Source organism: Corallococcus caeni, assembly GCF_036245865.1.
Lineage (GTDB): Bacteria > Myxococcota > Myxococcia > Myxococcales > Myxococcaceae > Corallococcus > Corallococcus caeni.
In genome coordinates this window covers 1,716,978-1,830,465 of the sequence record NZ_BTTW01000001.1, presented here as the reverse complement: position 1 = coordinate 1,830,465, position 113,488 = coordinate 1,716,978, and the positions used below count along the sequence as shown (strand labels likewise).

The window sequence follows — 113,488 nt, the reverse complement described above, 5'->3', positions numbered from 1 at the left end:
ACCGACGTGCTCGCGCGGGCGCGCCCCCTGGTGCTGCCCCGCCAGGACGACCTGTATGCCTTCATGAGCGCCGGGGCTTACGGGATGAGCATGGCTTCCACCTACAACTCGCGGCCCCGGCCGGCGGAGGTGCTGGTGGACGGGGCGGCCTGGCGTGTCGTGCGGGAGCGCGAGCGCGTCGAGGACCTCTGGCGCGGCGAGCGGGCCTGAACGTATAAGCGCCGGCATGAAGACCTTCGAAGGCTCCATGACGGCGCTGGCCACTCCGTTCCTCAACGGAGCGCTGGACGAGGGGGCCTTCCGGGCCCTGGTCCGCTATCAGCTCGAGGGCGGCACGAACGTGCTCCTGCCCATGGGCACCACGGGCGAAGCGGTCACCATGGACGCGGACGAGCGCGCGCGCGCCATCGCCGTCGTCGTGGACGAGGTGAAGGGCCGGGTGCCGGTGGTGGCGGGCGCGGGCAGCAACAGCACGCGTGAGACGATTGAGTCCGTGCGCCGCGCGCGCGAGGTGGGCGCCGACGGCGCGCTCATCGTCACGCCCTACTACAACAAGCCCACGCAGGCGGGCCTGGTGGAGCACTACCGCGCCATCGCGAAGGCGCACCCGGGCTTCCCGCTGGTCGCCTACAACGTGCCGGGCCGCACGGGCGTGGACCTGCTGCCGGAGACGGCGCTCCGCCTGTGTGACATCCCGGAGGTCGTGGCGCTGAAGGAGGCCACGGCCAGCCTCATCCGCGCGGTGGACCTGGTGGAGAAGTGCGGCGACCGGCTGACGCTGCTGTCCGGTGACGACTTCACGGTGCTGCCCTTCATCGCGTGCGGCGGCAAGGGCGTCATCTCCGTGTCCTCCAACGTCGCGCCCCGCATGATGGCGGACCTGGTGGCGGCGGCGCGCGGCAACGACATCGCGAAGGCGCGCGGCCTCCAGGTGCGGATGAACGCGCTGCACCGGCTGCTCTTCGTGGAGTCCAACCCCATCCCGGTGAAGTGGGCGCTGCACCTGATGGGGATGTTCGGCCCGGAGGTGCGCCTGCCGCTCGTCCAGATGGGCGAGGCGAACGCCGCGAAGCTCAAGGAAGAGCTGACCGGGCTGGGCCTGCTGAAGGGCTGAAGAGGAACACGCGCCATGACCCGCACCGTCATCACCGGCATCTCCGGCCGCATGGGCAGCACGCTGGTGCGCCTGGCGAAGGCCGCCAGCGACCTTGCGGTGGTGGGCGCCACGGTGCGCCCGGGCAGCCCTCTTTCCGGACAGGACGCGGGGCTCGTGGCGCGGCTGGGCACGCCGCTGGACGTGCTCGCGCAGGACGACCTGGGCCGCGCGCTGGACGGCGCGAAGGCGGACGTCGTCGTGGACTTCACCGGCCCGGAGGCCACGCTGCTGCACGCGCGCATCTGCGCCGAGCGCGGCGTGGCGCTGGTGGTGGGCACCACGGGCTTCTCTCCCGAAGGCCGCGCGCAGCTGGAGGCGCACGCGAAGCGGGTGCCCATCGTCGCGGCGCCCAACATGTCCGTGGGCGTGAACCTGGTCATCCGCATGGCGGCGGAGCTGGCGCGGGTGCTGGGGCCTTCGTTCGACGTGGAGGTGCTGGAAGCGCACCACCGCATGAAGAAGGACGCACCCAGCGGCACCGCGCTCAAGCTGGCGGAGGTGCTGATGGAGGCGCTGGGCCGCACGAAGGACGACCTCACGTTCGCTCGCGAGGGGCAGACGGGCGCCCGGCCGCCGGGTGAGATCGGCGTGCAGGCGCTGCGCGGCGGGGACGTGGTGGGCGAGCACACGGTTTACTTCTTCGGGGAGGGCGAGCGCATTGAGCTCACCCACCGCGCGACGAACCGTGATCAGTTCGCGCAAGGGGCGCTCCGGGCCGCGCGCTGGGTGGCGGGCCGCGCGCCGGGACTCTATGACATGGCCGACGTGCTCGGCCTCCAGGGGAAGACATGACCGCCCGTTACTGCCGCTTCCAGGTCGAGGGCCGCGCCAGCTACGGCCGCGTTGACGGCAACGAGGTGGTGGTGCTCACCGCCGCGCCGTGGGCCGGCGGCAAGGAGACCGGCCTGCGCCGCTCGCTCCAGGGGCTCACGCTGCTCACGCCGTCGGACGCGTCGAAGGTCGTCTGCATCGGCCAGAACTACCGCAAGCACGCGGAGGAGATGGGCAAGCCCATCCCCACGGAGCCGCTCATCTTCACCAAGCCCTCCACCGCGCTCAACGGCCCGGGCTCGCCCATCCGCATCCCCAAGGCCAGCCAGGAGGTGCACTACGAGGCGGAGCTGGCGCTCGTGATTGGCGAGCGCCTGAAGAACGCCGACGAGGCCACCGCCGCGCGCGCCATCTGGGGGCTCACCGCCTTCAACGACGTCACCGCGCGCGACATCCAGCGCAAGGAGATCCAGCACACCCGCGCCAAGGGCTACGACACCTTCGCCTGCGCGGGCCCCTGGGCCGTGACGGGCCTGTCCCCCGCGGACCTGCGGGTGGTGTGCCGGGTGAACGGACAGGTGCGTCAGGATGGCCGGACGTCCGACATGGTGTTCAGCGCCGCCCGGCTGGTCTCCTTCATCTCCCACGTCATGACGCTGCTGCCCGGCGACCTGGTGAGCACGGGGACTCCCTCGGGCGTGGGCGCGCTCAAGGCGGGGGACACGGTGGAGGTGGAGCTGGAGGGAATCGGAACCCTGGTGAACCCGGTTGAGATGGAGCCTTGAGCGCTACCGTCTATGTAGGACTGGGTTCCAACGAGGGCGATCGCGAGTCCCACCTCGTGGCCGCCCTCTCCGCGATGTCCTGCATCGACGCGGTGTCGGTGCTCGGGTGCTCCTCCCTCTACGACACCGCCCCGGTGGGCCCCGCGCAGCCGCGCTTCCTGAACGCCGTGGTGGCGCTGGAGTGCGACCTGACGCCGCAGCGCCTGCTGTGCATCCTCCAGCGGATTGAACAGGACCTGGGCCGCCACCGCGTCCAGCGCTGGGGCCCGCGCACCATCGACCTGGACATCCTCCTGTGGGACGAGGAGGACCACTCCGTCGTCGCGGACGCGAACCTCCAGGTGCCCCACCTTGAACTGCACAAGCGCCGCTTCGCGCTGGAGCCCCTGGCGGAGCTGGCCCCCGACGCCCGCCACCCGGTGCTGGGCGTGACGGTGCAGGAACTGCTCGCGAAGCTCGCCCCCCAGGACGTCCGCAAGCGCGAGGCCCTCTACTGGCCCGACATGGGCGCCCGTTTCCCCGTCCACGAACTATGAGCCTGTCCCTCGTCCTGGCCACGGCCGCGCTGCTCGCGGCCGAGCCCACCCCCCTGCCTCCCGGCCACCCCACGATTCCCCCTGGCACCCAGGCGTCTCCCGCCATGGGGACGGGCATGGGCTCCGGCGCCGCGAACGGCGCGCTGCCCCCCGGCCACCCCACGATGCCCGCGGGCTCCCCCGTGGCGCCGGGCACGCCGCTGCCTTCGGGCCACCCCACGGTGGACGCGAACAAGCTGCCGCCCTCCGCCGAGGAGCTGATGAAGCAGCTCGACTCGTCCGAAGGGCTGCGCGAGCGGGAGAAGACCTTCGAGATCGCCTCGTCGCTGGGCAAGCTCTACTACACGAACGGCCGCAACGCGGAGGCGCTGACCTACCTGGGGCAGGCGCAGGCCAAGGCGGAGGGGCTGCGCTCGCTGTTCCTCGCGTCGAAGAAGAAGCTGGGCAAGGCCCCCATCGCCACCCCGGAGGCCGCGAACTGCGGCTTCACGCCGGGCCAGGCGCTGGACGCGCAGGAGGCCGTGGCGCAGGCCCGCGCGAAGTCCGGGGACACCGCGGGCGCCGCCGCCTGTGCTCGCGCCGCGCTGACTCCCGCGCTGGACGTGGACGTGGTGCGTGGCAACGCGCTGTACCTGGGCGGTGACAGCGCCAACGCGCTGAAGGCGTACGCGCGCGTGCTGGAGGTGGAGCCCCGCCACGAGGAGGCGCTGTACGCGCACGCGTCGCTGCTCTTCGAGTCGAAGGGCGAGGACCTCCAGGCGCTCAAGGCCGCACGGGAGGGCTTCGACGCGCTGGTGGCGGCGTACCCGCAGTCCCAGCGCGCGCCCATGGCCCGCGAGCTGAGCGTGCGCATCGAGGAGACGGTGAAGGCGGGCGGGCGGCAGAAGTGGCTCGCGTCGCGCGCCGCGGACCGCAAGGTGCGCCTGTCCCAGTCCACCGCGCAGGCCGCCGCGATGCCGCCGGACGCGCCGCGCCCGCTGACGCCGGAGATGGTGGACGCGGTGAAGAACACGGAGCGCACGCCGGAGCTGGAGGCGGGCCTCACCAAGCTGGTGGAGGAGGGCGAGGAGCACCTGGCGCGTGGCCGCTACCAGGAGGCCCTGGCCAACTACACCCGCGTGGTGCCCTTCCAGCCGGAGAACGGCCGCGCGAAGGCGGGCATGGCCTGGGCGCTCGTCGGCCTGGGCCGTCCCATGGGCGCGCGCGTGTGGAGCGTGGCGCTCCAGTCGGACGCGGGCGCGGTGGAGAAGCTGGGCGACACGCTGCTCGCCAAGGGCGACGCCAAGGGCGCCAAGGCCCTCTGGGAGAAGCTGGCCCAGGACGTGCCCAACTACCCGAACAAGGCCGCGCTCCAGGCGAAGCTGTCGCAGTAACTAGACGAACTTCGCGGCCAGCAGATCCTGGACGTCGAGCAGGCCCACCGCGCGGCCCTCGACGTCCACCACGGGCAGCTGGTCCACCTTCAGCTCGCGCATCTGCGCGGCGGCGGTGAGCACCAGCGTGTCCGGGGTGATGCAGCGCGGGCGCTTGCCCATCACCTGGCGCACCGGCACCTCGAAGTCCGTGTGCCCCCGCTCCACCAGCCGGCGCAAATCTCCGTCGGTGAAGATGCCCTCCAGCCTCCCGTCACGGTCCACCACGCACGCAGCGCCCGGCCGGCCCGGCGTGTTGGTCATCACCACCACCGCCTGGGACAGCCGCGCGGTGTCCAGCACCAGCGGGTTCGCGGGGCCCGTGCGCATCAGCTCGTAGACGCGCAGCACGGAGCGCCCCAGCTTCCCGCCCGGGTGCAAGAGCGCGTAGTCGTCGCGTCCGAAGGGGCGCGAGCGCAGCAGCGTCATCGCCAGCGCGTCGCCCACGGCGTGCAGCGCGGCGGTGGACGCGGTGGGCACCAGCCCCATGGGGCAGGCCTCTTCAATCCGGCCGATGTCCAGCACCACCTCCGCGCCCTTCGCGAGCGCGCTGTCCGCGTCCCCGGTGAGCGCCACCACCGGCGTGCCCATGCGCTTGAAGAGGGGCAGCAGGCGCAACAGCTCCTCCGTGCTGCCGCTGTTGGACAGCGCGAGGATGACGTCGCCCGGGCCCACGCGGCCCAGGTCCCCGTGCACGGCCTCCGCGGGGTGGAGGAACACGGAGCGGATGCCCGTGGACGCCAGCGTGGAGGACAGCTTCTGGCCGATGTGGCCCGCCTTCCCCATGCCCGTCACCACCACCTGGCCGGGGCACTCGCGCACGAGCCTCAGCGCGCGCAGGAACGCGTCCCCCAGCCGGTCCGTGACGCCGAGGATGGCGCGGGCCTCCGCCTCCAGCACGCCGCGCGCGTAGGTGAGCGCGGCCTCGTCGTCGGCGCTCCGGGACTCAGGCCGCACGGGGGCAGGGGAGGGCGCGCGGCCGGGGAGGGCGCGCAGGCGGGGCTTCTTGGCGGTGGAGCGGGGGGCGCGGGCCATGGATGGGCGCTACCTCTACTCCAGCCTCCGCGTGGGCGGCCATCCTTGACGCATGGGGGGGCCTGGGCTACGGCCTGCCCGCCCGGCCGCCCGTGGCCGGGGAAACCTTCTTCACCACCGGAAACCGAGGGGACGGCATGAAGTTCTTCATCGACAGCGCGGACGTCGGCGAAATCCGCAAGGCCCACGAGATGGGCTGCGTGGACGGCGTCACCACCAACCCGTCACTGCTGGCCAAGGTCGGCCGCAACCTGGAGGAGACCATCCGGGAGATCTGCTCCATCGTGGACGGTCCCATCAGCGCGGAGTGCGTCTCGCTGACGGCCCCGGAGCTCATCAAGGAAGGCCAGGGCCTGGCGAAGATCCACGACAACGTCGTCGTGAAGATTCCCATGGGCGTGGAGGGCATGAAGGCCGTCAAGGCGCTCACCGCCGACGGCATCCGCACCAACGTCACCCTCTGCTTCTCCGCCAACCAGGCCCTGCTGTGCGCCAAGGCCGGCGCCACGTACGTGTCGCCCTTCGTGGGCCGGCTGGACGACATCTCCCAGGACGGCATGGAGCTCATCGCCCACATCCTGGAGATCTACCAGAACTACGACTTCACCACGCAGGTGCTGGTGGCCAGCGTGCGCAACCCCGTCCACGTCCTCCAGGCCGCGCGCCTGGGCGCGGACGTCGCCACGCTGCCCTACAACGTCATCACCCAGCTGGCGAACCACCCCCTCACCGACGCGGGCATCCAGAAGTTCCTCGCGGACTGGGAGAAGGTCCCCAAGCAGGCGAAGCCCGCCGCGAAGTAGCCTCCCGGACAGAGGCCCCCCTGTCCGTTCCGGTGTCCCTGGAACGACGGGGGGACCCTCGCGGGGGCTGGCGCCAGGACGGCGGGAGCGGTATGGCAGGGGAGCGGATTGATATTTGAATCAACCCTCCCGGAGCCGCCCCATGGATTTCCAGCTCAGCGAGTCCCAGCGCGCCTTGCAGGACGCCGCGCGCAAGTACGCCCGTGACGTGGTGCGCCCCAAGGCCCCCCACTACGACGAGACCTCCGACTTCCCCAAGGACCTCATCTCCGCGGCCTTCGAGCTGGGCCTGCTGAACATGGCCATCCCGTCGGAGTACAACGGCGTGGGCCTGACGCACCTGGAGCAGGTCATCGTGTGCGAGGAGCTGGCGTGGGGCTGCGCGGGCGTGGCCACGTCCCTCATCGCCAACGACCTGGCCAACCTGCCCATCATCCTGCACGGCACGGATGACCAGAAGAAGCGCCTGCTCGCCCCCTTCGGGGAGAAGCTGAAGCTCAGCTGCTTCTGCCTCACGGAGCCCGCCGCGGGCTCCGACGTGGCGGCCATGGGCACCACCGCGCGCCGCGAGGGCGACGAGTACGTCCTCAACGGCAGCAAGTGCTTCATCACCAACGCCGGCTACGCGGATCAGTTCACCGTGTTCGCCACGCTGGACAAGGGCAAGAAGCACAAGGGCATCACCTGCTTCGTCGTGGAGGGCCGTCCCCAGGGGCTGACCACCGGCAAGCACGAGAACAAGATGGGCCAGCGCGCCAGCAACACCACCACCGTCACGTTCGACGAGGTGCGTGTCCCGGCGAGGAACCGCATTGGTGAAGAGGGCGAGGGCTTCAAGATCGCCATGGCCACGCTGGACAACAGCCGCCCGCTGACGGCGAGCATCTCCATCGGCATCGCCCGCGCGGCGCTGGAGCACTCGCTGGAGTACTCGGCGCAGCGCCAGACGATGGGCAAGCCCATCCGCGAGCACCAGGCCGTCCAGTTCATGCTGGCGGAGATGGCCATGAACACCCACGCCGCGCGTCTGCTCACCTACGAGAGCGCCCAGGTGCTGGACGAAGGACAGCGCAACACCCTCCAGTCCAGCTATGCGAAGTGCTTCGCCGCGGACATGGCCATGAAGGTCGCCACGGACGCGGTGCAGGTGTTCGGCGGCTACGGCTACATGAAGGAATACCCCGTGGAGAAGCTGATGCGCGACGCCAAGCTCATCCAGGTCTACGAGGGCACGAGCCAGGTGCAGCGCCTGGTCATCGCGAAGGAACTGTTCAGGTAGAAAAGCAAAACTGTGCCCGGCGGGGCTTTCCCGTTGCCGCCGCCGTGTACGGATGTCTATTACTCCCGCCCTGATGCGCGGCGCGTCAAGCCGCCCTACTTTCCAAACACTCCCCACTGAGGAGAGCCCGCCGTGAAGATTCTCGTCACCGCCAAGCGCGTGGAAGATCCCGAGTCGAAGATCAAGGTGAAGCCGGACGGCTCCGACATCGTGAAGGAGGGGCTGAAGTACAAGATCAACCCCTTCGATGAAATCGGCGTGGAAGAGGGCCTGCGCCTTGCCGCGAAGCACACCGGCGAGGTGGTGGTGGTCTCCATCGGCGGCAAGGAGGTGCAGGAGCAGCTGCGCCACGCGCTGGCCATGGGCGCCAACCGCGCCATCTGGGTGAACCACACGGGCCCGCTGGATCAGCTGGGCATCGCCGGCCTGCTCCAGAAGGTCGCGGAGAAGGAGAAGCCGGACATCGTCCTGCTGGGCAAGCAGTCCATCGACGACGACCAGAACCAGGTGGGCCAGTACCTGGCGGAGTTCCTGGGCTGGGGCCAGGCCACGTTCGCCTCCAAGGTGGAGTCGCTGGAGAGCGACCAGGAGAAGAACAAGGTCCCCGCGGTGGTGCTGTCCGCGGACAAGAAGAGCGTCCAGGTGGTGCGTGAAGTGGACAACGGGCTTGCGACCCTGGAGGTCCAGCTGCCCGCGGTCGTCACCACGGACCTGCGCCTCAACCAGCCGCGCTACGCCAGCCTCCCGGGCATCATGAAGGCCAAGAGCAAGCCCATCGAGGAGCTGACCCCGGCGGGCCTGGGCGTGGACGTGGCGCCGAAGATCCAGGTGCTCAAGCTGGCGTCGCCTCCGGCGCGCAAGGCCGGCATCAAGGTGCCGGACGTGGCCACCCTGGTGGAGAAGCTGCACAACGAGGCGAAGGTCGTCTGACCGCGCTCCCAACCCTTCCAACGATTCCGGAGACAGACACCATGTCCATCGTCCTCATCGTCGCCGAGCAGCAGCCGGACGGGAACCTGCGCAAGGCCTCCCTCAACGCCATCGCCGCGGGCAAGCAGCTGGCGGACAAGTCCGGCGGCGAGCTGCACCTCGTCCTGTTGTCCAAGGACCCGTCCAAGCTGGCGGAGGAGCTCAAGGGCTCCGGCGCCAAGGTCATCCACACCGCGGCCGCTCCCGAGCTGGAGCACTACCTGGCGGAGACCTACGCCCCCGTTGTCGCGGGCCTGGCGCAGGAGCTGAAGGCCACCTTCGTGGGCGCGGCCTCCACGGCGCAGGGCAAGGACCTGCTGCCGCGCGTCGCCGCCCGGCTGAAGGCCGCCATGGCCACCGACATCACCGCCATCAACGGCAGTGGCGCGGACATCACCTTCACGCGCCCCATGTGGGCCGGCAACGTGTTCGCCGAGGTGAAGCTCACCACGCCGGTGCAGGTCCTCAGCATCCGCGCCACGGAGTTCGCGCCGGTCGCTGGCGCGGGCGCGTCCGCGGAGGTGAAGTCCTTCCAGCCCAAGCTGGAGGCCTCCAAGACGAAGTTCGTCAGCTTCAACGAGGTGAAGAGCGCCCGTCCGGAGCTCACCGAGGCCAGCGTGGTGGTGTCCGGTGGCCGCGGCACCAAGGGTGACTTCAAGGAAGTCGAGGCGCTGGCGGACCTGCTGGGCGCCGCGGTGGGCGCGTCCCGCGCGGTGTGCGACGCGGGTTGGGTTCCCAACGACCTGCAGGTCGGTCAGACGGGCAAGGTCGTCGCGCCCAAGCTGTACATCGCCGCGGGCATCAGCGGCGCCATCCAGCACCTGGCGGGCATGAAGTCCTCGAAGACCATCGTCGCCATCAACAAGGACCCGGAGGCGCCCATCTTCCAGGTGGCCGACTACGGCCTCGTGGACGACCTCTTCAAGGTCCTGCCCGCGCTGCGCGAGGGCATCCAGAAGCTGAAGTAGTCCGCGCCCGCCTTCTCTTGGGCGGACCGTGACACCCAAGGGGCGCGTCGCCGGGAACCTTCCCGGGGGCGCGCCCTTCGTCGCGTCTGGAGGTCTACAGCTCGATGTCGGTGTCGTGGCCGGGCTTCTTCTGGGCCGGCGGCTCGGGCGCTTCCGGCTCCAGCTCGTGGGGCACCTCCTGCTCGTCGGAGGGGGCGTTGCCCGTGTCGAGCAGGTCGATGCGCTGGCCGTCCTGCACCTGGACGTAGAGGGTGCTGAAGGTCCACGCCTCGCCGTTCTTGTCCGCCACGGCGTGGAGGGTGCCGTCCGCCTTGGGGCCGTCCAGCGGGACGACGAACTCCGCGTGGGTGTGGCCGTTGGCGCTGCTCACCTGGGTGTTGCTGGGGAAGCCCGCCTTGAAGGTGCCGCCCAGGGCCTGCTGCACGTGCGGGTCCTCCTGGGCCTCGGCGATGGCGTCCGTGTACGCGCCCATGTCCTTGAAGGACGAATAGCCCCAGCCCACGGCGATGGCGGCGAAGCAGAAGCACGAGCCCAGCATCCCCAGACAGCCCAAGGGCACCGCCCACTTCCAGTTGCGGCTCCACCACCCCTGGCGGGGCACGGGTGCGTAGTCACCCTCGGGCATCGTCGGCGGCATGGGCCCTCCTGGCCTGGACCTGGGGCCGTGTCATAGCCGGTTCCGGACGAAGCGGAAGTGGGCCCTGCACCGGGGGCGGGTTTCGGGGGCGCCTTCATGACAGAGTGGGTGTCATGCCCTCTGGTGGCGTCTCGACGGCCGAGCTCGCGGACCTGCTTGCGGCGCTGCCCTTCGGCCACCGGCTGTGGGTGCGCGGCATGGGGCGGTGTCTCTACCCGCTCTTGCGCAGCGGGGACGCGGTGCGGCTGTTGCGCTGCGGGCCGGAGCGGCTGGCGCGTGGGGACGTGGCGCTGGTGCGGCACGGGCCCCGGCTTGCCGCGCAGGTGGTGCTCTCCACCGAACCCTGGGTGACGGAGTCGCTCCTGGGCGGCACGGACGTGGCGGGCGGGGAGCTGGTGGGGCGCATCATCGCGCTCAAGCGCGGACGGTGGGTGGTGCGGCTGCCCCGGCCCACGCGGCCCGCGCTGTTCCTCATGCAGCGCACCCTGTCCGGGGTGTGGACGAAGCCCGCGTCCCGGGCGGTGTTCCGCCACCTGCGCGACCTGTTCTCCGGGTGGACGAAGCCGCTGCGCCGCCACTTCGTGGGCCCGCTGGAAATCAGGCTGGTGCGCCCGGAGGACCTGGACGCGCTGCTCGCCTTCGCCACGGAGCGGCTGGTGGTGTCCGGCACCTTCCTGCGCCGCCAGCTGCGCGACCGGTGGGGCCTGCCCCCGGACCGGCGCGTGGGGGCGGCGGCGGGCGCCTTCGACGCGCAGGGGCAGCTGCTGGGCTTCGCCTGGGCGGACGACTACCACCAGGAGGGGCTGGCCCTGGACGGCTTCTGGGTCCGCTCGCTGGTGGTGTCCCCCCGGGTGCGGCGCATGGGCGTGGCCACCGCCCTGGTGCGCTGCCTGGTGGAGGAGATGGAGCGGCAGGGCGCGGACCGGCTCCAAGCGGACATCGACGAGGACAACACCGCGTCCTTGAGGACCTTCTCCGGCCTGGGCTTCCGGCCCGCGCCGGACGCGCTCACCACCGCCACGAACCAGCAGTGGGACGCGGCGGGGGGCAGCAAGCGACTGGTCGTGCTGGTGCGTCCGCTTCCGGGCTGAGTCCTACCCGGGAGTTGCACCCTCCAGGCACCTGGGCCAAAAGCACCCCCGTCCCGCTCCCCCCGCGTTCCTTGCTGGCGAGGCCCTTCGTGAGCACTCCCGCGTCCAACACCCCGCCTTCCCCTGGCATGTCGCCCGCGTCCCCGGAGGGCGAGTCGAAGGGCGGCTTCAACGTCGACCACCTGTTCCTGGGCCTGCTGGCGGTGTTCTTCCCGCTGGCCATCGCGTCGCACTTCTTCTTCCCGGGCGTGTGGACGTTCGTGCTCTGCGCGGTGGCGCTCGTGCCGCTGGCGCGGTTGATGGGCGAGGCCACGGAGGTGATTGCCCACAAGCTGGGCAGCGGCCTGGGCGGTTTGATGAACGCGTCGTTCGGCAACGCCGCGGAGCTCATCATCGCGCTGGCGGCGCTGCGCTCCGGCCACGCGGACGTGGTGAAGGCGTCCATCACCGGCGCCATCCTGGGCAACCTGCTGCTGGTGCTGGGCGCGGCCATCCTCGCGGGCGGCCTGAAATACCCGAAGCAGAAGTTCAACATGACGGCGGCCCTGTCCGGCTCCGCCATCATGTTCCTGGCGCTCACCGCCATGTCCATCCCGGACCTGTTCCACGCGGCGCGCGGCCCCGCGGCGGAGAAGGTCCTCTTCCCCATGTCGGTGGCCATCTCCGTCATCCTGCTCATCGTCTACGCGCTGTCGCTGCTCTTCTCCCTGCGCACGCACTCGCACCTGTACGCGGGCGAGGAGGACGGCGAGCCGGAGGAGATGCCCGTCTGGAGCACCAAGAAGGCCACCGTCCTGCTGCTGGGCGCCACGCTGGGCGTGGTGGTGGTGGCGGAGTTCCTGGTGCACGCGATTGAAGACGCCATCGCCGCGTTCGGCTTCACGCACACCTTCGTGGGCGTCATCATCATCGCCATCATCGGCAACGCGGCGGAGCACTCCACCGCCATCCTGATGGCGCTGAAGAACAAGATGGACCTGGCGTTCAACATCGCCTTCGAGTCCTCCAAGCAGATCGCCCTCTTCGTCGCGCCGGTGCTGGTGCTCGTGTCCATCCCGCTGGGCCAGCGCCTGACGCTGGAGTTCAGCCACATGGAGGTGCTGGGCATCGCCATCGGCACGGGCGCGGCGACGCTCATCGCGCTGGACGGCGAGTCCAACTGGCTGGAGGGCGTGATGCTGCTGGGCGTCTACGCCATCCTCGGCGTGGCGTTCTTCTTCATCCCGTAGTTCATCATGGAGGCCGGTCCGGTGACGCAGGAGCGCAGTGGGGCGAGGTGGCGGGCGGATGGGGCGCTGTTGCTCCTCACCGTGTTCTGGGGCCTGACGTTCGTGGTGGTGAAGGACGCGCTCGTGTTCGCGGATCCCTTCACCTTCATCACGCTGCGCTTCGTCGTGGGTGGGGCGGTGATGGCGGCCGTCGCGCGTGGGCGGATGTTCGCGCCCGGCCTCGTCCCCAAGGGGCTCTTGCTGGCGGGGGTGCTGTTCCTCTGCTTCGCGCTCCAGACGGTGGGGCTCCAGACCACCACGCCGTCGCGCGCGGCGTTCCTCACCGGGCTCAACGTCCTCTTCGTGCCGCTGATGTCCATGGTGCTGCTCAGGCGGCTGCCGCGCGTGGGCACCTCCGTGGGCGTGGTGCTGGCGGCCGTGGGCCTCTACTGGCTGACGCGGCCCACCGCGGACGACGCGACGCCGGGGGACGTGGGCGGCCTGCACCTGGGGGACTGGCTGTCCATCGGGTGCGCGGTGGCGTACGCGGGGCACATCCTGCTCACGGAGCGCTTCGCCTCCCGCGAGAACACGGTGGGCCTGGTGGCGGTGCAGTTGGTGGGCGTGGCGGGCATGTCCGCGCTGTGCCTGCCCTTCGTGGAGCGCAAGCTGGAGTGGACCCAGCCGCTGGTGGTGGCGGTGCTCACGTGCGGCGTGCTCGCGAGCGCGGTCGCCATCCTCGTCCAGACCTGGGGCCAGGCCCGCACCAGCGCGGTGCGCGCGGCGCTCATCTTCGCGATGGAGCCGGTGTTCGCCTCCGCCTACTCCGTGGCGGTGGGCCGCGAGGTGCTGGGCCTGAAGGAGTGGCTGGGCGGCGCGCTCATCGTCGTGGGCGTCTTCGCGTCGGAGCTGGGCACGGTGGTGTGGGACGGATGGCGGGCACGGGGCCGCACGCCCGCCGCCTGAGCATGCGACGCGCGGGGTGGGGCGCCCCGGTGCGGGAGCGCGAGCGCCCGCGCCGCGCTATAGACAGCGCCCATCCCATGAGCGTGGAGCTGAGACGAAACGGCCTGCACCTGACGGGCACGCCCCTGTCGCTGGACGCGAAGCGCAAGTCGCCGCTGTCCTTCGTCAGCCACGGGCACTCGGACCACATCGCCCGCCACGAGAGCACCATCGCCACCCAGGCCACGCTGCGCTTCATGGCGCACCGGCTGGGGCCGGTGGCCTCCGCGCTGTCCGTGCCCTTCCGCCGCCCCTTCGAATTGGGCCCGCTGCTGCTGGAGCTCTTGCCCGCGGGCCACATCCTGGGCAGCGCGCAGCTGCGCGTCACCCGCGCGGACGGCAAGCGCATCGTCTACACGGGGGACCTCAACACCGCGCCGTCGCTCACCGCGGAGGCCACGGAGGTGGCCACCTGCGACACGCTGGTCATCGAGTCCACCTTCGGGCACCCGCGCTACCGCTTCCCGCCGCGCCCGGAGGTGCTGGGACAGGTGGAGACGTGGCTGCGCGCGCAGCTCCACCGGGGCGTGACGCCGGTGCTGCTGGGCTATCCGCTGGGCAAGAGCCAGGAGGCGATGAAGCAGCTCGCCGGCCGGGGCTTCATGCTCGTGGCGCACCCGTCCATCTTCGAGGTCGCGGAGCTGTACGCGGAGCTGGGCGTCCCCATCGAGAACCTGCGCCGCTACGACGGCCGCGTGGAGCCGGGCGAGGTGCTCTTCTTCCCGCCGCACCTGGCGCGGGGCGGGGCGCTGGCGCCGCACTGGCCCCGGGCCACGGCGGTGCTCACGGGCTGGGCCATGGACCCCGGCGGCGCGCGGCGCTACGGCGCGGACGTGGCCTTCCCGCTGTCGGACCACGCGGACTTCCCGTCCCTCATGCGCTACGTGAAGGACACCGGCGCGCGGGACGTCATCACCTGCCACGGCTTCGCGGAGGAGCTGGCGCAGGCGCTGCGGGACGCGGGCACGGACGCCCGCCCGCTGGGCAAGCCACAGCAGATGACGCTGTTTTGATTTTGCGTCGTCCGCGTGTTGGAACGGGCGCCCGATATGCCCACACCTGCTCCCTCGCTGACCGGACACCTGGCCAACGTGCTGCTGTGCACGGACGCTGAACCCAAGCGCTTCGTCACCCGGGAGGTGCCCGAAGTGAAGGTCGACTTCGCGGGCATCGAAGGGGACCGCCACGCGGGCCTCACGCGCAAGGCGGACGTGCGCGTGCCGTGGTTCCCCAAGGGCACCGTCATCCGCAACACCCGGCAGCTCTCCGTCGTGTCGCGCGAGGAGCTGGTGGAGGTGGCGCGCGCGCTGGGCGTGCCGCACGTGCTGGCGTCGTGGCTGGGCGCGAACCTGGAGCTCATGGGCGTGCCGCGCCTCACGCACCTGCCGCCGGGCACGCGGCTGTTCTTCCCGGAGGACGCCACGCTGGTGATGGAAGGGGAGAACCTCCCCTGCGTGCAGCCGGGCCGCGTGATTGAAGCGCATCACCCGGACATGAAGGGGCTGGCGGGCCGCTTCGTGAAGGCCGCGTGGCAGAAGCGCGGGCTGGTGGGCTGGGTGGAGCGCCCGGGCCTCATCCGCGCGGGGGATGAAGTGCGCGTGATGCTGCCTCCGCCGGTGACGTACTCGCTGCCGTCCGCGCCGCCGTCGGAGGCGGTGGGCTGAACCTCCTGCCTGGGGCCGTCAGTGCACGGAGAGGAAGAGGCGCAGCTGGTAGGTGTCCTTCGTCACGCTCGGGAACTCCGCGAAGTGGCTGTCGCGCTGGAAGAGGTTGCCCTCCACGCCCAGGCCCAGCCGGCGGTACACGGGCAGGTCCACCCGGAGCTGGGCGGTGCGCACCTGGTGCGAGCCGCTCGAGCCATCCAGCACGATGATCTGTGACAGGCCCCCCTCCAGCGACACGAAGTCCCACTCGTCGCGCGTATAGGTCACACGGAGCTGGAGGCCCGGGCCTACGCCGTAGTCGTAGTTGCGGCCCCCTTGCCCGGCGTGCTCGGAGGAGACGCTGGCGAGCAGGGCGCCGTTCAGCAGCAGCATTGAGCGCAGCGCCGCGCTCCCGGGGAGGTCGTGCTGGTACGTCAGGCCCACGTCCACGGACTGGCTGCCCAGCTCGTAGGCGGCCGTGTTCACGTAGCGCATCTGCTGGAACACGCCCAGGCGCAGCTCGTCGCGACTGTCGTGCGCCAGGGGGGTCGCCACGAGCAGCCCCATCAGCTGTCCGTAGCTGATCAGGTGGGCCTCCTGGGTGGTGAACTGCACGCGCCCCTCGAACGCGTCGAACGGCCGGCGGTGGGCCCCCCGGAAGGCGTCTCCGTAGCGCAGGGACAGCTCGGTGAAGAACTGGTTCTTTCCCCAGGCCAGGGACTCGCCGTTGCCCAGCTTGAGGTATCCCAGCCTCGCCCAGCCCGCGAAGGTGTCCGGCCTCCAGTCCGAGGGCGTGGGTTCGACGCGCCAGCTGTCGCCGCGCAGCACGCGGTTGACGCCGCGCACGGGGCTGAGGGCGGCCGCGCCCAGCTCGCGGCCCAAGCGCTCCCAGCCCGTGGCCTCCGTGTCCAGCACCATGGAGGACAGCCGGTAGATGGCCTCGCCCATGATGGTGCCCCCCAGGCTGGTGTTCGCGATGTCGTTGATGGAGGGCTTCTTGTTCTCCGCGAACACCTCCCATTGCAGGCTGCCCAGCAGCGTGAAGCCCAGGGAGCCCAGGTAGGGGATGCCGTTGTCGCGCGCGGCCACGTAGTAGAGGCTGCCGTGATACGGGTGCGCGAGCTGGTTGGTGCCGAAGTGGTCCCCGTCCCACTCGAAGCCCGAGGTCAGGTTCTCCCCCCAGTCGGAGGGCGTCACCCGCGCCCAGTCCCTGTTCATCAGCACCCGGTCCCACGTCCACACCACCAGGTTGATGCTGGTGACCTCCGCCAGCGCCAGCCACGGATGGGGCCGCTCCCGGGATGTGTCCTCGCGGACAGGCTCCTCGTTCAGCGGGGCATCCGCCGGTGGCGAGGGCGCCGCGGCACGCACGGCGGCGTCGGCGTGGAAGCGGGGCCCGTCGGTGCACGGCCCCTCCTGCGCGAAGGCCGGGCCGCCCAGCAGCAGTCCGCCGACGAGCAGCACGCCGCCCAGGGGCCACGGGCTCCCGTCTCCGCCGCGCCCCCGCTCGCGCCCGCCTCGCCCCATCGTGCCCGCCCACGCCCCCGCTCGCGACGCCACGCCGCGCACTGGAGAGGGTAGGCAGTCAGGCGATGGATGACGGCCCTGCCCGCCAGGGAGGGGAGAACGCGTGGATTCTGGCGCCCGGGCGGCGCGCGACGTGAAAAGGCCCGGCGGGATGCGCCTGGGGGCGCTCCGGCCGGGCCTCCACCTGCGTCGCCTCCCGCGTCACGGGAGGCGGGGCGCTACGCCTCCGGCGACTGGACGATGAGCTTCTCCTTGCCGCACACGTCGCACCGCACGTGCACGAACAGGTCGTCGTCGCTCTCCTCGGGGACCTCGCCCTCGGGCACGCCCAGCTCCGCCTTGGCCAGCGCCGGCACCTTGGCCGGGATGTCCTGCGCCTTGAGCGACTGCACGTAGGTCATCTCGCGCTCGTGGCACTCGCGCACCTCCGGCCCGGACAGCCACTGCGGCTCCATGCCCTCCGGCAGCCGGCTGAGCAGCTCCAGGTTCGACACGGACTCCGCCAGGTACGCCAGGCGGCGCAGCCGCGCCTCCTCCGGCAGGGCCGCGAACACCTGGAAGCCCTCCAGCAGGGCCTGACGGTCCTCGCCCGTGGCCGCGTTCGCCAGCTCCAGCGACGCGTCCGCCGACTCCAGCGCCTCCTCCCAGTTGTTCTCCGGGTTGAAGCCCGCCTCCAGCAGCGACGTGTACAGCTGCGCGGCCGCCAGCCGGCGGCGCACCTCGTGCTGGTGCTCCACCACCTCGTGCGTCAGGCGCAGCTCCAGGAGCGCCCCCGTGGTGCGCGGATCAATGGAGCCCGTGAGGTCGTCCACCTCCACCTCGGCGCGCAGCTCGCCCTTGAGCTGCTTGGCCGCGGCGAAGCGGAACAGCGGCAGCACGCCCACCTCGCGCAGGTACACCGCCGCGACGTTGGCCTCCTTGCCGCCCATGCGCAGCGCCTTCTGCGCGCGCTCCACCGCGCCCGGGTCCGCCGCGGGCTTCTTGTTCTCCAGCCGCGTCTTCACCGCCTCGCGGTAGAGCGTCTCCAGGGAACTGCCCGGCGGCAGCCGCTGCGGCAAGAGCGGGCGCAGGCCCGGCACGTCCAGCACCCAGAGCGGGGGCGCGCCCACGTGCTTGAGCGCCCGGAAGAAGAGCGAGCCCGGCGGATCCTGCGGCCGGAACGGGGGCAGCTCGTCCGGGTGCGCGGAGCCCGCGCCGTCCATCGCGCCGCCACCGCCGTGCGACTGGCCCAGCATCTTCTCGCGCTGCTCGCGGGTGAACGCCGTGATGCCCTGGACCGGCGGGGGCGGGGGCGGCGGGGCTTCCTCGCCGTCCAGGCCCGTCACGCGGTCCATGTCCACGTCGTCCAGCTCCAGGTCGTCCAGACCCTTGGCGCCGGTGAAGTCACAGCGCAGCAGCTTGAGCTTCTCGAAGACACAGCCTTCCAGGTTGGCGCCACGGAAGTCGCAGTCCTGGAGGCGGCCCCCGTGGAAGTAGGCGTTGGTGAGGTCCGTGTCCCGGAAGTTCATCTTCGACAGGTCACAGCGCTCCCACTCGGAGCCCACCAGCTCCAGTCCGGAGAGGTCCGCGTTGGCGGAGAACAGCTGCGTGAACGTGGCGCCCGTTTGGCCGGTGGGCGCCTGGCCGGACTTGCGCAGCTTGTTCCATTCGGCGGAACCGTTCTGGAGCAGCTTCTCGATAGTTGGGGCTTTCGGCATGGACCGCGAATTATTCGTGTGGTCTGGTCCAGGCGCCAGCACAAATGATCGAGTACCGAATCGAAGCCGACACCGTCGGGATGCGGCTGGACAAGCACCTGCGCAAGCGGATGCCCAACGTCCCCGTCAGCCACCTCTTCAAGATGATCCGCACCAAGAAGGTGCGGGTGAATGGCAAGCGCGCGCAGCCAGAGCAGTTGCTTGCCGAAGGAGACGTGCTCACCATCCGCGGCACCGAAGAGCAGCTCACCCTGGCGGAGCGTCCGAAATCGGACCGTCCGCCCCCCCCACCGCCACCGGTAGACCCCTCCCGGCTGGTCATCCTGAAGGAAGACGACTGGCTCATGGCCGTGGACAAGCCCAGTGGCATGGCCGTCCATACCGGCAGCGGCATCACCGGGGGCACCCTGGTGGACTACGTGCGCGCCTACCTGGGCCCCAAGGCCACCCGGAACGACTTCACCGCCTCACCCGCCCACCGCCTGGACCGGGAGACCTCCGGCGTCATCCTGGTGGCCAAGCGCCGCCCGGCGATGGTGCATTTCACGGAAATCTTCACCCACGGCCACCCGAAGAAGCGCTACCTGACCCTGGTGAAGGGGAAGATGCCGAAGGATTCCGGCGTCATCGACCTGCCGCTCGCCGAGCACCAGCAGACGGCCGAGTCCAAGGCCCGTCGGGGAGTGAACATGCAGGAGGCCGTCACCCGCTGGAAGGTCGTGCGCCAGTCGAGCGAGGCAGCCCTCCTCTCCTGCACCATCGAGACCGGGCGCACGCATCAGATAAGAAGGCACCTGGTCGCCGTGGGGCACCCGGTGGCGGGTGACAAGAAGTACGGAGACTTCGCCTTCAACCGCGACGTGCGGGCGCGCTGGGGGCTCAAGCGTTTGTTCCTGCACGCCGAGCGCATCGAATTTCCGCACCCCGAGGATGGAAGGAAGGTCGTCGTGGAGACCCCCATGCCACCCGAATTGACGGACGTGCTGAAGCGGGCGGCGCTCCTCTAAGCCTTGAGCCCAGGACTCGACACAACACGCATGGCCGACCCGAAGATTGACCGCAGCCGCTCCAAGCTGGTGCTCGACGGCGTCCCGCCCAAGCGCAACGTCCTCGTGCGCTTGATGAAGCTCGTCGCCGTGCTGGGCCTCATGGGCGCCACCGCGGGCGTGCTCGCCGTCGTCGGCGCCTACTACATCTTCTCCGACGGGCTGCCCGCCATCCCGAAGGTGGACGAGTACTGGCCGCCCATCGTCACGGAGGTCTACACCGACGACGCGGTGCTCGCGGGCGAGTTCTACAACGAGCGGCGCAAGGTGGTGCCCTACGAGCGCATCCCCAAGCGGCTGGTGCAGGCGTTCATCGCCAGCGAGGACTCCAGCTTCTTCGACCACTTCGGCGTGGACGTGCTGGGCACCACGCGCGCCGTGTCCAAGACGGTGCTGACGAAGCTGGGGCTGCGCGGCGGCGGCGTGCAGGGCGGCTCCACGCTCACGCAGCAGACCGCGAAGGCGGTCCTCATCTCCGCGGAGGGCTACAAGGAGGCCACCGCGAAGACGCCCAAGCGCAAGATTCGCGAGGCCATCCTCGCCTTCCGCCTGGAGCAGGCGCTGACGAAGGAAGAGATTTTGTATCTCTACCTGAACAACGTCTTCCTCGGGCACCACAGCTACGGCGTGCAGAGCGCGGCGGAGAACTACTACCGCAAGGACGTGCGCGACCTGACGCTGGGGGAGATGACGCTCATCGCGGGTCTGCCCCAGGCGCCCAGCCGCTACTCGCCGTTCCTGCGTCCGGAGGCCGCGAAGAAGCGCCGCTCCTACGTGCTGGGCCGCATGCTGGTGGAAGGCATGATCTCCAAGGAGGAGCATGACCAGGCCAACGCGGAGCCGGTGAAGGTGTACCCGGTGGAGGACGTCTTCCACGAGTTCGCCCCGTACTTCGTGGAGCAGGTCCGCAAGGACGTGGTGGACCGCTACGGCAACCCCGTGCTGCTGAAGGAAGGCCTCAAGGTCTTCACCACCATGGACAGCGAGCGGCAGCGCGCGGCGCAGGACTCCGTGCTGGACGGCCTGATGTCCGTGGACAAGCGCCAGGGCTGGCGCGGTCCGGTGATGCAGCTGGCCACCGACGCTGAACGCAGCGCCTTCATCGCCAAGGCCAGGAAGGCCATGGGCAAGGAAGAGCTCGTCGAGAACCGCCTCTACGTGGGCGTCGTCACGCGCATCGACGACGACGGCAAGGGCGCGGACGTGCAGGTGGGGCCGCACCAGGGCCGGCTGCCGCTGTTGGGCATGCGGTGGGCGCGCAAGGTGAACCCGGAGAGCTACTACCCGGCCAGCATGATCACCTCCGTCAAGAAGGCGGTGGCGGTGGGTGACGTGGTGGTGCTGCGCCACGTGGTGAAGAAGGAGCTCACGGACGACAAGGAGCAGTGGGACCGCAAGCTCGCGGAGGACATCCCGGAGGAGGGCGTGAAGCTCTTCCGGCTGGAGCAGACGCCGGAGGCGCAGAGCGCGCTCGTGTCCATCGACCCGCATCGCCAGTACCTCACCGCGATGGTGGGCGGCTACGACTTCGACGACAACGAGTTCAACCGCGCGTTCCAGGCGTGCCGTCAGCCGGGCTCGTCCTTCAAGCCGTTCGTGTACTCGGCGGCGCTGGAGCAGCTGGAGTGGACGGAGGCCACCGTCATCGTGGACTCGCCCATCGTGGAGCACGACCCGGACAACAAGGTGTCGTGGAAGCCGGCCAACTACAGCGAGGAGTTCGTGGGCGACGTGCTCCTGCGCACCGCGCTGGTGAACTCCATGAACATCCCCGCGGTGAAGACGTTCGGCGCGGTGGGCGTCCACAACATGGCGGACTGGGCGAAGAAGCTGGGCATGACGACGCCCATGAACATGGACTTCTCCGCGGCGCTGGGGTCGTCCTGCGTCTACCCGTTCGACCTGGCCAGCGTGTACGCGACCTTCAACCGCTACGGCCGCAAGAAGCCCACGTACTTCATCCGCAAGGTGGAGGACCGCTTCGGCCGCACGCTGGAGGACCACACCGCGTTCGACGACGCGTGGGCGCCGCTCCAGGACCGCGTGGCCGCGGGCTACGCGCGCCTCTTCGAGCCGGGCGAGCAGGTGATGAGCCCGGAGACGGGCTACATCCTCACGCACCTCTTGCGCGGCGTGGTGCTCCAGGGCACCGGCGGTCCCGCGCAGAAGCTGGGCAAGCCGGCGGCGGGCAAGACGGGCACGACGAACGACTCCTTCGACGCGTGGTTCGCGGGCTACACCAAGGACCTGGTGACGGTGGCGTGGGTGGGCTACGACCTGAACCCGCACCCGCTGGGCCGCTATGAGACGGGCGGCCGCGCGGCGCTCCCCATCTGGCTCAACTACATGAAGCGCGCGCTGGAGGGCCGTCCGCAGCCGGAGTTCTACCCCTGGCAGTCCATGCAGCTGGCGCGGCTCTACATCGACAAGAAGACGGGCAAGGTGTCACACCCCGGCGCCAAGGGCGCGGAGCTGATGTTCTTCAAGAAGGGCACCGAGCCGAAGGAGGCCGTGCCCGACAAGAACCAGGTCGGCGTGGACCAGTTCATGATGGGCGCGCAGTAACCGCGCGCCTCATCCAAGGCAGTGCCCTTCAGGCGCCTTCGCGGAAACCACGCGAGGGCGCCTGATGTGCTTCCAGGGCCTGCTTCAGCGCGGCCACGTCCGGCCCCGCCTCCAGCACGGAGCGCGCGGCGGTGGGAATCACCTGCCGCTCGCGGCCGGAGAAGAGCTTGGGCAAGTCAGAGAAGCCCGCGCCCTGCGAGCCGATGCCCGGCGTGAGCAGCAGCGCGCCGCCCAGCCGCTCCACCACGTCGCGGTCGGCCGGGGGCAGCGTGGCGCCCATCACCGCGCCCGCGGGCAGGACGCCGGGGCCGGCCTTGTCGTTGAGCTTGCGCAGGCCGTCCGCCACCGCCTGGGCCACGGTGAGGCCGTCGCTGCCCACGGCGTTCTGCAGCGGCACGCCCTCCGGGTTGGACGAGCGCACGACGATGAAGGCGCAGGCGCCGTGGGAGCGCGCCAGCTCCACCGTCTTCGCGAGCGCGCCCAGGCCCAGGTACGCGGTGAAGGTGGCGGCGTCCACGTCGTACGCGCTGCCCTTGCCGAACAGCGCTTCCGCGTAGGCGTCCATGGTGGACCCGATGTCGCCGCGCTTCACGTCCAGCAGCGTGAGGGTGCCCGCGGCGCGGAAGCGCTTGAGCACGCGCTGGAGCACGACCAGTCCCTCGGGGCCGTGGCGCTCGAAGAAGGCGCTCTGGGGCTTCACCACCGCGAGCGTCTCACCGGCCGCGTCGGCCAGCCGCTCGCAGAAGTCGGACAGGCCCTGCACGGTGTCCGGCAGCTTCCAGCGGGCGAGCACGTCGCGGGATGGGTCCAGGCCCAGACAGAAGGGGGAGCGCTCGTCGGCGAGCTTCTGGAAGCGCTGCGCGAAGGACGGGGTCGTCATGGCCGGGCTCCTCTCACTTCAGGCGGCGCGCGGTGGCGTCGAACAGCGGGTTGGGCATGGCCTTCAAGACGCGCATGGACGTGGCCAGCTGCCAGGGGAAGCTCACCTCCGTGGCGCCCGCGAAGATGCCGCGGCCCATGCGCTCCACCGCGTCCTCGGTCTCCATGAGGAAGGGCATGGGGAAGTTGTTCTTCGCGGTCAGCTCGCTCTTCACGAAGCCCGGGTAGACGCACGTCACCTGGACGCCGGTGCCCTTCAGGTCCACGCGCAGGCTCTCCAGGAAGGTGGCGAGGAAGGCCTTGGACGCGGAGTAGGCGGCGTGGCCCGCCAGCCCCCGCATCCCCGCGAGGCTGGACACGCCGACGACATGGCCCCGGCGGCGCTCCACCATCTGCGGCAGCACCGCGCACAGCGTGGCGGCGGCGCCCGTGACGTTGGTGTCGATGATGGCGCGCGTGCGCTCCCAGTCCATGCGCTTGCCGTGCGTGGGGCCGCCGATGCCCGCGTTCGCCACCACCAGGTCCAGCCCGCCGCACTCCGCGTCGATGGCGCGGATGCGCTCCTGGGAGGCCTCCGCGTGGTTGACGTCCATGACGACGGGCTCCACCGCCGCGCCCGCGGCCTGGGCCTCCGCGGAGAGGGCCTGCAGCTGCGACAGCCGCCGGCCCGTCGCGAACACGCGCACGCCGTGCTTCGCCAGCCACAGGGCCAGTCCACGTCCCAGCCCGCTCGAGGCGCCAGTCACCAGCGCCGTCCGGTAGGTCATCTCCGCCATGCCGTCCTCCAGGGGTGTCGCAAGCGGCCTGCCTTGTCGCACGGTTGCGCGCCCGAGGGCACGCAAAACCCCTCCCCCTCACCGGGGGACGAGGCGCATCCACCCACGCGTTGACACCTTGGAGACCTGGGGAAGGGGAGTTTCCGGTCATGCCCTGGTGGAACTGCGTCCTCGTGGTGGACGACGACCTGGACCTGCTCCAGGCCTACAAGGAAGTGCTGGAGCTGGACGGGCACGAGGTGGCGCTGGCGCGCAACGGCTTCGAAGCGCTGCGCCTGCTCAAGCAGGGGCTGCGCCCGGCGCTCATCCTCCTGGACCTGATGATGCCGGGGATGAACGCGTGGTCCTTCCGCCTGCGGCAGCTGGAGGACCCGGCGCTCGCCTCCATCCCGGTCATCGTCCTTTACGCGCAGGACATGGGGGCTCGCGCCATGAACGCCCTGGGCGTGGACGGCCTCCTGGAGAAGCCGGTGGACCTGGACGTGCTCCTGGCCGCGGTGGCGGCCTACGTGAAGCCCGCCAGGGCCTCCGCCCATCATTCCCAGTGAGCAAAGGGCCTAGCGGAACGGGGGCACCGGCTGGCCCTTGAACCACTCCGTGGCCTTCAAGAGGTGCAGGTCGTGCTTGCCGGGCCGCAGCTCGATGCCGCCCGTCACCGCGCCCAGCGTCGCCAGCAGGGCGCCCGTCATGTTGCCCTGCACGAGGTCCAGGTGGCCCTCCAGGGAGAAGCCGTCGCCTTTCGCCTTCAGCTCGCGCAGCTGCAAGCCCCGCTCGTCGATCTGCACCTGCCCCGTCACCTCCACCTTCGGGATGTTGAGCAGCGACGTGAGGAAGCCGGGCAGCTTCTTGGACGACGTGATGAGCGCGACCAGGGGCTGCGTGTCGGTGAGCTGGCTGGAGAAGCGCGCCTTGAGCACCGTGGGGGACAGGCTGAGGCTGGCGCGGGGCAGGCTGAAGTTCCCGCTCCAGGAGCGGATGGGCACGTTGCCGTTGGACGACACCTGGCTCAGCCGCAGCGTCGTCCCGCTCAGGCCCAGGTCCGTCATGTCCCAGGACAGGTGCCGCGCGTCCACCTCCACCTCCGCGCGCAAGAGGACCTTGTTCTGCCCCATGCGTCCGGAGACGAGGTCCGTGTCCATGCGCAGCTCCAGGGCGTTGCGCGCCTTCGCGCCCTTGGACGGCTCCTCGCTGCGCACCGTCACGTGGCCGGAGTCGATTTCGAGCGTCCGCCCCAGCCACGGGTTGAGCACGCGCAGGTCCAGGGGCTTGCTCTTCGCCACGTGCAGCTCGGGCTCCAGGTCCAGGCCGGCCTGGCCTTCACGCCGCCGCGCTAGCACGGTGAGGGCCACCTCCGGCACCTCCACGTCGTTGCCCCGGGTGCCCGACACGCGCACGGGCGCGAACGCGAGCCGCAGCGAACCCGACGGCTGCCCCTGCTGCTGCGGCGGCATGGACACCTCCAGGCTCCAGGGGGCCTGGGCCCGCATGGGGCCCGCGCGCAGGTCCAGCGCCGCGCCCGAGGCCTTCAGCTGGCTGCCGGGCTCCAGGGTGTTGCGCTGCATGCGCACGTCCAGGTCCACCCGGCCGGCGCCGCCGTGAAGGGACACGGGGGCGCTCGCGCCCAGCAGGTCGTTGATCCAATCCAGCGGCAGCACGTCGATGCGCGTCTTCACCTGGCCGCCGAGGGCCTGGGAGAGGTCGTAGCCCTTGCCGGGCTGGAAGGGCGCGTCGAGCCGGGCGCGCGAGTCGAGCGACTCCAGCCTCGCGACGCGCTTGCCGTCCACTTCGATGAAGCCCTCGGCCACGCGCACCGACGGCAGGTCCACCTCAAGCCGCTCGCGGGACTGGAGGTTCAGCGTGCCGGTGACGTCCAGCGCGCCCGCGAAGCGCACGCGGCTGAAGTCCAGCTCCCGCACCTGGTGCAGCGTGACGTCCTTCAGGTGGATGACCCACGGCTTGCTGTTCGGGTCGGACGGCTCCTCGGGCGCGCTGCTCGGCTCCAGGTGGAAGCTGGCGCCGTGTCCGGCGATGCCGTCCACGTCCACGCGCTTTCGCAGGAGGCCCGTGAGCGACATGCCCGCCTCCAGCGCGTCCACCTCCACCTTCCACCAGACGTCCGGGTCCTGCTGGGTGAGGGTGAAGCCCTTCAGGTGGAGCCGGCCCACGGGCCACAGCCACCACGCGCGCTGCCACGTCAGCCGCGTGCGGTCCGTCGCGCGGCCCATGATGGCCTGGGTGACGCCGGTGTTGAGTGCGACGTTGAGGGCGACCTCCAGCACCGCGACGGCCACCAGGGCCCACAGCGCCACGCGGCGCCAGCGCTTCCTGCGAGGAGCGGCGTCCTGGACGGCCGGGGGAGGGGAGACGGTCATGTCGCGAGGTTCCGGGTCCGGGAAGAGGCCCCTGGATGCCTCAAGCCCCCGGCACGCACAAGGCGTGTTTCCTCGGGAAGCCGGATGGGAGACACCCCCTGGGTCGACGCAGGAGCGGCCGGGGCGAGCGGGTATCGGGCGGCTGCTCGCAGCCCCGGGGGAGGCTCGGACGAAGCGGGGAGCGGAGCGCGCGCCTGGATGTCATTGCGCCGGTGCGCGGCGGGGTGCACCGTCAAGGTGAACCCTCTTTCAAGGACGGGTGTGCCGATGGGAACTGCGGGCCGCACGGGACCCATCGAGGCGCTCCGCAACCTGGCCCTGTCGCTGCAACAGCTGGCGGCGAGCGAGATCGCGAGCGGCGTGGTGCAGGGCACGGCGGATGGGATCCGCAAGGAGGTGCCGGACCTCGACGGGCAATTGCGCACGCTGCTCCAGGACGTGCTCACGGTGCTGGGCCGCATGGCGCACGAGGCCGCCAAGCGCGAGCACGGGGAGCCGGTGGATGCCACCCAGGCGCTCGCGGAGGCGGCCATGGAGGGCGCGCTGAAGGCGCTGGAGCGGGAGTGGAACGAAGGCGGCCTGCCCCTCCATGGCTTCATGGTGCGCCTCAACCGTCTCTTCGATGAGGTGGTGGCGTTCGCCCATTCCCGCACGGACGAGATCCGGACGCCGGGCGAGCGGGCCCAGCTCATGGCCCGGGGCGTGGTGAAGGCGGCCACGGAGCAACTGCACGACTCCCTGCCGGCCATCCTGGACGACGCGCACGGCCTGGCGCCATTGGGAGAGGAGGTGGCCTCGAAGGTAGGCCGGGGGCTGGTGGTGGGCGTCGAGTCCAAGCTGCGAGAGGACTCCAGCCTGCTGCTGGAGTTGGTGGAGCGCGCGGGGCGGGGGCTGGTGCGGGGATTGGCGGCGGGCCTGCGCGAGGAACTGGCATCGAGTCCCGCGGCGTCCACGGAGGCACTGGGCGCCTCCCTGTCGACGCTCGCCGAGCGCACCGCCGCCGCGACCATCCGGGGCGCGGGGAGCGCGCTCACGCAGGAAGGGCTCCGCTGGCGGGAGGCACCGCGCAACCAGGACCTGGTGCGGCGCACGAGCCGGGACGTCACGGCCGGAGCGCTGGATGCCCTGAGCGCGCGGCTGCGACGGCCCCTGATGGCGCTCGCCGGAGCAGGCAGCGCGCTCGTGGCCCTGACGGTGCTGTCCTCGCGCTGGCGCCACGCCTGAACGGGGCGCGGACGTGTTGTCCATCCGTGCTGCCTCAAGCCGATCATCGCGGCGGAGGGAGGGCTCGCGGCCATTGGCGCCACCTTGAACCTCCAGCGCTGGGCCGAAGGCACCTGGTCGCTTGATCCAGGGTGAGCAGGCGGTGGCCCCCGGTCAGCGGACAGAGGCGTGAGACCCGAGGTCCGTGGCGATAGCCTCCACTTCCTCACCAGCTTCAATCCCGGGCGCGGCACAGGCGGTGGAGGACACATGGCGGGAGCCTGGACAGGCGGTTGGCTGCTGGGGCTCGTGGGGGGCCTGTGCTGCGCCGCTTTTTCCTTCGCGCGAACGCTGGAGGCTCCCGCCCGTGGCGCGGGAGCCTCCGCGCGGGCACCCCAGCACCCGGTGCCCTGCCTCTTCTTCGTGCCCCTTCAAGACGACGGCCGGGCATAGCGGGCCCTCCTCCCGCGCCCTCCACGCCGCGTTGTGATGGTGCCCCTTCGTTCCCACCCTCCTGATGTCTGGGATTGCACGGGGACAGGAGGCAGCCGTGAGGCGACGCACGTGGATGCAACCCGCCTGGGGGCCCTGGGCGCTCGCGCTGCTGGTCGCGGTCCCCTTGCAGGCGCTGGCGGCGGATCCGCTGCCGTCCTGGAACGACGGCTTGGTGAAGCAGGCCATCGTCGGCTTCGTCACTCGCGCCACCACCGAGGGCGGCTGGACCGTGGTCAGCATGCGCCAGGACTGGAAGCGCATCTTCCCGGAGGAGCGGTGATGGACTTCCTGCATGCCCTCATCGGGCTGATGATCTCCACCTTCATCGTCGCGCTCGGGCTGTCGCAGGGCCTGTCGTGGCACCTGGCGGACCTGGGGCAGGGCGTGCGGCATCCGGCGTTCGCGCGGGGCCTGGGCGTGTGCCTCGTCGGCGTGCCGCTGCTGGCCCTCATCGTCGTGAAGGTGCTGCCCGTGCCCCCGGTCGCCGCGGGGGTCATCGCGCTGATGGCGTTCTGCCCGGGGCTGCCCATGGCGCTCAACGTCGTGTCCAAGCAGAAGGGCAACCTCCCGCTGGCCCTGGCGCTGTCCATCACCCTGTCGCTCGTCGCCGTCGTGCTGTTGCCGCTGTCGGTGAAGCTGCTGGGGCAGCTGTTTCCCCTGGCCATCCAGCCGCCGCCGTACCGGGTGCTCCTGTCGAAGGTCATCCTCCCGTTCCTCGTCCCCTTCGCCCTGGGCATCGGCCTCCAGAAGCTGTCGCCCGTCTGGGCGCGCCGGCTGCGCAAGCCGGTGAAGGTCTACTTCAACGTCGCCCTGACCGTGGCCGCGCTGGCGCTGCTCGCCGCGAGCTACCCGCTGCTGAAGCACCTCCGCCCCTTGGGGCTCGTCGCGATGGTGGTGGTGACGCTGGGCTCCATGGCCCTGGGACACGTGGCGGGTCGGCCCCGTCCCGGGGACCGCACGGCGCTGGCCATCTCCGCCGTCTTCGGCAACCCCGCGTTCGCCTTCTGCCTGGGCGGCACCACCTATCCCATGAAGAGCCTGCTGGGCGTCATGGGGCTGTACCTCCTGATCCGCACCCTCGCGATGGTGCCGTACCTGCTCTGGAACCCGCGCCACCAGGCTTCCGAGCGCGGAGGCGGGCCGACGCTGCCACCGGGCAGGCGGGCCTCCGCGAACCCGTAGGCCCGTCCTGTCCGGGAGCTGATGCGCGCAACGCACCCCGGGTGGGTGATGCCGCGGGGCCCGGGCGCCTCCACCCTTCCTTGCGTCCGGGAGGCCAGGCACACGCGAGGGGGGGAGGGTCATGATGCGCACCGCGGCCACGGCCGGTCAGGTCCTGAGCCGGGTGCTCCCGGGCGTCGAACAGGCGCGGACGTACGAGCGGCGCTGGCTGCGCGCGGACGTGCTGGCCGCGCTCACCGTGGGCGCGATGCTCATCCCCCAGGGGCTGGCCTACGCGCAGATTGTCGGCGTGCGCCCCGCGGCGGGGCTGTACGCGGGCGTCTTCGCGATGCTGGCCTACGCGCTGTTCGGCCCGTCGCGCCACCTGCTGCTGGGGCCGGAGGCGAGCGCGGCCATCCTCACCGCGACGGCGCTGGCCCCGGTGGTGGGGAGCGGCGGGCCGGAGCGGCTGGCGTCCCTGGCGGCGCTGCTCGCCTTGATGGTGGGCGGGGTGAGCCTGCTGGGCGGGCTGTGCCGCGCGGGGGCGCTGGCGGACTTCCTGTCGCGGCCCATCCTCATCGGCTACGTCAACGGCGCGGCGCTCATCATCATCGGCAGCCAGCTGGCCCGGATGTTCGGGCTGGAGCGCAAGTCGAACGCGTTCGCGGGGCAGCTCCACGAGGTGGCGGCGAACGTGAGCCGCACGCACGTGCCCACGCTCCTCTTGGGACTGGGCATCGTCGCGGCGCTGGTGGCCATGCGCCGCTACCTGCCGCGCTTGCCCGCGCCGCTGGTGATGGTGGTGCTCACCACGCTGGCGGCCTGGGCCTTCCAGCTGGAGCACGGCGGCGTGAAGGTGGTGGGGCCCATCGCCGCGTCGGCGCCCGCCTTCGGCCTGCCCGCCCTCCACTTCCAGGACGTGCGCGCGCTCCTGCCGGCGGCCTTCAGCCTCGCGCTGGTGAACTACGCCAGCTCCGTGCTCACGGGCCGCATCTACGCGGACCGCTTCGGCTACCGGCTGGACACCCACCAGGAGTTCTTCGGACAGGCGGCGGCCAACCTGCTCACCGGCCTCACGCAGGGCTTCCCGGTGTCGGGCAGCGACTCGCGCACGGCGGTCAACGCGTCCATGAAGGGGCGCACGCAGCTTGTCGGCGTGGGCGCGGCGGCGGTGGTCCTGGTGTTCTCGCTGTTCCTCACGCCGCTGCTCTCCAAGCTGCCCCTGGTGACGCTGGGGGCCATCGTCATCGTCGCGGCGGTGTACCTGCTGGAGGTGAAGCCCCTGCTGCTGCTCTGGCGCGTGCGGCCGGTGGAGGCGGTGCTCGCGGTGGTGACGACGCTGGGCGTGCTCTTCCTGGGCATCCTCCAGGGCATCCTCATCGCGGTGGCGCTGGCGCTGGTGGACCTCATCCGCCGCGCGGCGCACCCGCATGACGCCGTCCTGGGCGAGCGCGAGGGCATGCCCGGCTGGCACGACGTGGAGGGCCACGCGGACGCGGAGACGATTCCCGGCCTCGTCGTCTACCGCTTCGACGCGCCCCTCTTCTTCGCCAACGCCCGCTTCCTGCGCGAACAGGTGCGCCAGTTGGTGGCGGACTCACGCCAGCCGGTGCGCTGGTTCGTGCTGGACGCGTCCTCCGTGTTCGACATGGACATCACCGCCGCGGAGAGCCTGGCGAAGGTGCACCACGAGCTCACGGAGGAGGGCATCGTCTTCTGCGTGGCCCAGGCGCGCGCGCCGATGCGCCGGATGATGAAGCGCTCCGGGCTGGCCGCGCTGATTGGACAGGACCTGCTCTTTCCCACGGTGGGCGCGGCCGTGCGCGCCTACCTGGATGCGCGAGACGGCGCGCGGACCTCCCTGGACGGCGAGCCCGTCCCCTCACCCCAGGTGCACTGACGCCATGACGCCAATCCAATCCAGGGCCCGAGGTGGCGCGGTGACGGGCGCGGTGCTGGGGCTGCTGATGTCCGTGACGGCGCTGGCGCAGGACGCGCACTACACCACGCGGCAGTTCGGCAACCGGGCGTGGCTGCTGGGGGGCGCCTTCGTGGGCGACCCGAAGGACATCAGCGCCGTCTATTACAACCCCGGCGCGCTCGCGCTGCTGGGCGCGCCGGAGCTGGAGCTCACCGGCAGCGTGTACGAATACACGCACGTGAACGTGAAGGACGGGCAGGGCCAGGGAAGGGGCCTGGCCGACTCCAACGTGGACGTGCTGCCGTCGTTGATCGCGGGCTCGCTGCGCTTCGGGTTCCTGGGCAAGTCCCGGATGGCCTACTCGCTGCTCACGCGCCAGGGGTTCGCCTACAGCCTCCAGACGCGCGCCACGCGGATGGGCACGGACCTGGCCGGGGTGCGGGGCATGGACCTGCTGTCCTCGAACGTGCGCCTGGACCAGGCCGTCAGCGAGTACTGGACGGGCCTCTCCTGGGCCTACCCCGTCACGAAGCACCTGGGCCTGGGCCTGACGCCGTTCGTCGCGAGCCGGCACCACGAGCTGAACTTCCAGACGCTCGCGCAGGGCTCCGGTGCCGCCGGCCAGCAGCTGCTGGCGACCCTGGGCCGGGACCTGGAGTTCGACCACGTCCGCGTGTTGTTGAAGGTGGGCGCCAGCTACCAGAACGGCCCCTGGGCCGTGGGGCTCGCCGTGACGACGCCCAGCCTGGCCCTCTGGGGCCGGGGCTCCGCGGGGCTCGAGCGCGCCGTCCAGTCCCAGGGGTTCGACACGAACGCGCCCGCGCCCGTGTTCAACTACCAGGAGGACCTGCCGGCGCACTTCCGCAACTCCTGGGGCGCGGCGCTCGGGGCCAGCCGCAGCTTCGGCTCGACCACGGTGTACGCGTCCCTGGAGGGCTACGCGCGCGTCTCCACCGTCACGCTGCTGGACACCGAACCCATCTCCCCGCGCGACTCCACGGAGGTCATCGACGGGGACTACGCCTTCGCGCTCAAGCCGGTGCTGAACGGGGCGCTGGGCTTCGAGCACCCGCTGGGGGAGCGGGTGCGGGCGTACCTGAGCGGGCACACGGACTTCAGCGCGTTGGACCAGACGCCGGGGACGAACGCGCTGCTCGGGGGCTGGGACCTGTACCACGTCGCCTCCGGCATCCACTTCCTCCTGGGCCGCTCGCGCTTCACGTTCGGCGGCAACCTGGCGTGGGGAAGCAAGCAGACCGACAGGTTCGCGGACACGCTCCAGCAACTGGGCCTCACTTCCTCCATGCGCACCCAGGACGTCCGCTACTTCCAGGTCACGCTGCTGGTGGGCGCCAGCTTCTCCTTCAAGGACACGCGGGGCCCGGACGACAAGGCCAGCGAGGAAGAGGCCCCGGACGCGGAGTCTCCATGACCGCCGCGGACCGCGTGCTGGACGAAGCGGCGGCCTCCGCCTTCCTGCTGGACCTGGCGAAGGCCCTGCACCTGGCCTACCAGCCGTCGCTGCTGGTGGAGGACCGCGTGCGCCGGGCGGCGAAGGCGTGGGGGCTGGACGTGGAGGTCTTCACGCTCCAGAGCCTGGCGATGACGGAGGTGCTGTCCCCCAGCCACTCGCGCGTGGCCTTCGCGCGGCTGCCCTTCAACCCGCACTGGAACCTGGGCCGGGCCGCGGCGCTGCTGCGGCTGGCGGACGCCATCCCCGAAGGGCGCGTGCGGCTGCCCGAGGCCCGCACGGAGCTGGACCGCATCCTGACCACGCGCGCGCCCTACCCGGAGTGGCTCGTGTTCCTGGCGTACGGCGTCTATGGCGTGGCGGTGGCGGCGCGGGTGGGCGGGGGCTGGCTGGAGCTGCTCGTGGCCTTCTTCGTGGGCGTCGTCGCGGGCGCCATCCACTTCGGCACGATGCACTCGCAGCGGTTGGACCTCTTGAAGAGCTTCCTGGCCGCGTTCCTGGGGACGTGGGTGGCGTTGGGGTTCACGTTCCTCCTGCCGCCCTTCAACGCGGTGCGGGCGCTGTTCGGCGGGGCGACGCTGCTGGTGCCCGCGATGGTGGTGACGCTGGGCTCGCTGGAGCTGGCCATGGAGGCGGTGGAGGCGGGGCTGCCCCGGTTGGCGTACGGGCTCCTGCGCTTCCTGATGCTGGGCGTGGGCTTCGCGGCGGCGGGGACGCTGTGGGGCTTCTTCTGGGCGCTGCCGCCGCACTTCGCGCCGCACGCGCTGCCGCCCCTGCTCACGGTCCTCCTGGTCGCGGTGGGGGGCGTGGCGCTGACGGTGTGCATGTCGGGGCGGCCGCGCGACGTGGCGTGGATTGTCGTCGGGGTGCTGACGGCCTACGGGGCGCAGGCGGTGACGAAGGTGCTGCTGGGGGATCCGGGCAGCCCGCTGGTGGCCGCGTTCGTGCTGGGGGTGGTGGGGCTGCTCTACGGGCGAGGGAAGCAGCGGATGCCCATGACGGTCATCCTGCCGGGCATGTTGCAGCTCGCGCCGGGCTTCATCGGCACGGAGACCATCCTCGCGCTGCTCGGCGCGGGCCGCCCGGGCGTGGAGGAAGCCCGGCCGTTCAACGTGCTGCTGGTGGCGCTGCAGCTGGTGCTGGGGGTGGTGTTCGCGACGGTGGTGGTGCCGCCGCGCATCTCCGTGGAGCGAGCCCCGGCCGTCCCTCCCAGCGCCGGCGGCGCGTAGCCGCCGCGGGCGCGCGATGCGGCGGTGGACCCACTGGCGTCTCGCAACGAACCTCCAGGCCGGAAGGCGTCAGAAGCCGATGGCTGGAAGCGGAGGCCAGGGCCCACCGCCGAGCGCCTGCTCCAGCGCCTCCGCGTGACGGCGAAGGACGGAGGCGTCCGGAGCGCCTGCCCGCGCTGGCTCGGCGACGGTCAGGATGGAGTGGAGCAGCTCCCGCGCCGCGCGCCGGTCCTCCGGCTCCCGCGCGCGCTGGCCCACGGCGGCGGCCAGCCGCAGGAGCCGGAGCACCACGGCGGGTTCGGCGGCGCCATAGCGGAGGATCTGGTCCGTGGCCAACGCCAGGTAGTCCCGCAACCCGGGGCCGCGCAGGAACACGCGAGGGGCCCCGGAGGCGTCCGCGAGCACGCGGGGCCCCAGGTGCATCCGGCTCAGTTCGCACAGCAGGAAGGTCAGCTGGTCCACCGCCTCCACCGCGGTGTACGGATCATTGATGCCGGGGGAGAGCGCCTTGATGGCCACATCCACCAGCTGACGCACTCCCAGGGCGACGTCCCGGTCCGCATCCCGCCAGCGGTCCAGGTGGATGGCGCCGCGCAGTCGGGCCGCGATGTGCTCGTGCCGTGGGGCGGGACCGCGTGCCGGGGCCTCGAACCAGCCCACCTCCTCGCCTTGAATCACCGGCTCGCCCACGGCTCGCTCCAGGTGGAGGGTGAGTTGATTCGCCGTCGCCACCTCCAGAAGCGCCTTCGCGTCGACGGAGGCGATGAAGCCGTCCTCCTGGACCCGGATCGGCCAGACCTTCCCCGGGGCTTCCGTGCGAGCGCGGGGCGGAGCGGGCACCTCGAGATCCGCCGACCGGAACCGTTCGAGCCTTCGCGCGGCGGCCAGCGTGCCGTGGCGCACCTGCCTGACCAGGTTCTCCACCCGCATCAACTGAAGCGTCTGGAGCACCTGGAAGACGAGCGCGCCCTCACAGGCGATGAGCAGCAGCATGGCCAGCGAGAGCGCGGGCCGCGGTGCGCGCTCGAGCTCCGAGACGAAGCCGAACGCTTGCGCCGCCACCACGCAGAAGACGCTCGTGGCGACGAACACCGGGATGACCACGCGGATGCCCGCGCTGTGGAGATACAGGCGCAGCAGGCGCGGCGAGTACTGCCCCGCCGCGCTCTGCACCACGAGCATGGACAGGGAGAGCACGATGCTCAGCGAGGTCAGCGCGACGCCCAGCACCGCGGAGAGCATGCCGCGCGCCTCGGCGGCCGTGGCATTCCAGGCGAGCCCGCTCAGCACCCTGGCCACGGTGGGCGATGGCGTCACGAAGAGAACGCCCAGGCAGGCTCCCAGGGCAGCCCCCACGGCGGGTGGAATCCACAGCCGGTGTTGGAGCCACCAACGGAGGGACGGGCCCTCACGCGGTCGTCGAGCCTGCCCGTGCCTCCCCGGCCGCCCCCTGGCTCCAGGAAGTGCCTCTGCGTCCGCCATCCGCGTCACCTTCCTGCTTGCCGCAGGTCGCGGCTACGGGCGCACGATGCAGCGGAAGCCGATGTGGCTGGCGCCGCTGTCCACGGCCTGGGGCGAGCGCGCCGCGGGCCGGTAGCGGCGGCAGTAGTTGGGCGCGCACAGGTGGCTGCCGCCCTTGAGGACGCGGCGCGGGAGGGTGACGGCGGGCGTGGAGGGGGCCTGGCTGCCCTGGGCCGTGGCGGGGCCTCGCGGGTTGACGGGGATGCAGCACGCCTTGCCTTTGTTTCCCTGGTGGCGCTCCTGGTACCAGTCGGTGGTCCATTCCCAGACGTTGCCAGCCATCTCATGGAGGCCATAGCCATTGGGAGGAAAGGCGCCGACGGGGCAGGTGCCCTCGTGGCCGTCCTCGCGGAGGTTCTGCCACGGGAAGTAGCCCTGCCAGGTGTTGGCCAGGTGTTCGCCGTTGGGGGTGAAGTCATTGCCCCAGCAGAACTCGTTGCGGTCCAGGCCGCCGCGCGCGGCGCGCTCCCACTCCGCCTCGGTGGGGAGGGCCTTGCCGGCCCAGGTGGCGTAGGCCTCCGCGTCCTCGAAGGCGATGTGGACGACGGGGTGGTCGCGGCGGTGCTTCACGGAGGAGCGGCGCCCTTCGGGGTGCTTCCAGCAGGCGTCGGGGACGTAGCTCCACCAGTTGGTCACGTTGCCCAGGTCCACGGGGCCCCGGGCCTTCTGGAACACGAGCGAGCCGGGGACGAGCGAGTCCGGCGTGGCGCCGGGGTAGTCCGCGGGATTGAGCGGGCGCTGCGCGACGGTGACGTAGCCGGTGGCTTCGACGAAGCGGGCGAACTGTTCGTTCGTCACGGTGAAGCGGTCCATCCAGAAGCCGGAGACGGTGACCTGATGCGCGGGGGCTTCTTCGGGATAGTGATGATCGGAGCCCATCCAGTACGTGCCGCCGGGAACCCACACCATGTCCGGGAACGGAGCGCGGCCCGGGCGCGCGGCGGTGTCGGTGGGCTCCGCGTCGGGCGTGGCGTCGCGGCTGTCGTTGCGGTGCATGGCGGGAAGTCCTCCAACGGAGAACATCCGGCCCGGCGCCCCGAATGACACTCGCACCGGGGGCCGGGGCGGGTGTCGGGCAGTGGAGGAATGGACGCCCCACGGCCCGACGGGCCCGGTGGGCTACGTATGGGATTGCTGGAAGCGCTGGATGAACTGCTCCACCTCGTTGGCCAGGGACATGACCTGGTCGCTGACGCTGGGCTCCTCCTTCTGCTTCCTCGCCTCCGCCATCTTCTGTTTCACGCGCTCCTTCATCGGCCCGATGCTCAGGCTGCCCGGGGCCTGGCTGGGCAGGAACTCGATGAGGCTCTCCGCGAACTGCTTCACCAGCATCTGCGCGGGGACGAAGGTGAACATGCGCTCGCCGTACCACTGCGTGTAGAGACCGGAGTGCGTCGCGTACTCGAACGGATCCGAGCGCAGGTTGATGAGGTAGGGCCACGCCGGGTTGAAGCGCTTGCCGCTGAACCACATGTCCGGGCCTTCGCCGTCCTGGTAGCTGAAGATGATCTTCCAGTCCTTGTACCGGACCGCCGCGAGGTTGCCGCTGTCGAGCACGTAGATGAATTCGTGCCGGCGCCCCTCCTCCGTGCCCGCCAGCAGCCCCCGCTGGTCGTACCCGTCCAGGTAGACCTTGAAGGTCTTGTCCCCCACCTTGTAGCCCTGCTTGCACTTCTCCGCGAGGTCCGTGGGGCCGCCCGCCGCCGCCACCAGCGTGGGCATCCAGTCCTCGTGCGCGAAGATGTCGTTGATGACGCGCCCCGGCTCCACCACGCCCGGCCAGCGCACCGCGCACGGCACCCGCACGCCGCCCTCCCACGTCGACCCCTTCTCCCCGCGGAACGGGCTGTTGCCGCCGTCCGGCCAGCCCATCTTCTCCACGCCGTTGTCGGTGGAGAACACCACCAGGGTGTTGTCCGCGATGCCCAACTCGTCCAGCTTGGCCAGCAACGCCCCGACGATGTCGTCCAGTTCCCGCATCGCGTCCGCGTAGAGGCCATAGCCCGTGACGTTGCGGTACTTCTCCTGGAGGTAGGTGAAGACGTGGGTGCGCGTGGTGTTGTGCCAGAGGAAGAACGGCTTGCCGTCCTTCACCGCGCGCTCCATGAAGTCCAGCGCCTCCTTCAGGAACTCGCCGTCCACCGTCTCCATGCGCTTCTTGGTGAGCGGGCCGGTGTCCTCGATGCGCTGCCTGCCCACGACGCCCCAGCGCGGATCCTCGGTGACGTCCTGGCGGTCCGTGGCCCAGCTGTGCAGCACGCCGCGAGGCCCGAAGCGCGCCTTGAAGGCCGGATCCTTCGGGTAGTCGGGGCACTCCGGCTCGCACTCCGCGTTCAGGTGGTAGAGGTTGCCGAAGAACTCGTCGAAGCCGTGGTTCGTGGGCAGGTAGGGATTGGAGTCGCCCAGGTGGTTCTTGCCGAACTGGCCGCAGGTGTAGCCCAGCGGCTTGAGCATCTCCGCGATGGTGGGGTCGGAGTCCTGCAGGCCGTACTTCGCGCCCGGCATGCCAATGGTGGTGAGCCCCGTGCGCAGCGGGTTCATGCCCGTGATGAACGCCGCGCGGCCCGCGGTGCAGCTCTGCTGGCCGTAGCAGTCCGTCATCAGCGCGCCTTCCTTCGCGATGCGGTCGATGTTGGGCGTGCGGTAGCCCATCATCCCCTGGTTGTAGGCGCTGATGTTCCAGAAGCCGATGTCATCTCCCCAGATGACCAGGATGTTGGGCTGCTTCGCCTGCTTGCCGTGTCCGTTGCCCGAGGGCTTCGCCTTGCTTGCCATTCGCCACCTCCTGGGCACGAGGTGCCCACGGGGGCCCGGTCCGGACATCGTTCCGGTGGCCGGGGGCGGGCGGGGGCTCGGGAGGCAGGTCCGGCCTCCCGCGTGACGCGCGCCGGCCTCAGTGCGTGGACCCCCGCGAGTCCTCATCGGTCGGGGGATGCGGCAGCTTCCGCAACAGCTCCCGCATGCGCCTGTCCGCTTCATCCAGCCGGATGAGGAGGTCCTCCTGCCGGTAGCGCTCCTCGCCGTGCAGCGCCGCGCCCGCCTCGTCCACGCGCGAGCGCACCAGGTACAGCCCGTCCTGGATGAGGCGCCACTCCTGCCACGTCTGGGACTCGTGCCGCGCCATCCAGGACTCCACGCCCGTGCTCACCTGGGGATGCACGTTGCGCCGCTCCACCTTCGCCAGCGCTCCGGTGCGCTCCAGCAACCGGAGCGTCGGCGCGTGCACGCGGGCGAGGGCCAGGGTGATGCCCCGGTGCGACAGGTCCTCGTGCAGGCCCGCCAGCATGTCCGCCCCCGGCACGTCCAGGTCCTCCGTCAGCTCCAGGTCCAGCAGCACCTCGCGCACCGGCACCTTCGCGTCACGCACGAGGGCGAGCACCGCGTCCCGCAGCGCCGTCGCGTTGGCGAAGAAGAGGCCTTCCTCCGGCCGGATGACGAGCAGGCCGGGCAGGGTGATGGCGGAGGACTCGCGGTGCGTGGCCACCAGGTCCAGCGTCCCGGGCACCCGCCCCAGCTCGCTCAGGCGCGGCTGGCTGGCGCGGTAGACGGTGAGGAACAGCGACACGCCCACCGCGATGAGCAGGCCGGGCAGCACGTCGAAGGCCAGCACCGCCGCCAGCGCCACCGCCGCGCCCAGGAAGTCCGCGCGGCGCAGGCGGGCCAGCCGCGCCAGCGCCTTCACGTCCATCATCCCCAGGATGGCCACCACCACGATGGCGCCCAGCGTGGCCTCTGGCAGCGCGCGGAACAGGCCCGTGAGGAACAAGGCCACCAGCAGCGTCAGCCCCGCCGTCACCAGCGAGGACACCTGCGTGGTGGCCCCCGCCTGATCATTCGCGGCGGACTTGGACCGGCTGCACCCCATGCCGAAGCCCCGGAAGAGCCCGCCGCCCAGGTTCGCGGCGCCCAGGCCCACCAGCTCCCGGTCGGGGTCCACCTCGTAGCCGTGCTTCGCGGCGAACATGCGCGCCGGGCCAATGGCCTCCGCGAACGCCACCAGCACGATGCCGCACGCGCCCGGCAACAACGGGAGCAGGTCCTTCATCCCCACTTCCGGGAGCTGGGGCGGCACCAGGCCCGCGGGGATGGGCCCCACGATGGCCACGCCCTGCGCGTCCAGGCGCAGCAGCGACCCAGCACCAGCACCGCGAGCGACGCCGGGACGCGCCGGGACAGCCGTCCCAGCAGGAGCAGCGCCGCGATGCTCGCCGCCCCCACGGCGAGCGTCAGCGGATGCGTCTGTCCCAGGTGGGAGAGGATGAAGCCCAGCCGCTCGAAGAAGCCGCCCTTCGCGCCCTGGATGCCCAGGAGCTTGGGCACCTGCTTGATGGCGATGATGAGCGCCAGCCCGAACACGAAGCCGCTCAGCACGGAGGTGGAGAAGAACTGCGCCACGCGCCCCAGCTTCAGCACGCCCGCCAGCACGGCCACGGCACCCGCCATCAGGGCCAGCGCGGCCGTGAGCGCCACGAAGCGTGGAGTGCCCTGCTGTGCCACGGCGCCCACCGTGGCGGCGGAGAGCACCGACACGCTGGCGGACACCGCGATGATGAGCTGCCGCGAGCTGCCGAACAGCGCGTAGAGCGCCAGCGCCGCCGGAGTGGAGTACAGCGCCGCCTGCGGAGGCAGCCCCGCGAGCTGCGCGTAGGCCATGCCCTCCGGGATGTGCAGCGCCGTCACCGTGAGCGCGCCCACCAGGTCCTTCTTCAGGCGCGCCCTGTCATAGCCGCGCAGGGAGCCAAGGAACGGGCTGACGCGGGTGGGCCACGAGGTGTGGCTCCGTGCGGCGCCGCGGCGCGCTTCGTCTCCCATGCGCACGAGATGTCCACCCGGCACGACACGGGCATCGTCCTCCGGGCAGGGGCATCCGGGCGGACATGCGTTTCAGATGACGCTGGTCATGCCTGCCCGAGTGACGAGAGGCTGCCGGGCATGATCACCGTCAGTGCTTTCAAGTGGGTGCCACCGTTCGCGCAGGGCCTGGTGCGAGACCTCCGGGTGCGGTGGGCGCTGGAGGAGGCGGGCCTGCCGTATCAGGCGAGGCTCATCGATGGCGACGTCCAGCGGTCGGCCGACTACCGCATGCAGCAGCCCTTCGGGCAGGTGCCCGTGTTCGAGGACGACGGCCTGTCCCTCTTCGAGTCGGGCGCCATCCTGGTGCACTTGGCGTTGAACAGCGACGTGCTGCTCCCCACGGATGAGTCGGGCCGGGCGCGGGCGCTCTCGTGGTTGTTCGCGGCGCTGAACTCGCTGGAGATCCACATCCAGCAGCTCGCGGAGATCGACCTCTTCGTCCCGGACGCAGAGTGGGCCGGGCTCCACCGGCCCGACGTGGTGAAGCGCATCCACCAGCGCCTGGGCGAACTGGCCACGTGGCTGGGAGACCGCCAGTACCTGGAGGAGCGCTTCACCGTGGGCGACCTGATGATGACCACGGTGCTGCGCATCCTGCGGCACACCGACGTGCTCGACGCCCATCCCACGCTCAAGGCCTACAAGGAACGCTGCGAGGCACGGCCCGCGTTCCAGCGCGCGCTGGCCGCGCAGATGAGCGCGTTCCAGGACGCGAAGCCGCGCGGGTCCTGAGGCCTGGGCGGGCTTTAGCCGTATTTCTTGTCAGACCGGTATTCTAGGGTGGAGGGCTGACGGAGTCACGGGGCACCGGGCCCGGTGACTGCGTCGAGGACGTTCCCTTCCACACCGGGAGAACCGGATGTCTCCTTCACGTTTCGCATCCCGCCTGACGGGCGCGCTCGTCGGGCTCACGCTGTGCACCACCGCCTTCGCCGCATCGCAGGAGCCGCTGCCCCGCGTCGCCGCCGACAAGCGCCTCCAGAAGGCGCTGCCGTCGGGCACGCCCGTGGAGCGCCTGGTGGTGAAGTTCCACGAGGGCAGCCGCGTGCGCCTGCGGGGCAATGCGCTGCGCGCGCTCGCGGCGGAGCGCTCCGGGGCCGAGCGCTCGCTGCTCGCCGGGCGGGGGCTCTCCGAGGCCCGGCTCGACGGTGACGTGAAGGCCGCGCAGGCCCTGCTGGAGCGCGCGCCGCGGGCCTCCTCCCTCCGTCGCCTCTTCACCGACGACGAGGCCTCGCTGGAGGCCCGCAAGGTGCTGGGCGAGTCCGAGAGCGGCCGCCAGCTGGCGGACCTCGACCTGTACTACGCGGTGCCGCTCGTGCCGGGCACCACCTCGGAGCGCGTGGCGGAGCTCGTCGCCGCGCTCAACGCGCTGGACAGCGTGGAGGTGGCGTACGCGGAGCCTCCCGCGGAGCCCGCCATGGTGAACTTCGGCATGGAGCCCGCGCTGCGGAGCCTGCTCGCCGCCGCGGACATCGCCCCCACGACGCCGCTGTACGAGGGCAACCAGGGCTACCTCAACGCGGCCCCCAGCGGCGTGGACGCGCGCTATGCCTGGGGCGTGGCCGGTGGCAACGGCGCGGGCATCCGCTTCGTGGACATCGAGGGCGGCTGGCGCACCACGCACGAGGACATGCCGGGCCTCTTCACCCAGCTGGGCGCGCAGTACAACGACCTGGGCTGGCGCAACCACGGCACCGCGGTGCTGGGTGAAATCGTGGGCACGGCCAACGGCTATGGCGTGACGGGCATCGCGCACGGCGCGACGGTGGGCGTGTCGGCGGCCTCGCAGGGCACCGCCGCCGCCATCGCCAACGCGGCGTCGGCGGTGGGACGTGGCGGCGTCATCCTGATTGAACTGCACGCGCAGGGGCCGGCGGACAGCACGCCCTGTACCTGCAACCAGGGCCAGTGCAACTACATCGCGATGGAGTACTGGCAGGCCAACTACGACGCCATCGCCACGGCCACCGCCAACGGCGTCACCGTGGTGGAGGCGGCGGGCAACGGCAGCGCCAACCTGGACGAGGCCGCGTACGGCGGCGCCTTCAACCGCGGCGTACGCGACTCGGGCGCCATCGTGGTGGGCGCGAGCACCGCCACCACGCGCGTCCCCATGTGCTGGACGAACTTCGGCTCGCGCGTGGACGTGCACGGCTGGGGTGAGAGCGTGGCGTCCATGGGCTACGGCGACCTGTTCGGCTCCGCCTACGGCGAGGACCAGTACTACACGGGCACCTTCAGCGGCACGTCCAGCGCGTCGCCCATCGTCACCGGCTCGGCGCTGAGCCTCCAGGGCGTGGCGCGTGCGCGCGGGTCTGATCCCCTGGAACCGCGATATCTGCGCAGCCTGCTGGCCTCTACGGGCACGGCGCAGGCGGCGGATGCGCGCAACATCGGCCGACTGCCCAATCTGCGCCAGGCCATCCTGAGCCTCCAGGCAACGCCGGCCCTGTCCTGGTCCGGCGCGGGCCCCATCGCCGGCCGCTACTGCACCCAGGTGCATGAGGCGGCGGATCCCAATACGTGGAACGACAACTTCCTGTGCTCCACCGTGGACTACGGCATCCAGTGGAGCAGCGCGGGCCCCATCGCCGGCATGCGCTGCACGCAAATCTACGAGTCGTCAGAGCCCGCGGGGCACACGTGGAATGATAACTACCTCTGCGTGCCCACCAGCAGCCCGCTGCAGTTCTCCTGGTCGCCGGCTGGCCCCATCGAGGGCAAGCAGTGCACGCTCATCCATGAGAGTGCGGATCCCCACGACTGGTACGACAACTACCTCTGCTACTGATGGATGTTTGAAGTTCGGACACGCCGTGCGTGACGCGGCGTGTTCACCGGGCCATGGCGGGCGTTATCCTGCGCTTCCAGTTCCTCCAGCCCCTCCCCTCAGGAGCGCCCCCATGCCCCGCGGAATCTCCAAGTTCAGCTCAGGCCCGTCGCTTCCGGTGAAGCGCAAGCACGACGACCTCACCTCGTCCATCCGAAAGCCGGAGGTGGAGGGGCCGCCGCAGAAGAAGCAGCGGACCCAGGGGCCCAACACCGTGCAGCAGCCGCCGGTCCAGAAGCCGCCCACGGACCCCTCGATGCATGCCGTCTACGACAAGATGGCCCACGAGGAGATGCTGAAGAACCCGAAGTACGCGGCGCTGGTGGACGACGCCGCGAAGGCGTCCGACGGCAAGCCCGTCAACGTCGTCACCAAGGACCAGGTCCATGGCGGCATGTTCTACAAGAAGGACAACCAGATCGGCCTGCGGCCGGACCTCACGGGCCCCAAGCGCGCCAGCGTCATGGCCTTCGAGGCCACCAACGCCGCGCAGCAGAAGAAGTTCAGCAAGGTCACCAGCGATGCCTTCCAGAACGAGCTCAACGCCGTGCTGGGCAAGCCGGCCTTCGGCGGGGACCTGAACGCCCGGCGCGAGAACTTCGCCAAGAGCATGGAGCGCATCGAGTACGACGGCATCAAGCGCCACCATGACGTGATGAAGCACGGCATCGACAACCAGGGCTGGCCCAAGGAGATGGACCGCTTCGGCAAGCGCCTGGAGGGCGCGGACCCCAGCTTCGACAGCTACTGGGCGCGCCAGAACGTCGCGAACAAGCAGACGGGCAAGAGCCACTCGGACGTGTACCGCGCCCAGTTCGACAACATCCACGCCACCGCGCAGAAGGCCGTGGCGGAGAGCAAGGCGAAGCAGGGCATCAAGTAGCCCCCTGGCCCCGCGTGCCGCTTCGCGCTAGGGAGGAAGGCCATGTCCTCCGCCCTCCAGACCCGTCCCCGGAGCGAGCTCGCCTCCGGGCGCCTCGGCCAGTCCCGCTACATGATCCGCCGCAAGTTCTTCAAGCTGTTCGGCGGCGCGTTCCACATCTACGACGAGGCGGGCAACGTCGCCTTCTACTCGAAGATGAAGGCCTTCAAGCTGAAGGAGGACCTGCGCATCTACAGCGGCGAGGACATGCAGGAGGAGCTCATCACCATCCAGGCGCGCAGCATCCTGGACTTCGGCGCCACCTACGACGTCACCGACGCGGCCACCGGCGAGCGCGTGGGCGCGCTGCGCCGCAAGGCCCTGAGCTCCATGCTGCGCGACACGTGGCTGGTGCTGGACGTGGACGGCCAGGAGGTGGGGCGGATTGAGGAGGACAGCATGCTGCTGGCGCTCGTGCGGCGCTTCCTCACCAACCTCATCCCGCAGACCTTCACCGGCACCCTGGGCGGCGCGCAGGTCTTCAGCTTCCGGCAGCACTTCAACCCGTTCATCCAGAAGATCGACCTCGACTTCTCCATGGACACGCAGCGCCAGTTGGACCGGCGCCTGGGCATCGCCGCGGCGGTGCTCCTGTGCGCCATCGAAGGACGCCAGTCCGGCGGCTGAGGTCCATCTGCGCGGGCGCTCCGCCTCAAGGGCCCGAGTGGGCACGAAGGGCTGTCGCCGCTCATGAAGCGGGGGGTTCTGGCGTCTGGGCCATGGAGGCGTCAGAGGCGCACTGCCCACCGTCCTCGTGGTGGGGACGGGCCCCTGGGGGCCATGAGGCGGCCCGCTCGCCTTGCGCTTCTCCTCGCGCAAGCGGCTCCTCTTCCTGAGACGAAGCGCTCCCACCCGCTCGACAGTCGGGGATGTTTCCCGGGGCCGCGCCCGTCACGTCCACAGGGGAGCACGCACCCTGCGGCTCGCCGGGAGTAAGGCCTGGGGCGGCTGGAATCCGCGGCGTCCCGCGGTCCGGCTCCACGGGAAGGTCTCCCTCGTGGACGCGGGGGCCAATGCCGAGCGCTCCCGTTGCCCCGGCGGCTGGCGCGAGGTGGTCAGGGCCACGCTCCTCCACGCATGGGCCCGCGGCGGGCGCATCGTCCTGCGCGGAGGCTGAAGCGGGGACGTCAGGGAGGCACTCCGGGGGGCACTCGGCCTCGGGGGACTCCTGCTCCTGGGGGACGGGGGCGAAGTCCTCCAGCACGCGCTCATCGCACGCCTTCAGCAGCGCCGGTAGCTCGTGCTGGAGCGCCCGCGCGTCGCGATTTCGCAGGGCCTCTATCGCGCAGAAGACCCACTGGCGCAGCGTCTCGCCGCCCATGAGGGACAGCAGCCGGGTCGCGTTGCCCCGTAAAGCCCGCTGCAGTGACTGGATGAGGAGCAGGTGCCCTGGACGCTCCGCAGCCCGGGCCGCGAGCCGCAGCAACTCGAACTCCCACTGTGCGCAGCGCTCGCCAGGATTCCAGCGCGCCGCGTCCGAAAGCCAGAAGCAGGCGTCCTCCAACTGGCCCAGGGCCGCGTCGGAGGCCCTCGTGCAGCAGTCGGCCAGGAGCTCCACCAGCACCTGCCGCTTGAGGCTGAAGAAGCCCTCCAGCAGCCGACGGCACTCCGGGCGGCGTTCGTCATGCAGCGCCAGGCCCAGGTTCTCCAGCGTCAGCGACTCATCCAGCGCCACCGCGCGCGTCTTGCGTCCGGAGCGCTGCACCACCAGCCCTCGCGCCGCCAGCCGCCGCAGCGCCTCCCGCACGGTGCCCCGGCAGCACCCAAACTCACGCGCCAGCTTCTCTTCCGAGCCGAACTGTCCCCTCGGCAGCATCCCCAGCGCAATCGCGCGCTCGAGTTGCTCCTCCACGTACGCCACGAGTCCCACCCGCACCATCACCGTCGCCCTCCTCGCCCAAGCCTCGTGCACCAAACCACGGGGGTCTGACATGGATGCGCGGCCAGCCCGTCCTGGGGCGCCAGGCGGCGCGAACCTGTCCGACTGTCGGACAGGTTTGGAGAGGGCGCTCCCGGCAGGGCGCCGCTGCACGTGGACTCGCCTTGGCGTCGTTCATGCACACCGTCGGGCCCACCACCGCTCCGCGAGGTGCGGGGCCTCGCGGAGAACTTCGAGGCAGGATGGGTTGACGAACTCCTGGCGGCCTTCTCGTCCATGGCGCGCGGTACTCGCGGGGCGCGCAGCCGAAGCGGGAACGGAAGACCCGGGCGAAGCGGCCAGGTCTTCGAAGCCGCACATGCGCGCGGTCGCCATCACGGACCCGGCCTGGCCCTGGCGGAGCCGCTCCGCCGCGCGCTCCTGCCGGTAGCCTTGGGGGGACCGGGTGGGGCTTTCGCCCATGCTGGCGCGGGAGGCCCGCAGGGAGGGGGCGCGGCACAGGCCAGCGACTTCCGCCAGGTCCTCCGTGCGCAGGGCGTCCGCGTCCTCCATCACGATGCGCTCCAGGGCCCGCTGGGTCCGCGCGTCACGATTCGCCGGATGGACCACCCGTTGCGCCAGGACCGGGTTGCGGCCGGGCGCTATATCTCCGGGCATGCAAGCCCATCCCTCGCAGGTGCGTCAGGTCCCCGTGCTCATCGTCGGAGGCGGCCTCGTGGGGCTGTCGACCGCGTTGTTCCTCGCCCACCAGGGCGTGCGCGCGCTGATCATCGAGAAGCACGCGGGCACGTCGCTCCATCCGCGGGCACGCGGCTTCCACGCGCGCACGGTGGAGTTGTTGCGGTCCACGTGCGCCAGAGAAGACGTGGAGCAGGCCGGGGCGGTTCCCGAGGGCACGGTCGTCGGAGAGCTGGTGGCCGTCACTCTCGCGGGGCCGGTGCATTCGTGGAAGACGCGGACGGTCTCCACGCAGCGGATGGACCTCAGCCCGTGTCCGTTCGTCTTCCTGGGGCAGGATCGGCTGGAGCCCATCCTCTTGAAGGCCGTGAGGAGCCAGGACGTGGAGGTGTGCTTCCGTCACGAGCTGACGGGCTTCACGCAGGATGCGCAGGGAGTACGGGCCACGGTGCTCGACCGCGACACGGGCACGGTGTCCACCGTGCAGGCGACGTATCTGATTGGCGCGGATGGGGTGCGCAGTCCGGTGCGTGAGGCGCTGGGCATCTCACAGCGAGGACGGGGCTCCTTTGGCCACAACATCTCCACGCTCTTCGAGGCCGACCTCTCGCCTGTGCAGCGGGAGGTGCCGCTGGGCTTCGCGGTGCTCACGCATCCGGAGGTGGGCGGCGTCATCGCGGCCACGGACGTGAGGGACCGGTGGATCCACGCGACCCGGCTCGACTTGGCCCGTGAGACGGCCGATGACTTCACGGAGGCCCGGTGGACACAGCGACTGCGCACCGTCACGGGCATTCCGGACCTGACGCCCACGTTCCACGGAACGTTCGTGTGGGAGGCGGCGGAGCGGGTCGCGGAGCGCTTCGGTTCGGGCCGTGTCTTCCTCGCGGGGGACGCCGCGCACCAGATGCCACCCACGGGAGGCTTTGGCGCCAACACCGGCATCCACGACGCGGCGAACCTGGCCTGGAAGCTGGCCGCAGTGCTGAACGGCCACGCGGGGCCCGCGCTGCTGGAGACCTACGACGCCGAGCGACGGCCCGTGGCGGCTGCCACCGCGAACCAGGCCGCGCTGCTCGCGCTGAAGATGGCGAAGCAGGAGCTTCCGGCGGACGCGGTCCTCGTCGACGACGATGCTGTCACCCTCGGCTACCGCTACGGTGAAGGGCCACCGTTGCCGAAGACGTTTGTCCCCACGGGCGAGCCCGGCACGCGCGCGCCGCACGTGTGGCTGGATGGACCGGACGGGCGCAAGTCGACGCTGGACCTGCTTGGGAATGGCTTCGTCCTGCTCGCGGGGAGTGAGGCGTGGCGCAGCGCGGAGCTCGTGCCGCTGCGGGTCCACGTGGTCTACGGCTGGCAGCACGCGTATGGGGTAGGGGACGGTGGTGCCTGCCTCGTGCGACCGGACGGCATGGTGGCGGCGCGGTGGAATGAACCCGTCCCGGACGCGGAGCACCTCTTGGAGGCAACGCTGAAGACGGTGCTGTTCCGTGCGGAGCCGTTTTCCGTCAGGAGCCAGCCAACGGAGCCCGTCCGGTGATGGAGTAGGCTGCACCTGATGTGGATGCGGTATGCGGCATGCCAGGAGGGGGCTTGAAGACATCCGCCATCGCTGCTCGCGGACTGCTGTTGCTGCTCGGAGCCTGCGCCACGGTTCGACCGCCAGCGGATCCGCCCCTGGGGTTCATTGAAGACGGCTTCCCGAGCAGTGGACCCTGCCGCACCGAGTGGCCGGCTCACCTGCCCGATGTCTTTCCGCGAGGAGCTTTCGCCCTGACGCTGTTGCCCTGGCTGGAGGCGGAGTTCAACGATGCGCGTGGACAGGAGAGCAGGCGCTGCTGGTGCTCCGGCATGCTGCGGGCCTTGAAGGAAGGGCCGCTGCTGCCCCTGGCACCCGGCGTCGAGGTCTACCGCTTCACGTGGATCCCCTCAACCCGTGAGTCCTTTGTCATCCGCATCGAACACCTGGGCCCTCTCCACTCCCTGCACGTGAAGGTGTCCGGCATGGAGGAAGGGACGTTGACCGTCGACCGACGCATCCTGCTCACGCCCACCCAGTGGCAGGCCGTGCGACAGCATCTGGAGGCGGCCCGCTTCTGGTCCATGGACCGCTTCTTCACTCCCCGCCCCGTTGCGTACCTCGACGGGTCGGAGTGGCTGTTCGAAGGAGGCCGGGAAGGGCGCTACCGGGTGTTGAGCATCCACAGCCCGGACCCGGAAGGACCCGCGCGCCCCATCCATGACCTGGGCGCGTTCCTGGTGGAGCTGTCCGGCATCACCCTGGACAGCGGCAGGCTGTACTGAAACGCCCCGTCAGCGCACGCTGGCCCAGTACGGCTTGAGCGCTTCGCGGCTCGCGGCCAGTGCCTCCCTCGCGTCCGCGTTGGTGGCGCCGGACGCGAAGCTGTCATCCCTTCCCGCCAGCACCTCGATGCACGCGTGCACGGAGTTCGACAGCCCCTCCAGCGAATAGCCGCCCTCCAGCACCAGCACCAGCTTGCCGCCGGAGACCTCCTCCGCCAGCTTGCGCACGGCGGTGCACATCGCCGCGAAGCCGCGCTCGGTGACGTCCATGCCGCCAATCGGATCCGCGCGGTGCGGGTCGAACCCCGCGGACACCAGCATCAGGTCCGGCCGGTACGCCTGCGCCACCGGCAGCAGCAGCTCCTCGAAGATCATCCCGTAGTCCGCGTCCGTGTTGCCGCCCGGCAGGCCGCAGTTGACCGTGAAGCCCTGGCCCTCACCCCGGCCCACCTCCGGCGCCGCGCCGCTGCCCGGGTAGTAGGGGAACTGGTGCACCGACTGGTAGAGCACGTCCCGCCGCCCCCAGAACGCCGCCTGCGTGCCGTTGCCGTGGTGCACGTCCCAGTCCAGCACCAGCACGCGCTCGGCCCCCAGCCGCCGTCCGGCCTCCGCCGCGATGGCGACGTTGTTGTAGAGGCAGAAGCCCATCGCCCGGCCCGGCTCCGCGTGGTGGCCCGGCGGCCGCACCAGCGCGAACGCGTTCCTCGCGCGCCCCGCCATCACCGCCTCCACGGACTGCACCGCCGCGCCCGCCGCCAGCCGGGCCGCGTCCAGGCTGTCCGGCGACACCGCCGTGTCCTCGTCGATCCGCTCGAAGCGGCCCCCCAGCTTCTCCATCGCGTCCAGGTGCGCCGGGGTGTGCACCGCTAGAATCTCCGCGTCCGTGGCGGAGCGGGGCTGGGCCATCACCGTGCCCGCGACGGGGTTGCGCGCCAGCACCTGGAGGATGCGCCGCAGGCGGGCGGGCGACTCGGGGTGGCCCTCACCCGCGTCGTGCTGGAGGAAGAGCGGGTCGGTGAGCAGCAGCGTCGCGGTCATCCCCTGGACCTTACGCATCCTGCCCCCGGGAACCCAGCGTCCGGCCCTGGCAGGCGGGGAAGTCCGTTCCTTGCCCGGACGGGCCACCCTCCCTACAGTGGGCCGGCCTTGCCACGTCGCCTCAAGAAACCCGGTCTCCGGGGCATCCTCCTGGGTTCGTTCGGCCTCGCGCTGGCCGTCATCCTGGGAGCGCTCTTCTTCGTCGTTCCCCTCCAGGTGGCCAACCACCTGAGGGAGCGCATGGCGCTGCACGCTCAGGCCAAGGCCCGGGAGGTGAAGGTCCTGGTCGAAAGACAGGCGGCCACCCAACCGGTCCCCAGCCTGGAGGGGCTCTACCCGCTGGACGACGACTTCAGCGTCGTCGCGGTGGTGGACGCCCAGGGCGTGCCTCGCGCCACGTTCCCTGCGCCGCCGCCGGAATGGTTCAGGACGGGCCTGGAGAAGCGCCTCTCCGTCCGCCCCCTCCCGCCGCTGGACAAGACGGAGTTGTCCGATACCGCCTGGGCGGTGTCCGAACCCGTGACGCTCGCGGGCGGCGTGCCCGGCGAGGTCATGGTGGTGGTGAACGACTCCCAGCTGAACGGGGTGCTCACGGCCCTGCGCCACACGGTGCTGCTGGCCTTCGCCGTGGGCCTGGTGCTGTTCCTGCTGACGGCGTTCCTCATCTCGCGCGCGTTCATCCTCCACCCGCTGGACGCGATGATGTCCATGGCGCGCAAGCTGGCGGAGGCCGACCTCACCGGCCGCGCGGAGGTGCGCAACAGCAAGGACGAGCTGGGCCAGCTGGCCGAAGCCCTCAACCGCATGGCCCAGTCCTGGCGCGACACGCTGGGCCGCGTGCGCGGCGTGTCCGACGTGGTGGCCGGCGTCATCGAGCAGATCCACCGCACCGGCACCACCGTGTCCTCCGGCGCGGGCACCGTGCAGTCGCGCGTGGAGGAGACGTCCTCCTCCATGGTGGAGATGATGGCCTCCTTGCGCGGCATCGCGGAGAACGTGGAGGTCCTCTACCAGAGCGCTGAGGAGAGCAGCTCCTCCATCATGGAGATGGCCGCCACCAACGACGAGGTGGCGGAGAACGTCCAGGCCATGGCCGCCAGCGTGGAGGAGACCACCAGCGCCATCGAGCAGATGACGTACTCCATCAAGGAGGTGGCCAAGAACATCGAGGACCTCTCCGCGTCCACGGAGGACACCTCCTCCGCCATCAGCCAGATGGACGCCGCCATCGGCCAGGTCGACGCCAACGCCAATGAAACGGCGCGCCTGTCCGAGCAGGTCTTCGAGGACGCGCAGACGGGCGTGGAGGCCCTGCGCAAGACCCTCTCCGGCATCGACCGCATCAAGGACACCAGCCGCACCGCCGCGGGCGTCATCGACAGCCTGGGCCGGCGCATCAGCGAGATTGGCAACATCCTCAACGTCATCGACGACGTGGCGGAGCAGACGAACCTGCTGGCCCTCAACGCCGCCATCATCGCCGCGCAGGCGGGGGAGCACGGCAAGGGCTTCGCGGTGGTGGCGGAGGAGATCAAGGACCTGGCCGAGCGCACCGGCGCGTCCACCAAGGAGATCGCCGAGCTCATCCGCGGCGTGCAGGAGGAGAGCCGCAACGCCGTGGTGGTGATGAACCAGGGCGTCAAGAGCGTGGAGGAGGGCGTGCAGCTGGGCCGCGAGGCGGAAGGGGCCCTGCGGAAGATCAACGACAGCACCCAGAAGTCCACGCAGATGGTGAAGGCCATTGCCCGCGCCACGGTGGAGCAGGCGCGCGGCAGCAAGCAGGTGACGGCGGCCATCCACCGCATCTCCGCCACCGTGTCGATGATCTCCCAGGCCTCCAACGAGCAGGCCCGGGGCGGCGAGCAGATCATGAAGAGCGCGGAGCGGATGAAGACGCTCACCCAGCACGTGCAGCGCTCCAGCCAGGAGCAGGCGCACGGCAGCAAGCAGATCACCCGCTCCATCGAGAGCATCAACGAGATGGTCACCCACCTGAACCGCGCCCAGAAGGAGCAGACCAAGGGCAGCGAGCAGGTGCTCAAGGCCGTGGAGACCATCAAGGGCGTGTCCGAGCACCAGACGCGCTCGGTGCGCCAGCTGGAAGAGGCCATCGACAACCTCACGCGCCAGGCGGAGATCCTGCGCGCGGAGGTCCGCCGCTTCCGCGTCTGACGCGCACGCCGCTCCCCCTGAAGGCTTCCATGCCCGAGTCGTCCGAGTCCGCCTCTCCCCGTTCCGTCTCCGAGCGCGCCGTGGTGCTGCTCATCGGCGCGGTGCAGTTCGTCAACATCCTCGACTTCGTGATGGTGATGCCGCTGGGCCCGGACTTCGCGAAGGGGCTGGGCATCGAGTCGTCGCACATCGGCACCATCGGCGGCAGCTACACCGCCGCCGCGAGCGTGGCGGGGCTCCTGGGAGGCTACTTCCTGGACCGCTTCGACCGGCGCAAGGCGCTGGCCGTGTGCATGCTGGGGCTCGTCGCGGCCACCGCGGCGGGGGGGCTGGCGCTGGGGCTGTCCACGCTGCTGCTGGCGCGCGTGTGCGCGGGCCTCTTCGGCGGGCCGGCGACGGCGCTGTCGCTGTCCATCATCGCGGACCTCATCCCGGTGGAGCGCCGGGGCCGGGCGCTGGGCGCGGTGATGGCGTCCTTCTCCGTGGCCTCCGTGCTGGGCGTGCCCCTGGCCCTGAAGGTGGCGGAGCTGGGCACCTGGCGGACGCCCTTCTTCGTGGTGGCGGCGCTGGGCCTGGTGGTGGTGGTGGCCGCGCTGTGGCTGCTGCCGCCGGTGCGCGGACACCTGAAGCCCGGGGGCAGCGCGTCCCGGGGCGTGGGCGTCGCGGAGCTGCTCGGCCGCACCGACGTGCAGCTGTCCTACCTGATGACGGCGCTCGTGATGATGAGCGGCTTCATCGTCATCCCCAACATCTCCGCGTACCTCCAGCAGAACCTGGGCTACCCGCGCGACCACCTGTGGATCATCTACTTCGCGGGCGGCATCGTGAGCTTCGTCACGCTGCGGCTGACGGGGCCGCTGGTGGACCGCTTCGGCTCCTTCCGCGTGGGCACGGTGGGCGTGGTGCTGGCGGCCGTCGCCACGTACGTGGGCTTCGTGCACTACCCCGCGTGGCTGCCCATCCCCGCGCTGTTCATGGTCTTCATGCTGGCCATGGGCGTGCGCAACGTGGCGTACAACACGCTCACCTCGCGCGTGCCGGACAACCCGGTGCGCGCCCGCTTCATGTCGCTGCAGTCCGCCACCCAGCACATGGCCTCCGCGCTGGGGGCCTTCCTGTCGTCGCGCCTGCTGGTGGACCTGCCGGACGGGACGCTCGGCGGCATGGACACCATCGCCTGGGTGTCCATCGGGTTGTCGGTGGGCGTGCCCGTCATGCTGTGGGTGGTGGAGGGCCGGGTGCGCTCGCGCGAGCAGGCCCGGGCCCTGGCGGTGCCTCCGGCCCAGGGGATGGCGGCGCCGCTGTCTCCGCAGGCCAATCCCCACGCCTGATGGGGCAATGTGCCCCAGCCGGGGCAGGGTGCCCGGCCGCCCGCCTCCCGGACACGAGGCCGGACGGACGCTGGACGGTCGCTGACGGTTGCGCGGGCCGCCTGTGGGCGCGATAACCCCGGGACGTTCCCTCCAAGGGGAAGACGACGACCCATGTTCAACATCGGCGCAGGCGAAATGGTGTTCATCCTGGTGGCCGCGCTGATCGTGCTCGGCCCCCAGCGGCTGCCTGAGCTGGCGCGGGCCATCGGCAAGTTCATGCGCGAGTTCCGCCGGCAGACGGACGACGTGCGCAACGTGGTGGAGCGCGAGTTCTACGCCATGGACGAGGACTTCAACCGCGAGCCCCCGCCGCGTCCGGGCACGCGCGTGCCGTCCCCGCCGCCGGAGCTGGCCCCCTCCATGCTGCCGGACGCGTCCCCGCCCAACGTGCTGGCGGAGCCCGCGCCCGCGCTCACCGCGACGCTGGACCCCGCGAGCGTGCCCGCGCCCGCGGAGGCCGCCGTGGACCCAGCCGCGCCCGGCGCCGAGCCCAAGGCCGACGCCGCGGTGGCGCCGGCGCAGGACGAGAACGGCCTTCCGCAACTCGCCCCCATCCCGGGCACGGTGGCGCGCAACGCGCCGAAACGGAGCTGAGCCCTGAACCGCCAAGGGGTTGACCTGTCGGATTTCCGCATGAGCCTGGCGGAGCACCTCACGGAGCTGCGCTCGCGGCTCGTGAAGTGCTCGCTCGCGGTGCTCGTGCTGGGCGCCGTGTCGCTCATCTTCGCCAAGCCCATCTTCGGCGTGCTGATGCGGCCGGTGCTGGATGCGCTGCCCCCGGACGGGCGCTCGCTCGTCTACACATCCGGCATCGAAGAAATCAACGTGCTGATGAAGGTGGGCGTGTACTGCGGCATCTTCCTCACCACGCCCGTCATCCTCTGGCAGATCTGGGGCTTCGTGGCGCCGGGGCTCTACCCGGAGGAGCGCAAGTACGCGTCGCCCTTCGTGGTGCTGGGCTCCGTCGCGTTCATCGTGGGCTCGCTGTTCTGCTACTTCCTGGTGCTGCCCTCCATGTTCAAGTTCCTCCTCAACGAGGAGGAGACGCTCGCGCTGGAGCAGCGCATGGACACGGCGCGCATGGGCGCCGAGGACGCGCTGCGCTTCCTGCGCATCGGCGAGGTGGAGCGCGCCGGCCACGTGGCGAAGGAGACCAGCGCCGCGCTGACCGCCGCGGGAGAGGGCCAGGTGAAGGATCCGCAGGTGGCGACCGCGAAGAGCGTGGAGCTCACCGCGCGCCTCAAGGGCCTGGGGGACCTGCTGGACGCGGCGGCGGACGGGATGGGAGTCCCCGCGCGCGGCGTGCTGCGCCAGGCGGTGGAGAAGCGCGTGGAGGCGGTGACGGCCTTCGGCAAGCAGGACTACGTCGCGTCGGAGGCCGCCATGGACCAGGCGGCCAGCCTGCTCGCGGGCGTGGCGCCCACGCGCGCCGAGGAGATGTCCGGCCTGTGGCGGCTGCAGAAGGAGCTGGCCAAGGGCCACGCGGATGCCGAGGCCGCGCGCTGGACGCGGCCCATGCTGACGATGAACGAGCAGCTGTCGCTGGTGCTGCTGCTCATCCTCGCCTTCGGCGTCATCTTCGAGTTGCCGCTGGTGATGGCGCTCCTGGGCATCGTCGGGGTGGTGCAGTCGAAGTGGCTCTTCCGCTACCAGCGCCACGCGTTCGTGGTGTGCCTCATCGCGGCGGCGGTGCTGACGCCCACGGGTGACGTGGTGAACCTGTCGCTCATGGCCGGCCCCATGCTGCTCTGCTACGAGCTGGGCGTGCTGGCGGTGTGGCTCATCGAAAAGCGCCGTGAGAAGGCGGAAGCCTCCACGGACATCACCCCGGCGGCGTAGGGCTCCCCGCGCATGAAGAGCCCCGCCGCGCGCCTGATGGTGGACCTGCGGTACCTGCGCGCGCTGTCGCGGAGGTTCCGCAGCACGCTGCTGCTGGCGGCGGTCATCTTCGGGCTGGGGCCGCTCCTGTACCACTGGCGCTACGTGGGGCCGGGCGGGGACGGCATCTCCTACGGAGAGGCGCTGCACCACGTCTACTTCCTGCTCTTCGGGCAGCCGTCGCTGCCGTACGTGAGCGACTGGCTGGTGGAGACGCTCAACATCCTCATCCCGCCGGTCAGCATCGCGCTGGTGGTGGATGGCGTGGTGCGCTTCGCGTACCTCTTCTTCGCGCGGCACAAGAACGACAAGGAGTGGGTCTCCGTGGTGTCCGAAACGATGAAGGGCCACGTCGTGGTGTGCGGCGCGGGACGCGTGGGCTACCGCGTGGTGACGCAGCTGCGGGAGATGGGCAAGGACGTCGTCGTGGTGGAGAAGCGCGAGGACGCGACGTTCGTGTCCGCGCTGCGCGACGAGAACGTGCCCCTGCTCATCGACGACACGCGCAGCCCGCTGTGCCTGCCGCGCACGCACGTGAAGAAGGCGTCCGCCATCGTCTGCGCCACGGACGACGACCTGGCGAACCTGAACATCGCGCTGGACGCGCGGCGGCTCAACCCCGGCATTCGCGTGGTCATCCGCCTGTTCGACGACGACCTGGGCGCGAAGGTGCGCGACACGTTCAAGGCGGAGGCCCTGTCCAGCTCCTCGCTGGCCGCGCCCGCCATGGCGCTGGCCGCGTTGGACCCGCGGCTCATCCATTCGTTCCGCATCGGCAAGCACCTGATGGTGGTGTCGCTGTTCGTGGTGCGGGACGGCCTGCCGGGGATGAACGTGTCCCAGGTGCGAGACCGCTTCGGCGGGCTGGCGCTGTCGCTCATCCGGGGCGACACGGAGACGCTGCACCCCACCGGGGACGTGGTGCTCCAGGCGGGAGACCAGGTCACCGTCCAGGCGTCCTATCCGGAGTACTGCGCCCTGCGCGCCTTCACCGGCGAGTCGGACGCGCCGGCGTACGCGGACCACGACAACTTCCTCATGCCGGGGTACCGCTCCGCGGGGTGAGCGGCCGCTGCTCGGGTTCGCCCTCCCGCAACCGGTGGATGCGGGTGCCGGAAGCGCCGTCGCCCAGGCCGGACTTCAGCACCTGCTGCGTGTCGTAGTGCCCGCCGTTCTGCCTGCGGAACGGGATGGGAGCGTCAGTGAACAGGCCGTCCAGCCGCGCCTGGAACGCCTCCGCCACGGACGGCCACTGCTCCTCCCTCATGCGGTCGGACTGGTAGGTCACGAACGCTGGCAGGACGTCCATCCCCGGATAGAAGAGCACCCCGTGCTCGATGGGGAAGAGGAGGTCCTCCAGGGCTCCGTTGACGCCCCGGTCGAAGTAGTGCGGTGCGCGTCCGCCAATGGTGATGGAGAGCATGGCGCGGCGGCCCATCAGCGTGCCCTCGCCGTAGCGGTCTCCCCAGCGGTCGCCCTCATGCACGCCCACGCCGTAGGCGAAGCCCAGGGCGAAGACCCGGTCCACCCAGCCCTTGAGGATGGCCGGCATGGAGAACCACCACAGCGGGAACTGGAGGATGACGGCGTCGGCCCAGAGCAGCTTCTGCTGCTCAGCGGTGATGTCCGCGGTCTGGGTGCCGTTGGCGAAGGCGGCCTTCGACGCGCGCTCGTAGAAGAGCCGCTCTCCGGCGTTGGCGGTGAGGAAGTCCGCTCCATCCGCGATGGCCTTCCAGTCCATGGCGTAGAGGTCCGACACCTGGACTTCATGGCCCCGGGCGGACAGGTGGCGCACGGCCAGGTCCTTCAGCGCGCCATTGAGCGAGCGGGGTTCGGGATGGGCGTAGACGATGAGGACGTTCATGGCCCATGAGGTACGATTGCGGTTATTTCTCCGCAAGTACGCACATGTTTGGGAAGTACGTACAAAAAGGTAACCATGAGCCGCAAGCGCGACGACGACTCGAACACGAACTGCGCGGTGGAGGCGTCCCTCGGCGTCATCGGCGGACGGTGGAAGGGCGTGGTGTTGTACTGGTTGCTGAAGGGCACGCACCGCTTCGGTGAGCTGCGCAAGCGGCTGCCCAACTGCAGCCAGCGCATGCTGACATTGCAGCTGCGCGAGCTTGAGGAGGACGGGCTGGTGAAGCGCACGGTCTACGCGCAGGTGCCGCCGCGCGTGGAGTACGAGCTCACCGCCTTCGGCCGTTCCCTGGAGCCGGTGCTCATCGGGCTGCGGGACTGGGGTGAGAAGTACAAGCGCCGGTTGCAGCGCACGGGGTGAGTCTCCCAGGATGGCTTGCGAGCAGGCCGGGTAACTTGCAGTGCGCGGGTGACGGACGTGAAGGCCGTCGCCTGGCCGGAAGATGGCGCATCGTTTCTTCCAGGTTGTGAAACACGATGGGTGAACCAGGAGCGTCAATGTCGACAGGTCGGACTGCGGATGGTGGATATCAGGCAGGAGTGCGGCGCTCGTTCGCGGTGGGCTCGGAGATGGCCTGGGCCGCCTGGGGCGAGGACGCGGGACTCATGCGCTGGGTGGGCTCTTGCTCCCAGCCCCTGAAGCAAGGGGCTCAGGTCTCGCTGTCGGACGGCACGCGCGTCAAGGTGGTGCGCCGGGTTCCGCCCCAGCAGCTCCGGCTGCGCCTGGAGCATGCGAAGTGGCCCCGGGCTCGCACCGTGCAGCTTCGCGTGCTGCCGTCGGTGCATGGCGTCACCGTCGCGCTCCATGCGGAAGGACTTCCGGACGCGGGCACGCGCGAGGAACTGCTGGCGCGCTGGTCGGCTGCGCTGGAGCGCTGGGACGCCTTCTCCGGAAGGGCGGTGGCGGTGAACCGGGGAGGTCCCCCGAAGCGTGAGCCCCCGGGGAGGAAGGGCGCCGGGAAGCCTCCCGCGCTGGAGAAGGGGCTCGCGAAGCAGGGCGCCGCCGAGCTGAAGAAGCATGGCCCCGCGCGCGGAACGAAGAAGGCCGCGACCACGAAGCAGCCCCGGGTGGCGGAGAAGGCCGCGCCGGTCGGGAAGAACGCCTCCGCGAAGAAGGCCCGTGGAAAGAAGGCCGCGCCCGCGAAGAAGGCCGTGGCCAGGAAGCAGGCCGCACCCGCGAAGAAGGCCGCGCCGGCAGCACGGAGCCGGAAGCCCGGTGGGCGCACGAAGTAGAGCGCGGCGCCGACGGCCGTGAGACGTCGGCGCATCGCGGGTGGTGACCGCGGTTCGTGAGGGGATGACTCCAGTCACCAGGGCCGAGGCTCGGTGAGCACCCCCGCGCCTCGCGCTTCCTCAAGGACATCAAGCACCTGGCTTGCGGTGGATGTCCTCCAAAGGGTTGGCATGTCTCCTGCTGTAGGTGTTCCTCGTCAGCAGCACTCAATCTCCCGAGGAAATCCCCCATGGCCCTCTCGCCCATCTCCAGCCGCCCCGCTTCCTCCCGCATCCCCTCCCAGGACTTCGCCTCCCGCCCGGATGCCGTGTCCGGCGCCCGCGTGCAGGGTGGCGGCTGCCAGAAGCCCGGGTCGGGCTTCGCGTCCCAGTTCCAGCAGGATGGCTTCAGCGCGGGCCCCGCGAAGGGCGCTCAGTTCAAGCAGTTCATGGAGGGGCTCGGCGAGGTGGTGAAGGAGCTGCAGCAACTCGTCCAGATGCTCCAGCCCGCCCTGAGCGGTGGCGCTGCCTCCGCGGACGGCGTGGACGGAGCCCAGGCCCCGGGGGGCGTGTCCGGCGCGGACGCCTCGTCGAGCACGGGCGGCACGGGCGGCGCGTCCGGCGCGGGTGACTCGTTCCAGGCCGACTCCGCTCAGTCTGCCGGTGCCACGGGCGACATGCCGAAGGGCGAGGTGGGTGACTGGATCAAGCAGGCCATGGAGATCCTCAAGGCCGCGGGCGTCCCGGTGGACAAGATGAACCCCCAGGACATCGCGAAGATCATCGAGCACGAGTCCAGCGGCAACCCGAACGCCATCAACCTCACGGACCAGAACGCGAAGGACGGCCACCCGTCCATCGGCCTGATGCAGACCATCCAGCCCACGTTCGACGCGTTCAAGCTCCCGGGCCACGACAACATCCGCAACCCGGTGGACAACATCATCGCGGCCGTGCGCTACGCGGTGGACCGCTACGGCTCGGTGTCCAACACCCCGGGCGTCCAGGCGATGAACAGCGGCAGCGGCTACGTCGGCTACTGAGCCTCACCGCCCCCGCAGGTTCTGGGCGATCTTCAGGATGTCCGCGAGGACGCCCGCCGCGGTGACAGGGCCACCCGCTCCCGCGCCCTGCACCAGCAGCGGGTAGTCCGCGTAGCGCTCCGTGGAGAAGGCCACGAACGCCTCCGAGCCGCGCAGCCGCGTCGCCGGGTGCTCCTTCGGCACGGCCACCGGGCCCACGCGCAGCACCGGCACGTCCTTCGCGGAAGGGTCGATGCGCGCCAGATAGCGCAGCACCTTGCCCTCCGCGCGCAGGCCCTCGACGCGCGAGGTGAACGTCCGGTCCAGCTTCTCCAGCCCTGTGAGGAAGCGCTCCACGTCCGGCTCCTCCAGGTACTCGCGCGGGACGAACGGCTCCACCTCCACGTCCTCCAGGGACAGGTCCAATCCCTGCTCACGCGCGAGGATGAGCGCCTTGCGAGCCGCGTCCGTGCCCGCCAGGTCCTCGCGCGGATGCGGCTCCGTGAAGCCCTTCTCGCGCGCCGTGCGCACGGCCTTCGACAGCGGCACGCCGTCCATCAGTTGCTGGCTCAGGTACCCGAGCGTCCCGGAGAACGAACCCTCCACCCCGTGCACCCGGTCCCCCGTGCGCACCAGGTCCTTCAGCGTCTGGATGACCGGGAGCCCCGCGCCCACCGTCGTCTCGTAGTGGTACGCGCGGTGGTTCAGGTGCGCCGTGCTCCGCAGCCGCTCCCAGACTTCACGCGGCTGCGTCAGCGGCTTCTTGTTCGCCGCCACCACGTGGATGCCATTGCGGAAGGCCTCCAGGTACAGCGCCTCCATGCCCTCCGCCGCGGTGCAGTCCACCAGCACCGGCACCGGCAGCCGGCGCAGCGGCTCCAGCAGCGCGCGCACCACGGGCGGTGACGTGCCCTCGGGCACGGACCCGATGCGCTCGCGCCACTGGTTCAGCGGGATGCCCTCCGGCGAGAAGAGCACCCGCCGGCTGTCCGCGAGCCCCACCAGGTTGAGCTGGATGCCGTGCTCCTGCGCCAGCGTCTGCTGCAGCGTGCGCAGTTGCTCCAGCAGCTGGCTGCCCACCACGCCGTGCCCCAGCACCAGCAGGCTCACCTCTTCATGCGCGAAGTGGAAGGCCGCGTGCACCGTGCGCACCGTCAGCGCCGTCTCCGCCCCGTCCACGATGAAGGAGATGGAGCGCGCGCTCGCGGTCTGCGCGATGGCGCGCACGTTGATGCCCAGCGCGCCCAGCGGCTGGAACAGCCGTCCCGCCACGTTGGCGCCCTGGCCCATGGCCTCCGCCACCAGCGCCACCTGCGTCACGGGGGCGCGCACCTGGGGCGGCTGCAACGCGCCGCGCTCCAGCTCCGGGGCCAGCTCGCGCCGCAACACCTCCTCCGCTCGGGCCGCGTGCGCCCGGCGCAGCACCACCGCCACCGACCGTCCCGGTGACGACTGCGCCGCCATCCACGCGTTGATGCCCGCGGCCTCCAGCGCCTGCAACGCGCGAGGCCCCACCGGCCGCGCCGCTTCCTCCGTGCCGCCCTCCAGCCCCAGCAGCGCCAGGTCCTCCAGCGACACCACGCACGTGGGCACGCTGCCGTTGCCCGCGCCGCGCACGTCGATGAGCGTGCCGGGTTCCTCCGGCTGTTGCAGGTGGCGCACGCGCAGCGGGATGTCCGCGTCGCGCAGCGTGGACAGCGCGCGCGGGTGCAGCGTGGGCAGGCCCAGGTACACCAGCTCCAGGGCCTCCGTGTAGCTCAGGTGCGGCACCGGCCGCGCATCCGCCACGTGCAGCGGATCCGCCGTCATCACCCCGGGAACGTCCGTCCACAGCGTCAACGGCGTGCCCAGCAACACGGACAACACCGCCGCCGTCTCGTCCGCGCCCTCCACGCCCAGCGTCGTGGAGCGCCCATCCAGCGCCACGCCCCGGCCGCCCGCGTGCAGCGTCAGCCGCCCCTCCCACGAAGGCCTCAGCGTCGCCACCCGGTCGCGGGTGTGCTCGCGGTTCACGCGCGCCTGACCGGGCTCGCCCTCCGTCACCGTCCAGTCCGCCGCGTCCACCTCCAGCGACGGCACGCCACGCGAACCCAGGAGCCGCGCGAGCAGCGCCGCCGTCAGCCGCTCGCCGGTGCCGCGCACCACGTCCTCCAGCGCGGGCCGCCGCTCACGCACGAGGCTGGCGCCATCCAGCGCGCGGCGAGCGGGCTCCAGCAGCGACGCCAGCGTGCGCGCGCCGTCCGCCTCCACCGACGTGGAGCCCGGGGGCGCGCCCAGCCGGCGCTCGGCCTCCTCCAGCATCAACAGGCCCCGCGCGAGCAGCCCGTCCAGCTCCTGCCGGGCCAGCGTGGAGTTGCCCTTCAACGCGATGGACAGCGCGGACTCCAGCCCCGTCGCGAGCCACGGCGGTGACGACACGATGGCGGCGCGCGTGCTGCCCGCGTCGCGGCGCGACAGGTGCGTGGCCACGGACGCGAGTCCCTGGGCGGTGTCGAGCAGGAAGGGGGCGTAACGGGTGATGCTCACAGGGGCGGTCATGAGGTCTTCCGGGCGCGGACGCCGGCAGGGGAGGAAAGGCGGGCGTCGCGGCCCACGCCCGGAGGCAGGGCCAGCGCGCGGATCAACAGGGGCGCGAGCGCGTCCCATTCGATGAGGAAGCCGTCGTGGCCGTGCACGCTGCACAGGACCGCGTACTCGGCATGGAGCCCCTGCGCGCGCAGGCGCCGGGACAGGTTCTTCATGTGCTCGGGAGGAAAGAGGACGTCCCGGTCGATGCCGATGGTCAACGTGCTCGCGCGGATGCGGTCCACGCCGGGGCCACCGTTGGGCGTCGGCACGCGCGTGAGGTCGTGGTGGTCCATGGCGCCCAGCAGCGCCAGGTAGGAGCGGGCATCGAAGCGCGCCTCCAGCTTCGCGCCCTGGTGCTCCAGGTAGCTCTCCACCGGGTACAGCGTGCGCGACGACCACGCCCGTGGACGCGGCTGGAGCGCGTCCAGTCCGGCCTCCGCGCGATAGGTGAGCGTCGCCAACTGGCGCGCCAGTTCCAGGCCACGCCTGGGGGACTCGGGATACTCCGGGTCGAGCAGGAGCGCCTGCCGGGCCACGTGGTTCCAGCCCACCACCCACGCGGACGCGGCCTCCGCCGTCGCGATGGGCACCATGCGCTGGAAGCGCTCCGGCGCGAGCGCCGCCAGGCACAGCACCACCATGCCGCCCAGCGAACCGCCGGTGACGAGCGCCACCTCGTCCACGCCCAGCGCGTCCAGCGCCGCGAGGATGGAGCGGGCTTGATCCCACGGCGTGATGGTCGCGGGCAGGCTGCGCTCGTCCAGGCGCAGGTCGCCCTTGGGCAGCACCGGCGACGGGCCGAAGCGCGTGTCGTCGGTGCGCTGCGGGAAGCCCTCGTCCGCGGGACCGAAGGTGCCGTAGCAGGAGCCCAGGTTGTTGAAGCACAGCAGCCGCACGCGTGAAGGGTCCAACGGCCGGCCATGCCCGATGACGGGCTCCCACCAGCCGCCTTCACCTCCGGCGTGCATGTCCCCGGTGAGCGCGTGCACCAGCAGCACGGTGGGCACCGCGTCCGGCGTGCGGCGGGGTCCGGTGCGGCGCGCGTCGCGCAACTCGGAGGCCGCGTCGCGCAGCTCGGAGGCGGTCCTCCGCACCACGCGCAGCCGGCCCGCGCGGGTCGCTTCCTCGGAGTGCACGCGGGCGCGGGACTGCAACCACGCGAGGTCCTCCGGAGGCCCCCACCACCAGCCGCGCACGAGGTGGGGCGCCACGCGGGCGCCGGCCTCCAGCGGCAGGTCCGGCAGCGACAGGTCGAAGACGCGCGGGGTCTCCGCGCGCGGGGGCACTTCCTGGCCAGGCCTCACGGGTCGCATGGCGTCAGGCCGCGCTCAGGGCCTGGTCCAGATCGGCCAGGATGTCGTCCAGGTGCTCCAGGCCCACGGACAGGCGCACCAGGTCGTCGGTGACGCCCGTGCTGGCGCGCTCCTCCGGGCTGAGCTGTTCGTGCGTGGTGGACGCGGGGTGGATGATGAGCGAGCGCGTGTCGCCGATGTTCGCGAGCAGGCTCCACAGCTTCACGCCGTCAATCACCTTGCGCCCGGCGGACAGGCCGCCCTTCACACCGAAGGTGACGAGCCCGCCGAAGCCGCCCTGGAGGTACTTCTTCGCGTTGGGGAACGCGGGGTCGTCCTCCAGGCCCGGGTAGCGCACCCACTCCACCTTCTTGTGCTGCTTCAGCCACTTCGCCACTGCGAGCGCGTTCCGCGAGTGACGCTCCAGCCGCAGGCGCAGCGTCTCCAGGCCCAGGATGAACGCGTGCGCGTTGAACGGACTGAGCGCGGGGCCCAGGTCGCGCAGGCCCTCCAGCCGGGCCTTGAGGATGAAGGCCGCGGGGCCGAAGGCCTCTCGCAGGCGCAGGCCGTGGTAGCCGGGGTTGGGCTCGGTCAGCTCGGGGAACTTGCCGTTCTCCCAGGGGAAGTTGCCGCCGTCCACGATGACGCCGCCAATGGAGGTGCCGTGGCCGCCGATGTACTTCGTCGCGCTGTGCAGCACGATGTTCGCGCCGTGGCGCAGCGGGTTGAAGAGGGCGGGGGACAGCGCGGTGTTGTCCACGAAGAGGGGCAGGCCTGCTTCACGCGCCACGGCGCCGATGGCGTCGAAGTCCGGCACGTCCAGGCGCGGGTTGCCCAGCGACTCCAGGTAGAGCGCCTTCGTCTTCGGGCCAATGGCCTGACGGAACGCGTCCGGGTTGCCCGCGTCCACGAACTTCGTGGTGATGCCCAGGCGCGCGAGCGTCACCTTGAAGAGGTTGTACGTGCCGCCATAGAGGCTGGCGCCGGAGACGATTTCGTCCCCCGTCTTCAGGATGTTGAGGATGCCCAGCGTCTGCGCGGCCTGACCGGACGCGACCGCGAGCGCCCCGACGCCACCTTCGAGCGCGGCGATGCGCTTCTCGAAGACGTCCGTCGTGGGGTTCATGATGCGCGTGTAGATGTTGCCGAACTCCTTGAGGCCGAAGAGGGCGGCGGCGTGGTCCGCGTCGCGGAAGCGGTAGCTGGTCGTCTGGTAGATGGGCACCGCGCGAGCGCCGGTGGTGGGGTCGGGCGAATAGCCGGCGTGCAGCGCGAGCGTGTCGGGGTGCAGCGGACGTTCGTTGGGCGTGCTCATGGCAAGGGACTCCTGTTCGCGTCGCTCCGGAGGGAACGCGCGTGCGTGAAGGCAGACGGGTGGTGGGGACGTCAGGGCACTGCGGGTGGCGGGGAGGACTTCAGGACTTACTGGGCGCTGCGACGCTCCTCGGCAGGGGTGCGAGAGCGGAGGCCCGGAACGACGAAGCCCACCGACCCTCGCGGGTGGGTGGGCTCCGGTTGGCTCGCCAGGGGCAGGCTGTGCGTCAGCCGGCCGCGGCGGGCTTGGGCCCACCCGGAACAGGCATCGAACACATGCACATGGCGGAGGTGACGAACATTCTGCGAGAAGAAGTAGACGCGAAGGCGTGAGCTGTCAAGCCACCCTCCGGAACGGAGTCGCGCATGTCGCGGGCCCGTGACAGCGATTCACCGCGTATTCCCAGAATGATGTCCTTCCACCGCCAAGTCCTCGCCGGCCTGCTGGCCTGTCTCTTCCTCGCCGCGTGCTCCAAGCCCGCGCCGCCCACGTCCGTGAATCTTCGAAAGACCTTCCGCACGCAGTTGAAGGTGGAGCCCTCGCAGCGAATCCCCGCGCCCACGCCGCCGAAGGAGCTGTTCGAGCGCGTGCGCTATCCCGCGCCGTTGGGCAGCAACGCGGCCTACGTCACGCCCGTGCGCGAGGGAACGAAGCGACCCGCGGTGGTGTGGATCCACGGCGGCATGGACTTCGGGCTCGATGGCTTCGCGTGGGCGCCTTCGCCGCGCAGCAATGATCAGAGCGCGCGGGCGTTCCGCGAAGCGGGGCTGGTGTTGATGCTGCCGTCCTTGCGCGGCTCGGACGACAACCCGGGAGCGCGCGAGTACTTCCTGGGCGAGGTGGATGACGTGGTGGCCGCCATCGACTTCGTGGCGCAGCGCCCGGACGTGGACCCCGCGCGCATCTACGTGGCGGGGCACAGCACGGGAGGCACGGTGGCGTTGATGGCCGCGGTGCTGTCACCGCGCCTGAAGGGAGCCTACGTGTTCGGGCCGGTGCACGACGTGTCCGAGTACGCGGCCTATGTGCCGCTCCTGGGGCAGGCTCGCGGGTCGGAGCTGTGGATGCGCAACCCGGTGAGCTACGTGGAGCACCTGCGCGTGCCCACACAGGTCATCGAGGGCTCGGACCACGGCAACATGGACGCGTTCGAACCGCTGCGCGTGGCGGCGAAGGGCGCGCCGCTGTCGTTCCTCGCTGTGCCGGGCGCCACGCACTTCAGCGTGCTCGCACCCGTGACGGAGTTGCTGGCGAAGCGGCTCATGGAAGCGAAGGCGGACGCGCCCACGGTGATGCTCACGGACGCGGAGGCCCGTCAGGCCGTGGCCGCGGAGTCGGAGTAGCCCGTCAGGCTCAGGCCACGTGCGCGTTCGCGGAGTAGGGCGGCACGGGGCCAAGGAAGCCGGGCCAGGCCTTCACGCGCTCCAGCCACGCGGACACGGCCGGGTAGGGCGCCAGTTCCACGCCCGCCTCCGGCGCCAGGTGCGTGTACGCGTAAAGGCAGACGTCCGCGACGGTGTAGCGGTCGTCCACCAGGAACGTGCGCCGGCCCAGGTGCCGCTCCAGCGCGGACAGCGCACGCTCGGTGTTCTGCACGCGATTGCGGAGCACTTCGGACTGCGGTGACTGCCGGCCCGTGAGGAGCCAGAAGCGCGCGGTGCCGAGGTTCGGCTCCACCGCGTTCTGTTCGAAGAACATCCACTGGTGCACCTGTGCCCGCGCGAAGCGGTCGTCCGGCATCAGTCGCGTGCCTTCCGCGAGGAACAACAGGATGGCGTTGGACTCCGCGAGGAACCGCCCGGGCTCCGGCTCCAGCACCGGGATGCGACCGTCCGGGTTCTTCGCGTGGAAGTCCGCTGTGTGGCTCTCCCCCGCGAAGATGTCCACCGGCACCAGTTCGTACGCGAGGCCCAGTTGCTTCAGCAGTGTGCGGACCTTGTAGCCGTTCGCGGAAGGCAGATAGTCGTAGAGGCGCATTCGGCTGCTCCATGTGGCGAAGGAAGAGTGCGCGTCACGGTAGACAGCTCCGTCCACCGCCCACGCTCCGGTTCTTGCTCCCGAATCCAGCGGGTCGTATTGAAATCCAGGACGGAGACCTGACATGGCCGAGCGCTACGTTCCGAACCTCACGGGCATCCCGGAGACGCTGCTCCTGACGCTGCACAACCGCGCGGCGGAGGCGAAGCGGCCCGACGGCATCCTTCGCGACGCGGACTGCGTGCGCATCTACGACGCCATCCAGTACGACTTCGAGCGCTCGTTCGGGAAGGCGCAGGCGTCCCATGCCATCCGCGCGGTGGAGACGGATCGCGTCCTGCGCCGGTGGCTGGCCACGCACCCTGATGGCTTCGTGGTGTCGCTGGGGGAGGGGCTGGAGACGCAGGCCCTGCGCGTGGACAATGGCCGACTGCGTTGGTTGAGCGTGGACCTGCCGGAGGCCATGGCCATCCGCGAGCGCTTCCTTCCTCCCACGGAGCGGCTTCGCCATTTTGCCGCCAGCGCGTTGGACCGCGCGTGGATGGACGCGGTGGACGCATCCCATGGCGTGTTGATCATCGCGCAGGGACTGCTCATGTACTTCCAGGAGGAGGAGGTCCGCCGCCTGTTCGTCGACATCGCGGAGCGCTTCCCGGGCGCGGAGCTGCTCTTCGACACGATTCCCCGGTGGGTCTCCCAGCAGACGCTCGCGGGGCAGCGCCGCACGCGTGCCTACCGGTCACCGCCCATGCCGTGGGGCATCAACGTGGATGAGGTGGCGCCCACGCTGAAGCGCTGGCACCCACGCGTGACGCACGTCTCGAAGGTGCCGTACGTGTTCCCCCGGGGCTTCCATCGCGCCGTCTTGAACACGTTCAACGTGTTGCCCTGGTTCCGGCACCGGACCCCGGGAATCATCCACGTGCGGCTGGCGGATGCCCCGGTGCCCGCGAAGGCCTGACGTTACTGCGCGGTGGCCTCGTTCCACACTTCCGTGACGCGGCCCACCTGGTCGAAAGCGCAGTGCTTCGCGCCCGCGATGACCTTGTCGTTCACCGGGAACTGGAGCCCGCCCAGGTACTGCTCCGCCGCCTGGATGTCCTGGAGCAGGTAGTCCTGGTCGCCGTAGGTGAACCAGAACTTCGTGCCCGCGCGCAGCGCCGCGTTCGACGCGTCCCAGTCCATGTTGCCTGACCACGGCTTCTCACCGCCGCAGCTCAGCGCGTAGACGCCCGGGTAGCGGTCGCCGTAGCGCGGCAGGAAGCTGGCCGTCAGCTGGATGCTGCCGCCCGACGATCCGCCGAAGAGGATGGGTCCGTCCTGGATGTCCCAGCCCTTGCGCAGCGCCTCGATGAGCGACACCAGCTCCGCCGCGTTCTTGCCCTCCAGGTCACGCTCCGTCAGCGGTACCCCCTGGTCGGGGCAGTCCGTGTACTCCGGCTTCACCCACCACGCGCACTTGTTGGGCGCGAGCGCCGTCACGTAGAGCGTGTTGTGCCCGTACGTCCAACCGCCGTGCGTGTACAGCGAGCGCGGGTTGCTGCCGGTGTACACAGCCGCGCCGTCGCCGTGCAGGTAGATGGCCAGCCGCATGGGCCCGGGCGCGATGCCCTGCTTCGGCTCGATGTACTTCACCTCCGTCGCGCCCACCTGTGCCACGCAGTACGTCAGCGTGCCCGCGTCCGTGCTCACCGTGCCCGTCTTGCTGCACGCGAGCTTGCCGGAGCCGTGCGAGCTGCTCGTACCCGCGTCCGTCCCGGCATCCGAGCCCGCGTCCACGCCCGTCCCGGCGTCCGTGCCCGCATCCACGTCCGTCCCGGCGTCCACATCCGTGCCCGCATCGCGGCCCGCGTCGGTGGTGGAGGTGCCCGAGTCAGGCGTGACTTCGTCGGGGTCGTCGGAGCACGCGGACAGACCGAGCGCGAGAACGGCGGCGAGCAGGATGCGGGACATGGTGACTCGAAGGAGGGGAGGCGGCGCCTCTGTTCATCAGCCAGTATAGCGGGTATAGATTTCCAGCCCGGAAAGGAAATTCTTTCATGACTGGACGCGTGAACCTGATGGCCCCGGAGGTCCGGGCGAACCCCTACCCCGTCTACGCGGAGCTGCGCCGCACCGCGCCGGTGTGTCAGGTGGAGCCCGGCGGACTCTGGGCCCTCACGCGCTTCGAGGACGTGGCCGCGGCCTTCAAGAACCCGCAGGTCTTCTCCTCCGCGGGGGTGCGCACCACCACCGCGCCACCGTGGCTGGGCCACAACCCGTTCTCCGAGTCGATGATCGTCATGGACCCGCCGCGCCACATGCGGCTGCGCACGCTGGTGAGCCGCGCGTGGACGCCCGCGGCGGTGAACCGGCTGGAGCCGCGCATCCGGAGCTTCGCGCAAGCCCTGGCGGAGCGGCTGTCCCCGGAGCGCGAGGTGGACTTCGTGGACGCCTTCGCCATGCCGCTGCCCGCCAGCGTGATTGGCGAGCTGTTCGCCTTGGACCCCACCATGACGGCCCGCTACAAGCGCTGGTCGGTGGACCTGTCCAGCGTGTCCGGCACGACCGAGAAGGACACCCACCGGCACGAATCCATCAAGGCCACCGTGCGCGAGATGGAGGACTACCTGTCCGACGTCGTCGCCGAGCGCCGCCGCCACCCGCAGGACGACATGGTGTCGGACCTGGTGAAGACGCGCGTGGACGGCGAGGCGCTCTCCGACGCGGAGCTGATGAGCTTCCTGTTCCTCCTGGTGGTGGCGGGCCTGGAGACCACCGTGCAGCTCGTCAGCCACAGCGTGCGCCTGTTGATGGAGCAGCCGCACCTGGTGGCCCGCCTGCGCGAGAACCCGTCGCAGGTGGGGCGCTTCGTGGAGGAGGTGCTGCGCTACGAGCCCTCCGTGCACGGCCTGGTGCGCGTCACCACCCAGGCCACGGAGGTGGCGGGCGTGGTGATTCCGGAGGGCGCGCGCGTGGCGCTGATGATCGGCTCCGCGTGCCGCGACGGCGAGCGCTTCAAGGACCCGGACACCTTCGACATGGACCGCGAGGGCGTGAACAACATGCCCTTCGGCCACGGCATCCACTTCTGCCTGGGCGCGCCGCTGGCCCGGCTGGAGGCGCGCGTGGGGCTGGAGGTGCTCCTGTCCCGCTTCACGCGCTTCACGCCCACGGGCCCGGTGAAGTGGAACACCTCCCTCACCGTGCGCGGCCCGCTGAGCCTGCCCCTCATCCCGCACGCCTGAAGCGCGCGCGGGACGAAGGGCCGTGCTTCACGCCTCGATGTCGAACGCGAGCGACACGCGCTCGCCCGGGGCCACGTGCAACAGCCCCTCGCCGGTGGCCAGCGCCCCGGCGGCGGCCGTCCACGGCTCCACGCAGACGAAGTCCTTCCCCTGGAGCGTCCACACCACGAGCATGCGGAACTCCTGGCTCCACGACAGCTTCACGGGAGACAGGCCGGGGCCCCGCTCCAGCACCGTGCCCGGCGCCGAGTGGTCACGCAGGTGCATGTCCACCTCCTGCGCCGTGAGGTCCAGGCCGGTGAAGGGCACCTCGTGCTTCGCGCGGTTGTCCCACGCGTGCGTGGCGTCCGTCTCCACGCGCGCCTGGGCCTTCTGCCCCTGCGGCACGCGGAAGTACGGGTGGTAGCCCAGGTGCAGCGGCAGGGGCCGCGTGTCCCGGTTCTCCAAGTCGAAGTCCAGCGTCAGCCGGCGGCCCGTGAGCGAGAACGCCAGCTGCGCGTCGAAGGCCCACGGGTACTGGCGCAGCGTCTCCTCCGACGACGTGAGCCCCAGCACCAGCAGCGAGCCTTCCGCCTGGCGCACCGTCCACGGCAGCTTCCGCGCGAAGCCGTGCTGCGGCAGCGAGTACGCCTTGCGGTCCGCCGGATACGTGTCCCCGGGCAGGGGACCGGCGTTGGGAAAGAGCACGGGGATGCCCCCGCGCACGCTCTTCGTGAGGTCGGCGACGGTGCCCTCGTCCAGGTAGAGCACGTCCTCGCCGTCCACCACCATGCGCGTGACGAGCGCGCCGCGCGTGGGAATGACCTCCACGCGGCAGCCGCCGTCCTCCAGCGCGTAGGTCTCCAGCCCCGCGATGCCCGGGAACGGTCCGCTCATGGAACTAGAGGGCCCCTTCCTTCGGGTCGCTGTCCATGAACGGGTAGGGGACCTTCACGGGCGGCGCGAAGTTCTCCTTGATGGTGCGCGGGCTCGACCAGCGGAACAGGTTGATCATCGACCCGGACTTGTCGTTGGTGCCCGAGGCCCGGCTGCCGCCGAAGGGCTGCTGGCCCACCACCGCGCCCGTGGGCTTGTCGTTGATGTAGAAGTTGCCCGCCGCGTTGCGCAGGCCGCTCATCATCTGCTCGATGGCCTTGCGGTCGCGCGCGAAGATGGCGCCAGTGAGCGCGTAGCTCGCGGACTGGTCGCACTCCTTCAGCGTCTCCTCGAACTTCGCGTCCGGGTAGACGTACACGCCGACGAGCGGCGCGAAGATCTCCTCCGTCATGATGCGGTGGCGCGGGTTGGTGCACTGCACCAGCGTGGGCTGCACGAAGTAGCCCTCGCTCTTGTCCGTGCCGCCGCCCGCGACGATGGTCGCGTCGCCGCCGGACTTCGCCAGCTCGATGTACGAGGACACCTTCTTGAACGAGCGCTCGTCGATGACCGCGCCCATGAAGTTGCGGAAGTCCGCCACGTCGCCCATCTTGATTTCGCCGATGAGCGCCTGGAGGCGGGGCTTCAGCTTGCCCCACAGGGACTCCGGCACGTAGACGCGGCTGGCCGCGCTGCACTTCTGGCCCTGGTACTCGTAGCCGCCGCGCACGATGGCGACCGCGAGCGCCTCCAGGTCGTCCGCCGCGGACGGGTGCGCGAAGATGAAGTCCTTGCCGCCCGTCTCACCCACCAGCCGCGGGTACTGCTTGTAGCGGCCGATGTTCTCCCCCACCGTCTTCCACAGGTTGTTGAACGTGGGCGTGGAGCCGGTGAAGTGGATGCCGCCCAGGTGGGGGCTGGCCAGCACCGGGTTGCCCACCGTGGGGCCGTCGCCGGGCAGCATGTTGATGACGCCGTCGGGCAGGCCCGCCTCGCGCAAGAGCTCCAGGCCGTACCACGCGCTCAGCGCCTGCGTGGAGGACGGCTTCCACAGCACCACGTTGCCCATGATGGCGGGCGACACGCAGAGGTTCAGCGCGATGGAGGTGAAGTTGAACGGCGCGATGGCGAAGACGAACCCGTCCAGCGGCCGGTAGTCCGTCATGTTCCACGTCTGCGGCGAGTTCTCCGGCTGGAGGGCCAGGATCTGCTGCGCGAAGTGGACGTTGTAGCGCAGGAAGTCGATGAGCTCGCACGCCGCGTCGATCTCCGCCTGGTGCGCCGTCTTGGACTGGCCCAGCATGGAGGACGCGTTGAGCAGCGGGCGGTAGCGCGTGGTGAGCAGCTCCGCGGCGCGCAGGAAGATGGCCGCACGCGCGTGGAAGGGCATCCGCGCCCAGTCCTCCTTCACGCTCATGGCGTTCTGGATGGCCTGCTCCACGTGGCCCGCGTCGGCCTCGTGCAGGGTGGCCAGCACGTGCTGGTGCCGGTGCGGCATGCGCACGGTGTCCGTCTTGGCGGACTTCACGTGCTTGCCGCCGATGACGACGGGGATGTCGATGCGCTCCCCGCTCATGCGCTTGAGGGTGGACTGGAGCTCCGCGCGCTCGGGGGTGCCGGGGGCGTAGGAGAGGACGGGCTCGTTCTTGGGAGCCGGGACGCGGGGGATGGCGTTGAGCACGCGAGCACCTCGGGACGTGGGGAAAGAAAGGTGGGCAAGGTATAGCCCTCCCCGTGTCCCAGGTCAGTGTCAGAAGCGTGTGGCGTCCGCGCCGCGACACAGGCGCGGGGCCTGGACGGCCGTCCGGCTCAGCCCTCGCCCGCGGCCTTGGCGGTGTCGCCCCGCGCGCGCTGCAGCACGGCATGCAGCTGGGCGATGAGGTACGGCGGCTTCACCGGCTTGACCAGGTACGCGTCCGGCTGGGGCTGCCCGGGCTCCAGGTCCGTGCGCGGCGCGTAGCCGCTGACGAACACCACCGGCAGGTTCGCCAGGGCCGGCTCGGCGCGCACGCGGCGGCACAGCTCGTAGCCGTCGATGCCCTCCATGTTCACGTCCGACAGGAGCACGTCCGGCGGCTGCGTCCGCGCGTGCGCGAGCCCCGTCTCCCCATCCGCCGCCACCGTGCAGTCGAACTCACCCGACAAGAGCAGCCGGAGCGTCTCGCGCATGGTCCAGGAGTTCTCCACGATGAGGACCTTGGGCTTCACGGTGCATCGACTCCTGGGGCGGCAACGGCGGACGGCAAGGGGGAACGGCGTGCACAGCATCCCCCCGCCGTGCGCACCGGGCAAGAGGTCCCCCTTCACCCGTGAGAATTCGCGAAAGCCTCCACCTCACGGGTTTGCCCCCAACGCCCTAAGACTCGGGCGGCGGATTCACGAGGCCCCGCCGGGAAACCTCGGAGTCCGGCTCCTCGTCGCCCCGCGCCTCGCGCTCGGGCACCTCTTCGTCCTGCCATTCGTCGCCGCGCTCCACCTCCGCCTCCCAGCGCGTCTCCTCCAGCGGGCTGGGGTTGGCGTCCTCCCGGGCGGCCGCGTGGGCGCGCTCCCGGGCCAGCTCGGCGGCGCCGCGGTCCAGCGCGTCCTCCAGCTGTCCCCGGTTGCGCGGCTGGAAGTTCTTGGAGTCCTTGTCCGAAGCCATGGTGTCACCTCCGACGGGAAGGTGGGACGCGCGGGGGCGGGCGGGCAATGACGGCCCGTGCGCGGGCCGCCTGCCCGGCCGTCCAGGTGCGGGAAGGGCGGAGTCCTCCGTTCCGCCGCGTCAGCGCGGCGCCGAGGTCGCCCGCCGGGCCAGGGGCTGCGCGTCCTCTCGCGACAGGCGTTGGAGCTCCGGCGCCACGTCTCCGGTGGGCGCGGCGATGCTGCACCGCGCGCCGCCATGCACCAGGCCCACCACGCGCTGCTGCTCGTCCACCAGCGGCGCGCCGGAGTCTCCGGGGACGCCGTGCATCGTGGTGAAGAGGGCGGTGGGCACGTCTGGCAGCGACGGACAGCGGCCCCAGCGCTCCACCATCACCCGCTGTGGCTCGCCGGGCCGGTCATGGCGTCCGGTGAAGACGAGCATCGCGCCGGGGATGGGCAACCCTTCGGCCACCTCCAGCGGGGCCACCGGCGCCCTCGCCTCCAGCTCCAGCACCGCCATGTCCCGGCCGCGATCCACGAACACGTAGCGGCCCCACAGCTGGCGGCCGTCCTCGAAGTTCGTCCGCTCGCGGCCCGCGTCCGGTGCGACGCAGTGGGCCGCGGTGAGGACATGGCGGCCCTGGCCCACCACCACGCCCGCGCAGTGGCCGTCGCCCAGCGTCACCGTTGCTGCTTCAGCCTTCTCGATGCCCTCGGCGGCTCCGGTCCCGGACTGGCCGCAGGCCATCCAGGCCGTCACGGACGCGAGCGCCACCGTGGCGCCGCCCCACTTCCATGCGCGCATGCCGCCTCCTCCTCCCGCGAGCGACGGGCCCACGGCCTGGAGGAAGGGTGTGCATGCGTCCGGGTGGAGCCCGGGCACCGGTGTGGAAGTGGCTCCCCAGCAGGCGTCCGGGCTGCCCGGCGGTACAGGGTTGCAGCGGGATGGTGAAACAGGGGTGGGGACGGAGGGGGCACCTGCTCGGATGTCCCGGAGGCGGTGTCACTGAAACGTGGTATTCCTCCGACGTCTGGATTCTGGATCCTGGCCTGAACGGGCCAGCCCCTTGGCGCGTGAGCGACGACGAGAAGACAACGGTACTGGATGAGCGCACCCGCCCTCCGAGCACGTGGGGGGAGCGGATGCGTACGCCCATCACGTTGCCGGGCTCGGGGGTGGGGGAGCGGCGCTCGCTGGTTCCAGGCGTCATCGTCACCGGGCGCTACCGCGTGGAGTCGCTGCTGGGCGAGGGCGGCATGGGCCGCATCTGGCTGGCGGACGACCTGCAGGAGCGCCGCCGCGTGGCGCTCAAGGAGATGCACGTCCCCGCGGAGCTGTCCGCCGCGAAGGTGGAGGAGCTGGTGCTGCTGTTCCGGCACGAGTTCTTCGCGATGAAGAAGCTGCAGCACCCGTCCACGCTCAAGGTCTTCGACTGGGGCATGACGGAGGCCGGCAACCGCTTCATCACCATGGAGGTCGTGGGCGGCAACGACCTGAGCTCGCTGGTGCGGGAGGCGCCGCTGGACACGCGCACGCTGTATCGCGTGTTGATCCAGATGGCGCAGGTGCTGGCGTTCATCCACTCGCGCCTGTACGTGCACTGCGACATCAAGGCCAGCAACGTGCGCATCACCGAGTCCGGCGCGGTGAAGCTGATGGACTTCGGCGTGATGCACCAGCTGGGCACGCCCAGCCCCGGCAAGCTCAAGGGCACGCTGGAGTACCTGGCGCCGGAGTGGCAGCGGGGCGCGAGCATCGACGGCCGCGCGGACCTGTACTCGCTGGGCGTGATGGCCTGGTACCTGGCCACGCGCAAGTTGCCCTTCAAGCGCGCGAGCCCCGCGGTGCTGCTCGCGGACCACCTGACGCGCCCGGCGCCGCGCCCGTCCACCATCTGCCAGGTGGATCCGCAGCTGGAGGAGATCATCCTCCTCCTGATGGCGAAGGACCCCCGCGAGCGCTTCCAGGACGCGGGCGAATTGCTGGAGGCGCTCTGCCAGGCCAGCGGCGAGCCCGTGCCGGAGGAGTCGCTGTCCGCGCGCGCCAGCTACCTGCACGTGCCGGAGGTGGTGGGGCGCGAGGCGGAGCTGGAAGGGCTGATGAACGGCCTGGCGGAAGCCGACTGGGGCCAGTCGCGCGCGGTGCTCGTGGGTGGGCCCGCGGGCGTGGGCAAGACGCGGCTGCTCCAGGAGTTCGAGCTCCAGGCGAAGCTGGCGGAGCTGCCCTTCGGCCGGGGCCAGTGCCGTGCGGAGGGGCTGTCCCCGCTGGCGCCGGTGGCGCAGGCCCTGCGCTGCCTGGTGCCGCACACGCCCGCGGAGCTGATGGACCGGGTGAAGGCCCCGCTCGCGCGACTGCTGTCGTCGGACGTGTTCGACGGCGACCTGCACGAACAGCTGCCGCGCGACGGCTCCGATGAGAAGACCGCCTTCTTCGCGGCGCTGTCGGAGTGGACGCGCACGCTGGGGGGACGGCAGTCCTTCGTGCTGTGCTTCGAGGACCTGCAGTGGGCGGACAGCGCGTCGCTGGAGGCGCTCAACGTCCTCATCCGCGCGCTGCACGGCACGCGCGGCATGGTGGTGGGCACGTTCCGCTCCCAGGAGCTGTCGCGCCTGAGCCTCGCGTTCCAGACGGTGGATGAGAAGCTCACGTCCCGCGTGGACCTGGAGCCGCTGTCCGCCGAGCACGTGGCCAAGCTGGTGGAGCTGGTGCTGCCGGGCCTGGACGTGCCGGAGGGCTTCGTGCAGCGGCTGCACGCGACCACCGGCGGCAACGCCTTCTTCGCCACGGAATGCCTGCGCATGCTGGTGGAGGCGGGCGCGCTCAAGCGCGTGGGCGGGCGGTGGGAGGCGGAGGAGGGGCTGGGCACGCGCAGGCTCCCGGACAGCATCCAGGAGGCGGTGCTGGTGCGTCTGGCCAACGCGCCGCCGGAGCAGGTGTCGCTCCTGCGCAAGCTGGCGCCCGCGGGCCGCATGCTGGACCTGCCGCTGGTGCGCGCGCTGTCGGGCCTGCCGGAGGCGGAGCTGTTCTCCGCGCTGGACGGCATCGTGGAGCGGCAGTTCCTCCAGGACGTGGAGGGGCGCTACGTCTTCACGCACGACACCGTGCACCAGGCCGTCTACGACAGCTCGCCGGAGGCGGAGCGCCAGGCGCACCACGGCCGGGTGGCGCGGGCGCTCCAGGCGCTCCCGTCGGGGCACGCGGGCGTGGTGCGCGCGGTGGGCTGGCACTTCGCGCGCTCGGACGCGCCCGCGGAGGCCATCCAGCCGCTCCTGGAGGCGGGGCACGCGGCCATCGAGGCGGAGGCGCTGCTGGAGGCCACGCTGCTCCTGAAGGAAGCGGCGGCGCTGCTGGAGGCCGCGCCGGACTACCCGGGGCGCTCGGAGCAGCTCTTGCGCACGTGGGTGTCGCTGGTGGAGGTGGGCTACTCCAGCGACCCGCCGACGTCGGTGGCGTACGCGGACCGGCTCTTCGCGCACTGGGAGGCCACGGTGGACGTGGCGTCCGGACGGCGCGAGGCGCTCCGCCGGCTGGAGTCCGCGCGCGCGGCCACGCCCGCGGAGCGCGAGGAGCTCTTGATTCCGCTCTTCCGCGAGGTGGCGGCGGACGCGCGGATGACGCCGGTGGACGTCTTCTGGAAGCGCTCGGAGCTGGAAATCCTCCAGGGCATGGCGCTGGCCATCCTGGGGCGCACGGACGCGCTGGAGGCGCTCATCGCGCGCGTGGCCGCGGAGCACCCGGAGGACTCGCCGTACCGGGCGGGGCTGTCCGTGGCCCGCTCCACGTTGAGCGCGTACACCGGCCAGTGGTCGGGTGGGGTGGCCGAGCAGCGCAAGCAGGTGCAGCGGCTGCGCGAGTTCCGCGACGCGGTGGGGCGCCCGCCCCGGCGGCTGGCGTGGGCGCTGGGCATGGGCGGCTACCTGCTCAACGTGAACCTGGCCCTGCGCGGCGAGCCGCTGGACGAGGAGCTGCTGAAGGACGGGCTGCACCTGGCGCAAGCGCAGGGCTTCACCGACGTGCGCGCCTACCACCTCTTCGCGCAGGTGGCGCGCGCGGCCTTCACCGGCGACGGCGCCGCGTTCGCGTCCGCGCTCGCGCAGAAGACGGAGCTCATCCGCCGGCTGGGCAGCCCCCGGCTGATGGAGCGCAACCTGGCCCTCTTCACGCCGCCGTACTACCTGGAGCGCGGCGAGCACGAGCTCGTCGCCGCGGTGGTGTCGCGCGGCGAGGCGCTCTCCCACGTGCTGCCCGAGGACCGCTGGCTGCGCGCGCACGTGCTCGTGTACCAGGCGTGCCGCGACGTGCTCTTCGAGGACGCGGGCGCCGCGCGCGAGTCCCTGCCCCGCGCGCTGGAGGCCGCGCAGAAGGGCGGCCTGCGCATGGAGACGCTGGTGCGCGTGTACCAGTCGCGCTTCGAGCGCGACCAGGGCCGGCTGCCCGCCGCGCTCGCCGCCGCGCAAGGCGCGCTCGAGCGCGCCCTGGACCCCCGGTTCGCCAACCCCTGGGACGAAATCCTGGCCCGCCGCGCCCTGGCGCCGCTGGTGTCCCAGGAGGAGGGAGACGCGCACCTGCGCCGCGCGCGCCTGCTGGCGGAGTCCACCGGCAACGTGCTCCAGATGGGGCTCGTCTACCTGCAGCACGCGGAGCGCTACGGCACGCCGCAAGAGGTGATGCGGGAGCTGGAGATCGCCGAGCGGGCCTTCGCCACCGCCCGGGCCACGCACCTCCAGCTCTTGGCCCAGTCGCTGCGCGGCCCGCTGTCGCGCCAGCACGAGGACGTGAAGCAGAGCGCCTGACGGCCGGGTCGTGCATAGGATGGGACCCATGGTCTCCTCCCCCCTGCGCTTCTGCCTGGACTACCTGTCCCCGTACGCCTACCTCGCCTGGCTCCGCATGCCCGCCATCGCGGCGCGGCACGGCCGGGCGCTGGAGCCCGTGCCGGTGCTGCTCGCGGGGCTGCTCAACGCCGTGGGCTCCATTGGCCCGGCGGAGATTCCCGCCAAGCGCGTCTACGTCTTCAAGCAGTGCTTCCGCATCGCGCACGAACAGGGCGCGCCCTTCACCCTGCCGCCCTCGCACCCGTTCAACCCGCTCTTGTCCCTGCGGGTGACGGCCTCGGTGGACGACGTGGCGGAGAGGACGCGGCTCACCACCGCGCTCTACTCGGCCGCGTGGGGCCAGGGCCGGGGCATCGAGACGCCGGAGCAGGTGGGCGCGGTGCTGACGGAAGGAGGCTTCGACGCGCGGGCGCTGCTCGAGCGCGCGCAGTTGCCAGAGGTGAAGGACCGCGTGCGCAAGAACACGGAGGAGGCGCTCGCCGCGGGCGCGTTCGGCGTGCCGTCCGTGCTGGTGGACGACGAGATGTTCTGGGGCGTGGACTCGCTGGGCCACCTGGAGCGCTACCTGGAGGGCCGCGACCCGCTCACCCCCGGGGACCTGGCGCGCTGGAAGGACCTGCCCGCCACCGCCAACCGGCGCCCGGAAGGAAAGCCCCGCCCGTGAACGTGCTCGGGCAGCTGGGGGTGGCCGTCGCCGGGCTGGTGCTGGCCGGCGTGCTCCTGTTCCTCAACTTCTGGCGCGCGCTGCTCTACCTCTTCCCCCACACCGTCCGCGTGGAGCCGGAGGCCCCGGCGGACCAGATGGACCTGCCGGACGCGCTCGGCCCCCTGGCGGGCCAGCTCCAGGCGCTGGGCTTCACGCCGCTGGGCAGCCACGAGGAGAAGCCGCTGCTCCAGAAGGCCACCCGCTCCTACGACTGGGCGCACGCGGGCGAGCGCGTCTTCGCCACCCTGTACGAGGGAAACGACCTCTTCCCCCGGCTCTACCTGCTGACACCCCTGGCCACCGGGGGCTTCGTCGTCACCGCCAGCTACCGGCGCCCCGCGCTGGACGTGCCCGGCTACCGCTCCGGGTCGCTGGAGGACGCCGCACCGGAGCGCCTGTTGCGCGCGCATGTGCGACGACTCGAGGGGTTGGAACCGGCGGGCCCGGAGGGCTTCACCTGGGAGGGGCGCGTCCAGACGGCCCGGGCCTGGTACCAGGGGCTGGGGCGCAAGGAAATCCGCCGCCAGAACCTCCAGGGGTTGTTGTGGACGGCCATCGCGCTTGCCATCGTCGCCAGCGCCTTCCTGGGACGGCGCGCGGGCTGACGGCCCCCTGGACGCTTTTCCACGTCACGTCGTGCGTGCACCGCGCGCCCCGGAAGAGTAGGGAGACGAGCACCATGAAGAGCGTGTCCAAGAACGAGGAAATCTACTTCCTGTCCGGCAAGCGCACCCCGTTCGGTACCTACGGCGGCAGCCTCAAGGACCTGAGCGCCACCGACCTGGCCGTGGAGTCCGCGAAGGCGGCCCTGGCGCAGGCGGGCGTCTCCCCGGAGCAGATTGAGCACGTGGTGTACGGCAACGTCGTCCAGACGAGCTCGGACGCCATCTACCTGCCGCGCCACGTGGGCCTGCGCACGGGCGTGCCGGTGCCGGTGCCCGCGCTGGGCGTCAACCGGCTGTGCGGCTCCGGCTTCCAGGCCTTCGTCACGGCCGCGGAGATGATGCTGACGGGCGGCGCGGAGTCCGTCCTCGCGGGCGGCACGGAGTCCATGAGCCAGGCGCCCCACGTCATCCGCGGCGCGCGCTGGGGCATCCCCCTGGGCAAGGGCGGCCTGGAGGACATGCTCTGGACGGCCCTCACGGACAGCTACACCGGCCAGGCCATGGCGCTCACCGCCGAGCAGCTGGCGGTGGACTACGGCCTCACCCAGGACGACGTGGACCAGTACGCCGTCCTCACCCAGAAGCGCTTCGCCGCGGCCCAGGAGGCCGGCCGGCTGGCGGATGAAATCGCGCCGGTGACGCTCAAGGGCAAGAAGGGCGACACGGTGGTTTCGAAGGACGAGCACAACCGTCCGGAGACCACGGTGGAGGGCCTGCGCAAGCTGCCCAAGGTGTTCAAGAAGGACGGCGTGGTGCACGCGGGCGCGGCCAGCGGCATCTGCGACGGCGCGGGCTCCATGGTGATGGCCACCCGGAGCTTCGTGGAGAAGCACGGCCTGAAGCCCGTGGCGCGGCTGGTCAACTGGGGCGTGTCCGGCTGCGACCCGAAGGTCATGGGCATTGGCCCGGCGCCGGCCATCCGCAACCTGCTCAAGCGCGCGGACGCGAAGCTGACGGACGTGGACCTCTTCGAGGTCAACGAGGCCTTCGCGCCCCAGTACCTGGCGGTGGAGAAGGAGCTGGGCCTGCCACGCGACGCCACCAACGTCAACGGCGGCGCCATCGCCGTGGGCCACCCGCTGGGGGCCTCCGGGGCGCGCATCACCATGACGCTGGCGTACGAGCTCAAGCGCCGGGGCGCCCGCTATGGTATCGGGTCCGCCTGCATCGGTGGCGGCCAGGGCATCGCCGTCCTGATTGAGGCGCTCTAGGCGCGCGTGCGTGTGGCGACGGGGTACGGGGCAGACGACATCCGGACGGGACGTGAGATGAGCAACGAGGTGGACGCGAAGACGGCCCGCGAGCGGGCCAAGGCCATCGCCGAGCAGCGCCGTGCCGAGCGCCGCAACCGCAAGCGCCGCTGCGTGGTGTGCGGCGTGGAGGAGAGCGACAAGACGCCCCTGACGGCCCACCCGGAAGGCATCGGTCCCGCCTGCAAGGACGAGATCACCTGCCAGACCCGCCGGGCCGCGGCGGGCCGCTGACGCCCCAGGGGCCTGGCGCCCCCACCGCCGCACTGTCGGCCGGTGGACGGTGGCCGGGCCCCCGCCCGTCAGGGGGCTCCCGGAGGGGCGAAGGCGCGCTCCAGGGCCGGATTGTCGGGCCCGTTTCTTGATGGCGCCCCCGACTCGGGGTAAACATTTGTAATCTCTGGTGACACGAGGGTTGGAATGGGCGTTATCAGCTTCACGGGCGTCAAGGTGTTCTCCACCACGCTCGCGCGCGATCGCGAGAACATGGGCGAGAACATCACCAAGTGGCTGAAGGAGAACTCCGCCGTGGAGGTCGTGGACAAGATCGTCACGCAGTCCTCTGACAAGGAGTTTCACTGTCTGACCATCACGCTCTTCTACCGCCACAAGGCGTAGGGCCGGCTTTTTCCGAAGGCGTGGGATGCGAGGGCGCTTCTCCCTGGTGACACCAGGGTGGGGCGCCCTTCATCGTTTCTGGATTTGGGGTTGCGGACCGGGCGGTGTTCCACCACCTTTGGGCCTCTATGCGACCCATGCGGGGCTTCAACCGGGGAGGCGGCGGTTTCGGCGGCGGCTTCCCGGGCCTGGATTCGATGGCCGCCAAGCTGGCGGTGGCGCTGGTGGCGTTCTCCGCCCTGTTCCTGGCGACCCAGCGCGGGCAGGGCGTGCTGCTGCTGCTCAACCCGGGGGACGTGCTGCACCTGCGCGTGTGGCAGCTGTTCACCTACGCGTTCGTCGCCACGGACGCGCTGGGCATCATCTTTGGCGGCATCATCATCTGGTCCATCGGCGGCTTCCTGGAGTCCACCTGGGGGTCCAGGCGCCTGCTGATGGCGTCGGTGGGCATCACGGTGCTCGCGGGCCTCATCACGGTGCTGCTGTCGCTGGTGATGCCCATGGCCAACCTCTACGCCGGCGGCACGGTGATGACGACGGTGCTGTGGGTGGCCTACGGCCTGGTGATTGGCCGGGGGCAGACGAACTTCTGGGGCATCCCGCTCACGGGCAACTGGTTCGCGGCCATTGGCGCGGGCTTCACCGTGCTGCGGCTGCTCACCGCGCCGGCCTGGCAGGTGATGGCCCCGGAGCTCATCAGCCTGGTGCTCATCTTCGCGTACGTGCGCGGCGCGAGCCCCAAGCGGCTGATGCTCCAACTGCAGCACTGGCGCCTGCAGCGGCAGCTGCGCGACCGCTCCAAGCACCTGCGCGTGGTGGACCGCGAGCGTCCGCCGGACCGCGACCAGTACCTCAACTGAGGCGCTGGAGGACTGAAGGGCCGCGCGCGGGCTAGTGCGCGGCCTCCGGGTGGCCGTACTGCTTGAGCTTCCGGTAGAGCGTGGCCACCCCGATGTCCAGCTGCTCCGCGGTGCGCGAGCGGTTGCCGCCGTTCTGCGCCAGCACCGCGAGGATGTACTCCTTCTCCATGTCCTCCAGCCGGCGCGGGTTGCCCGAGGGCACCAGCGGGGGCGGCGCGGCGCGCACCTCCTCCGGCAGGTCGTCGCGCTCCACGCGCGGGCCCTCGCACAGCACCACCGCGCGCTCGATGGCGTTGCCCAGCTCGCGCACGTTGCCCGGCCACGCATAGCGCAGGAGCTGCTCCGCCGCGTCCGGGGACAGGCCATTCACGCGCCTCCCCAATCGCTCGCCGGCCTCCGCCAGGAGCAGCCTCGCCAGGGGGAGGATGTCCTCCTTGCGCTCGCGCAGGGGCGGGATGCGCAGCTCGATGACGCGCAGCCGGTAGAAGAGGTCCTGGCGGAAGCGGCCCAGGCGGACCTCCTCGGACAGCTCGCGGTTGGTGGCGGCCACCACGCGCACGTCCACCTTGCGGCTGGTGTTCTCTCCCACGCGGCGCACCTCGCGCTCCTGGAGGGCGCGCAGCAGCTTGGCCTGCATGGCGGGGGGCACCTCGCCCACTTCATCCAAAAAGAGGGTGCCGCCGTGCGCCGCTTCGAAGAGGCCGGGCCGGTCGTGCGTGGCGCCGGTGAAGGCGCCCTTCGCGTGGCCGAACAGCTCGCTCTCCAAGAGGCTCTCCGTCACCGCGGCGCAGTTCACGGCGATGAAGGCCTTGGGCGCGCGGCCGGACTCGTCGTGGATGAGCCGGGCGATTCGCTCCTTGCCCACGCCGCTCTCCCCGGTGACGAGGATGGTGGTGTCCACCTTCGCCGAGCGCCGCGCCAGGTTGAGCACGCGCTGCATGGCCTCCGCGCGGGCCACCATGCCCGCCGGGTCCTCCGTCACGCCGGACACGCGCGCCAGCGACTGCCGCTTCGCGCGCAGCTTGCGCTCCGTCTGCCGCAGGGCCTCCGTCACCTGCCCGAGCACGCCCTCCATGCACTGCGTCTCATAGAAGCGCAGGAACTCCGTGCACTCGGCGCTCCACTCCTCCTGGGGGCGGCCCACGATGTGACAGAGGGCGTCGCCGTGGCCCACGCACTTGAGCTCCGCGCAGTAGATGGGCTTGTTGTTGCAGTAGCTCAGGTAGCCGGACGCGAAGCCGGTGAGGCTCCAGCACACCGGCTGGTCCGCCTGTCCCAGGTGGAGCAGGTGCTGCTCGGCCTCATAGGAGTCGCGCCACTGCGCCTCCGCGAAGGGCTCCGGGCCGTCCTTGTCCGTGCGCTCGATGCGCTCCACGCGCACCTGGCCCATCAGCGTGTGCAGCCGCCCGCCCGCGCGGCGCCACTCCGCCTCGTCCGTCCACGGCACCGCGGTCTTCATCGCCTCCGCCGTGCGCCAGCCGTGCGCGTAGCCCAGCCGCGTGAAGATGCCTCGCGCGGCCGTCATCCCCAGCATCCCGATGAGCTCCTTGCGCAGGAGCCCCAGCGCCACCGGATCCATCAACAGCGCCCGCTGCCCGGCGAAGCGGATGACCCCGCCCTTCGGCTCGAACGCGAGCAGCTCCCTCAAGTCCAACCCTTCCAGACCCGCCACGGTGTCTCCCGGTGTCTTTCAGACTGATGTGCCTCTCTATCAATCTGAGAGACATTTCACAGTGGCGGAATGTGAATCCCAGTGATTCCAGTGGGTTGACATGTTGGATGCGCTGGTCCCGGGGTTGCAGTACAAGGCGCCACGATGGCTTCCGGGGTGGACAGGCGCGAGGTGTTGCAGGGCGTGGCGGCCGCCGGGGTGGCGGGGGTGATGGGGCCTGGGCCCTCGGTCGCCCGGCAGGTGGCACCGGCCCTGTTCGTCTCGCACGGCTCGCCCATGACGGCGCTGGACGCGGACGAGTACCCCCAGGCGCTCAAGCGCTTCGGTGAGGGCGCGGGCCCGGTGAAGGCGCTGGTGGTGGTGTCCGCGCACTGGGAGACGGACGCGCGCGTGCACGTCACCGCGATGGCCGCTCCGCCGCTCGTCTACGACTTCTACGGCTTCCCTGAAGAGATGTACCGGCTGCGCTACGCGCCTCCCGGTGCACCGGCCCTGGCCGAGGACGTGGTGGCGCGGCTGTCCTCGGCGGGCGTGCCCGCGGTGGCGGACGGCGAGCGCGGGCTGGACCACGGCGTCTGGGTGCCCTTGCGGCATGCCTTCCCGGAGGCGCGCGTGCCCGTGTTGCAGGTGTCGCTGCCGGCGGACGCGACGCCCGCGCAGGTGGCGCGCATGGGAGAAGCGCTGCGTCCGCTGCGCGCGGAGGGCGTGCTGCTCATGGGCAGCGGCGGGGTGGTGCACAACCTGCGTCGGGTGAATTTCAGAAACAAGCGGGCGTCCCCTGAGCCATGGGCCGCCGAGTTCGACGCGTGGGTCGCCGGAAAACTTGCCGCGCGTGATGACGTAGGGCTTCAGTCATGGATGGATGCACCGAATGCGCGGGTCGCGCATCCATCCGCCGAGCATTGGTTGCCGATTTATTTCGTCCTCGGAGCCGCCCTCCCCGAGGACCGCATCACCCCCGTGTTCGAGGGCTTCCATCACGGAACCTTGTCCATGCGCAGCTTCGCGCTGCGCGCCTGAACCTCGCAGTCCGCAATCTCAAGGAGTCACACCATGAAGATGTCGCTCAAGTCCGCCATCACGCTGCTCGCCGTCGCCGCCCCGTCCTTCGCGTTCGCCTCCACGTGGGAGATCGACTCGTCGCACTCCAGCGCGCAGTTCGGCGTGAAGCACATGATGGTGTCCACCGTGCGTGGCACCTTCAGCAACGTGAAGGGCACCGTCAACCTGGATGACAAGGACATCACCAAGTCCACCATCGAGACGACCATCGACGCGAAGACCATCAACACCAACGAGCCCAAGCGCGACGAGCACCTGAGGAGCGCGGACTTCTTCGACGTGGAGAAGTTCCCGACCATCACCTTCAAGTCCACGAAGATCGCGAAGGCCGGCAAGGACAAGCTGAACGTCACGGGCGACCTGACCATGCACGGCGTGACCAAGCCCGTGGTGCTGGCCGTGGAAGGCCCGACGGCGGAGACGAAGGACGCGTGGGGCAACGTGCGCCGCGGCGCCACGGCGACCACGAAGATCAAGCGCAGCGACTTCGGCCTGACCTGGAACAAGGCGCTGGAGGCCGGCGGCGTGGCGGTGGGTGACGAGGTGACCATCACCCTGGACCTGGAGACCACGAAGAAGGCCGAGGCGGCGCCGGCGGCCAAGGACACGAAGTAGTCCGCGTCCTCTTCGCCCAAGCTGAAATGAAGAGAGGGGCCTCGGGTGACCGGGGCCCCTCTTTTTTGTGCGGCGTGTGGGCGGCGGGGGCCGCCCCGGGGGTGGGCTTCAGCCCTCGGCGACGGCCTGCACGCTGGCGCGGTAGATGAAGATGCGCGCGGTGTTGGTGCGGGTGTCGGCGGGGACGACGAAGAAGCCCGGGGTGGGGCCCTTGAAGTCCTGGGAGAAGCCGGCCACCTGGCGGCCGTCGTTGAAGGTGACGCGGATCTTCGAGCCCTCCGCCTGCGGCTGACGCGCGCCCGCGGCGAGCATGAAGAAGATGGCCTTCACGCGCTTGCCGGGGATGCGCTCCGGGGCGAAGCCGCTCTGCTGCTCCAGGGAGATGGTGTCCTCCAGGAGGTCCGCGTCGCGGATGGTGCCGCGCTTCACCTGGCCTTCGACGGTGTGGATGATGACGCGGTGTTCGCCCTCCACGAAGGAGTTGGTGGCGGAGGCGAAGCCGCCCCCCGGCACCTCGAACAGGGTGTCGTCCGTGGGGCGCAGGTGGTTGGCCGTCACGGGGGTGGCGGCCACGGCCGGCGTCGCGGGGGCGACGGGCGTCGGGCCCCGGAGGGTCGGGGCGGCGGGCGTCAGCCGGGCCACGGGCGTGGCGGAGAGTGACAGGGCCGGCGGGGGAGGCGGAGGCGGAGGCATGGCCGCGACGGGCAGGGCGGGGACGACGTCCTCGACGAGCTCGATGTCCGCGACGGGCTCGGACTCGGGCTCCACCTCCTCGACGTCGAGGGCGGGCGTGGCGTCGAGCTCCGCGTCCACGTCCACGGCGGGCTCTTCCCAGCCGGAGGACGGGGCCGCGGCGGCGGGCTGTGCGGCCCACGTGGGGGCGGTGATGTCGGTGAGGGAGACCTCTTCCTCGGCGACGGGCTCGCTGTCCTCGACGGCGGGGGCCTGGGGGGCTTGCCAGGGGGGCGCGGCGGGCGCGGAGTCCGCCATCCAGTCGGGCTGGGCCTCCTTGGGCGTGGCCCAGGCGGAGCGCGCCGCGGGGGCCTCGGGGGCGCCCCATTCCGGCGTGGCGGGAGGGGCCACCCATTCGGAGGCGGCTTCCTCGACCGGGGCATCCCACGGCTGCTCGGCGCCGGTGGCCGGCTGGGCCCAGGCGGATCCGGCGCTGGTGTCCTCGGTGGCGGCCCACTCCGACTGCGCGGCGGCAGGCGCCGAGGCGTCCGTGGCGGACCACGGCTGCTCCGCGCCCGGGGTCACATCCTCCGTCGTCGCCCATTCGGGTTCGGCTTCGATGGGAGCTTCTTCCGCGGCGGCCCATTCGGGCTGAGCGGCGACGGGCGCAGCTTCTTCCGTGGAGGCCCACTCGGACTGAGTGGCGACCGGCGCGGTCTCTTCAGCCGTGGCCCACTCGGGCTGGGCTTCGATGGGCGCGGCTTCTTCCGTGGCCCACTCGGGCTGAGCTTCGATGGGAGCGGCTTCTTCCGTGGCCCATTCGGGCTGAGCGGCGACGGGTGCGGCTTCTTCGGTGGCCCACTCCGGCTGGGCTTCGATGGGCGCGGCTTCTTCCGTGGCCCATTCGGGCTGAGCGGCGACGGGTGCGGCTTCTTCGGTGGCCCACTCCGGCTGGGCTTCGATGGGCGCGGCTTCTTCCGTGGCCCATTCGGGCTGAGCGGCGACGGGGGCGGCTTCTTCGGTGGCCCACTCCGGCTGGGCTTCGATGGGCGCGGCCTCTTCCGTGGCCCATTCCGGCTGCGCTGCCGCGGGCGTAGCGGTTTCGGCAGTGGCCCATTCCGGCTGAGCTTCGATAGGGGCGGCTTCTTCCGTCGCGGCCCATGCAGACTGCGCTACCGCAGGCGAAGCGGCCTCTTCGGTGGCCCACTCGGGCTGTGCCTCAATCGGCGCAGCTTCTTCCTCGGTGGCCCACTCAGGCTGAGCTTCGATGGGGGCGGCTTCTTCCGTGGCCCATTCAGACTGCGCGGCCGCGGGCGTAGCGGTTTCAGCAGTGGCCCATTCCGGCTGAGCCGCGACCGGCGTAGCGGCTTCAGCATTCGCCCACGCGGACTGTGCAGCGACCGGCGCGGCGTCCGTCGTTGCCCACGCGGACTGCTCGGAAACGGGAGCGGTCTCTTCCGTGGCCCACTCGGGCTGCGCCTCAATCGGCGCGGCTTCTTCCTCGGTGGCCCATTCAGGCTGCGCCTCAATCGGCGCGGCTTCTTCCTCGGTGGCCCATTCAGGCTGCGCCTCAATCGGCGCGGCTTCAGCATTCGCCCACTCGGACTGCGCGGCGACCGGCGCGGCGGTTTCAGCCGTGGCCCATTCCGGCTGCGCTTCGATGGGCGCGGCCTCTTCCGTCGAGTTCCACGCGGGCTGAGCGGCGTCCGGTGCGGCAGTTTCAGTTGTGGCCCATTCGGGCTGAGCTTCGATGGGCGCTGCCTCTTCCGTGGCCCACTCGGACTGCGCGGCAACAGGCGTGGTGCCTTCCGTGGAGGTCCACTCAGGTTGAGCCGCCACGGGTGCGGTCTCCTCCGCCGTGGCCCATTCAGACTGCGCGACGACGGGCGCGGTCTCTTCCGCCGTGGCCCATTCAGACTGCGCGGCAACGGGCGCGGTCTCCTCAGCCGTGGCCCATTCAGACTGCGCGACGACGGGCGCGGTCTCTTCAGCCGTAGCCCACTCCGGCTGAGCAGCGACCGGCGCGGTCTCTTCCTCCGTGGCCCATTCAGACTGCGCGGCGACCGGCGTGGTCTCTTCCGTGGCCCATTCGGGCTGGGCTTCGATGGGGGCGTCTTCAGTGGTGGCCCATTCGGGCTGCGCCTCGATGGGCGCGGCCTCCGTGGTGGCCCACTGCGGCTGCGTGGGAACGGCCGCTGCGCCTCCGGAGGTGGCCTGTGCATCGAGCGGCGCGGCCTCTGCCGTGCCCCATTCGGCCTGCTCGGCGACAGGCGTGGTGTCTTCCGACGTGGCCCATTCAGGCTGCGCCTCAATGGGCGCGGCCTCTTCCGTGGCCCACTCGGGCTGCGCCTCAATGGGCGCGGCTTCTTCCGTGGCCCACTCGGGCTGGGCCTCGATGGGAGCGGCTTCTTCCGTGGCGCTCCCGTCGGATGCATGGGCGATGGGCGCGGCGTCGGCTTCCGGGGTGGCCCATTCGGACTGGGCCTCGATCAGCGGAGCCTCTTCGGACGGCGGCGTCCATCCGCCCTGGACGTCAGCGGACGACACCGACGCGGATGCGGCCTCCGCGGATTCAGCGGCCGGGGCGTCCCAGGCGTTCGCGGTGGGCTGTTCGGACGACGCGGTGGAGGCCCACTCGGGCTGGAGCTCGATGGGGGCGGAGTCCTCGGCGGCGGGCTCCACGGCGTCGGCGGCCCACTCGGGCTGCAGCTCGATGGCAGCGGACGCATCCTGCAAGCCCACGGTGTCGGTCGCGTCGGAGGGCGCGCCCTCGGCGGACCACTGCTGCCCATCCTCGCCCGCGGCGTTCCACGCGGAAGGCTCGGTGGACTGCGCTTCGGCGAGCGATTCGGCCGCGGTGGCCAGCGGCACGGCTTCGTCGGCACTGCCGCTCAGCTCGCCCCACTGTTCCGAGGCCTGGGCTGCTCCGGCCATGGGCTCGACATCGTCCGCGCCAAGTTCCAGCGTGTCGGCTTCGATGTCCGGACCGACCGGGATGCTGCGGATCCGCAGCGACGGGACGCCCGATTCATTCGCGAACGGGGAGGGCGGCGGAGTGAGCTGCTGCTCCTCTTCGGCGCCCAGGTCGGCCACGTCGAAGGTCTGCGCCTCCACACCGGCCGCGACCGCCGAGGCCGCGCTGCCGTCGGACCAGTCCGCGTCGCCTTCGTGGGCGACATCGTTCGCGTCGAGCGCGATCTCCTCGGCGGGGGACTCCGCCGGATCACCGCTGGCAGACTGCCAGTTCGTCGCGACGTCGTCCGTGCTGAGCGCGATCTCCTCGGAGGGGGCTTCCGGGGAGGTGGCGCTCCCCGCCTGCCAATCCGTGGCGACGTCGCTCGTGTCGAGCGCAATCTCCTCGGCAGGGGCTTCCGCCGAAGCATCCGTCTCCGGCGCATTGCCGGAAGCCTGCCACTCCGTGGCGACATCACTCGCGCCGAGCGCGATCTCCTCGCTGGAGGACTGCGCGGCCGTGGCGCTGTCCGACTGCCAATCCGTGGCGACCTCGCTCGCATCGAGCGCGATCTCTTCGGCGGGCGTCTCGGTGGCAACGGCGCTGTCGGCCGTCCACTCCGTCACGCCATCGCTTGAACCGGGGGAACTCCCGTCATGGGGCGTCTGCGCAGATGCGGCGCTGTCCGACTGCCAATCCGTGGCGACGTCGTTCGAACCGAGCGCGATCTCCTCGGCCGGGGTCTCACCACCGGCCTGCCAATCCGTGGCGACGTCGCCTGCGCTGAGCGGGATCTCCTCCGCCACCGCGGCATGATCACCGGACTGCCACTCCGCAGCGACGTCGGCCGTGCTCGCCGCGGCCTCACCACCGGCCTGCCACGTTCCCTCAGTGGCCGTCTCCGGCTGCCACTCCGTGGCGACGTCGCCCGCGTCCAGGGCGATCTCCTCCGCGGGCACTTCGGTGGCCGCGGCGCTGTCGGTCCACGCCTCCGCGATGTCACCCGCGCCGAGCGCGATCTCTTCCCCGTGCTCCGGCGCTCCAGCGATAGGGGCCGCATTCTCCCCCCACGCTCCCGCCGTCTCCGTGGCGACCGCCTGCACGGCCTCTTCCGCGGGCGCGGCGGGCTCCGCCGTCGCGACGTCGCTCCAATCCCAATCCGCGCCCCCGCCATCAGCGGACGCCGTCGGCTCCACCGCGAGCGGCGCCGTGTCGAGCGCGCTGGCTCCGGACTCCTCGGACTCCACCGCGAGCGGCGCCGCATCCCACGCCGCGTCCATGGGCGCGGGCGACAGGTCCTCGGCCAGCACCGCCTCGGACTCGGGCTCGGCCTCCAGCAACTCCGCGTCTTGGGCCGCCTGCTCCGCGGAGGCCAGCGCCTCCGCCATCGGATCCAACCCGGACGTCGCCGGAGCCTGGGCCTCCGACTCGACCTCCATCGACAGGTCCGCGAACGAGTCCTCCAGCGAGGGCTCCGGCGCGGCGGCCGCCACCGGGGCCGGCGTCTCCATCGACAACCCGGAGAAGTCCTCCTCCGCGCCCGTCCCCCACGCCTCCGCCGGCGCCGCCGCGGGCGAAGTCGCCACGGGCGCTTGCGGCATCCACGGCGCGGGCTCGCTCAACGACGGGATGTCGATGTCGTCCGTGCTGAGGTTCAGGCTGTCCTGCTCGGTGGGCGCCTGCGGGACGTACCCACCGGCCTGCGGATCCACCGGGGCCGCGTAGCCCGCGGCCGCGTTCGCGTCGTACGCCGCGTTCGGGTCATACGCGGTGTTCGGGTCGTACGCCGTGTTCGGGTCATACGCCGCGTTCGGATCATACGCCGCCGCGTTGGGGTCGTAGCCGGCGGGGTAGGCGTACCACTGGCCGTCCTCGCCGTAGTAACCTTGGGCGTTGGGGTCGTAGCCGGCGGGGTAGGCGTACCACTGGCCATCCTCGCCGTAGTACCCCTGGGGCTGCTCGTAGCCGGCGGGGTAGGCGTACCACTGGCCGTCCTCGCCGTAGTACCCCTGGGGCTGCTGCTCGGGCTGAGCCCAGGCCTGGGCCGCCGCCGCGGTGTCCGCCGCGTCCTGGATGCCCAAAAGGCCGCGCAGCTCGACCCAGCGAGCCTCCTCGACAGCGGACAGGCTTCCCAGCTTCCGCTTCTCATCCAGGAAGCGGAACTCTCTCATCGCGGCGCGCGTATCGGACATCCGTCACCTTGCTGCGCCAGCGTCCAACAGGGGGACCGCCGCAGCGAAAATCTTGGAGGGTCGCGAGTGTAGGGGACTCCCGCCAGGGGGTAAACCAATCCGCCACGCCCGACCGGCCGCTACCTCCCCGAGAGGGCGGCACGCACCGCCTGGTCCAGGCCCGCGAAGTCCTTCTCGTAGGTGGCCTTCAGGGCCTCCTGGAAGGAGTCGGCCCGGCCCGCCTTCTCGATGAAGTCCAGCAGCTTCTCCTGGCCCCCCAGCCGCACCAGCTCCCGCACCGCCATGGCGGACGTGCCGTAGGCGATCTCCGGCTGGGACATGGAGATGGGCGCCTGCGAGTCCATCTCCGACAGCTTCGGCAGGGCCCCCTGCTTCGCCTGGTTGCGCATCACGTCCCGCAGGTAGCGCGGCGGGCCGTCCAGCCCCAGGTAGCGCCACTCGATGTACTCGGCCAGGCCCTCGTTGAACCAGCGGGGCAGGGCGCCGCCGCCGCGCGGGCTGATTTCATCCACCGCCGCGTGCACGTACTCGTGGACCAGCGTGGCCTTCGTCGCCTGCGTCAGCTCCGCCGCGTCGTTCATGCGGATGGCGTCCTCGGAGTACAGGCCGGCCACCGCGGCCGCGTACCGGGCGCCCATGTGCGTGGCGAACTCGTCGCGCGTGTAGAGCACCACGTTCAGCTGCCGCGCGCGGGCCCGCCCCAGCGTGCGCTGGGTGAAGTCATAGGCCTCGTCCAGCGCGGACACGACCTTGCCCTCGTACTCCGCGCGCTGGCCGAAGTCCCGGTCGCTGTTGAAGTAGCGGATGGCGAAGCGGCTGTTCTGGCGCACGCGCATGCCGTCCTTGCCCACGCCGGACTCGTAGGAGAGCCCCGCCGGCCGGACGTCTCCGCCCGCCGTCGCCTTCGCCTGGCGCGTGTCACCCGGGACGGGCTCGCCGTTCATCCGCTGCTCCAGGCGCTCCGCCTCGCGCCGCGCGGACTCCTCCGCCGACACCTGCGAGCGCGCGTGCTGCATCAGCTTGCGCGCCTCCGCGGCCTCCTTCGACTTCGGGGGCACCTGCTGCAGCGTGGCCAGCGCCCCCGCCGAGTCCTTGTCCAGGAGCTGCAGCCGCCCCAGCTCCAGCGCGAACGCGCCGTCCTTGGGGAAGTTCGCCAGGCCCTTCTTCAGCGCCTCCTCCGCGGCGGCCCGCTGATCCGTCCTCAGCGCCGAGCGCGCCACGCACCGCAGCCCGCCCGCCGTCTCCTGAAAGGCCACGGCGCGCTCGCCCAGCGAGTACGCCATCACCGCGTCCTCGGAGAGCAGCGCCTCGCAGCCCTTGAGCAGCGGGGCCGCCACGGCCGGCCGCTGCGCCTCCGGGTACGAGGCGGGGTCCGCGGCGGCGAACGCGAGGTACAGCTCCTCCCACTCCTTGTGGGCCGCCAGCTCCTTCGCCTTCTGCGCGGGAGGAGCGGCGGCGAGGAGCAGCAGGGCGATGAGGGGCGTGTTCATGGGTTTCCGGAGTATCGCCGAACCCCCGAGCGCCCGCGCAAGCCTCCCCGCCCTACGTCCGGGCGACCTGCCAGCCCTGGGCCTCCAGCGCCGTCATCAGCTCCTGGATGTGGGCGTGCCCCGTGGTCTCCAGCATCACCTCCACCGTGGCCTCGCCCAGGCCCGCCTTGGAGAAGGCGCGGTCGTGGTGCAGGTCCACCACGTTGGCGCGCATCTCCGCGATCTGCGTGGTGAGCCGCGCGAGCATGCCGGGCCGGTCCGGCAGCCGCACCTCCAGCTGCACCAGGCGGCCCGCCTTCACGAGGCCCCGCTCGATGATGCGGCTGATGACGTTCATGTCGATGTTGCCGCCCCCGACGATGATGGCGACGCGCTTGCCCTTCGCCTGCGGGATCCGGCCGTTGACGAGCGCCGCCAGCCCCGCCGCGCCCGCGCCCTCCGCGACGGACTTCTCCTGTTCCAGCATCATCAGGATGGCGGCGGCGATCTCCTCCTCGTCCACCGTCACGACGGCGTCCACGTACTTGCGCACGTGCTCGAAGGTGAGCTCGCCCGGCACCTTCACCGCGATGCCGTCCGCGATGGTGGTGCCCGCGGCGGTGAGCTCCGTGCGCTTCCCGGCATCCAGCGACGCCTTCATGCTCGCGATGGTGGAGGCCTGCACGCCCACCACCTGGATGCGCGGGTTCGTCTGCTTCAGCGCCACGGCCACGCCGGAGATGAGCCCGCCGCCGCCCACCGGGACAATCACCAGCTCCAGGTCCGGGCACTGCTCCAGCAGCTCCAGGCCGATGGTGCCCTGGCCCGCGATGACGTGCGGGTCGTTGAACGGGTGCACGAAGACGAGGTTCTCCGCGGCCTGGATGCGCAGGGCCTCCGCGTAGGCCTCGTCGTAGTTGGCGCCCTTGAGCACCACGCGCGCGCCGTAGTCGTCACGCGTGCGCGTCACCTTGATGAGCGGCGTGCGCTCCGGCATCACGATGGTGGCGCGGATGCCCAGCCGCCGCGCGTGGTACGCCACGCCCTGCGCGTGGTTGCCGGCGGAGGCCGCGATGACGCCGCGGCGCTTCTCTTCTTCCGTCAGCGTCAGCAGCTTGTTGAGGGCGCCGCGCTCCTTGAAGGCGCCGGTGCGCTGGAGGTTCTCCAGCTTGAAGTACACCACCGCGCAGTCGGTCCTCTCCGTGAAGTAGTCCGACGCGGGGCACGGCGTGGGGCGCAGCGCGGTGCGGATCCGTTCACGCGCCGCCTGGATGTCCTGCAGGGTGACCATCATGGCCGGGCGTGTAGCGGAAGCCGGCCCCGTACGGAAGTGACCCGGAGCCCACGCGCGCCTGGACGCGATGCGGCAGCGGCCGGACGGCCGCTCTCCATCACCCACGTCAGATGCCGCGCAGCACCGTGGCCTTGCCCACCCGGCCAATGGCCAGGATGTAGGCGGCCGTCCGCATGGAGACCTTCCGGGAGCGGGCAATCTGCGCCACCCGGTCGTAGGCCTCCTTCATCGTCTTCTCCAGCTCCGCGTTGACGCGGTCCTCCTCCCAGGAGACGTGCTGGAGGTTCTGCACCCACTCCAGGTAGCTCACCGTCACGCCGCCCGCGCTGGCCAGGATGTCCGGCACCACGAAGATGCCGCGCTTCTCCAGGATGTCGTCCGCCTCCGGCTGGGTGGGGCCGTTGGCGCCCTCCACCACCAGGCGCGCGCGCACGCTGTTGGCGTTGTCGCGGGTGAGCACGTGGCCCAGGGCGGCGGGGATGAGCACTTCACAGTCCGCCGCGAGCACGTCCTCGTTGGTGCACGGCGTGCCGCCGGAAAAGCCCGTCACGGTGCCGGTGCGCTTCACGTGCTCGAAGAGGGAGGGCACGTCCAGGCCCAGCGGGTTGTACATGCCGCCCAGCACGTCGGACGCGGCCACCACCACGCCGCCGTCGCCCCAGATGAGCTGCGCGATGTGGCTGCCCACGTTGCCGAAGCCCTGGATGGCGAAGCGCGTGCCCTTCACCGGCATGCCCAGGTCGCGCAGGATTTCGCGGCATACGTAGAGCAGGCCGCGCCCGGTGGCGGCCTCGCGGCCCTTGGAGCCGTACAGCTCCAGGGGCTTGCCCGTGACCACCGCGGGCGAGTGCCCGTGGTAGCGCGAGTACTGGTCCATCACCCAGGCCATCACCTGGGGGTTGGTGTTGACGTCCGGCGCGGGGATGTCGCGCGTGGGCCCGATGACGTCCTGAATCTGGTCCACGAACTTGCGCGTGAGCCGCTCCACTTCCTTGAGGCTCATCTGCGCGGGGTCGCACGCCACGCCGCCCTTGGCGCCGCCGTAGGGCACGTTCACCACGGCGGTCTTCCACGTCATCAGCGACGCGAGCGACACGCACTCGTCCTGGTCCAGGGCCGGGTGGTAGCGCAGGCCGCCCTTCATGGGGCCGCGGCTGTTGTCGTGCTGGATGCGGTAGCCCAGGAACGTGCGGATCTCTCCGGAGTCCATCTCGATGGACACCTGCACCTTCACCTCGCGCAGGGGCGTGGCCAGGAGCGTCTCGATGGGCGTGCCCACGTCCATGACCCGCGCGGCCTTGCGGAAGTAGTAGTTGGTGCCGTCGACGGCGTTCATGGCGGGCTTCACTCCTGAGGACAGACGGAAAACCTTAACAGAAGGGGTGCGCTACGATGCGCGTGTCCATGCGCCCCCACTCCCCGGACGACAGCGACGCCGGTTCGTCCCTGCTGGGACTGGCGCGGCGGATCCGCACGCTGCGCGAGCGCCGGGGCCTCACCCAGGAGGACTTCGCCGCCCGGTGTGACATCTCCGTGAGCTTCGTGTCGCTGCTGGAGCGCGGCGAGCGCAACCCCAGCTACGACACGCTCCTCCAGGTCGCGGCCGCGCTGGAGCTGCCGCTGTGGGAGCTGTTCCGGCTGGAGGACGCGGAGGACGCGGGGGCTCATCGGCTGGTGGAGTGGGTGCGGCTGCGGAAGCTGGGCCGGGAAGACGTGGACCGCCTGCTGGCCGTGGCGGAGGCGATGTTCAGCGGTGGGCCGGGCGCTCCGGGCCTCGTCGTGAAGGCGGTCGGCGCGGCCTGTACTTCACCGGCGTGTGGCCGGCCCGTGCTGGCCCGGGGGTTGTGCGTCGCGCACTACCACCGGGCCCGCAGGAAGAAGGCGCCCTCCGGCGGACCGGAAGGCGCCCCGTAGCCGAAGCGCTACTTGCGCTTGGCGCGCTCCACCTTCAGCGTCTTGCCCTCGCCGTGAGGCTTGCCGTGGGTGGCCTCGAAGCCCGCCACGTCCTCCTCCGCGACGAAGACGTACGCGTACGTGGGGCGCAGGTCGGTGCGCAGCACCTTGCCCGCCGGAGCGCCCGCGGCCTCCAGCGCGGCGGTGACGCCCGCCTCGTCCAGGCCCTCCTGCCGGCCCAGGCCCACCCACAGCCGCGCCTGGCCGGGGACATCCGGCAGGGCCTCGTGGCGGGGGCGGCGCTCCTCACGCTGGCCGCGCGGACGGTGCCGCTCCAGCTTCAGCGGCTTGTCGTTGTGCGTCTTGCCGTTGAGGGCCTCGAAGCCCGGGGCGTCACCTTCCGGCACGTAGACGTAGCCGTAGGTGGGGCGGGTGAGGGCCTTGAGGACCTTGCCGCCCGGGGCGCCCAGGGACTCCAGCGTGGCGGGCAGCTTCGCCTCGTCCATGCCGTCATCCATGCCCAGGTTCACCCAGAGCTTCACCTCGCCGGGGGCCGCGTCCGGGGACGGGGGCGGGCGGGTGCTGGGGACGTCGCGCTCGCTGCGCGGCTTGCTCTTCTCCACGCGCAGCGTCTTGCCGCCGTGCTGCTTGCCGTTGAGGGCCTCGAAGCCCGCGGAGTCGTCCTCGGCGACGAAGACGTACGCGAACGTGGGGCGCAACTCCGCGCGCACCAGCTTGCCCACCGGCGCGCCCGCGTCCTCCATGGCCGTGGCGATGCTGCCCGGCCCCAGGCCGTCCGCGGTGCCCAGGTTCACCCAGAGCTTCGTCTCACCCGGGCCCGGCTCCAGCGCGGCGGAGGGCGCGCCACCCCGGCGCTCGCCCCGGTCCTCGCGGCGCGGCTCGTCGCGGCGCGGACGGCGCTCGCGGTCCGGGTGCTCGTCGCGGCGGGGGGGACGCTCGGTGCGCTCGCCCCGCTCCTCGCGGCGGGGACGCTCACGCTCGCGCTCGCGGTCCTTGCCCCGGCGCTCCACCGGCTTGCGCTGCTCCACCGGCTCGCGCTTCTCCGTCTCCCCGGCGGCCTGCGCCTTCTCCATGCGCAGGCGGCTGAAGTAGTACTTGATGAGGAAGGCGATGAGGTCGTCCGCGTCCGGGCGCTGCTTGAGCTGCGAGGCCAGGGGCAGGAAGCCCTCGAAGATGCTGGAGCCCATGCCCTCGCGCAGCTCGCGCACGTGGCGCTCGGTCCACAGGTGCATCGCCTCTTCGGGGGCGGGCATCTCGCGCATCTCGAACTTGATGCCGAACTTCTTCTCCAGCACGGTGAACGTCGCCAGCTCGCGCCCGGAGAAGAGGTTGATGGCCGTGCCCTTGTTGCCGATGCGGCCCGTGCGGCCCACGCGGTGCAGGTAGACGGCGGGGTCCTCCGGCAGGGAGTAGTTGATGACGTACTCCAGCCCGGAGATGTCGATGCCGCGCGCCGCGATGTCCGTGGCGACCATGAAGGCCACCTCGCCGCGCTTCACCTTGCCCATCACCCGCTCGCGCTCCTTCTGCGGCAGGTCTCCGTTGAGCAATTCCGCGTCGAAGCCGTTGCGGTTGAGCACCGCGGTCACCAGCGCCGTGTCATCCCGCGTGTTGCAGAAGATGATGGCGTTGGAGGGCTCCTCCTTCTCCAGGATGTAGATGAGGTTGCGCGGCTTGGGGAACTGATCCGACACGTCGTAGCGGATGTGGTGGATGTGCTCCACCGTGAAGACGTCGCCGGACAGCAGCAGCGTCTCCGCGTTCGTCGTGTAGCGCGCGATGAGGTTCTGGATGTCCGTGGGGACGGTGGCGCTGAAGAGCAGCACCTGGCGCGTCTTCGGAAGACGGTCGAGGATGCGGGTGACCTCCTCGTAGAAGCCCTGGTTCAGCATCTCATCGGCTTCATCGAGGATGGCGTGGTCGCAGCCGTCCAGCTTCAGGTTGCCGCGGTTGATGTGGTCGAAGACGCGGCCCGGGGTGCCCACGATGATGGGCGTGCCCTCTTCCAGCGCGTCCTCCTGCTGCTTCATGGAGGCGCCGCCGTAGATGGCCGCCACCTTCACGCCCTTGTACTTGGCCAGGGTGGTGAGCTCCTCCGCCACCTGGAGCGCCAGTTCGCGCGTGGGGCAGAGGATGAGGGCGCGCACGCGCTTCTCGTCCGCGGGGATCTTCTCCAGCAGGGGCAGGCCGAAGGCGGCCGTCTTGCCCGTGCCCGTCTTGCTGCGGACGATGAGGTCCTTGCCCGCCATCGCGGGACCGAAGGCCTTGGCCTGGACGGGGGTGGGACTGGTGTAGCCGCGCTCCGCCAGCGCGCGGCGGAGGGGCTCGGAGAGGTTCATTTCTTCGAAGCTGATGTCCGCGATGTACTCGCCGGGACGCGTCGTGGCTTCGTCAGGCGCCGGGGCTCCCGGCGTGGGCTCTTGGATGTCGCTCATCGGGCATGGGCATAGCCCCTGCATTACCCTCTGGCAACAATCGCGGCACTTTGGGGTATGGAGCGCGCATGGCGAATGGGAGGAAGAGAACCAATGGTCCGGCCGCCCCCCGGCCCCGCGCGAAGCGTCCCGCGGCCTCCGCCCGTCCGGAGTCCGCCCGGGAGACCGCCCCAGGGGCTCCGGATGAAGAGGTGGAAGAAACCAGCCAGGACCCGGACGCCCTGGAGCCGGACCTGGCGGAATTGAACGAGGCGGAGGCGGAAATCGAGGAGGTGGCCACCCCGGCCCGCCCCGTGCGCCCCGCCACCCTGGTGAAGGCGGAAGGCGCCGCCATCACCAATCGGGACCCCCTCCAGGCCTACATGGCCGAGGTGACGCGCCACCCCCTGCTCACCCGGGAGGAGGAGCACCGGCTGGCCAAGGAGTACCAGGCCACGGGGGACGTCCGGGCGGCCTACCGCCTGGTGGCCTCCAACCTGAGACTCGTGGTGAAACTGGCCCACGAGTACCACCGCAACCCCCTGTCGCTGCTGGACCTGGTGCAGGAGGGCAACATCGGGCTGATGCAGGCGGTGAAGAAGTACGACCCGGACCGGGGCGTGAAGCTCAGCTCCTACGCCGCCTGGTGGATCCGCGCCTACATCCTCCGCTACATCATGGACAACTGGAAGATGGTGAAGCTGGGGACCACCGAGGCCCAGCGGAAGCTCTTCTTCAAGCTGCGCCAGGAGCAGGAGAAGCTCGTCTCGCAGGGCTTCGAGGCCAGCCCGCGCCTCTTGGCGGAGCGCCTCAACGTCACCGAGCAGGACGTGGTGGAGATGGACCAGCGGCTGGGGCACGACGAGATGTCCCTCGACGCGCCGCTGGGCAATGACGGGGACTCAGGCGCCACCCGGGCGGACCGCTACCTGCCGTCCAACGCGGTGCCCGCCGACGAGCGCCTGGGCAGCGAGCAGCTCAAGGCCCTGTTCCGGGAGAACCTCAACGCCTTCGCCCAGACGCTGGAGGGCAAGGAGCGCTACATCTTCGAGCACCGCCTCACCGCGGACGAACCGCTCACGCTCCAGGACATCGGCGACAAGTACGGCGTCAGCCGCGAGCGCGCCCGGCAGATTGAGGCGGCCCTCATCAACCGGATGCGCGAGTTCATGCGCGAGCGCATCCCGGACTTCGACATGGTGGCGGTGCCCAAGGGCTGACAGCCGGCCGTGGACCCCCAGGGGGTGGGGGCGCGGGGCGGGGGAGGGCCGCGCTAGGATGGGCGGCCTCCACACCCCATTGCTTCCCGTCCGGGAGGTCGTCTCCATGCGCCAACTGCTTCGTGCGGCCCCGTTGTGGGCCCTCACCCTGTCCGCCGTCCTCTTCACCGGTTGCGCTGGCCACCAGCGCGACAACTACATCCGCGACCGCGCGGCCACCGTCGCCTACGAACAGCCGCTCGCGCAGCTGTGGCCGGAGGTGAAGACCCTCATGGACGCGCATGGCTATTCGTGGCGCGAGCTGCCCAACCAGTACGTGCTGGAGACGGAGTGGCTGGACTCCGGCGGCGGCACCATGGGCCCCACGTCCTCCACGCGCTACCTCATCGAGGGGCTCACCCTGGCGGATGGCCGCGCCGTGCTGCGCGCCCTGCGCACGGACCGCGTGCAGCAGCAGGTGGCCATGGGCTACGCCACGGACAAGGGCAACGGCGGCCTGGCGGATTCGAACGCCGTGGGCCGCAGCACCACCGGGCTCGCGCCGGAGCAGAAGGCCAGCTACCGCGACCTGGAGCTGGAGCTGGAGTTCTTCCGCAAGCTCAACCCGAAGGGCGCCACGGCCCTGGAGGCAGAGGCGTCCGCGAAGTACCCGTAGGCGGCTCGCGGACGCTCGCGCCTCCCGGCTACTTCCAGGGCCGGGAGATGATGCAGGCGTTGATGCCGCCCACGCCCATGGACAGCTTGCCCGAGCACCCCTCGGGCGCCGCCGCTTCCTGGTTGAAGACGAAGCGGCCGTGCACCTTGGCGATCTGCTTGTTGAGCTCCGGCGCGGCCAGCGGCGTGGGGAACACCTTGCCGGCTTGCGCGCCCAGGTACTGCGCCGTGAGCTCCCAGCCGCCGCCCGCGGACATGCCGTGGCCGAAGGTGCCCTTGCGCGCGGTAATCAGCACGGACTCCGGCAGCACGTCGCGCAGGTTCTGCACCTCCAGGAAGTCGCCCGGGGTGGCGGTGGCGTGCAGGTCCCAGCTGCCCACGTCCTGGGGCTGGCAGCCCGCGGCGCCCAGCGCCTCGCGGATGGCCAGGGTGGGGCCCTCCTTGGACGGGGTGATGATGTGGTCCGCGTCCGCGGTGACGCCCACGGCCACGGGCTCCAGGCCCAGCGCCTTGAAGCCCTTCTGCGTGAAGTGCTCGTAGTCGCCCACCACCCACACCACCGCGCCGCCGGCGATGTGCGTGCCGCGCAGGGCGGTGAGGGGCTTGGACACGGCCGCGTCCGCGGAGATGACGCGCGCGTTGTAGAAGCCGCCCACCACCAGCGGGTTGGGCGCCGCGTCCGTCATGCCCAGCACGACGGCCTTCGCCTCACCCAGGCGGATGGCGTTCATGGCCAGCTTCAGGCCGTAGCCGAAGGACGAGCACGCGGCCACCGGGGCGAACGTCATGCCCGTAATCTGGCCCAGCATGGACACCTGGGACGCGGGCGTGTTGTGGATGTTCCACAGCACGTTGGAGGACACGGCGTTCCACGGCGGCTCGGGCGCGTTCCACTTCTTCTGCAGGCGCCCGTTGCGCGTGCGCTTCTCCTTGATGACGGCCAGCTTGGCGGACTCCACGTCGCCCTCGTCGGGCACGCCAATGGCTTCAATCTCGCGCAGCTCCTCCAGGTACTCGCGCAGCTCCGGCGAGCGGCCGGCCCAGAAGTGCCACCAGTCGTCCTCCGCCCTGTCGCGCTCCACCTCTTCAATCGTGGAGGGCTCCGGGGGCAGGCCGGGCAGGGGCTCGCGCGTCTCACGCCACTCGCGCAGGGCGCCGTTCCTCTCCGGGGAGGCCCAGAAGCGGTCCCACCGGCGCTGGGCGCGGTAGAGGTCCAGGGAGATGTTCTGGATGGTGGGCAAATCCCCCAGGCCGGTGCCCACGTAGACGTGGGCCTTGGTGCCCAGCTCCTGGAGCTCTTTTTCAATGCCCGGGTTCTGCGCGAGCGACTGGATGAAGGCGCCGATGGCGTATTGCGTGGGCTGCCCCATCTTCCGCTCCAACTGGGAGAAGCGGTTGGCGGGGAAGCGCGCGTCAATCCACGGCTTGTAGTCCGCCAGGTTGAACGTGGGCGTGCCGACGAGGAAGTTGTCCGGACCGAAGCCGTTGAAGGGGGTCAGCCAGGTCTCGGACGACTCGAGGTTCTTCGCGAAGGCCTCGATGTTGGGGGAACGCGGGGCGACCACGCCCCAGCCGAAGATTCCGACTCTGCGCACGGGTGTTTCCTCCGCCGCCCGGGGGAAGGCTACAGCGGCTGGATCTTGAGGTTGTCGAAGTGGACGCGCGTCTGCCATCCGGAGAAGCCGAAGTGCCGGTTCCGGGGGCCGTAGAGGGGGGACGCGTCCTGGAGGGTGAGGAAGGGCTTGCCGTCCACTTCCCACGACAGGAGTCCGTCCCGCCGGGTGATCTTGAAGTGGTAGCGCTGGCCGGGCACCACCGCGGCGCCGTCGCGCACGGCGCGGTCGTGGGTGTGCTCGTGCTGGCGCGCGATGATGGACTGGGTGTTGCGCCAGCCGCCGAAGATGAAGACGTAGCCGGTGGCGGTGTACTGCAGGCGCGGGTCACCCGCGTAGAAGGAGCGGCCGTCGCCCCACGCCTCCACCTTCATGTCGCCGTCCGGGCTGTCACCCCAGGCGTCGAACTCGATGACGGCGTTCTCCGGGAGGGGCTTCTTCAGCCACACCGGGCGGTTGCCCACGTTCTGCACCACGAGCGCCCCGTCCTCCAGCTTCACGGCGGAGGGGTTGGTGACGTTCCACGCGTCACCCAGCGTGTCGCGGTTGAAGTCGTCCTCGGAGGGGCCGGGGGGCAGGGTGGGCTCCTCTTTCACCGCCATGGTGGCGGGCATGGAGTCCGGCGTGCCGACACGCAGGTTGTCGAAGAAGAGCTGGGACTCCCAGCCGGACAGCCCCAGCCGGTCGTGGCCCTTGCCCTTGAAGGGGAACGGGTCGTCCAGCTCCGCCACGAGCTGCCCGTCGATGGCCCACTTGAGCACGTTGCCGCGCCGCTCGACGCGCCAGTGGTACGTGCGGCCGGACTGGATGGGGGCGCCCACGCGGGACTCCACGCGCACCGCCGTGTCCTTCTTGAAGACGCCGGTGGCGACGAGGTCCGCGCCCTGGCCGCCGCCCTTCTCCGCGATGCGCGCGGCCCTGCGCTGGAGCACTTCCAGCGAGGGGGCGTTGATGTCGCGCCGGGCGATGACGGACAGGCTGTTGTTCCACCCGCCCTGCACCAGCACGTAGCCGGAGGCCGGGTCGCGCCCGTTGCCGAACAGCTCCACGCGGATGTCGCCCTCGGGGTACTCCGGGCGCACGTCGAACTCCACCGCCACGTCGTCCGGCAGCGCGGCCTGGAGCCACAGGGGGTTGTTCTTGGGCGCGGGGCCCAAAAGCTCCCCGTTCGTCACCCGCCAGTAGGCGCCGGTGGAGAAGAAGTCGCGGGCGACGACGCCCGGGTCGTTGAAGGCCTGCTGGTAGGGCACCGTCGCGGTGACGTCCGCCTGGCCGCGGAACAGCGCGTAGTGGATGAGCGGGAGCTGGATGAAGGCGACGGCGCCGGCGAGGACGGCCCAGCCCTTGCGGCCCATGCCGGCGGGCTTGCGCCACGCTTCATGAGGCACGGCGGGCTGGGAGGCGTCGGGGGAAGACGGGACGGTGGCCGCCGGGGGCGACCCTTCCTGCTTCTGCGTGTCCTTGTCCTTGCGGCTGGCCTGGCCCATCGATGCTCGAGGAAGGGGAGGGGGAAAGCCGGCGGAATCTACGCTCCGGCCCCCCCGGCGTAAAGGATTGCCGGGACAGGGGTTACTTGACCCCCCATCGCTTCTCGAGCGCCTGCTGCTCCGCCAGCCGCTGCTTGAGCCGCTGCTTCTCCGCCTTCTGTTGATCGGACTCCTCGGGCGAGGGGCGCACGGCGAGCTGGTACACGCTGCCCGCCAGGGCGAAGAGGAGCGCGGCGATGATGACGCCCCAGGGCCGGCTGGCCACCGCCTCCACCACGCCGCCAAACTGGTGCAGCGCCGCGAGCGCGCCAATCACCAGCAGCCACGCGCCCACCGCCGACGCGACGATGCCGCTCACCTGCCGGTGGAGGAAGGCGCCCACCAGACCGCCGATGATGAAGCCCGGCCCGAAGCCGAGCAGGAAGTCGCTGGGGCCGGCGATCTGGCCCGCCAGCAGCCCCAGCGGCACGCCCACGCCCACGAAGGTGACGGCGGGCGGGAAGAGGAAGCCCAGCGCCATCAGCGCCGCGGCCACCAGGGTGGGCAGGCGCGGATCCAGGTCCGCTCCCAGGTTGAGCCGCTGGGTGACGGCGCCCGTCCACACCAGGCCCAGCACCGCGCCCACCGGACCCGCCACCGCGCGGAACAGCTTGCCGCCCCCCGCGAGCAGCAGCACCAGCCCCACGAGCGCCACCACCACGCCGACCCACATGGGCAGCAGCCGGTAGATGCCCACCCAGCCGGAGGGGTTGAAGGACTGGTACGACTTGAGCGCCTGGAGGAAGCCTTCCATGACGCGCCATCCTAGCGGCAATGGCCGTCAGGAATAGCGGGTCAGGGCAAGCCCCAGCAGCACCGCCAGGATGACGGCGCCCAGGAGCGCGTACCCGTACAGGGCGCGGGGCGTGGCGGTGGCGCGCAGCAGGTCCTCCGCCCGTTCGCGGTCTTCCGGGGACGGGCTGCCCGCGAGGATGCGCTCGGCGTCCTTCCGGGCACCGGCCACGTCACCGGCGTCCTTGCGGGCCCAGGCGGCGCGCACGGCGTCGGAGCCCGGGGAGCCGGGGGCGCTGGGCTCCGTCTGTCCGCCTTTCGCCATGGCGCGCGTCTATACCAGGGAATGCAGGCACCCGCCGACGGTATAAGCGGGTCCCCATGCCCGTGCGGTCCCTCTCCCGTCGAAACCTGCTCCTCGCCACGTCCGCGCTCGTCCCGCTGCTGTCCCGGCGTGCGGCCGCCTTCGGTGAGAAGAGCCGCTTCATCCCCGCCGTGGCCCGGCACGGGGGCCGCTGGGACGTCCGGCTGTCGGGCCTGCGCCGGCTCGCGTGGGAGCTGCAGCGGCGCACGTCCGTGGAGGTCATCCCGGACGCGCGCCCGTTCGCGCTGAGCAGCCCGGACCTCTTCGAGTACCCCTTCCTCTACTTCGGAGGGGACGGGGCCTTCCCCGCGCTGAGTGACGCGGAGGTGTCCAACCTGCGCCGCTACCTCACGTACGGCGGCTTCGTGTTCGGGGACGCCAACGACGGCAGCGACGGGGACGGCTTCGACGCCAGCTTCCGCCGGGAGATGGCGCGCGTGCTGCCGCAGAGCCCGCTGAAGGAGGCGCCGGGGACGCACGTCGTCTTCAAGTCCTTCTTCCTGCTGGACGCGGCGCCGGGGCGCCTGTTGCACAAGCCGCTGCCGCTGGTGGCGAGCGTGGGCAAGCGCGCGGCGGTCATCTATTCGCAGAACGACGTGGCGGGCGCGTGGAGCCGCAGCGAGTCCGGCGACTACGAGTTCGACGTGTCCCCCGGCGGCGAGCCGCAGCGCGAGCTGGCCATCCGCCTGGGCATCAACCTGTGCATGTACGCGCTCTGCCTGGACTACAAGGACGACGCCGTGCACCTGCCCCTCATCCTCAACAAGCGGCGCTGACGGACCTCCTTCGAGCGCACGACCGAATGAACTCCCCGTCCTTCAACGCGTGGAAGCTCGTCAGCCTGTCGCCCCTGCCCGTCTGGGCGCTGGTGCTGCTGGGCGTGGGGCTGGTGCTGGGCATCGCGCTGGCGGCGTGGGGCGTGCGCCGCGAGCCGTCCCGGGGCCGCAAGCTGCTCCTGTGGGGCCTGCGCCTGGGCGCGGGCGTGGCGGCGTTCTTCTTCCTCCTGGAGCCCGGCATCCGGCACCTGCAGGTGGCGCGGATGAAGAACCGGGTGGCGGTGCTGGTGGACCGCAGCGCGTCCATGAACTTCCCGTCGGAGCCGGGCGGGCCCACGCGCAGCGCGCAGGTGGCCGCGTTCCTGGAGAAGGCGGCGCCCACGTTCGCGTCCTGGCAGGACCGCTTCACGGTGGAGGTGTACGGCGTGGATCCGGAGCTCGCTCCGGTGACGGCCGCGCAGCTGGCCCAGGAGCCCGCGCGGGCGGGCACGACGGACCTGCTCGCGGCGCTGAGGGCCGCGGCGTCCGGCGGGCAGGGGTCGCGCAAGCTGTCCGGGGTGCTCCTGTTCAGCGACGGCGCGGACAACACGGAGCTGAAGGCCGGCGCGGTGGGCCGGGCGCGGGCCGCGCTCACGGACCTGGGCGTGCCGGTGTCCACGTTCCTGGTGGGCCAGGAGGCGCTGAAGGACCTGTCGGTGGAGGGGCTGAAGGTGGATGACTTCGCCTTCGTGCGCAACTCGCTGACGGTGGAGGTGGAGATCCACGGGCGCGGGTTCTCCGGGCAGGACATCCCCGTCGTCTTGAGCCAGGAGGGCAAGACGGTGGCGAGCAAGCTGGTGCGGATGACCACCGGCGACGACGTGAAGCCGGTGTCCTTCACCTTCACGCCGGACCAGACGGGGCGGTTCGTCTACACGGTGACGGTGCCCACGTTCCCGGACGAGGCGGTGAGCGACAACAACAGCCGCTCGTTCACGCTGAAAGTCATTCGCGACCGCGTGCGCGTGCTGCTGGTGGTGGGCCGGCCGTCGTGGGACGAGCGCTTCCTGCGCGGGCTGCTCAAGCAGGACGCGAACGTGGACCTGGTGTCGTTCTACATCCTGCGCACGCTGTCGGACGACCCGGGCGTGTCGAACGAGCGGGAGCTGTCGCTCATCCCGTTCCCCATGGAGGAGATCTTCGACACGAAGCTGCACACGTTCGACGTCGTCATCTTCCAGAACTTCGGTTACTCGGACCCCTCGCTGTCCATCGCGGAGTACGAGCGCAACCTGGAGCGCTACATCCACGAGGGCGGCGCGTTCGTGATGATTGGCGGCGACAGCGTGCTGGGCGAAGGGCGCGCGGCGATGCCCACGCTGATGGAGGCGCTGCCGGTGGAGGCGGCGGGGCCCGCGAACGCGGATCCGTTCAAGCCCCGGCTCACGCCGGAGGGCCTGCGGCATCCGGTGACGTCCATTGGCACGGGCGCGGCGAGCACGGAGGCCACGTGGGGGGAGCTGGCTCCCATTCCGGGCGCGAACCTGACGCGGGCGCGGCCGGGGGCGACGGTGCTGATGGACCACCCGTTCATGACGGTGGACGGGAAGAACGCGCCGCTCGTGTCGGTGTGGGACTACGGGCGGGGCCGGGCGATGGTGGTGGCGACGGACGCGACGTGGTCGTGGGCGTTCACGGCGCACCGGGAGGGCTCTCCGAACCGGGCGTATGACCGCTTCTGGGGCAATGCGCTGCGGTGGCTGGTGCGCGACCCGGACCTGACGACGCTGAAGGTGACGGCGGATCCGCCGTCGGTGGAGCCGGGGCGTCCGGTGGGCGTGGTGGTGCAGGCGCGGATGGCGGACTACCAGCCGGCGGAGGGCGCGCAGGTGAGGGTGGAGCTGTTCTCCGTGGCGACGCAGAAGCCGGTGGCGGTGCAGACGGGCACGACGGGCGCGGACGGCGTGGTGCGGGTGGAGTTCGCGCCGCCGGCGCCGGGGCCGTACAAGCTGCTCGCGTCAGCGAAGAAGGGCGAGACGGACCTGGGCAAGGGCGAGGACGCGGTGGCGGTGCGCGCGGTGGGCCCGGAGCTGTCGGACGCGTCGGTGCGGCCGGAGCTGATGGAGCAGATCGCCAGCGTCACGGAGGGCAAGGCGTACAAGCTGCCGCGTGACGGGATGCCGGACGTTCCGCTGTTGGATCCGCCGGTGGTGGAGGTGGGGCGCGCGAAGGACCAGCCGCTGTGGGACCGCTGGTACTACCTCGTGGCGCTCATCGCGCTGCTCGGCGCGGAGTGGTTCGCGCGGCGGCGGTTCGGGTACGTGTAGCCGGAGACGGCCCGGTCCCAACGCGAGGACCGGGCGCGTTTCCGTGACGCGAGGGACTACTGTGCCTTCTCCACCACGCCGCAGGCGATGCGGCCGCCGGCGTCGCCGGTGGGGTCGGTGTGGTAGTCGTCCAGCTTGGCGTGCACCATGACGGCGGAGCCGTCCTTGTCGAGCAGCGACTTCACCTTCAGGTCCGCGATGAAGACGTCGAACTGCACCTTGCCGTCCTGGGGGACGTAGAGGTTCGGCATGTCACCGGCGTGCTGACCCTTGGGCGACAGCGCGCCGTGCTGCTTCTTCGTCGGGTTGAAGTGGCCGCCCGCCGTCTTGAAGTCCGGCGCCTCGCACTTGCCCGTCTCGTGGATGTGGAAGGCGTGCTCGCCCGCGGGCAGGTTCATCAGCGTGCCCTTCACCAGCACGCCCTTGGGCGCCTGCTCCAGCGTCACCTCGCCCACGTCCTTGCCCTGCGCGTCCTTCAGCATCGCCTTCACCGTCTCGCCCTTCTTGGGCGCGGGCTTCGTGCCCGCGTCCGAGGGCCCCATCGTCCCGGCGTCCTGGGCCAGGGCGGGCGTGGAGAGGAGGGCGGCGGCAACCAGCAGGGGGCGGATCGTCATGTCTTGGAGACTCCAGGAAAGGGATTACCCAGCGGCGCGGGACACTACCCGCCGCACGCGCTGCTCGCTGGAGAATGTCCACCCCGGCGCGCGGCCGGTGATGGGGAGTCATCACTCCGGCAGCGGCCCCTCCAGCGGCACCGGCACCACGCGGGACGCTCCGAACGCGGGCGCCCACACCCGCTGCACCGGCGCTCCGTTCAGGAAGCGCATCACCGCGCGGAACGCCGCCTCCGGGCCGCCCAGCCCTTGCGCCCAGGCGCTCCCCCGGGGTGACAGGTTGGGCACCAGCGGGCCCAGGGAGTCGCGGGACCTCGCGCCCCTCGTGATGCCCAGCCCCTCGTCCCGGATGCGCTGGGGCACGTACAGTGGCGCGAAGCGCGCGTGGCGGTGGTCGTGCACGCAGCCGGGCTCCTCCAGCAGCGCCGCGGACAGGGGCAGCTCGCGCACGTTGAACAGCAGCTTCACCGCGTCCTGGTGCGGATCATACGGACCGCGCAGCCGGTGGTCTCCTCGCGGAATCAACCGCCGGTCCAGGTAGCAGAACGCCTTCGCCTCCGGCGGCAGCGCGCCCCGGTGCCTCGCGCCGCCGTAGCGGAAGAACGGGCGCACGTGGCTTGCGTCCACCTCCAGCGCGGGGCCCTTCTTCAGTGCGCGCAGCTTGGGCAGCAGCGCGGGCTCCAGGTGGTACTCCCGCGCGAAGTCCTCCAGCGTGTCCTGCGTCGCGGCGCAGAAGGCGTGCAGGCGCGCGAGCAGCCGCTCCCGGTCCGCGTCCACCAGCAGCTCGTCGAAGCGCGTCTTCACCCCGGGCAGGCTCACGGGGATGAGCGTGGTGAGCGGTTCGCCCCGCGCCCTCCAGTCCGCGTCCAGCGCGGCGGCCTCCCGCGCGATGGGGGAGAGCCGCCACTCGGGAGGCTCGGGCGTGAAGCACTGGCCCACGCCCTTGTGTTCATGGCGGGGCGCGGGGGCGTCCGCGCCGGAGCGGGACGTCCACACGGTGATGCACGTGCGCACCTGCGTGCCCGTGAAGATGCCCGGGCCCAGGTCCACCACCTCGCGCAGGTGCAGCGCGTCCAGCAGCGCGTGGCGCAGCGGCGCGTAGATGAACGACTCCAGCAGGCTCGCGGGCGTGATGAAGGCCAGCACTCCCGGCCGTGCCGTCAGCCGCTTCATGGCGACGAGGAGGAAGAACGCGAAGTCGTCGCGCAGGCTCGTGCCCGGGGGCATGGCCAGCGGCACCAGGGCGCGCAGCCGCGCGTAGCAGGCCGCGTCCTTCAGCACCGCGGACGTGCCGTTGTAGGGCGGGTTGCCCACCCACAACTCCGCGTGCCCCTCCGGCGTCTCCGCGAGCAGCGGCTCCAGCCCGCCCCGGAGCGCGTCGCCCACGCGCACGTCCGCGCCCGTCACGCGGTCCTGGCACAGGCGGGCCACGCCGGCATCCAGCTCCAGGCCGCACAGCCTCGCGTCCGGACGGTGCCGCGCGGCGGCGGCGAGGAAGGCCCCCGCGCCACAGGCCGGGTCCACCACCGTGAGCGGCCCGTCCCCCAGGTGTGACAGCGCGAGCGCCAGCGTGCGCTCCACGATGGGCGCGGGCGTGTAGAACGCGCCCACCGCCTTGCGGTCGATGCCGGGGAACTGGTGGACCAGCCGTTCCTCGTCCAGCTCGGGCGTGTCGATGGCGCGGGCCATGCCCGGCCATCCTAGACGGATTCACCCGGTGGGCCGCGAGGGGGCCCAGTCCAGTGCCGTGCCGCAGCGTTTGCAATAGCGCGCATCCGGGTCATGACCCTGTGCGCCACAGCCCGGGCAGGCCTGCGTGTCCAGGGACTGACGCGCGGCGGCAGCGAGCTCCACCGACACGATGCCCGTGGGCACCGCGATGATGCCGTAGCCCATCACCATCAGGATGGACGCGAGGAACTGCCCCAGCACCGTCTTGGGCGTGATGTCCCCGAAGCCCACCGTCGTCATCGTCACGATGGCCCAGTACATGGACCGGGGGATGCTGTCGAAGCCGTGCGCCTCGCCCTCCACCATGTACATGACGGCGCCCATGATGACGTCGATGCTCAGCACCGTGCCCAGGAAGACGATGATCTTCGGGCGGCTCGCGCGCAGCGCCGTGAGCAGCACCTCCGCCTGACCCAGCAGGTGCCCCAGCTTGAGGATGCGGAAGACGCGCAGCAGGCGCAGCACGCGGATGACCAGCAGCGTCTGCGCGCCGGGGAACAGCACGCTCAGGAACGACGGCAACAGCGCCATCAGGTCCACGACGCCGAAGAAGCTGCGCGCGTAGTGCAGCGGCTGGCGGACGGCGACGAGCCGCAGCACGTACTCCAGCGCGAAGAGGACCGTGAAGATCCACTCGGCGATGTGCAGCCAGTGGCCGTAGCCCGCGCGCACCTGCGCGACGCTCTCCAGCATCACCGCCACCACGCTGAACACGATGGCCCAGAGCAGGGCGATGTCGAACGCCCTCCCCGCCGGGGTGTCCGCTTCGAAGATGACGGTGTGCAGGCGGGCACGGAAGCCGCTCGGGGGGCTCTGTTCGGACGGGCGGTTCACAGGCCGCGCAGCTTAGACGCAATCCCCCCGCGCGCCCGTCCCCGGAACGTTCACCATCACCGCCGGCCCTGGACCGGAGGGCCGCGTTGCCTCCACGGGCTTCCGGGGGCACCGTTCCTGGCTCCCTGAGACCAGGGCGCGGAGGTCTTCCGGCGCACGATGCGAATCGTCGAAATGATGCCCACGTGGGCGCTCGCCCTGGGGGTGTTGGTACTGCTCTTCCTGAGCCTGGAGTTCGGCTACCGGCTCAGCCACCGCAAGCCGGGGCTCGACGACGTGTCGGCGCTCCAGGCCTCGGTGCTCGGCCTGGTGGCGCTGCTGCTCGCCTTCTCCTTCTCCATGGCCGCGGAGCGGTACACCCTGCGCCGCGATCTGGTCGTGAAGGAGGCGAACGCCATTGGCACGTTCTACCTGCGCTCGGGCTTCCTGCCGGAACCCACGCGCGGTGAGCTGAGGACCCGGCTGCGCCGCTATGTCGATGTCAGGCTCGATGCGTACGTGGACGCGAAGGACCCGGAGCGCTTCGCGCAGTGGCTGCGGGAATCGGATGCGCTCCAGGCGCAGCTCTGGACGCTGCTGGACTCGGTGGCGCCAGGGACCCCGACCGCGGTCCTGACCCTCACCACCCAGGCCCTCAATGACGTGTTGGACGTCTCCGCCGAGCGCCTGGAGGCATCCCGCAACATCATCCCGAACTCCATCTTCCTCCTGCTGCTCATCGGGATGCTCGGCTCGGCGATGCTGCTGGGCTTCCGGCCGGACACGCGAAATCGAGGGGGGCTGCCCTGGGTCATCTTCGTGGTGATCCTCACCGCCGTGATGTTCACCCTGGTGGACCTGGATGTTCCCCTGCGCGGGCGCATGCACTCGGATCAACGTCCGTTGTACGACCTTCAGCAGCAACTGCGCTCCCATCCCTGAGGCGCGCGGCGCTCCTGCGTGCTCCTGGGATACCGGCCGGAGGCACAGTTGCGCGAAATCCTCTCCTGGAGCCTGTTCGTGGTCATCCTGCCCGCGGTGATGTTCACCCTCCTGGACCTGGACCTCCCCACGCGAGGACGCATCCGCGTGGATCAACACAGCCGCTGTGGGCGCTCCAGGAGAAGCTGCACGCCCATCCCTGACGTACTGCCCGGTATGTCGCGGGTCCGTCCAGGCATTGATGGCCCGGACCTGGAACTCGGAGTGCTGTTGAAGTCGTGCGCTTCGCCCGCGAGATGGCCTGGCGGTGCCGGCTGTCATTGCCCTGTCAGGCCGATGCCAATGGAATTCCTGACGCCGCGGGCTTGATGACGCTTTCATGGAGAGCGAAGCTCAAGGCATCGCAAACAGCGCCGGAAGAGGACAGTCCATGGGGACACAAATTCGGCAAGCGTCTTCCAGGGGTGCAGCCATGGGGCGCCTGCTGAGACTCGCGGGTCCGCTGCAAGGCCTCTTCATGGTCGTGCTGCTCTTCGCGGCTGCCTCGGCGGTCCTCAGGGTGGTGGGTGCCCACTATCTGGGACGCCTCCTGGCGACCGCCATGTCTGGGGATTCTCGGGGGCTGGGCCATTACGCCACCGGCGGCGCCCTCATCACTCTGGGGAGCTGTGGCGTGTTCTTCCTGCGCCAGTTCCTGGCGGGAGCCTTCGTCCAACGCCTGTTGGCCAGACTCCGGCAGCGCATGGCCACGAGCCTGGGAAGCGCATCCGCCGATGCGATGAATGTAACGCATTCGGGCGATGTCCTCTCGCGCCTGTCTGGCGATACGACACTGCTTGAGCAGCTCTTCAAGGAGAACCTTCCGGATCTGCTCACCCGCTCGCTCGCGGCGGTCCTGGCGATGCTCTACATGGTCAGCCATGACTGGGGGTTGACCCTCGCCGCGCTCCTTCCCACGCCGGTGCTGCTCCTGGCTGCGGAGCACGTCAGCAGGCCGCTGAAGGCCATGGGCCAGCAGGCGCAGGAGGCCCTGGGAAGGATGAACGTGGTAGCGCGCGAAGCGCTCTCCGACGGGGCCCTGGTGCGCGGAGCCTGCATGCAGCAGGGCTTCATGTCCCGCTACCAGGAGGAGCAGGCCCGCTGGCTGGACGCGGGGCTCCGTCAGGGCGCGCAGACCGGCTTGCTGTATTCGGTGGGGCTGGCGCTGTCGTTGATGCCCTGGCTGGTCCTCTTCTGTGTCGGCGGCTATCGGGTCCTACACGAGGACCTCGACCTCGGCCTGCTGTTCTCGTTCCTGAACCTCCTGGGCGCGCTCTCGTTCCCGATGCAGGAGATGCCACGGCTGCTGGGGCAGATCCGCTCGAAGCTTACGGCGGCGGAGCGCGTATGGAACATCGTGGACCTTCCGCCTCGGCCGACGGGGGGCGCGCGGGCCTCGCTGGACTCCGAGCCGCTCGTCGAGTTCCGGGACGTCACCTTCTCCTATCCGGGGCGGGAGAGACCGGCCCTCGAAGGAATCAACCTTCGCGTGCGGCGGGGCCAGAAGGTGGCCCTGGTCGGAGGCAGTGGCTCCGGAAAGTCCACGGTCCTCCGACTGCTCCTGGGGGACTTCACGCCTTCAAGCGGCGAAATCCTCATCTCCGGCAAGCCCCTGCATACGCTCGGCGCGGAGTCGCTCCGCGAGCAGTGCGCCGTGATGGGGCAGGACGTGTTCCTCTTCGATACGACCATCCGGGAGAACCTGCGGCTGGGCTCCCTGGGCGCCAGCGACGAGGCTCTTCGCGCGGCGGCCTCAATGGCCTTCGCCGACACCTTCATCCAGGCTCTTCCTCTTCAGTACGACACCCCGGTGGGCGAGGCCGGAGGACGCCTGTCGGGAGGGCAGCGCCAGCAACTCGCC

General features: G+C 71.0%; 94 protein-coding genes and 1 pseudogene (2 of these 95 only partly in view). 57 read left to right on the top strand and 38 right to left on the bottom strand.

Annotated features, from left to right (window positions below; genetic code table 11):
* The 6 genes in view from lysA to AABA78_RS07255 are tightly spaced (at most 16 nt apart) and all read left to right on the top strand, a layout consistent with a single transcriptional unit that may run on beyond the window.
* On the top strand, window positions 1-210 hold the end of the coding sequence (gene lysA / locus AABA78_RS07280; RefSeq protein WP_338262240.1) for a diaminopimelate decarboxylase. Its footprint begins 1,032 nt before the window's first position; the window shows 210 of its 1,242 coding nt (coding positions 1,033-1,242); its start codon lies beyond the left edge, outside the window; its stop codon occupies window positions 208-210.
* 16 nt (window positions 211-226) lie between these two features.
* Window positions 227-1,114 (top strand): 4-hydroxy-tetrahydrodipicolinate synthase, encoded by an 888-nt coding sequence (gene dapA / locus AABA78_RS07275; RefSeq protein WP_338262239.1) that lies wholly within the window; start codon window positions 227-229, stop codon window positions 1,112-1,114.
* Window positions 1,115-1,129: 15 nt separating this feature from the next.
* Complete coding sequence (gene dapB, locus AABA78_RS07270) at window positions 1,130-1,948, top strand: 4-hydroxy-tetrahydrodipicolinate reductase (protein ID WP_338262238.1); 819 nt, start codon at window positions 1,130-1,132, stop codon at window positions 1,946-1,948.
* Entirely contained in the window at window positions 1,945-2,712 is a 768-nt protein-coding gene (locus AABA78_RS07265; RefSeq protein WP_120530005.1) for a fumarylacetoacetate hydrolase family protein, read from the top strand. Before dapB ends, AABA78_RS07265 begins: the two co-directional genes overlap by 4 nt.
* The gene (gene folK, locus AABA78_RS07260) at window positions 2,709-3,248 is read left to right on the top strand and encodes a 2-amino-4-hydroxy-6-hydroxymethyldihydropteridine diphosphokinase (RefSeq protein ID WP_338262237.1); all 540 of its coding nucleotides are present in this window, start codon (window positions 2,709-2,711) and stop codon (window positions 3,246-3,248) included. The genes AABA78_RS07265 and folK overlap by 4 nt, the downstream gene beginning before the upstream one ends.
* Window positions 3,245-4,621 carry a tetratricopeptide repeat protein gene (locus AABA78_RS07255; protein ID WP_338262236.1) on the top strand — a complete coding sequence of 459 codons (1,377 nt, stop codon included), beginning with the start codon at window positions 3,245-3,247 and terminating at the stop codon, window positions 4,619-4,621. The genes folK and AABA78_RS07255 overlap by 4 nt, the downstream gene beginning before the upstream one ends.
* Here the strand turns inward: AABA78_RS07255 and AABA78_RS07250 are convergent, their stop codons facing one another.
* Window positions 4,622-5,446: a KpsF/GutQ family sugar-phosphate isomerase gene (locus tag AABA78_RS07250; RefSeq protein ID WP_370469446.1), complete on the bottom strand. Its 825-nt coding sequence runs from the start codon at window positions 5,444-5,446 to the stop codon at window positions 4,622-4,624.
* Window positions 5,447-5,832: 386 nt separating this feature from the next.
* Here AABA78_RS07250 and fsa point away from each other — a divergent pair, with 386 nt between their 5' ends.
* From fsa to AABA78_RS07230, 4 genes are all read left to right on the top strand, one after another.
* Window positions 5,833-6,498 carry a fructose-6-phosphate aldolase gene (gene fsa / locus AABA78_RS07245; protein ID WP_171421807.1) on the top strand — a complete coding sequence of 222 codons (666 nt, stop codon included), beginning with the start codon at window positions 5,833-5,835 and terminating at the stop codon, window positions 6,496-6,498.
* Between the two features lie 142 nt (window positions 6,499-6,640).
* Complete coding sequence (locus AABA78_RS07240; protein ID WP_338262233.1) at window positions 6,641-7,777, top strand: acyl-CoA dehydrogenase family protein; 1,137 nt, start codon at window positions 6,641-6,643, stop codon at window positions 7,775-7,777.
* A 132-nt stretch (window positions 7,778-7,909) separates the two neighbouring features.
* Window positions 7,910-8,707, top strand: coding sequence for an electron transfer flavoprotein subunit beta/FixA family protein (locus AABA78_RS07235; RefSeq protein ID WP_120530297.1), 798 nt, complete (start codon window positions 7,910-7,912; stop codon window positions 8,705-8,707).
* A gap of 41 nt (window positions 8,708-8,748) precedes the next feature.
* Window positions 8,749-9,714, top strand: a complete 966-nt coding sequence (locus AABA78_RS07230; RefSeq protein ID WP_120530296.1) for an electron transfer flavoprotein subunit alpha/FixB family protein — start codon at window positions 8,749-8,751, stop codon at window positions 9,712-9,714.
* 94 nt (window positions 9,715-9,808) lie between these two features.
* Here the strand turns inward: AABA78_RS07230 and AABA78_RS07225 are convergent, their stop codons facing one another.
* A complete protein-coding gene (locus tag AABA78_RS07225) occupies window positions 9,809-10,351 on the bottom strand; it encodes a cytochrome c oxidase assembly factor Coa1 family protein (RefSeq protein WP_338262232.1) in 543 nt (180 codons plus the stop codon).
* A gap of 113 nt (window positions 10,352-10,464) precedes the next feature.
* On the opposite strand from AABA78_RS07225, the gene AABA78_RS07220 reads away from it, so the two are divergent.
* From AABA78_RS07220 to AABA78_RS07200, 5 genes are all read left to right on the top strand, one after another.
* The gene (locus AABA78_RS07220) at window positions 10,465-11,442 is read left to right on the top strand and encodes a GNAT family N-acetyltransferase (RefSeq protein WP_338262231.1); all 978 of its coding nucleotides are present in this window, start codon (window positions 10,465-10,467) and stop codon (window positions 11,440-11,442) included.
* 89 nt (window positions 11,443-11,531) lie between these two features.
* Window positions 11,532-12,671 carry a calcium/proton exchanger gene (gene cax, locus AABA78_RS07215; protein WP_338262230.1) on the top strand — a complete coding sequence of 380 codons (1,140 nt, stop codon included), beginning with the start codon at window positions 11,532-11,534 and terminating at the stop codon, window positions 12,669-12,671.
* Between the two features lie 6 nt (window positions 12,672-12,677).
* Window positions 12,678-13,616: a DMT family transporter gene (locus AABA78_RS07210; RefSeq protein ID WP_338262229.1), complete on the top strand. Its 939-nt coding sequence runs from the start codon at window positions 12,678-12,680 to the stop codon at window positions 13,614-13,616.
* A gap of 77 nt (window positions 13,617-13,693) precedes the next feature.
* Window positions 13,694-14,668, top strand: coding sequence for an MBL fold metallo-hydrolase (locus tag AABA78_RS07205; protein ID WP_171421622.1), 975 nt, complete (start codon window positions 13,694-13,696; stop codon window positions 14,666-14,668).
* Between the two features lie 36 nt (window positions 14,669-14,704).
* Window positions 14,705-15,319 (top strand): MOSC domain-containing protein, encoded by a 615-nt coding sequence (locus AABA78_RS07200; protein ID WP_171421621.1) that lies wholly within the window; start codon window positions 14,705-14,707, stop codon window positions 15,317-15,319.
* A gap of 18 nt (window positions 15,320-15,337) precedes the next feature.
* On the opposite strand, the gene AABA78_RS07195 is transcribed toward AABA78_RS07200, so the two are convergent.
* Window positions 15,338-16,825, bottom strand: coding sequence for a DUF3943 domain-containing protein (locus AABA78_RS07195; RefSeq protein ID WP_338262228.1), 1,488 nt, complete (start codon window positions 16,823-16,825; stop codon window positions 15,338-15,340).
* A 218-nt stretch (window positions 16,826-17,043) separates the two neighbouring features.
* Window positions 17,044-18,522 carry a pentapeptide repeat-containing protein gene (locus tag AABA78_RS07190; protein WP_338262226.1) on the bottom strand — a complete coding sequence of 493 codons (1,479 nt, stop codon included), beginning with the start codon at window positions 18,520-18,522 and terminating at the stop codon, window positions 17,044-17,046.
* Window positions 18,523-18,566: 44 nt separating this feature from the next.
* Here AABA78_RS07190 and AABA78_RS07185 point away from each other — a divergent pair, with 44 nt between their 5' ends.
* Both AABA78_RS07185 and AABA78_RS07180 read left to right on the top strand, forming a co-directional pair.
* Window positions 18,567-19,529, top strand: coding sequence for an RluA family pseudouridine synthase (locus AABA78_RS07185; RefSeq protein ID WP_207047944.1), 963 nt, complete (start codon window positions 18,567-18,569; stop codon window positions 19,527-19,529).
* A 30-nt stretch (window positions 19,530-19,559) separates the two neighbouring features.
* Window positions 19,560-22,133, top strand: coding sequence for a penicillin-binding protein 1A (locus AABA78_RS07180; RefSeq protein ID WP_338262225.1), 2,574 nt, complete (start codon window positions 19,560-19,562; stop codon window positions 22,131-22,133).
* Window positions 22,134-22,161: 28 nt separating this feature from the next.
* Here AABA78_RS07180 and pyrF read toward each other — a convergent pair whose 3' ends face one another.
* Window positions 22,162-23,013, bottom strand: coding sequence for an orotidine-5'-phosphate decarboxylase (pyrF, locus tag AABA78_RS07175; RefSeq protein ID WP_338262224.1), 852 nt, complete (start codon window positions 23,011-23,013; stop codon window positions 22,162-22,164).
* Window positions 23,014-23,026: 13 nt separating this feature from the next.
* Window positions 23,027-23,788, bottom strand: a complete 762-nt coding sequence (locus AABA78_RS07170; protein WP_338262223.1) for an SDR family NAD(P)-dependent oxidoreductase — start codon at window positions 23,786-23,788, stop codon at window positions 23,027-23,029.
* 149 nt (window positions 23,789-23,937) lie between these two features.
* On the opposite strand from AABA78_RS07170, the gene AABA78_RS07165 reads away from it, so the two are divergent.
* Window positions 23,938-24,336, top strand: coding sequence for a response regulator (locus tag AABA78_RS07165; protein WP_171421131.1), 399 nt, complete (start codon window positions 23,938-23,940; stop codon window positions 24,334-24,336).
* A 9-nt stretch (window positions 24,337-24,345) separates the two neighbouring features.
* On the opposite strand, the gene AABA78_RS07160 is transcribed toward AABA78_RS07165, so the two are convergent.
* Window positions 24,346-26,160 (bottom strand): AsmA family protein, encoded by a 1,815-nt coding sequence (locus AABA78_RS07160; protein ID WP_338262222.1) that lies wholly within the window; start codon window positions 26,158-26,160, stop codon window positions 24,346-24,348.
* 267 nt (window positions 26,161-26,427) lie between these two features.
* Here AABA78_RS07160 and AABA78_RS07155 point away from each other — a divergent pair, with 267 nt between their 5' ends.
* From AABA78_RS07155 to AABA78_RS07130, 6 genes are all read left to right on the top strand, one after another.
* Complete coding sequence (locus AABA78_RS07155; RefSeq protein WP_338262221.1) at window positions 26,428-27,384, top strand: hypothetical protein; 957 nt, start codon at window positions 26,428-26,430, stop codon at window positions 27,382-27,384.
* 529 nt (window positions 27,385-27,913) lie between these two features.
* Window positions 27,914-28,138: a hypothetical protein gene (locus tag AABA78_RS07150; protein WP_338262220.1), complete on the top strand. Its 225-nt coding sequence runs from the start codon at window positions 27,914-27,916 to the stop codon at window positions 28,136-28,138.
* The gene (locus AABA78_RS07145; RefSeq protein WP_338262219.1) at window positions 28,138-29,040 is read left to right on the top strand and encodes a bile acid:sodium symporter; all 903 of its coding nucleotides are present in this window, start codon (window positions 28,138-28,140) and stop codon (window positions 29,038-29,040) included. The genes AABA78_RS07150 and AABA78_RS07145 overlap by 1 nt, the downstream gene beginning before the upstream one ends.
* Before the next feature lie 121 nt (window positions 29,041-29,161).
* Window positions 29,162-30,919: a SulP family inorganic anion transporter gene (locus AABA78_RS07140; protein WP_338262218.1), complete on the top strand. Its 1,758-nt coding sequence runs from the start codon at window positions 29,162-29,164 to the stop codon at window positions 30,917-30,919.
* A 4-nt stretch (window positions 30,920-30,923) separates the two neighbouring features.
* Window positions 30,924-32,372, top strand: coding sequence for a hypothetical protein (locus AABA78_RS07135; protein ID WP_338262217.1), 1,449 nt, complete (start codon window positions 30,924-30,926; stop codon window positions 32,370-32,372).
* Window positions 32,369-33,640 (top strand): threonine/serine exporter family protein, encoded by a 1,272-nt coding sequence (locus AABA78_RS07130; RefSeq protein ID WP_338262216.1) that lies wholly within the window; start codon window positions 32,369-32,371, stop codon window positions 33,638-33,640. Before AABA78_RS07135 ends, AABA78_RS07130 begins: the two co-directional genes overlap by 4 nt.
* Window positions 33,641-33,709: 69 nt before the next feature.
* Here AABA78_RS07130 and AABA78_RS07125 read toward each other — a convergent pair whose 3' ends face one another.
* The 5 genes and pseudogenes from AABA78_RS07125 to AABA78_RS07105 all read right to left on the bottom strand — a co-directional run.
* A complete protein-coding gene (locus tag AABA78_RS07125; RefSeq protein ID WP_338262215.1) occupies window positions 33,710-35,122 on the bottom strand; it encodes a DUF2254 domain-containing protein in 1,413 nt (470 codons plus the stop codon).
* Between the two features lie 33 nt (window positions 35,123-35,155).
* Entirely contained in the window at window positions 35,156-36,157 is a 1,002-nt protein-coding gene (locus tag AABA78_RS07120) for a formylglycine-generating enzyme family protein (RefSeq protein WP_338262214.1), read from the bottom strand.
* 123 nt (window positions 36,158-36,280) lie between these two features.
* A complete protein-coding gene (locus AABA78_RS07115; RefSeq protein ID WP_338262213.1) occupies window positions 36,281-37,936 on the bottom strand; it encodes an arylsulfatase in 1,656 nt (551 codons plus the stop codon).
* A 118-nt stretch (window positions 37,937-38,054) separates the two neighbouring features.
* Window positions 38,055-38,849 carry an STAS domain-containing protein gene (locus AABA78_RS07110; RefSeq protein ID WP_338262381.1) on the bottom strand — a complete coding sequence of 265 codons (795 nt, stop codon included), beginning with the start codon at window positions 38,847-38,849 and terminating at the stop codon, window positions 38,055-38,057.
* Window positions 38,850-39,814: pseudogene (locus AABA78_RS07105) on the bottom strand (SulP family inorganic anion transporter); the annotation flags it as partial.
* Window positions 39,815-40,093: 279 nt separating this feature from the next.
* Here AABA78_RS07105 and AABA78_RS07100 point away from each other — a divergent pair.
* From AABA78_RS07100 to AABA78_RS07085, 4 genes are all read left to right on the top strand, one after another.
* Window positions 40,094-40,747, top strand: a complete 654-nt coding sequence (locus AABA78_RS07100) for a glutathione S-transferase family protein (protein WP_338262212.1) — start codon at window positions 40,094-40,096, stop codon at window positions 40,745-40,747.
* A 127-nt stretch (window positions 40,748-40,874) separates the two neighbouring features.
* Complete coding sequence (locus tag AABA78_RS07095) at window positions 40,875-42,806, top strand: S8 family peptidase (RefSeq protein WP_338262211.1); 1,932 nt, start codon at window positions 40,875-40,877, stop codon at window positions 42,804-42,806.
* 112 nt (window positions 42,807-42,918) lie between these two features.
* Window positions 42,919-43,728 (top strand): hypothetical protein, encoded by an 810-nt coding sequence (locus AABA78_RS07090; protein ID WP_338262210.1) that lies wholly within the window; start codon window positions 42,919-42,921, stop codon window positions 43,726-43,728.
* Between the two features lie 42 nt (window positions 43,729-43,770).
* Window positions 43,771-44,394, top strand: a complete 624-nt coding sequence (locus tag AABA78_RS07085; RefSeq protein WP_171421454.1) for an LURP-one-related family protein — start codon at window positions 43,771-43,773, stop codon at window positions 44,392-44,394.
* 61 nt (window positions 44,395-44,455) lie between these two features.
* Here AABA78_RS07085 and AABA78_RS07080 read toward each other — a convergent pair whose 3' ends face one another.
* Window positions 44,456-45,646 (bottom strand): FadR/GntR family transcriptional regulator, encoded by a 1,191-nt coding sequence (locus AABA78_RS07080; protein ID WP_338262209.1) that lies wholly within the window; start codon window positions 45,644-45,646, stop codon window positions 44,456-44,458.
* A gap of 655 nt (window positions 45,647-46,301) precedes the next feature.
* Between AABA78_RS07080 and AABA78_RS07075 the strand changes: the two genes are divergently transcribed.
* Both AABA78_RS07075 and AABA78_RS07070 read left to right on the top strand, forming a co-directional pair.
* Window positions 46,302-47,867 carry an FAD-dependent oxidoreductase gene (locus tag AABA78_RS07075; RefSeq protein ID WP_338262207.1) on the top strand — a complete coding sequence of 522 codons (1,566 nt, stop codon included), beginning with the start codon at window positions 46,302-46,304 and terminating at the stop codon, window positions 47,865-47,867.
* A 53-nt stretch (window positions 47,868-47,920) separates the two neighbouring features.
* Window positions 47,921-48,631, top strand: a complete 711-nt coding sequence (locus AABA78_RS07070; RefSeq protein ID WP_338262205.1) for a hypothetical protein — start codon at window positions 47,921-47,923, stop codon at window positions 48,629-48,631.
* Window positions 48,632-48,640: 9 nt separating this feature from the next.
* Here the strand turns inward: AABA78_RS07070 and AABA78_RS07065 are convergent, their stop codons facing one another.
* Window positions 48,641-49,687 carry a histone deacetylase family protein gene (locus tag AABA78_RS07065; RefSeq protein WP_338262203.1) on the bottom strand — a complete coding sequence of 349 codons (1,047 nt, stop codon included), beginning with the start codon at window positions 49,685-49,687 and terminating at the stop codon, window positions 48,641-48,643.
* 90 nt (window positions 49,688-49,777) lie between these two features.
* Between AABA78_RS07065 and AABA78_RS07060 the strand changes: the two genes are divergently transcribed.
* The 5 genes from AABA78_RS07060 (at window position 49,778) to AABA78_RS07040 (ending at window position 56,157) form a co-directional block, all read left to right on the top strand.
* Window positions 49,778-51,841 carry a methyl-accepting chemotaxis protein gene (locus AABA78_RS07060; protein ID WP_338262201.1) on the top strand — a complete coding sequence of 688 codons (2,064 nt, stop codon included), beginning with the start codon at window positions 49,778-49,780 and terminating at the stop codon, window positions 51,839-51,841.
* A 29-nt stretch (window positions 51,842-51,870) separates the two neighbouring features.
* Window positions 51,871-53,172 carry an MFS transporter gene (locus AABA78_RS07055; RefSeq protein ID WP_338262199.1) on the top strand — a complete coding sequence of 434 codons (1,302 nt, stop codon included), beginning with the start codon at window positions 51,871-51,873 and terminating at the stop codon, window positions 53,170-53,172.
* A gap of 153 nt (window positions 53,173-53,325) precedes the next feature.
* Entirely contained in the window at window positions 53,326-53,808 is a 483-nt protein-coding gene (gene tatB, locus AABA78_RS07050; protein ID WP_338262197.1) for a Sec-independent protein translocase protein TatB, read from the top strand.
* Window positions 53,809-53,847: 39 nt separating this feature from the next.
* Entirely contained in the window at window positions 53,848-55,053 is a 1,206-nt protein-coding gene (gene tatC, locus AABA78_RS07045; RefSeq protein ID WP_338262196.1) for a twin-arginine translocase subunit TatC, read from the top strand.
* Between the two features lie 12 nt (window positions 55,054-55,065).
* Window positions 55,066-56,157, top strand: a complete 1,092-nt coding sequence (locus AABA78_RS07040; protein WP_171419782.1) for a potassium channel family protein — start codon at window positions 55,066-55,068, stop codon at window positions 56,155-56,157.
* Here AABA78_RS07040 and AABA78_RS07035 read toward each other — a convergent pair.
* The gene (locus AABA78_RS07035; protein WP_338262195.1) at window positions 56,129-56,956 is read right to left on the bottom strand and encodes an NAD(P)H-dependent oxidoreductase; all 828 of its coding nucleotides are present in this window, start codon (window positions 56,954-56,956) and stop codon (window positions 56,129-56,131) included. The two genes, AABA78_RS07040 and AABA78_RS07035, sit on opposite strands and share 29 nt — an antisense overlap.
* A gap of 75 nt (window positions 56,957-57,031) precedes the next feature.
* Here AABA78_RS07035 and AABA78_RS07030 point away from each other — a divergent pair, with 75 nt between their 5' ends.
* The 3 genes from AABA78_RS07030 to AABA78_RS07020 all read left to right on the top strand — a co-directional run bounded on the left by AABA78_RS07030 (window position 57,032) and on the right by AABA78_RS07020 (window position 59,270).
* A complete protein-coding gene (locus AABA78_RS07030) occupies window positions 57,032-57,376 on the top strand; it encodes a winged helix-turn-helix transcriptional regulator (RefSeq protein WP_120523747.1) in 345 nt (114 codons plus the stop codon).
* A gap of 179 nt (window positions 57,377-57,555) precedes the next feature.
* A complete protein-coding gene (locus AABA78_RS07025; RefSeq protein WP_338262194.1) occupies window positions 57,556-58,248 on the top strand; it encodes a hypothetical protein in 693 nt (230 codons plus the stop codon).
* Between the two features lie 230 nt (window positions 58,249-58,478).
* Window positions 58,479-59,270, top strand: a complete 792-nt coding sequence (locus AABA78_RS07020) for a transglycosylase SLT domain-containing protein (protein WP_338262193.1) — start codon at window positions 58,479-58,481, stop codon at window positions 59,268-59,270.
* Window positions 59,271-59,273: 3 nt separating this feature from the next.
* Here AABA78_RS07020 and AABA78_RS07015 read toward each other — a convergent pair whose 3' ends face one another.
* The 3 genes from AABA78_RS07015 to AABA78_RS07005 are packed head-to-tail and all read right to left on the bottom strand — an operon-like array spanning window position 59,274 to window position 64,424.
* Complete coding sequence (locus tag AABA78_RS07015) at window positions 59,274-61,787, bottom strand: amino acid kinase family protein (protein WP_338262192.1); 2,514 nt, start codon at window positions 61,785-61,787, stop codon at window positions 59,274-59,276.
* Entirely contained in the window at window positions 61,784-63,130 is a 1,347-nt protein-coding gene (locus tag AABA78_RS07010) for an alpha/beta fold hydrolase (protein ID WP_338262191.1), read from the bottom strand. Before AABA78_RS07010 ends, AABA78_RS07015 begins: the two co-directional genes overlap by 4 nt.
* Window positions 63,131-63,134: 4 nt before the next feature.
* Complete coding sequence (locus tag AABA78_RS07005; protein ID WP_338262190.1) at window positions 63,135-64,424, bottom strand: O-acetylhomoserine aminocarboxypropyltransferase/cysteine synthase family protein; 1,290 nt, start codon at window positions 64,422-64,424, stop codon at window positions 63,135-63,137.
* A 407-nt stretch (window positions 64,425-64,831) separates the two neighbouring features.
* Between AABA78_RS07005 and AABA78_RS07000 the strand changes: the two genes are divergently transcribed.
* Complete coding sequence (locus tag AABA78_RS07000) at window positions 64,832-65,767, top strand: alpha/beta hydrolase family protein (protein ID WP_338262189.1); 936 nt, start codon at window positions 64,832-64,834, stop codon at window positions 65,765-65,767.
* A gap of 10 nt (window positions 65,768-65,777) precedes the next feature.
* Here AABA78_RS07000 and AABA78_RS06995 read toward each other — a convergent pair whose 3' ends face one another.
* Window positions 65,778-66,401 (bottom strand): glutathione S-transferase family protein, encoded by a 624-nt coding sequence (locus tag AABA78_RS06995; protein WP_338262188.1) that lies wholly within the window; start codon window positions 66,399-66,401, stop codon window positions 65,778-65,780.
* Window positions 66,402-66,525: 124 nt separating this feature from the next.
* On the opposite strand from AABA78_RS06995, the gene AABA78_RS06990 reads away from it, so the two are divergent.
* A complete protein-coding gene (locus AABA78_RS06990) occupies window positions 66,526-67,362 on the top strand; it encodes a class I SAM-dependent methyltransferase (RefSeq protein ID WP_338262187.1) in 837 nt (278 codons plus the stop codon).
* 2 nt (window positions 67,363-67,364) lie between these two features.
* Here the strand turns inward: AABA78_RS06990 and AABA78_RS06985 are convergent, their stop codons facing one another.
* Window positions 67,365-68,354, bottom strand: a complete 990-nt coding sequence (locus AABA78_RS06985; RefSeq protein WP_338262186.1) for an alpha/beta hydrolase — start codon at window positions 68,352-68,354, stop codon at window positions 67,365-67,367.
* A gap of 86 nt (window positions 68,355-68,440) precedes the next feature.
* Here AABA78_RS06985 and AABA78_RS06980 point away from each other — a divergent pair, with 86 nt between their 5' ends.
* On the top strand, window positions 68,441-69,628 hold the full coding sequence (locus AABA78_RS06980) for a cytochrome P450 (RefSeq protein ID WP_338262185.1): 1,188 nt from the start codon (window positions 68,441-68,443) through the stop codon (window positions 69,626-69,628).
* 27 nt (window positions 69,629-69,655) lie between these two features.
* On the opposite strand, the gene AABA78_RS06975 is transcribed toward AABA78_RS06980, so the two are convergent.
* From AABA78_RS06975 to AABA78_RS06955, 5 genes are all read right to left on the bottom strand, one after another.
* Entirely contained in the window at window positions 69,656-70,504 is an 849-nt protein-coding gene (locus tag AABA78_RS06975; RefSeq protein ID WP_338262184.1) for an aldose epimerase family protein, read from the bottom strand.
* 4 nt (window positions 70,505-70,508) lie between these two features.
* Complete coding sequence (gene pruA / locus AABA78_RS06970) at window positions 70,509-72,164, bottom strand: L-glutamate gamma-semialdehyde dehydrogenase (RefSeq protein ID WP_338262183.1); 1,656 nt, start codon at window positions 72,162-72,164, stop codon at window positions 70,509-70,511.
* Window positions 72,165-72,292: 128 nt separating this feature from the next.
* Window positions 72,293-72,691, bottom strand: a complete 399-nt coding sequence (locus AABA78_RS06965) for a response regulator (protein ID WP_338262182.1) — start codon at window positions 72,689-72,691, stop codon at window positions 72,293-72,295.
* A 148-nt stretch (window positions 72,692-72,839) separates the two neighbouring features.
* Entirely contained in the window at window positions 72,840-73,124 is a 285-nt protein-coding gene (locus AABA78_RS06960) for a hypothetical protein (RefSeq protein ID WP_338262181.1), read from the bottom strand.
* A 120-nt stretch (window positions 73,125-73,244) separates the two neighbouring features.
* Window positions 73,245-73,910: a S1 family peptidase gene (locus tag AABA78_RS06955; protein WP_338262180.1), complete on the bottom strand. Its 666-nt coding sequence runs from the start codon at window positions 73,908-73,910 to the stop codon at window positions 73,245-73,247.
* Between the two features lie 338 nt (window positions 73,911-74,248).
* Here AABA78_RS06955 and AABA78_RS06950 point away from each other — a divergent pair, with 338 nt between their 5' ends.
* From AABA78_RS06950 to AABA78_RS06920, 7 genes are all read left to right on the top strand, one after another.
* A complete protein-coding gene (locus AABA78_RS06950; RefSeq protein ID WP_338262179.1) occupies window positions 74,249-77,899 on the top strand; it encodes a protein kinase domain-containing protein in 3,651 nt (1,216 codons plus the stop codon).
* A 28-nt stretch (window positions 77,900-77,927) separates the two neighbouring features.
* Window positions 77,928-78,605: a 2-hydroxychromene-2-carboxylate isomerase gene (locus tag AABA78_RS06945; RefSeq protein ID WP_338262178.1), complete on the top strand. Its 678-nt coding sequence runs from the start codon at window positions 77,928-77,930 to the stop codon at window positions 78,603-78,605.
* Window positions 78,602-79,252, top strand: coding sequence for a hypothetical protein (locus tag AABA78_RS06940; protein WP_338262177.1), 651 nt, complete (start codon window positions 78,602-78,604; stop codon window positions 79,250-79,252). Before AABA78_RS06945 ends, AABA78_RS06940 begins: the two co-directional genes overlap by 4 nt.
* A 74-nt stretch (window positions 79,253-79,326) precedes the next feature.
* On the top strand, window positions 79,327-80,523 hold the full coding sequence (locus tag AABA78_RS06935) for an acetyl-CoA C-acetyltransferase (RefSeq protein ID WP_338262176.1): 1,197 nt from the start codon (window positions 79,327-79,329) through the stop codon (window positions 80,521-80,523).
* 57 nt (window positions 80,524-80,580) lie between these two features.
* Entirely contained in the window at window positions 80,581-80,796 is a 216-nt protein-coding gene (locus AABA78_RS06930; RefSeq protein WP_120523727.1) for a hypothetical protein, read from the top strand.
* A 186-nt stretch (window positions 80,797-80,982) separates the two neighbouring features.
* A complete protein-coding gene (locus AABA78_RS06925) occupies window positions 80,983-81,180 on the top strand; it encodes a hypothetical protein (RefSeq protein WP_128798968.1) in 198 nt (65 codons plus the stop codon).
* Window positions 81,181-81,308: 128 nt separating this feature from the next.
* Window positions 81,309-82,040 (top strand): DUF1751 domain-containing protein, encoded by a 732-nt coding sequence (locus AABA78_RS06920; RefSeq protein WP_171421185.1) that lies wholly within the window; start codon window positions 81,309-81,311, stop codon window positions 82,038-82,040.
* Between the two features lie 31 nt (window positions 82,041-82,071).
* On the opposite strand, the gene AABA78_RS06915 is transcribed toward AABA78_RS06920, so the two are convergent.
* Entirely contained in the window at window positions 82,072-83,712 is a 1,641-nt protein-coding gene (locus AABA78_RS06915; protein ID WP_338262175.1) for a sigma 54-interacting transcriptional regulator, read from the bottom strand.
* A gap of 144 nt (window positions 83,713-83,856) precedes the next feature.
* Here AABA78_RS06915 and AABA78_RS06910 point away from each other — a divergent pair, with 144 nt between their 5' ends.
* Window positions 83,857-84,732, top strand: coding sequence for a DODA-type extradiol aromatic ring-opening family dioxygenase (locus tag AABA78_RS06910; RefSeq protein WP_338262174.1), 876 nt, complete (start codon window positions 83,857-83,859; stop codon window positions 84,730-84,732).
* 33 nt (window positions 84,733-84,765) lie between these two features.
* The gene (locus AABA78_RS06905) at window positions 84,766-85,389 is read left to right on the top strand and encodes a YceI family protein (protein WP_338262173.1); all 624 of its coding nucleotides are present in this window, start codon (window positions 84,766-84,768) and stop codon (window positions 85,387-85,389) included.
* Between the two features lie 108 nt (window positions 85,390-85,497).
* On the opposite strand, the gene AABA78_RS06900 is transcribed toward AABA78_RS06905, so the two are convergent.
* From AABA78_RS06900 to AABA78_RS06885, 4 genes are all read right to left on the bottom strand, one after another.
* A complete protein-coding gene (locus AABA78_RS06900) occupies window positions 85,498-91,206 on the bottom strand; it encodes a DUF6982 domain-containing protein (protein ID WP_338262172.1) in 5,709 nt (1,902 codons plus the stop codon).
* Between the two features lie 119 nt (window positions 91,207-91,325).
* Window positions 91,326-92,696 (bottom strand): peptidase MA family metallohydrolase, encoded by a 1,371-nt coding sequence (locus AABA78_RS06895; protein ID WP_338262171.1) that lies wholly within the window; start codon window positions 92,694-92,696, stop codon window positions 91,326-91,328.
* Between the two features lie 52 nt (window positions 92,697-92,748).
* Complete coding sequence (locus AABA78_RS06890) at window positions 92,749-93,966, bottom strand: threonine ammonia-lyase (protein ID WP_171420822.1); 1,218 nt, start codon at window positions 93,964-93,966, stop codon at window positions 92,749-92,751.
* A gap of 109 nt (window positions 93,967-94,075) precedes the next feature.
* On the bottom strand, window positions 94,076-95,305 hold the full coding sequence (locus AABA78_RS06885; protein WP_171420820.1) for a Glu/Leu/Phe/Val family dehydrogenase: 1,230 nt from the start codon (window positions 95,303-95,305) through the stop codon (window positions 94,076-94,078).
* A gap of 68 nt (window positions 95,306-95,373) precedes the next feature.
* On the opposite strand from AABA78_RS06885, the gene AABA78_RS06880 reads away from it, so the two are divergent.
* Complete coding sequence (locus tag AABA78_RS06880; protein WP_338262170.1) at window positions 95,374-95,883, top strand: helix-turn-helix domain-containing protein; 510 nt, start codon at window positions 95,374-95,376, stop codon at window positions 95,881-95,883.
* 8 nt (window positions 95,884-95,891) lie between these two features.
* Here the strand turns inward: AABA78_RS06880 and AABA78_RS06875 are convergent, their stop codons facing one another.
* Window positions 95,892-98,318, bottom strand: a complete 2,427-nt coding sequence (locus tag AABA78_RS06875; RefSeq protein WP_338262169.1) for a DEAD/DEAH box helicase — start codon at window positions 98,316-98,318, stop codon at window positions 95,892-95,894.
* A 68-nt stretch (window positions 98,319-98,386) separates the two neighbouring features.
* Between AABA78_RS06875 and AABA78_RS06870 the strand changes: the two genes are divergently transcribed.
* Together AABA78_RS06870 and AABA78_RS06865 are read left to right on the top strand one after the other, a co-directional pair.
* On the top strand, window positions 98,387-99,517 hold the full coding sequence (locus AABA78_RS06870) for a sigma-70 family RNA polymerase sigma factor (protein ID WP_338262168.1): 1,131 nt from the start codon (window positions 98,387-98,389) through the stop codon (window positions 99,515-99,517).
* Window positions 99,518-99,623: 106 nt separating this feature from the next.
* On the top strand, window positions 99,624-100,172 hold the full coding sequence (locus AABA78_RS06865) for a hypothetical protein (protein WP_338262167.1): 549 nt from the start codon (window positions 99,624-99,626) through the stop codon (window positions 100,170-100,172).
* 28 nt (window positions 100,173-100,200) lie between these two features.
* Here the strand turns inward: AABA78_RS06865 and AABA78_RS06860 are convergent, their stop codons facing one another.
* The 4 genes from AABA78_RS06860 to AABA78_RS06845 form a co-directional block, all read right to left on the bottom strand.
* On the bottom strand, window positions 100,201-101,766 hold the full coding sequence (locus AABA78_RS06860; protein ID WP_338262166.1) for a beta-ketoacyl synthase N-terminal-like domain-containing protein: 1,566 nt from the start codon (window positions 101,764-101,766) through the stop codon (window positions 100,201-100,203).
* 29 nt (window positions 101,767-101,795) lie between these two features.
* Window positions 101,796-103,271 (bottom strand): DUF6250 domain-containing protein, encoded by a 1,476-nt coding sequence (locus AABA78_RS06855; protein ID WP_338262165.1) that lies wholly within the window; start codon window positions 103,269-103,271, stop codon window positions 101,796-101,798.
* 82 nt (window positions 103,272-103,353) lie between these two features.
* Window positions 103,354-104,064: a hypothetical protein gene (locus AABA78_RS06850; protein ID WP_171417513.1), complete on the bottom strand. Its 711-nt coding sequence runs from the start codon at window positions 104,062-104,064 to the stop codon at window positions 103,354-103,356.
* 27 nt (window positions 104,065-104,091) lie between these two features.
* The gene (locus tag AABA78_RS06845; RefSeq protein ID WP_171417511.1) at window positions 104,092-104,367 is read right to left on the bottom strand and encodes a DUF2379 family protein; all 276 of its coding nucleotides are present in this window, start codon (window positions 104,365-104,367) and stop codon (window positions 104,092-104,094) included.
* Between the two features lie 56 nt (window positions 104,368-104,423).
* Here AABA78_RS06845 and AABA78_RS06840 point away from each other — a divergent pair, with 56 nt between their 5' ends.
* Window positions 104,424-105,182 carry a DUF4159 domain-containing protein gene (locus tag AABA78_RS06840; protein WP_120527279.1) on the top strand — a complete coding sequence of 253 codons (759 nt, stop codon included), beginning with the start codon at window positions 104,424-104,426 and terminating at the stop codon, window positions 105,180-105,182.
* A gap of 26 nt (window positions 105,183-105,208) precedes the next feature.
* The gene (locus tag AABA78_RS06835; protein WP_338262164.1) at window positions 105,209-107,488 is read left to right on the top strand and encodes a glutamine amidotransferase; all 2,280 of its coding nucleotides are present in this window, start codon (window positions 105,209-105,211) and stop codon (window positions 107,486-107,488) included.
* Between the two features lie 56 nt (window positions 107,489-107,544).
* On the opposite strand, the gene AABA78_RS06830 is transcribed toward AABA78_RS06835, so the two are convergent.
* The 3 genes from AABA78_RS06830 to AABA78_RS06820 form a co-directional block, all read right to left on the bottom strand.
* A complete protein-coding gene (locus tag AABA78_RS06830; RefSeq protein ID WP_338262163.1) occupies window positions 107,545-108,102 on the bottom strand; it encodes a superoxide dismutase family protein in 558 nt (185 codons plus the stop codon).
* 111 nt (window positions 108,103-108,213) lie between these two features.
* Window positions 108,214-109,791: an N-6 DNA methylase gene (locus AABA78_RS06825; protein WP_338262162.1), complete on the bottom strand. Its 1,578-nt coding sequence runs from the start codon at window positions 109,789-109,791 to the stop codon at window positions 108,214-108,216.
* Between the two features lie 21 nt (window positions 109,792-109,812).
* Entirely contained in the window at window positions 109,813-110,667 is an 855-nt protein-coding gene (locus AABA78_RS06820; RefSeq protein ID WP_338262161.1) for an ion transporter, read from the bottom strand.
* Between the two features lie 159 nt (window positions 110,668-110,826).
* Between AABA78_RS06820 and AABA78_RS06815 the strand changes: the two genes are divergently transcribed.
* Window positions 110,827-111,588 (top strand): bestrophin-like domain, encoded by a 762-nt coding sequence (locus tag AABA78_RS06815; protein ID WP_338262160.1) that lies wholly within the window; start codon window positions 110,827-110,829, stop codon window positions 111,586-111,588.
* Between the two features lie 472 nt (window positions 111,589-112,060).
* Window positions 112,061-113,488, top strand: the 5' portion of a protein-coding gene (locus AABA78_RS06810) for an ABC transporter ATP-binding protein (protein ID WP_338262159.1). The gene runs 297 nt beyond the window's last position; 1,428 of the gene's 1,725 nt are visible here — the first part of the coding sequence; the start codon lies at window positions 112,061-112,063; its stop codon lies beyond the right edge, outside the window.

Excerpts from the sequence above, each read along its gene's own strand:
- dapB (WP_338262238.1), top strand. The coding sequence starts at position 1,130 with ATGACCCGCACCGTCATCACCGGCATCTCCGGCCGCATGGGCAGCACG.
- fsa (WP_171421807.1), top strand. The coding sequence starts at position 5,833 with ATGAAGTTCTTCATCGACAGCGCGGACGTCGGCGAAATCCGCAAGGCC.
- AABA78_RS07015 (WP_338262192.1), bottom strand. The coding sequence starts at position 61,787 with ATGACCGCCCCTGTGAGCATCACCCGTTACGCCCCCTTCCTGCTCGAC.
- AABA78_RS07090 (WP_338262210.1), top strand. The coding sequence starts at position 42,919 with ATGCCCCGCGGAATCTCCAAGTTCAGCTCAGGCCCGTCGCTTCCGGTG.
- AABA78_RS07250 (WP_370469446.1), bottom strand. The coding sequence starts at position 5,446 with ATGGGGAAGGCGGGCCACATCGGCCAGAAGCTGTCCTCCACGCTGGCG.
- AABA78_RS07240 (WP_338262233.1), top strand. The coding sequence starts at position 6,641 with ATGGATTTCCAGCTCAGCGAGTCCCAGCGCGCCTTGCAGGACGCCGCG.
- AABA78_RS07210 (WP_338262229.1), top strand. The coding sequence starts at position 12,678 with ATGGAGGCCGGTCCGGTGACGCAGGAGCGCAGTGGGGCGAGGTGGCGG.
- AABA78_RS07185 (WP_207047944.1), top strand. The coding sequence starts at position 18,567 with ATGATCGAGTACCGAATCGAAGCCGACACCGTCGGGATGCGGCTGGAC.
- AABA78_RS07160 (WP_338262222.1), bottom strand. The coding sequence starts at position 26,160 with ATGACCGTCTCCCCTCCCCCGGCCGTCCAGGACGCCGCTCCTCGCAGG.
- AABA78_RS06910 (WP_338262174.1), top strand. The coding sequence starts at position 83,857 with ATGGCTTCCGGGGTGGACAGGCGCGAGGTGTTGCAGGGCGTGGCGGCC.
- AABA78_RS06840 (WP_120527279.1), top strand. The coding sequence starts at position 104,424 with ATGCCCGTGCGGTCCCTCTCCCGTCGAAACCTGCTCCTCGCCACGTCC.
- AABA78_RS06920 (WP_171421185.1), top strand. The coding sequence starts at position 81,309 with ATGCGACCCATGCGGGGCTTCAACCGGGGAGGCGGCGGTTTCGGCGGC.
- AABA78_RS07230 (WP_120530296.1), top strand. The coding sequence starts at position 8,749 with ATGTCCATCGTCCTCATCGTCGCCGAGCAGCAGCCGGACGGGAACCTG.
- AABA78_RS06880 (WP_338262170.1), top strand. The coding sequence starts at position 95,374 with ATGCGCCCCCACTCCCCGGACGACAGCGACGCCGGTTCGTCCCTGCTG.
- AABA78_RS07255 (WP_338262236.1), top strand. The coding sequence starts at position 3,245 with ATGAGCCTGTCCCTCGTCCTGGCCACGGCCGCGCTGCTCGCGGCCGAG.
- AABA78_RS06945 (WP_338262178.1), top strand. The coding sequence starts at position 77,928 with ATGGTCTCCTCCCCCCTGCGCTTCTGCCTGGACTACCTGTCCCCGTAC.
- AABA78_RS06845 (WP_171417511.1), bottom strand. The coding sequence starts at position 104,367 with ATGGCGAAAGGCGGACAGACGGAGCCCAGCGCCCCCGGCTCCCCGGGC.
- AABA78_RS06855 (WP_338262165.1), bottom strand. The coding sequence starts at position 103,271 with ATGGGCCAGGCCAGCCGCAAGGACAAGGACACGCAGAAGCAGGAAGGG.
- AABA78_RS06815 (WP_338262160.1), top strand. The coding sequence starts at position 110,827 with ATGCGAATCGTCGAAATGATGCCCACGTGGGCGCTCGCCCTGGGGGTG.
- AABA78_RS06935 (WP_338262176.1), top strand. The coding sequence starts at position 79,327 with ATGAAGAGCGTGTCCAAGAACGAGGAAATCTACTTCCTGTCCGGCAAG.
- AABA78_RS06900 (WP_338262172.1), bottom strand. The coding sequence starts at position 91,206 with ATGTCCGATACGCGCGCCGCGATGAGAGAGTTCCGCTTCCTGGATGAG.
- AABA78_RS07180 (WP_338262225.1), top strand. The coding sequence starts at position 19,560 with ATGGCCGACCCGAAGATTGACCGCAGCCGCTCCAAGCTGGTGCTCGAC.
- AABA78_RS06890 (WP_171420822.1), bottom strand. The coding sequence starts at position 93,966 with ATGGTCACCCTGCAGGACATCCAGGCGGCGCGTGAACGGATCCGCACC.
- AABA78_RS07155 (WP_338262221.1), top strand. The coding sequence starts at position 26,428 with ATGGGAACTGCGGGCCGCACGGGACCCATCGAGGCGCTCCGCAACCTG.
- AABA78_RS07135 (WP_338262217.1), top strand. The coding sequence starts at position 30,924 with ATGACGCCAATCCAATCCAGGGCCCGAGGTGGCGCGGTGACGGGCGCG.
- AABA78_RS06960 (WP_338262181.1), bottom strand. The coding sequence starts at position 73,124 with ATGGCTTCGGACAAGGACTCCAAGAACTTCCAGCCGCGCAACCGGGGA.
- AABA78_RS07005 (WP_338262190.1), bottom strand. The coding sequence starts at position 64,424 with ATGAGCACGCCCAACGAACGTCCGCTGCACCCCGACACGCTCGCGCTG.
- AABA78_RS06850 (WP_171417513.1), bottom strand. The coding sequence starts at position 104,064 with ATGGAAGGCTTCCTCCAGGCGCTCAAGTCGTACCAGTCCTTCAACCCC.
- AABA78_RS06985 (WP_338262186.1), bottom strand. The coding sequence starts at position 68,354 with ATGTCCCGCATCCTGCTCGCCGCCGTTCTCGCGCTCGGTCTGTCCGCG.
- AABA78_RS07220 (WP_338262231.1), top strand. The coding sequence starts at position 10,465 with ATGCCCTCTGGTGGCGTCTCGACGGCCGAGCTCGCGGACCTGCTTGCG.
- tatB (WP_338262197.1), top strand. The coding sequence starts at position 53,326 with ATGTTCAACATCGGCGCAGGCGAAATGGTGTTCATCCTGGTGGCCGCG.
- AABA78_RS07000 (WP_338262189.1), top strand. The coding sequence starts at position 64,832 with ATGATGTCCTTCCACCGCCAAGTCCTCGCCGGCCTGCTGGCCTGTCTC.
- AABA78_RS06955 (WP_338262180.1), bottom strand. The coding sequence starts at position 73,910 with ATGCGCGCATGGAAGTGGGGCGGCGCCACGGTGGCGCTCGCGTCCGTG.
- AABA78_RS07055 (WP_338262199.1), top strand. The coding sequence starts at position 51,871 with ATGCCCGAGTCGTCCGAGTCCGCCTCTCCCCGTTCCGTCTCCGAGCGC.
- AABA78_RS06975 (WP_338262184.1), bottom strand. The coding sequence starts at position 70,504 with ATGAGCGGACCGTTCCCGGGCATCGCGGGGCTGGAGACCTACGCGCTG.
- AABA78_RS07140 (WP_338262218.1), top strand. The coding sequence starts at position 29,162 with ATGATGCGCACCGCGGCCACGGCCGGTCAGGTCCTGAGCCGGGTGCTC.
- AABA78_RS06870 (WP_338262168.1), top strand. The coding sequence starts at position 98,387 with ATGGCGAATGGGAGGAAGAGAACCAATGGTCCGGCCGCCCCCCGGCCC.
- AABA78_RS07085 (WP_171421454.1), top strand. The coding sequence starts at position 43,771 with ATGTCCTCCGCCCTCCAGACCCGTCCCCGGAGCGAGCTCGCCTCCGGG.
- AABA78_RS06895 (WP_338262171.1), bottom strand. The coding sequence starts at position 92,696 with ATGAACACGCCCCTCATCGCCCTGCTGCTCCTCGCCGCCGCTCCTCCC.
- AABA78_RS06875 (WP_338262169.1), bottom strand. The coding sequence starts at position 98,318 with ATGAGCGACATCCAAGAGCCCACGCCGGGAGCCCCGGCGCCTGACGAA.
- AABA78_RS07010 (WP_338262191.1), bottom strand. The coding sequence starts at position 63,130 with ATGCGACCCGTGAGGCCTGGCCAGGAAGTGCCCCCGCGCGCGGAGACC.
- AABA78_RS07205 (WP_171421622.1), top strand. The coding sequence starts at position 13,694 with ATGAGCGTGGAGCTGAGACGAAACGGCCTGCACCTGACGGGCACGCCC.
- AABA78_RS06835 (WP_338262164.1), top strand. The coding sequence starts at position 105,209 with ATGAACTCCCCGTCCTTCAACGCGTGGAAGCTCGTCAGCCTGTCGCCC.
- AABA78_RS06930 (WP_120523727.1), top strand. The coding sequence starts at position 80,581 with ATGAGCAACGAGGTGGACGCGAAGACGGCCCGCGAGCGGGCCAAGGCC.
- AABA78_RS06925 (WP_128798968.1), top strand. The coding sequence starts at position 80,983 with ATGGGCGTTATCAGCTTCACGGGCGTCAAGGTGTTCTCCACCACGCTC.
- AABA78_RS07075 (WP_338262207.1), top strand. The coding sequence starts at position 46,302 with ATGCAAGCCCATCCCTCGCAGGTGCGTCAGGTCCCCGTGCTCATCGTC.
- AABA78_RS07145 (WP_338262219.1), top strand. The coding sequence starts at position 28,138 with ATGGACTTCCTGCATGCCCTCATCGGGCTGATGATCTCCACCTTCATC.
- AABA78_RS07225 (WP_338262232.1), bottom strand. The coding sequence starts at position 10,351 with ATGCCGCCGACGATGCCCGAGGGTGACTACGCACCCGTGCCCCGCCAG.
- AABA78_RS07040 (WP_171419782.1), top strand. The coding sequence starts at position 55,066 with ATGAAGAGCCCCGCCGCGCGCCTGATGGTGGACCTGCGGTACCTGCGC.
- AABA78_RS07130 (WP_338262216.1), top strand. The coding sequence starts at position 32,369 with ATGACCGCCGCGGACCGCGTGCTGGACGAAGCGGCGGCCTCCGCCTTC.
- AABA78_RS06990 (WP_338262187.1), top strand. The coding sequence starts at position 66,526 with ATGGCCGAGCGCTACGTTCCGAACCTCACGGGCATCCCGGAGACGCTG.
- AABA78_RS07035 (WP_338262195.1), bottom strand. The coding sequence starts at position 56,956 with ATGAACGTCCTCATCGTCTACGCCCATCCCGAACCCCGCTCGCTCAAT.
- tatC (WP_338262196.1), top strand. The coding sequence starts at position 53,848 with ATGAGCCTGGCGGAGCACCTCACGGAGCTGCGCTCGCGGCTCGTGAAG.
- AABA78_RS07080 (WP_338262209.1), bottom strand. The coding sequence starts at position 45,646 with ATGGTGCGGGTGGGACTCGTGGCGTACGTGGAGGAGCAACTCGAGCGC.
- AABA78_RS07195 (WP_338262228.1), bottom strand. The coding sequence starts at position 16,825 with ATGGGGCGAGGCGGGCGCGAGCGGGGGCGCGGCGGAGACGGGAGCCCG.
- AABA78_RS06950 (WP_338262179.1), top strand. The coding sequence starts at position 74,249 with ATGCGTACGCCCATCACGTTGCCGGGCTCGGGGGTGGGGGAGCGGCGC.
- AABA78_RS07265 (WP_120530005.1), top strand. The coding sequence starts at position 1,945 with ATGACCGCCCGTTACTGCCGCTTCCAGGTCGAGGGCCGCGCCAGCTAC.
- AABA78_RS06995 (WP_338262188.1), bottom strand. The coding sequence starts at position 66,401 with ATGCGCCTCTACGACTATCTGCCTTCCGCGAACGGCTACAAGGTCCGC.
- AABA78_RS06980 (WP_338262185.1), top strand. The coding sequence starts at position 68,441 with ATGACTGGACGCGTGAACCTGATGGCCCCGGAGGTCCGGGCGAACCCC.
- AABA78_RS07020 (WP_338262193.1), top strand. The coding sequence starts at position 58,479 with ATGGCCCTCTCGCCCATCTCCAGCCGCCCCGCTTCCTCCCGCATCCCC.
- AABA78_RS07095 (WP_338262211.1), top strand. The coding sequence starts at position 40,875 with ATGTCTCCTTCACGTTTCGCATCCCGCCTGACGGGCGCGCTCGTCGGG.
- AABA78_RS07120 (WP_338262214.1), bottom strand. The coding sequence starts at position 36,157 with ATGCACCGCAACGACAGCCGCGACGCCACGCCCGACGCGGAGCCCACC.
- AABA78_RS07165 (WP_171421131.1), top strand. The coding sequence starts at position 23,938 with ATGCCCTGGTGGAACTGCGTCCTCGTGGTGGACGACGACCTGGACCTG.
- AABA78_RS07100 (WP_338262212.1), top strand. The coding sequence starts at position 40,094 with ATGATCACCGTCAGTGCTTTCAAGTGGGTGCCACCGTTCGCGCAGGGC.
- AABA78_RS06905 (WP_338262173.1), top strand. The coding sequence starts at position 84,766 with ATGAAGATGTCGCTCAAGTCCGCCATCACGCTGCTCGCCGTCGCCGCC.
- pyrF (WP_338262224.1), bottom strand. The coding sequence starts at position 23,013 with ATGACGACCCCGTCCTTCGCGCAGCGCTTCCAGAAGCTCGCCGACGAG.
- AABA78_RS06830 (WP_338262163.1), bottom strand. The coding sequence starts at position 108,102 with ATGACGATCCGCCCCCTGCTGGTTGCCGCCGCCCTCCTCTCCACGCCC.
- AABA78_RS06885 (WP_171420820.1), bottom strand. The coding sequence starts at position 95,305 with ATGAACGCCGTCGACGGCACCAACTACTACTTCCGCAAGGCCGCGCGG.
- AABA78_RS07125 (WP_338262215.1), bottom strand. The coding sequence starts at position 35,122 with ATGGCGGACGCAGAGGCACTTCCTGGAGCCAGGGGGCGGCCGGGGAGG.
- AABA78_RS07200 (WP_171421621.1), top strand. The coding sequence starts at position 14,705 with ATGCCCACACCTGCTCCCTCGCTGACCGGACACCTGGCCAACGTGCTG.
- AABA78_RS06825 (WP_338262162.1), bottom strand. The coding sequence starts at position 109,791 with ATGGCCCGCGCCATCGACACGCCCGAGCTGGACGAGGAACGGCTGGTC.
- AABA78_RS07170 (WP_338262223.1), bottom strand. The coding sequence starts at position 23,788 with ATGGCGGAGATGACCTACCGGACGGCGCTGGTGACTGGCGCCTCGAGC.
- AABA78_RS07115 (WP_338262213.1), bottom strand. The coding sequence starts at position 37,936 with ATGGCAAGCAAGGCGAAGCCCTCGGGCAACGGACACGGCAAGCAGGCG.
- AABA78_RS06865 (WP_338262167.1), top strand. The coding sequence starts at position 99,624 with ATGCGCCAACTGCTTCGTGCGGCCCCGTTGTGGGCCCTCACCCTGTCC.
- AABA78_RS07110 (WP_338262381.1), bottom strand. The coding sequence starts at position 38,849 with ATGGACGTGAAGGCGCTGGCGCGGCTGGCCCGCCTGCGCCGCGCGGAC.
- AABA78_RS07190 (WP_338262226.1), bottom strand. The coding sequence starts at position 18,522 with ATGCCGAAAGCCCCAACTATCGAGAAGCTGCTCCAGAACGGTTCCGCC.
- dapA (WP_338262239.1), top strand. The coding sequence starts at position 227 with ATGAAGACCTTCGAAGGCTCCATGACGGCGCTGGCCACTCCGTTCCTC.
- AABA78_RS07030 (WP_120523747.1), top strand. The coding sequence starts at position 57,032 with ATGAGCCGCAAGCGCGACGACGACTCGAACACGAACTGCGCGGTGGAG.
- AABA78_RS07065 (WP_338262203.1), bottom strand. The coding sequence starts at position 49,687 with ATGCGTAAGGTCCAGGGGATGACCGCGACGCTGCTGCTCACCGACCCG.